This is a genomic window from Pseudomonas sp. GW821-FHT05D12, assembly GCF_059419825.1.
The window spans coordinates 509,112-613,359 of sequence record NZ_JBWKSN010000002.1 but is presented as its reverse complement, the minus strand read 5'-3'; the positions used below and the strand labels follow the sequence as shown (position 1 = coordinate 613,359).

90 protein-coding genes (1 of these 90 running past the window's edge) are annotated in these 104,248 nt (G+C 63.4%); 40 read left to right on the top strand and 50 right to left on the bottom strand.

Annotated elements, in window-relative coordinates; all coding sequences use genetic code 11:
- Positions 1-137: 137 nt before the first annotated feature.
- From AC07SI_RS05800 to AC07SI_RS05790, 3 genes are all read right to left on the bottom strand, one after another.
- The gene (locus AC07SI_RS05800; RefSeq protein ID WP_495005352.1) at positions 138-1,982 is read right to left on the bottom strand and encodes an ABC transporter ATP-binding protein; all 1,845 of its coding nucleotides are present in this window, start codon (positions 1,980-1,982) and stop codon (positions 138-140) included.
- Positions 1,975-3,741 carry an ABC transporter ATP-binding protein gene (locus tag AC07SI_RS05795; protein ID WP_495005351.1) on the bottom strand — a complete coding sequence of 589 codons (1,767 nt, stop codon included), beginning with the start codon at positions 3,739-3,741 and terminating at the stop codon, positions 1,975-1,977. The genes AC07SI_RS05800 and AC07SI_RS05795 overlap by 8 nt, the downstream gene beginning before the upstream one ends.
- A 95-nt stretch (positions 3,742-3,836) precedes the next feature.
- Positions 3,837-5,069: an acyl-CoA dehydrogenase family protein gene (locus tag AC07SI_RS05790; RefSeq protein ID WP_495005350.1), complete on the bottom strand. Its 1,233-nt coding sequence runs from the start codon at positions 5,067-5,069 to the stop codon at positions 3,837-3,839.
- A 293-nt stretch (positions 5,070-5,362) separates the two neighbouring features.
- On the opposite strand from AC07SI_RS05790, the gene AC07SI_RS05785 reads away from it, so the two are divergent.
- The 7 genes from AC07SI_RS05785 to AC07SI_RS05755 all read left to right on the top strand — a co-directional run bounded on the left by AC07SI_RS05785 (position 5,363) and on the right by AC07SI_RS05755 (position 13,629).
- Positions 5,363-6,406 (top strand): ABC transporter substrate-binding protein, encoded by a 1,044-nt coding sequence (locus AC07SI_RS05785; protein ID WP_106804067.1) that lies wholly within the window; start codon positions 5,363-5,365, stop codon positions 6,404-6,406.
- Between the two features lie 16 nt (positions 6,407-6,422).
- On the top strand, positions 6,423-7,154 hold the full coding sequence (locus AC07SI_RS05780; protein ID WP_495005349.1) for a class II aldolase/adducin family protein: 732 nt from the start codon (positions 6,423-6,425) through the stop codon (positions 7,152-7,154).
- A gap of 95 nt (positions 7,155-7,249) precedes the next feature.
- Positions 7,250-8,437 (top strand): LLM class flavin-dependent oxidoreductase, encoded by a 1,188-nt coding sequence (locus tag AC07SI_RS05775; protein WP_065901229.1) that lies wholly within the window; start codon positions 7,250-7,252, stop codon positions 8,435-8,437.
- 3 nt (positions 8,438-8,440) lie between these two features.
- The gene (locus AC07SI_RS05770) at positions 8,441-9,997 is read left to right on the top strand and encodes an ABC transporter substrate-binding protein (protein WP_495005348.1); all 1,557 of its coding nucleotides are present in this window, start codon (positions 8,441-8,443) and stop codon (positions 9,995-9,997) included.
- Positions 9,990-11,048, top strand: a complete 1,059-nt coding sequence (locus AC07SI_RS05765; protein ID WP_201144243.1) for an ABC transporter permease — start codon at positions 9,990-9,992, stop codon at positions 11,046-11,048. The genes AC07SI_RS05770 and AC07SI_RS05765 overlap by 8 nt, the downstream gene beginning before the upstream one ends.
- Positions 11,045-11,854 carry an ABC transporter permease gene (locus AC07SI_RS05760; protein ID WP_495005347.1) on the top strand — a complete coding sequence of 270 codons (810 nt, stop codon included), beginning with the start codon at positions 11,045-11,047 and terminating at the stop codon, positions 11,852-11,854. The genes AC07SI_RS05765 and AC07SI_RS05760 overlap by 4 nt, the downstream gene beginning before the upstream one ends.
- Positions 11,851-13,629, top strand: coding sequence for a dipeptide ABC transporter ATP-binding protein (locus tag AC07SI_RS05755; RefSeq protein WP_495005346.1), 1,779 nt, complete (start codon positions 11,851-11,853; stop codon positions 13,627-13,629). The genes AC07SI_RS05760 and AC07SI_RS05755 overlap by 4 nt, the downstream gene beginning before the upstream one ends.
- Positions 13,630-14,072: 443 nt before the next feature.
- Here AC07SI_RS05755 and AC07SI_RS05750 read toward each other — a convergent pair whose 3' ends face one another.
- The 6 genes from AC07SI_RS05750 to AC07SI_RS05725 all read right to left on the bottom strand — a co-directional run bounded on the left by AC07SI_RS05750 (position 14,073) and on the right by AC07SI_RS05725 (position 22,970).
- Positions 14,073-15,155: an LLM class flavin-dependent oxidoreductase gene (locus tag AC07SI_RS05750; RefSeq protein WP_065901239.1), complete on the bottom strand. Its 1,083-nt coding sequence runs from the start codon at positions 15,153-15,155 to the stop codon at positions 14,073-14,075.
- Between the two features lie 19 nt (positions 15,156-15,174).
- The gene (locus tag AC07SI_RS05745; RefSeq protein WP_495005345.1) at positions 15,175-17,736 is read right to left on the bottom strand and encodes a TonB-dependent receptor; all 2,562 of its coding nucleotides are present in this window, start codon (positions 17,734-17,736) and stop codon (positions 15,175-15,177) included.
- A gap of 145 nt (positions 17,737-17,881) precedes the next feature.
- Complete coding sequence (locus AC07SI_RS05740; protein WP_065901257.1) at positions 17,882-19,438, bottom strand: ABC transporter substrate-binding protein; 1,557 nt, start codon at positions 19,436-19,438, stop codon at positions 17,882-17,884.
- Positions 19,439-19,442: 4 nt separating this feature from the next.
- Positions 19,443-20,648: an LLM class flavin-dependent oxidoreductase gene (locus AC07SI_RS05735; protein WP_065901242.1), complete on the bottom strand. Its 1,206-nt coding sequence runs from the start codon at positions 20,646-20,648 to the stop codon at positions 19,443-19,445.
- A 13-nt stretch (positions 20,649-20,661) separates the two neighbouring features.
- Positions 20,662-21,888, bottom strand: a complete 1,227-nt coding sequence (locus AC07SI_RS05730; RefSeq protein WP_065901243.1) for an alpha/beta hydrolase — start codon at positions 21,886-21,888, stop codon at positions 20,662-20,664.
- Between the two features lie 14 nt (positions 21,889-21,902).
- Positions 21,903-22,970, bottom strand: coding sequence for an ABC transporter substrate-binding protein (locus AC07SI_RS05725; RefSeq protein ID WP_495005344.1), 1,068 nt, complete (start codon positions 22,968-22,970; stop codon positions 21,903-21,905).
- Between the two features lie 402 nt (positions 22,971-23,372).
- Between AC07SI_RS05725 and AC07SI_RS05720 the strand changes: the two genes are divergently transcribed.
- From AC07SI_RS05720 to AC07SI_RS05705, 4 genes are all read left to right on the top strand, one after another.
- Positions 23,373-24,449: a sigma-54 interaction domain-containing protein gene (locus AC07SI_RS05720; RefSeq protein WP_065901248.1), complete on the top strand. Its 1,077-nt coding sequence runs from the start codon at positions 23,373-23,375 to the stop codon at positions 24,447-24,449.
- A gap of 48 nt (positions 24,450-24,497) precedes the next feature.
- Positions 24,498-25,115, top strand: coding sequence for an LbetaH domain-containing protein (locus tag AC07SI_RS05715; protein ID WP_495005343.1), 618 nt, complete (start codon positions 24,498-24,500; stop codon positions 25,113-25,115).
- Positions 25,116-25,208: 93 nt separating this feature from the next.
- Entirely contained in the window at positions 25,209-25,727 is a 519-nt protein-coding gene (locus tag AC07SI_RS05710) for a sigma-70 family RNA polymerase sigma factor (protein WP_106804057.1), read from the top strand.
- Positions 25,724-26,650: a FecR domain-containing protein gene (locus AC07SI_RS05705; RefSeq protein WP_495005342.1), complete on the top strand. Its 927-nt coding sequence runs from the start codon at positions 25,724-25,726 to the stop codon at positions 26,648-26,650. Before AC07SI_RS05710 ends, AC07SI_RS05705 begins: the two co-directional genes overlap by 4 nt.
- A gap of 368 nt (positions 26,651-27,018) precedes the next feature.
- On the opposite strand, the gene AC07SI_RS05700 is transcribed toward AC07SI_RS05705, so the two are convergent.
- The 3 genes from AC07SI_RS05700 to AC07SI_RS05690 are packed head-to-tail and all read right to left on the bottom strand — an operon-like array spanning position 27,019 to position 29,538.
- Entirely contained in the window at positions 27,019-27,732 is a 714-nt protein-coding gene (locus AC07SI_RS05700; protein WP_120448475.1) for an ABC transporter ATP-binding protein, read from the bottom strand.
- Entirely contained in the window at positions 27,729-28,556 is an 828-nt protein-coding gene (locus AC07SI_RS05695) for an ABC transporter permease (RefSeq protein ID WP_495005341.1), read from the bottom strand. The genes AC07SI_RS05700 and AC07SI_RS05695 overlap by 4 nt, the downstream gene beginning before the upstream one ends.
- 10 nt (positions 28,557-28,566) lie before the next feature.
- Entirely contained in the window at positions 28,567-29,538 is a 972-nt protein-coding gene (locus AC07SI_RS05690) for an aliphatic sulfonate ABC transporter substrate-binding protein (protein WP_495005340.1), read from the bottom strand.
- A gap of 319 nt (positions 29,539-29,857) precedes the next feature.
- Here AC07SI_RS05690 and AC07SI_RS05685 point away from each other — a divergent pair, with 319 nt between their 5' ends.
- On the top strand, positions 29,858-30,073 hold the full coding sequence (locus AC07SI_RS05685; protein WP_003173733.1) for a TOBE domain-containing protein: 216 nt from the start codon (positions 29,858-29,860) through the stop codon (positions 30,071-30,073).
- Between the two features lie 130 nt (positions 30,074-30,203).
- Here the strand turns inward: AC07SI_RS05685 and AC07SI_RS05680 are convergent, their stop codons facing one another.
- The 14 genes from AC07SI_RS05680 to AC07SI_RS05615 form a co-directional block, all read right to left on the bottom strand.
- Positions 30,204-31,355 (bottom strand): MalY/PatB family protein, encoded by a 1,152-nt coding sequence (locus tag AC07SI_RS05680; RefSeq protein WP_495005339.1) that lies wholly within the window; start codon positions 31,353-31,355, stop codon positions 30,204-30,206.
- Between the two features lie 59 nt (positions 31,356-31,414).
- Positions 31,415-32,008: an FMN-dependent NADH-azoreductase gene (locus AC07SI_RS05675; RefSeq protein ID WP_495005338.1), complete on the bottom strand. Its 594-nt coding sequence runs from the start codon at positions 32,006-32,008 to the stop codon at positions 31,415-31,417.
- Positions 32,005-32,445 (bottom strand): GNAT family N-acetyltransferase, encoded by a 441-nt coding sequence (locus tag AC07SI_RS05670; RefSeq protein WP_065904920.1) that lies wholly within the window; start codon positions 32,443-32,445, stop codon positions 32,005-32,007. The genes AC07SI_RS05675 and AC07SI_RS05670 overlap by 4 nt, the downstream gene beginning before the upstream one ends.
- 249 nt (positions 32,446-32,694) lie before the next feature.
- Positions 32,695-33,351, bottom strand: a complete 657-nt coding sequence (locus AC07SI_RS05665) for a response regulator (protein ID WP_106804050.1) — start codon at positions 33,349-33,351, stop codon at positions 32,695-32,697.
- 116 nt (positions 33,352-33,467) lie between these two features.
- On the bottom strand, positions 33,468-34,520 hold the full coding sequence (locus tag AC07SI_RS05660; protein WP_106804049.1) for a protein-glutamate methylesterase/protein-glutamine glutaminase: 1,053 nt from the start codon (positions 34,518-34,520) through the stop codon (positions 33,468-33,470).
- Positions 34,517-35,008 (bottom strand): chemotaxis protein CheD, encoded by a 492-nt coding sequence (locus tag AC07SI_RS05655; RefSeq protein WP_495005337.1) that lies wholly within the window; start codon positions 35,006-35,008, stop codon positions 34,517-34,519. The genes AC07SI_RS05660 and AC07SI_RS05655 overlap by 4 nt, the downstream gene beginning before the upstream one ends.
- Positions 35,005-35,817 carry a CheR family methyltransferase gene (locus tag AC07SI_RS05650; RefSeq protein ID WP_065904927.1) on the bottom strand — a complete coding sequence of 271 codons (813 nt, stop codon included), beginning with the start codon at positions 35,815-35,817 and terminating at the stop codon, positions 35,005-35,007. Before AC07SI_RS05650 ends, AC07SI_RS05655 begins: the two co-directional genes overlap by 4 nt.
- On the bottom strand, positions 35,818-36,345 hold the full coding sequence (locus AC07SI_RS05645; RefSeq protein WP_065904929.1) for a chemotaxis protein CheW: 528 nt from the start codon (positions 36,343-36,345) through the stop codon (positions 35,818-35,820).
- Positions 36,346-36,356: 11 nt separating this feature from the next.
- Positions 36,357-37,991 (bottom strand): methyl-accepting chemotaxis protein, encoded by a 1,635-nt coding sequence (locus AC07SI_RS05640; RefSeq protein WP_120448483.1) that lies wholly within the window; start codon positions 37,989-37,991, stop codon positions 36,357-36,359.
- A 19-nt stretch (positions 37,992-38,010) separates the two neighbouring features.
- Positions 38,011-39,990, bottom strand: coding sequence for a chemotaxis protein CheA (locus AC07SI_RS05635; RefSeq protein ID WP_495005336.1), 1,980 nt, complete (start codon positions 39,988-39,990; stop codon positions 38,011-38,013).
- Between the two features lie 2 nt (positions 39,991-39,992).
- Positions 39,993-40,310 (bottom strand): STAS domain-containing protein, encoded by a 318-nt coding sequence (locus tag AC07SI_RS05630; RefSeq protein ID WP_106804043.1) that lies wholly within the window; start codon positions 40,308-40,310, stop codon positions 39,993-39,995.
- A 4-nt stretch (positions 40,311-40,314) separates the two neighbouring features.
- On the bottom strand, positions 40,315-40,680 hold the full coding sequence (locus AC07SI_RS05625) for a response regulator (RefSeq protein ID WP_201144262.1): 366 nt from the start codon (positions 40,678-40,680) through the stop codon (positions 40,315-40,317).
- Between the two features lie 43 nt (positions 40,681-40,723).
- Positions 40,724-41,818, bottom strand: a complete 1,095-nt coding sequence (locus AC07SI_RS05620; RefSeq protein WP_495005335.1) for a methyl-accepting chemotaxis protein — start codon at positions 41,816-41,818, stop codon at positions 40,724-40,726.
- A gap of 263 nt (positions 41,819-42,081) precedes the next feature.
- Positions 42,082-42,933, bottom strand: coding sequence for a LysR substrate-binding domain-containing protein (locus tag AC07SI_RS05615; protein ID WP_106804040.1), 852 nt, complete (start codon positions 42,931-42,933; stop codon positions 42,082-42,084).
- Between the two features lie 243 nt (positions 42,934-43,176).
- On the opposite strand from AC07SI_RS05615, the gene AC07SI_RS05610 reads away from it, so the two are divergent.
- From AC07SI_RS05610 to metC, 10 genes are all read left to right on the top strand, one after another.
- Positions 43,177-43,998 (top strand): transporter substrate-binding domain-containing protein, encoded by an 822-nt coding sequence (locus tag AC07SI_RS05610; RefSeq protein WP_262135699.1) that lies wholly within the window; start codon positions 43,177-43,179, stop codon positions 43,996-43,998.
- Between the two features lie 2 nt (positions 43,999-44,000).
- Positions 44,001-44,807 carry a transporter substrate-binding domain-containing protein gene (locus tag AC07SI_RS05605; protein ID WP_106804038.1) on the top strand — a complete coding sequence of 269 codons (807 nt, stop codon included), beginning with the start codon at positions 44,001-44,003 and terminating at the stop codon, positions 44,805-44,807.
- Positions 44,800-46,221, top strand: a complete 1,422-nt coding sequence (locus AC07SI_RS05600) for an FAD-binding oxidoreductase (protein WP_495005334.1) — start codon at positions 44,800-44,802, stop codon at positions 46,219-46,221. The genes AC07SI_RS05605 and AC07SI_RS05600 overlap by 8 nt, the downstream gene beginning before the upstream one ends.
- A complete protein-coding gene (locus AC07SI_RS05595) occupies positions 46,218-47,420 on the top strand; it encodes an aminotransferase class I/II-fold pyridoxal phosphate-dependent enzyme (protein WP_495005333.1) in 1,203 nt (400 codons plus the stop codon). The genes AC07SI_RS05600 and AC07SI_RS05595 overlap by 4 nt, the downstream gene beginning before the upstream one ends.
- Positions 47,417-48,142: an amino acid ABC transporter permease gene (locus AC07SI_RS05590; protein WP_106804036.1), complete on the top strand. Its 726-nt coding sequence runs from the start codon at positions 47,417-47,419 to the stop codon at positions 48,140-48,142. The genes AC07SI_RS05595 and AC07SI_RS05590 overlap by 4 nt, the downstream gene beginning before the upstream one ends.
- Positions 48,132-48,815: an amino acid ABC transporter permease gene (locus AC07SI_RS05585; protein WP_065904948.1), complete on the top strand. Its 684-nt coding sequence runs from the start codon at positions 48,132-48,134 to the stop codon at positions 48,813-48,815. The genes AC07SI_RS05590 and AC07SI_RS05585 overlap by 11 nt, the downstream gene beginning before the upstream one ends.
- Positions 48,802-49,626: an amino acid ABC transporter ATP-binding protein gene (locus tag AC07SI_RS05580; protein WP_495005332.1), complete on the top strand. Its 825-nt coding sequence runs from the start codon at positions 48,802-48,804 to the stop codon at positions 49,624-49,626. The genes AC07SI_RS05585 and AC07SI_RS05580 overlap by 14 nt, the downstream gene beginning before the upstream one ends.
- A 16-nt stretch (positions 49,627-49,642) precedes the next feature.
- Positions 49,643-50,239 carry a cysteine dioxygenase family protein gene (locus tag AC07SI_RS05575; protein ID WP_065904952.1) on the top strand — a complete coding sequence of 199 codons (597 nt, stop codon included), beginning with the start codon at positions 49,643-49,645 and terminating at the stop codon, positions 50,237-50,239.
- A gap of 139 nt (positions 50,240-50,378) precedes the next feature.
- On the top strand, positions 50,379-51,026 hold the full coding sequence (locus tag AC07SI_RS05570; protein ID WP_065904955.1) for a glutathione S-transferase family protein: 648 nt from the start codon (positions 50,379-50,381) through the stop codon (positions 51,024-51,026).
- A 27-nt stretch (positions 51,027-51,053) separates the two neighbouring features.
- Complete coding sequence (gene metC / locus AC07SI_RS05565) at positions 51,054-53,753, top strand: cystathionine beta-lyase (RefSeq protein ID WP_495005331.1); 2,700 nt, start codon at positions 51,054-51,056, stop codon at positions 53,751-53,753.
- 40 nt (positions 53,754-53,793) lie between these two features.
- Here the strand turns inward: metC and AC07SI_RS05560 are convergent, their stop codons facing one another.
- From AC07SI_RS05560 to AC07SI_RS05535, 6 genes are all read right to left on the bottom strand, one after another.
- Positions 53,794-54,870, bottom strand: a complete 1,077-nt coding sequence (locus AC07SI_RS05560) for a nucleoside hydrolase (protein ID WP_282398225.1) — start codon at positions 54,868-54,870, stop codon at positions 53,794-53,796.
- Between the two features lie 28 nt (positions 54,871-54,898).
- Positions 54,899-56,209, bottom strand: a complete 1,311-nt coding sequence (locus AC07SI_RS05555) for an MFS transporter (protein WP_106804030.1) — start codon at positions 56,207-56,209, stop codon at positions 54,899-54,901.
- A gap of 317 nt (positions 56,210-56,526) precedes the next feature.
- Entirely contained in the window at positions 56,527-57,159 is a 633-nt protein-coding gene (locus AC07SI_RS05550; RefSeq protein WP_106804029.1) for an N-carbamoylsarcosine amidohydrolase, read from the bottom strand.
- Between the two features lie 331 nt (positions 57,160-57,490).
- Positions 57,491-58,243 (bottom strand): maleate cis-trans isomerase family protein, encoded by a 753-nt coding sequence (locus tag AC07SI_RS05545; RefSeq protein ID WP_010210656.1) that lies wholly within the window; start codon positions 58,241-58,243, stop codon positions 57,491-57,493.
- A gap of 14 nt (positions 58,244-58,257) precedes the next feature.
- A complete protein-coding gene (locus AC07SI_RS05540) occupies positions 58,258-59,055 on the bottom strand; it encodes an alpha/beta fold hydrolase (protein ID WP_495005330.1) in 798 nt (265 codons plus the stop codon).
- A complete protein-coding gene (locus tag AC07SI_RS05535; protein WP_065904961.1) occupies positions 59,052-60,185 on the bottom strand; it encodes an FAD-dependent monooxygenase in 1,134 nt (377 codons plus the stop codon). Before AC07SI_RS05535 ends, AC07SI_RS05540 begins: the two co-directional genes overlap by 4 nt.
- Before the next feature lie 307 nt (positions 60,186-60,492).
- Here AC07SI_RS05535 and AC07SI_RS05530 point away from each other — a divergent pair, with 307 nt between their 5' ends.
- From AC07SI_RS05530 to AC07SI_RS05515, 4 genes are all read left to right on the top strand, one after another.
- Complete coding sequence (locus tag AC07SI_RS05530) at positions 60,493-61,545, top strand: 2,5-dihydroxypyridine 5,6-dioxygenase (protein ID WP_106804027.1); 1,053 nt, start codon at positions 60,493-60,495, stop codon at positions 61,543-61,545.
- A 189-nt stretch (positions 61,546-61,734) separates the two neighbouring features.
- A complete protein-coding gene (locus tag AC07SI_RS05525; protein WP_065904969.1) occupies positions 61,735-62,169 on the top strand; it encodes a MarR family winged helix-turn-helix transcriptional regulator in 435 nt (144 codons plus the stop codon).
- A gap of 401 nt (positions 62,170-62,570) precedes the next feature.
- On the top strand, positions 62,571-63,053 hold the full coding sequence (locus AC07SI_RS05520) for a (2Fe-2S)-binding protein (protein ID WP_106804026.1): 483 nt from the start codon (positions 62,571-62,573) through the stop codon (positions 63,051-63,053).
- Positions 63,054-63,058: 5 nt separating this feature from the next.
- Positions 63,059-66,586, top strand: a complete 3,528-nt coding sequence (locus tag AC07SI_RS05515; RefSeq protein ID WP_495005329.1) for a molybdopterin cofactor-binding domain-containing protein — start codon at positions 63,059-63,061, stop codon at positions 66,584-66,586.
- Between the two features lie 70 nt (positions 66,587-66,656).
- Here AC07SI_RS05515 and AC07SI_RS05510 read toward each other — a convergent pair whose 3' ends face one another.
- Positions 66,657-67,304: a TetR/AcrR family transcriptional regulator gene (locus AC07SI_RS05510; RefSeq protein WP_106804025.1), complete on the bottom strand. Its 648-nt coding sequence runs from the start codon at positions 67,302-67,304 to the stop codon at positions 66,657-66,659.
- Positions 67,305-67,463: 159 nt separating this feature from the next.
- Here AC07SI_RS05510 and ggt point away from each other — a divergent pair, with 159 nt between their 5' ends.
- Positions 67,464-69,188, top strand: coding sequence for a gamma-glutamyltransferase (gene ggt / locus AC07SI_RS05505; protein WP_495005328.1), 1,725 nt, complete (start codon positions 67,464-67,466; stop codon positions 69,186-69,188).
- A 140-nt stretch (positions 69,189-69,328) separates the two neighbouring features.
- Positions 69,329-70,123 carry an exodeoxyribonuclease III gene (locus AC07SI_RS05500; protein ID WP_495005327.1) on the top strand — a complete coding sequence of 265 codons (795 nt, stop codon included), beginning with the start codon at positions 69,329-69,331 and terminating at the stop codon, positions 70,121-70,123.
- Here the strand turns inward: AC07SI_RS05500 and AC07SI_RS05495 are convergent.
- From AC07SI_RS05495 to AC07SI_RS05480, 4 genes are all read right to left on the bottom strand, one after another.
- On the bottom strand, positions 70,120-71,625 hold the full coding sequence (locus tag AC07SI_RS05495; protein ID WP_495005326.1) for an FAD-dependent oxidoreductase: 1,506 nt from the start codon (positions 71,623-71,625) through the stop codon (positions 70,120-70,122). The genes AC07SI_RS05500 and AC07SI_RS05495 overlap by 4 nt on opposite strands.
- 69 nt (positions 71,626-71,694) lie before the next feature.
- Positions 71,695-72,216: an AAA family ATPase gene (locus tag AC07SI_RS05490; protein ID WP_495005325.1), complete on the bottom strand. Its 522-nt coding sequence runs from the start codon at positions 72,214-72,216 to the stop codon at positions 71,695-71,697.
- Positions 72,213-72,776, bottom strand: a complete 564-nt coding sequence (gene pnuC / locus AC07SI_RS05485; RefSeq protein WP_495005324.1) for a nicotinamide riboside transporter PnuC — start codon at positions 72,774-72,776, stop codon at positions 72,213-72,215. The genes AC07SI_RS05490 and pnuC overlap by 4 nt, the downstream gene beginning before the upstream one ends.
- 140 nt (positions 72,777-72,916) lie before the next feature.
- Positions 72,917-74,551 carry a methyl-accepting chemotaxis protein gene (locus AC07SI_RS05480; RefSeq protein WP_213551511.1) on the bottom strand — a complete coding sequence of 545 codons (1,635 nt, stop codon included), beginning with the start codon at positions 74,549-74,551 and terminating at the stop codon, positions 72,917-72,919.
- Positions 74,552-74,775: 224 nt separating this feature from the next.
- On the opposite strand from AC07SI_RS05480, the gene AC07SI_RS05475 reads away from it, so the two are divergent.
- Positions 74,776-75,606: an undecaprenyl-diphosphate phosphatase gene (locus AC07SI_RS05475; RefSeq protein WP_106804019.1), complete on the top strand. Its 831-nt coding sequence runs from the start codon at positions 74,776-74,778 to the stop codon at positions 75,604-75,606.
- Positions 75,603-75,986, top strand: a complete 384-nt coding sequence (locus tag AC07SI_RS05470; RefSeq protein WP_065904990.1) for a DUF1294 domain-containing protein — start codon at positions 75,603-75,605, stop codon at positions 75,984-75,986. The genes AC07SI_RS05475 and AC07SI_RS05470 overlap by 4 nt, the downstream gene beginning before the upstream one ends.
- Here the strand turns inward: AC07SI_RS05470 and AC07SI_RS05465 are convergent.
- Positions 75,975-76,331 (bottom strand): MmcQ/YjbR family DNA-binding protein, encoded by a 357-nt coding sequence (locus AC07SI_RS05465; RefSeq protein ID WP_065904991.1) that lies wholly within the window; start codon positions 76,329-76,331, stop codon positions 75,975-75,977. The two genes, AC07SI_RS05470 and AC07SI_RS05465, sit on opposite strands and share 12 nt — an antisense overlap.
- The gene (locus AC07SI_RS05460) at positions 76,328-77,236 is read right to left on the bottom strand and encodes a LysR substrate-binding domain-containing protein (protein ID WP_495005323.1); all 909 of its coding nucleotides are present in this window, start codon (positions 77,234-77,236) and stop codon (positions 76,328-76,330) included. The genes AC07SI_RS05465 and AC07SI_RS05460 overlap by 4 nt, the downstream gene beginning before the upstream one ends.
- A gap of 195 nt (positions 77,237-77,431) precedes the next feature.
- Here AC07SI_RS05460 and AC07SI_RS05455 point away from each other — a divergent pair, with 195 nt between their 5' ends.
- From AC07SI_RS05455 to AC07SI_RS05445, 3 genes are all read left to right on the top strand, one after another.
- Positions 77,432-78,358 carry an AraC family transcriptional regulator gene (locus AC07SI_RS05455; RefSeq protein ID WP_495005322.1) on the top strand — a complete coding sequence of 309 codons (927 nt, stop codon included), beginning with the start codon at positions 77,432-77,434 and terminating at the stop codon, positions 78,356-78,358.
- A gap of 142 nt (positions 78,359-78,500) precedes the next feature.
- On the top strand, positions 78,501-79,112 hold the full coding sequence (locus AC07SI_RS05450) for an FMN-dependent NADH-azoreductase (protein ID WP_065904993.1): 612 nt from the start codon (positions 78,501-78,503) through the stop codon (positions 79,110-79,112).
- A 229-nt stretch (positions 79,113-79,341) separates the two neighbouring features.
- Positions 79,342-80,379: an alpha/beta hydrolase family protein gene (locus AC07SI_RS05445; RefSeq protein ID WP_065904995.1), complete on the top strand. Its 1,038-nt coding sequence runs from the start codon at positions 79,342-79,344 to the stop codon at positions 80,377-80,379.
- Here AC07SI_RS05445 and AC07SI_RS05440 read toward each other — a convergent pair.
- The 3 genes from AC07SI_RS05440 to AC07SI_RS05430 form a co-directional block, all read right to left on the bottom strand.
- Entirely contained in the window at positions 80,373-81,548 is a 1,176-nt protein-coding gene (locus AC07SI_RS05440; RefSeq protein WP_120448501.1) for an MFS transporter, read from the bottom strand. The two genes, AC07SI_RS05445 and AC07SI_RS05440, sit on opposite strands and share 7 nt — an antisense overlap.
- 467 nt (positions 81,549-82,015) lie before the next feature.
- Positions 82,016-83,602 (bottom strand): ABC-F family ATPase, encoded by a 1,587-nt coding sequence (locus AC07SI_RS05435; RefSeq protein ID WP_010210624.1) that lies wholly within the window; start codon positions 83,600-83,602, stop codon positions 82,016-82,018.
- A 142-nt stretch (positions 83,603-83,744) separates the two neighbouring features.
- Entirely contained in the window at positions 83,745-84,983 is a 1,239-nt protein-coding gene (locus AC07SI_RS05430; protein ID WP_495005321.1) for an MFS transporter, read from the bottom strand.
- A 155-nt stretch (positions 84,984-85,138) separates the two neighbouring features.
- Here AC07SI_RS05430 and AC07SI_RS05425 point away from each other — a divergent pair, with 155 nt between their 5' ends.
- Entirely contained in the window at positions 85,139-85,951 is an 813-nt protein-coding gene (locus tag AC07SI_RS05425; RefSeq protein WP_495005320.1) for a class I SAM-dependent methyltransferase, read from the top strand.
- Between the two features lie 140 nt (positions 85,952-86,091).
- Here AC07SI_RS05425 and AC07SI_RS05420 read toward each other — a convergent pair whose 3' ends face one another.
- Positions 86,092-86,478: a TIGR03067 domain-containing protein gene (locus AC07SI_RS05420; RefSeq protein ID WP_495005319.1), complete on the bottom strand. Its 387-nt coding sequence runs from the start codon at positions 86,476-86,478 to the stop codon at positions 86,092-86,094.
- Between the two features lie 398 nt (positions 86,479-86,876).
- On the opposite strand from AC07SI_RS05420, the gene AC07SI_RS05415 reads away from it, so the two are divergent.
- Together AC07SI_RS05415 and lpxO are read left to right on the top strand one after the other, a co-directional pair.
- On the top strand, positions 86,877-88,193 hold the full coding sequence (locus tag AC07SI_RS05415) for a Wzz/FepE/Etk N-terminal domain-containing protein (RefSeq protein WP_495005318.1): 1,317 nt from the start codon (positions 86,877-86,879) through the stop codon (positions 88,191-88,193).
- A 264-nt stretch (positions 88,194-88,457) separates the two neighbouring features.
- Positions 88,458-89,357, top strand: coding sequence for a lipid A hydroxylase LpxO (gene lpxO, locus AC07SI_RS05410; protein WP_065905003.1), 900 nt, complete (start codon positions 88,458-88,460; stop codon positions 89,355-89,357).
- 19 nt (positions 89,358-89,376) lie between these two features.
- Here lpxO and ligD read toward each other — a convergent pair whose 3' ends face one another.
- Both ligD and ku read right to left on the bottom strand, forming a co-directional pair.
- Entirely contained in the window at positions 89,377-91,887 is a 2,511-nt protein-coding gene (gene ligD / locus AC07SI_RS05405; RefSeq protein ID WP_495005317.1) for a DNA ligase D, read from the bottom strand.
- A 24-nt stretch (positions 91,888-91,911) separates the two neighbouring features.
- Complete coding sequence (gene ku, locus AC07SI_RS05400; RefSeq protein WP_065905007.1) at positions 91,912-92,751, bottom strand: non-homologous end joining protein Ku; 840 nt, start codon at positions 92,749-92,751, stop codon at positions 91,912-91,914.
- Between the two features lie 184 nt (positions 92,752-92,935).
- On the opposite strand from ku, the gene AC07SI_RS05395 reads away from it, so the two are divergent.
- Positions 92,936-93,250, top strand: coding sequence for a hypothetical protein (locus AC07SI_RS05395; protein WP_495005316.1), 315 nt, complete (start codon positions 92,936-92,938; stop codon positions 93,248-93,250).
- Positions 93,251-93,261: 11 nt separating this feature from the next.
- On the top strand, positions 93,262-94,419 hold the full coding sequence (locus AC07SI_RS05390; protein WP_120448506.1) for a PQQ-dependent sugar dehydrogenase: 1,158 nt from the start codon (positions 93,262-93,264) through the stop codon (positions 94,417-94,419).
- A 126-nt stretch (positions 94,420-94,545) separates the two neighbouring features.
- On the opposite strand, the gene AC07SI_RS05385 is transcribed toward AC07SI_RS05390, so the two are convergent.
- Both AC07SI_RS05385 and AC07SI_RS05380 read right to left on the bottom strand, forming a co-directional pair.
- Positions 94,546-95,025, bottom strand: a complete 480-nt coding sequence (locus AC07SI_RS05385) for a nuclear transport factor 2 family protein (RefSeq protein ID WP_213551490.1) — start codon at positions 95,023-95,025, stop codon at positions 94,546-94,548.
- Positions 95,026-95,073: 48 nt separating this feature from the next.
- A complete protein-coding gene (locus AC07SI_RS05380) occupies positions 95,074-95,637 on the bottom strand; it encodes a TetR/AcrR family transcriptional regulator (RefSeq protein WP_065905015.1) in 564 nt (187 codons plus the stop codon).
- Between the two features lie 125 nt (positions 95,638-95,762).
- On the opposite strand from AC07SI_RS05380, the gene pssA reads away from it, so the two are divergent.
- Both pssA and AC07SI_RS05370 read left to right on the top strand, forming a co-directional pair.
- On the top strand, positions 95,763-97,106 hold the full coding sequence (pssA, locus tag AC07SI_RS05375; RefSeq protein WP_120448508.1) for a CDP-diacylglycerol--serine O-phosphatidyltransferase: 1,344 nt from the start codon (positions 95,763-95,765) through the stop codon (positions 97,104-97,106).
- A 209-nt stretch (positions 97,107-97,315) separates the two neighbouring features.
- Positions 97,316-100,840, top strand: coding sequence for a hypothetical protein (locus AC07SI_RS05370; protein ID WP_495005315.1), 3,525 nt, complete (start codon positions 97,316-97,318; stop codon positions 100,838-100,840).
- 45 nt (positions 100,841-100,885) lie between these two features.
- Here the strand turns inward: AC07SI_RS05370 and efeO (AC07SI_RS05365) are convergent, their stop codons facing one another.
- The 3 genes in view from efeO (AC07SI_RS05365) to efeO (AC07SI_RS05355) are tightly spaced (at most 26 nt apart) and all read right to left on the bottom strand, a layout consistent with a single transcriptional unit that may run on beyond the window.
- Positions 100,886-101,704: an iron uptake system protein EfeO gene (gene efeO / locus AC07SI_RS05365; RefSeq protein ID WP_106804004.1), complete on the bottom strand. Its 819-nt coding sequence runs from the start codon at positions 101,702-101,704 to the stop codon at positions 100,886-100,888.
- Between the two features lie 26 nt (positions 101,705-101,730).
- Complete coding sequence (efeB, locus tag AC07SI_RS05360) at positions 101,731-103,035, bottom strand: iron uptake transporter deferrochelatase/peroxidase subunit (protein WP_495005314.1); 1,305 nt, start codon at positions 103,033-103,035, stop codon at positions 101,731-101,733.
- 14 nt (positions 103,036-103,049) lie between these two features.
- Positions 103,050-104,248 carry the 3' portion of an iron uptake system protein EfeO gene (gene efeO / locus AC07SI_RS05355; protein ID WP_120448510.1) on the bottom strand. Its footprint extends 4 nt past the window's final position, so only the last 1,199 of its 1,203 coding nucleotides appear in the window; its start codon lies beyond the right edge, outside the window; its stop codon occupies positions 103,050-103,052.

Sequence of the window (104,248 nt, the reverse complement as noted above, 5' to 3'; positions counted from 1 at the left end):
AGGGCACACCGAGCCTAGGCGAGGTGCCGAGTGTTGGGGCAAGAGCGTTTTGGTTACTTTTGCGCTGTTCAAAAGTGGCCCGCTGTAAGAGCGGAACCATAGGCGGCCATCCCCCAAATAACGGATATGCCTCACCTCTACAAAAGCACCACCTCCGCCCCCCCCACCCGAGCACCAAGCAAATAACTCCGATACAACCCAGCATACGCCCCCTCCTGGGCAATAAGCCCCGCATGCGGCCCCAGCTCCACCACCTGCCCATGCCGGATCACCGCGATCCGGTCCGCATCGCGAATCGTCGCCAATCGATGCGCAATGATGATCGCCGTCCGCCCCTCGCACAGGCGCCGCAACGCCCGCTGAATCCGCCGCTCCGTATGAATATCCACCGCCGAAGTCGCCTCATCCAGCACCAGCACCGCCGGGTCTGCCAGGTACGCACGCACCAGGCACACCAACTGCCGCTGGCCATGACTGAGGTGCGCGCCCAGCGGCCCGACTTCGGTGTGGTACTGGTGGGGCAGGCGCTCCAGCACTTCATCGGCACCGAGCTCGCGGGCGGCGGCGATCAGCGTAGCGTCGTCAGCCTGGGGCGCGGCCAGGCGCAGGTTGTCGAGGATGCTGCCGCTGAACAGCACGTTGTCCTGCAGCACCACGCCGACGTGACGGCGCAGGGTGTGTTGCGCCAGGTCGCGCACGTCAATACCGTCGAGACGCACCGCGCCCGATTGCACGTCGTAGAAACGCGTCAGCAACTGCACCAGGGTGCTTTTGCCGTGCCCGGACGGACCGACGATCGCCAACACTTCACCGGCCGGAATGTGCAGGTCCAGGTCATTGATCACGGGCGCCTGGCCGTAACTGAAACCGACCTGGTCGAAGTGCACTTCGCCGCGAGCCCGTTCCAGCGTATGCGGCGTGGCACGGTCGATGATCTGCGGCGTGGTGTCGAGCAGCAGGAAAATCCGCTGCGCCGAGGCCGAGCCGGTGGCGTAGCGCTCAAACAGGTCGGACAGCTCCTGCAGCGGCCCGAGGAACAAAAACACGTAGAACAGGCTTTCGGCAACCTGGCCCACACTCACTTCGCCCGCCGCCAGCCCGTAGCCGCCCACCAGCAGCAACAGCGCGATGCCTGCCGAGCTGAGCAACGCGGTAAACGGCGCAAACCACGACGAGCGCAGGCTGCCGCGAATCAGCGCCTGGTTGAAGTCATCCAGCAGCCCGCGATAGCGCCGCAGGTTGGGGGCTTCTTGCGCGCACTGCTGCAACAGGCGCGCGCCGCTGACGCTTTCCACCAGGTGCGCGGTGAAGCGGCTGCGGTTCTCCGCGACCTTGGCCCAGTTGCGCTGCGAGATGCGCTTGAAACTCCACGTAGCCAGCACCAGCAGCGGCACCGTCGCCACCAGGCTGAGGAAAAACCGGGGGTCGATACGCCACAGCATCACCGACGCCAGGCCGCAGCGCAGCAGGGCGCCGAGCAGTTCCGGCGGGCCCTGGATCACCAGCGGCTCCAGCGCGTCGACATCGCGGTCGACCCGCGAAATGATGCGCCCGGCGCGCGTCTGGTCGAAGTAACTCACGCTCAGGCCCTGCACGTGTGCGAACACCTGCACGCGCAACGCGTTCAGCACCCGGATCGCCGCGCCGCCGGCGACGAACTGCGAGACCCCGGCCAACAGGAAGCGCGCCAGCCAACTGGCTGCCAGGCCAAGGCCGAGCCACAGCACCAGGCGCTCATCCAGCAGCCAATGGTCAGCCTGCTGGATCAGCCCGCGGTCGAGCAGTTCGCGCACAAACCAGGGGCGCAGGAACACCGTGATCACCAGCACAATTTCAATGCCGATCACCGCGGCGATCTGGCGTCGGATTGGCCGCAGCAGTGGCAGCAGCCGCTTGAACATGCTGCGATCGAGGGCCTTCTTCGCGAGCATTTCTTCGATTTCGATATCGCTCAAGGCTTTGCCTGGCAGCGGGTTAGCCATGGTCGATCCCCAGCAGGTCGCGGTAGTGCGCGTTGGTTGATTGCAGGTCGGTGTGGCGGCCCATGGCAGTGATTCTGCCGTCGGCCAGCATCAACACGCGGTCGGCCAACAAAATGGTCGAGAGCTTGCTGGAGATCACCAGCACCGTGGTGCCACGCAGTTGCCGCAGGTTCTGCAACACCTGGCGCTCGCTGATGGCGTCGAGCGCGCTGGTGGCGTCGTCCAGGCACAGAATGTCGGGGGTGCCCAACAGCGCGCGGGCCAGGCACAGGCGTTGGCGCTGGCCACCGGACAAGGTCACGCCCCGGTCGCCCAGGGGGGTATCCAGGCCTTGGGGCAGACGCTGCACGATGTCGTCGGCGGCGGCTCTGTGCAGCGCATCGCGCAGCTGGGCGTCGGTGGCGCTGGGCGCGGTCAGGCGCAGGTTGGCGGCGAGGGTGCCGGCGAACAGGAAACTTTCCTGCGGCACCACATGCACGCGCTGGCGCAGCGGGCCGAGTTGCAGCTCGCGAATGTCCTGCCAGCCGCTGGCGTCCGAGCCGAGCAATACGCGCCCGGCAGTCACGTCGCTCAGGCGCGGCAACAAGCTGGCGAGCAGGCTTTTGCCGGTACCGGTGGCGCCGACCAATGCGACGATTTCACCCGGCTGGATGCTCAGCGAACACGCCTGCAAAATGTCCCGACCGCCGCCCGGTGCCGTCACGCTGACGTGCTCCAACTTGAGCCCCAGCGGCGTGGCGGGCAGGGTGGCAGTACCACTGCGGATAGCGGCGGGTGCGTCGAGCAATTGCCAGATGCGCTCGGCACTGGCGCGGGCATCGGCGAAGGTCTGCATCACCCGGCCGATCCCTTCGATGCGAAACACCAGGGTGGTGGCGATCAACAGTGAGGTCACCAGTTCGCCAATGCTCAGTTGCCCGGCGGCGACCAGGTGCGCGCCGTACACCAGGATCCACACATGCCCCAACGCAACCACGGCCTGGGGCAGTGGAATGCGCGAGCTGGAATACGCCAACGCCTGGCGCGCGAGGCCGGCGAACACCGCCACCTGGTCGGCGAAGCCCTGGATTCGTCGCTGCTCCAGCGCAAATGACTTGATCACGCGCACACCGCCAATGCCTTCGCTCAGGTCCTGATTGACGCGGTCGTAGGCGCTGCCGACCGCCCGATCCAGGCCCACCAGGCGCTCGGTCTGGCGCACGAAAATCCACAGCCCGGTGACCGTCAGCAATAACGGCACCAGCCCCAGCAGCGGGTTGTACCAGCTGAGCAGGCCGACCGTGGCGAGTACCACCAGCGGCGTTTCCACCAGTTGGCGCCAGAAAGTGATCAGCGCGTCGCGGACCTTGTCGGCGTCGCGGGTCGTGCGCGTGATCATCTCGCCCATGCCGTGCTGCCAGTGGTAGCCCAGGTGCAGGCTTTGCACTTGGGCGAGGATGCGTTCGCGCAGGCGCGTCAGCAGTTCCTGGCTGATCACCAGCGAGAGCACACTGGCGATGTACTGCAGCACGCCACGGCCGAGGGCCACGGCGAGCATCAGCCCCAGCCAGTACCAGCCAAGGCCGGCCTCCAGGCTGCCATCCGCAAGGCGCACCGCCGCGCGGCCGGCACTGACATCATTGACGGCATGCCCGATCAGCCATTGCTGCCAGACCAGCCCCAGGTTGATCGCCACGTACAGCGCTGCGACCAGGCTGAATCGCCAGGGCATTTCCCGGTAGATCGCCAGGCTGCGTAAAAGAGGGTGTTGTTCAATCATGAAAAGCTCATAGACATAAACGGGGGATACCGGACCTTGCAGGAGCCCGGCTTGCCGGCGATGGCGCCCTTAAAGACGCCATCGCCGGCAGGGTTTTATTTACGGGTGGCGCCCTGGGTTTCCTTGGCATTCAGGATCGCGGTGTATTCGCCTGGGTCCACGTCGTTGAGGTAGTAGTTGCCCACGTGGTGCAGGCGCCAGCGGATCGGGTCGTGGGTGGTGTGCACGCGGGCGTTGCGCCAGAAGCGGTCCAGGTTCCACTTGCTCAGCGAGGCGCTGGCGCCCAGCAGCGAGAAGATATCGCTGGAGATCTTCAGCGAGGCACTGTCGGAATGCGCGCGGGCGGTGGCGACCGACAGGATCAATTCGTCCTGCAGTTCCTTGTTGTCCGGGTCTTGCTCATGGGCATCGAACACGCGTGCGGCGTCGCGCAGCAGCGATTCGGCAGCCCGCAGCGCGACGGCGTATTCACCGATCTGCTTGATGATGTGCGGCTCTTCATTGGCGTGGTCGACGCCACTTTCCACCCATGGCCGCGCGTGGTGCTTGAGGTAGTCGACGGCGGCAGACAAGGCGCCGGCGGCGATGCCGGTGTCGATGGCCGCGTGGAGGATCTGCGGGAAGGTCAGCCCGGTGCGTTTCATCGGGCCTTTGCGGCGCGAGACGTAATCTTCGTCCAGCACGATATTGTCGAAATTCACCGTGCCGCTGACCGAGTTTTTCTGGCCAAAGGCGGCCCAGTCATCCACCAGCGTGAGGCCCGCTGCGTTGCGGTTGAGCAGGACACCGGCGCCGCCATCGTCCGAGGCGGCGGTGAGCGAGATCCATTCGGCGAGGTAGGAGCCGGTCGAGTAGAACTTGCTGCCATTGAGTACCAGGGCGCCGTCCTCACGGCGTTCGACGCGGGTCTTCAGGGCGAATTTGTTCTTGCCGCCGACCTCGGCCAGGGCGTTGCCGAAGCGTTTGCCAGCCAACACATCGCTGACCAGCCGATCCCGCACCGCATCCGGGTAGCCGTTGAAAATCCCGCGCAGCATCACGTTGTGGATCTGCAGGAGTTGGCCGACGCCGCCATCGGCCACCGAGATAATCCGCACGGTCTCGACGATGGTCTGCACGCAAGCCCCCAGCCCGCCAAAGGCCTTCGGCACGCCGATGGCAGTGATGCCGCTTTCGGATAACAGCTGTGCCTGGCGCCACGGCAGTTGGCCGTTCTGCTCGGGGTCGGCGGCGATGGCGGCGATCTCCACCGCGATGTCCTTGGCCGCGGCGATGGCCTCGGCTTCGCTGTGCAGTTGGCGTACAGGCGCCTGTTCAAACGTAGTCATGCATTCATCCTTCTGTTTGGGTTCGCTTCCCCAGGGGTTGCGGTGTTGGCAGGGGCTTGAGCAAGTTCCAAGCCAATGTGAAAAGCCCCACCGTGTGGGGGCTGCGGGGATGGGGCTGCTGCTGGGGCAGCAGTGCTCGCAAGTGACTGCTGGCGCAGCAGCAGTGCTGTTGGCAGGTCAGCAGTCGCGTGGCCGGGTTCGCCGCGACAGCCCTGTAAACCCTGGCCCGCGTCGATTGGCACGGCCTCTGCAATACCTCCTCCACTGACTTGCCCAACTCAATGGAGCTGCCCATGACCCTTTCCGCTGTCCTGCCCACGCCTGAGCTTGAGCAGATCTGGTTTACCCGCTGCCCGGTGCCGACCGCCTCCGGCATCGCCTACAAGCTGGGGTGGTTGACCGAAGAGTTCGCGCCGGATGGTTTGCCGGTGTCGACGTTGCAGGAGGCTCGCCAACTGGGCCGTCACCATTACGATCACGACCTGCCTGGGCTGTTTCGCGAAGGCGGTAACGTGCCGGCCCTGGCGGCTCGCGCAGCCGGCGCACCGAGCCGCCTGATCGGCCTGACCTGGATCGAGGAATGGCAGACCATCCTGGTTCGCCCGGACTCCGGCATCAGCCGCCCCGAGCATCTCAAAGGCAAGCGCCTGGCCCTGCCGGCCTGGGGCGACAGCCGCCCTGGCAGCATTGCGCGCGCCATGAGCCTGCACGGCTACAAGGGCGCATTGAGCCTGGCTGGCCTCGGCTTTGACGATGTCGAACTGGTGGAAGTGGCCTTGCAGGACCAGGAGCAGGCGCCGGACCCGCAGCAAGGCTTGCAACGCCTGTGGTCGGGCCTGGATTACCTGGTGCGTGGCGAGGTGGATGCGGTGTACGTCAAGGGCGCTTCGGCGGCCGACGCCGCACGGCGCCTGGGGCTGGTGGTGGGGATCGACCTGGACCTGATCGCCGAGCCGCGCTATCGCATCAATAACGGCACGCCACGGCCAATCACCGTGCACCAGAGCCTGCTCGACAACCACTTTGACCTGGTGGTGCGCTTCCTGGCGCAGACCCTCAGTGCGGCGGATTGGGCGGCGAACAACCGCGATGGCCTGAACGCGATTCTCGAAGAAGAAACCCGCGCCGGCAGTGCCGGTGTGGCCGAGGCTTATCGCGGTGATTTCCATACCACCCTGGCCCCGGATTTGTCGGCCCAGCGCCTGGATTTCCTCGGTGTCCAGAAAGATTTCCTGTACCTGCACGGCTTCCTGGAGCGCGATTTCTCGATCGCCGACTGGGTCGATCCGCGCCCCCTGCAAGCTGCCCATGAACTGTTGGCCAAGCGCCGCGCCTGAACCTGGAGAATGCCCCATGACTGCCATTGCTCACGCTCAACCCCTCGATCAAGCACTGCAGGCCTTTGTCGACAAGGTGCTGCTGGAGGCCGAAGAGGCTTTCACCGTATTCCGTGAAACCAACACCATCACCGCCAACGGCACCGTCGGTTTCATCGAGCGCGTACCCGGCCAGGAACTGCTGGTGTCGGTGAACTACGGCGGCCCGTGGAATTACCGCAAGCCGCTGCAAGCCACGGTCACCGACTTTGCAGGCAACGTGATTCTCGGCAAAGGCAAAGGTGGCCTGGGCCGCTACACCAAGCTGTTCCAGCAGCACCCGGATGTGACCACCGTGTCCCACGTGCATTCGCCGTACCTCGGTGCCTGGGCACAGACCCACCGCACCTTGCCATTCCACTACGTGCCGGTGCAGCGCTACCAGCTGGCGCGGGAGCTACCGGTGTACATCGACCGTCGCCAGCAGGAAGTCGACTTCATCCTCGACAAGATCGCCGAAAACCCGTTCAACCTGGCCATCCTCGAGGCCAACGGCGGCTCCACCGTGTGGGGCAAGCAAGGGCTGCGGGCTACCGGCGAATTCATCCTGTTGCTGGAGGAGGGCGCCCAGCTGCAATTGCTCGCCGACGCCCTGGGTGGCTCGCGTCCCTACGGGCCGGGCGTGTTGACCCAGCAGTGGAAAATGAGCGGCCTGTTCGAACACGCCACCGCACTGGGCCTGGTCCCGGCCATCGACCGCAAAAACTGAACACACCCTCATCACGGTGATTGAAACCACCACGCCCCCTGCAGGCGCCGAAAGCCGGCTCCTGCAGGGGACGGTTCCATTCAAGGATGTCTGTCATGGCTGTAAAGATTCTCTGGTACCTCACCACGCCCGATGGGCCTTATCCGTGGGAGCCTGAAGGGCGCTGGAAAACCGACTTCCAACACCTCAAGCAATTGGCGGTCGCCAGTGATCGCCTCGGCTATTACGGCTCGCTGCTGGGCTCCAGCCCGAATGAAAGCCTGGCGGTGGCCGCGTCGTTGATCGACGCCACCGAGCGCCTGCGTTTCCTGGTGGCGCAACACCCGGGCGAGCTGTCGCCGGCGGTGTTGGCCAAATGGGCCTTGACCTTCGACCAGTTCTCCAATGGCCGCCTGCTGTTCAACGTGGTCAACGGCAATGACGCCGGCCTGGCCACGTTGGGCGTGCATTACGCGCATGACGAGCGTTACGCCTTCAGCCTTGAATACTGGCGTGCGTTCCAGGGCTTCTACGCCGGCGATACGCGTGGCTATGACGGTGACTACGTCAAGCTCGCCCCGCGTGCGCCGGGCGCCGCCAGCCATCCACTGGGCGGTTGGCACCCGCCGTACCAGAAGCCGGGTATCCCGTTGTGGGGCGCCGGCACGTCGGGGCCGGGGGTCGAACATTCGGTGCAACTGCTCGATGTGTACCTGAGCTTCGCCAACACCCCGCCGAAACTCGGCGACAAGTTCCGCAAGGTCGCCGCCGAGGCGGCGAAGATCGGCCGCGAACTGACCTTTGGCACGCGCCTGCAAATCATCGTGCGCGAGACCGAGGAAGAAGCCTGGGCCCACGCGGAAAAACTGCTGCAGCGCACTTCGCTGCAGACCGCGCGCAATGCGCTTGAGCGCCAGTTGCCGCCGGGGGTGAGCCTGGAGGATTTTCACAGCGACGACCCGCAAACCCAGCGCAATGTCGAGACGGTGCGTGCCGGGCGCCTGCCCACTGCGCGTGAGCTGGAAATCTACCCCAACGTGTGGCTCGGCCCCAGCCTGTTCGGCTTCAACATCCTCGGCCCGGCTGCCGGCACGTATCTGGTGGGCAGTGCCGAGCAGGTCGCCGAGCGCATCCGCGAGTACGAGGCGCAAGGCACCTCGGCATTCATCCTCTCGGGCTTCCCGTTGATCGACGAAGCCCATCGGGTCGCCGATTTGCTGTTCCCGTTGCTGGACCTGGACCACGGCTTTGAAGTGCCGCGCCTGGGCGTCACCCACAAGGCTGTACAGCGCGAAGAGGCTTGAGTGATGAGTGACGGATTTTCCCGCCGGGTGTTTCTCGGCAACACCCTGGTGGTCGGCGGCGGCCTGCTGCTGGGGGGCTGTGACAGCGGTGCGGCGAGCCAGGGCGCGGCGGTCCTGACGGGTAAGCCGGTGAGTGGCGGGCGCCTGCGCATCGGCATTATCGACGGCGACCAGTCGGGCAACCTGGATGCGCATAAACCGGTGGGCGGCGGGATCATCCGTGGCTGGGCGCTGTACAGCAAGTTCTGGGAATGGAACACCGATGTCAGCACGCGCCTGGCCCTGGCTGAGTTCGCGGAGCCGAATGCCGATGCCAGCGCCTGGACCATCCGCATCAAGCCCGGCCTGGAGTTTCACCATGGCAAGACCATCGGTGCCGACGACATGCTGTTTTCGCTGTTGCGCCTGACCGACCCCAAACTGGCTTCACCGTTTGCCGGGTTGGTCGGGGCGATCGATCGCAACGCGCTGCGCAAGCTGGATGAGCGCACCATCGAAATTCGTTTCAAGCAGGGCCAGAGCTTCTTCCCACTGGATGAAACCCTGATCAGCTTTGGCGGCATCGTGCCGACCGACTATGACCCGATCACCAACCCGGTGGGCGCCGGCCCTTACAAGCTCAAGCGCTTCGTGCCCGGCCAGCGCTCGCTGTACACGCGGTTCGAGAACTACTACAAACCCGGCCAGCCGTATGCCGACGAGCTGGAAATCATCGAGTTCAAGGACCAGGTCTCGCGCGTGGCCGCATTGCGCGCCGGGCAGATCGACGTGGCCAGCGGCGTGCAGGCCGAGCACAGCGCGTTGCTCAAGGCCGATTCGCGCCTGTCGCTGTGCGTCTCACCGACGACTTCATTCACCGGTTTCAACCTGAACCTGGCCAAGCCGCCGTTCGACGATGTGCGCGTGCGCCAGGCGTTTCGTCTGCTCGCCGACCGCCAGGAGTTGGTGGACCGTGGTCTCAATGGCTTCGGGCGCATCGCCAACGACCTGTATTCGCCCCATGACCCCACCTACAACCATGCAATTGCCCAGCGCCCGTATGACCTGGAGCAGGCGCGCTCGCTGTTGCGCCAGGCCGGGCAGACTGACCTGCGCGTCGAGCTGACCACCACGCCAGGCCCTGGAGTGAATGCTGCGCTGGTATTCGCCCAGCAAGCGAAAAAGGCCGGTGTGGAGGTGCGTGTCACCCAGGTTGACGGCGCGGTGTTCAATGGCCCGCAGCGCGAGCAATGGCAGGTATCGCCGGGCTCGACCCCGGCGCGCGGTTTTCTGGCCTCGGCCCTGCACAACGACGCGCCGCTGGCGATCTACAACCGCAGCAATTTCCATGACCCACAGTTCGACAGCTTGTATCGCCAGGCCCTGGCCCAGCCCGATCTGGCATTGCGTACCGGCCTGGTGCATGAAGCCCAGCAGATCCAGCACGAACGTGGCGGCCTGCTGATCTGGGGCTTCAGTGATGTGCTCGACGCGGCGTCCGTGAAGGTCGGCGGCCTGAACCCCGAGCAGACCACCTTCGCCTCCTGGCGTTTTGACGAGTTGTGGTTGAACCATGTCTGAGTCGCACTGCAAAACCCCGCGTACGCCGGCCTGGCTGTCGTGGTTCGTCGGGCGCCTGGGCTACGGTTTGCTGACCGCCTGGGTGATCAGCCTGGTGGTGTTTATCGCCACCCAGGCGCTGCCATCGGACCCGGCGCGGGTGATCCTCGGCCCGGATGCGCCGCTGGAAAGTATCCTCACCCTGCAGCACCAACTGGGCCTCGACCAGCCGATCCTGTGGCAATACCTGCGCTGGCTGGGCGCGGCCTTGAGTGGTGATCTTGGCGTGTCGCTGGATTCCAACGCGCCGGTCAGCCACCTCCTGTGGGGCCGTTTCGGCTACACCCTGGCGCTGCTGGCCGGGGTGATCGCACTGGTGGTGCCGGCGGCGCTCGCGTTGGGCGTGGCGCTGGCGTTGCGCCGCGACAGCCGCCTGGATCGCTGGAGCCTGTCGTTGCTGATCTTTCTCAAGGCCACGCCGGGGTTCCTCTTGGCGATTGGCCTGGTGCTGCTGTTTTCCATGCCGCACATGGACTTTCTGCCGGCGGTGTCGATTCTCGACCCGGACCAGTCGCTGCTGCGCCAGCTCAAGTTCCTGATCCTGCCCGTCGTGGCCCTGAGCCTGACCGCGTTGCCTTATCTCACGCGCATGGTGCGTGCAGCGATGATCGAGGCGCTGGAGTCCGACTACGTGATCGCGGCGCGGCTGCGCGGTATTCCCTACCGACGCATCGTGTGGTGCCACACGTTACCCAACGCGCTGGTGCCGGCGATCCAGGGTGTGGCGCTGACCTTGCGCACACTGATCGGTGGCGCAGTGCTGGCCGAGGTGATCTTCAGTTACCCCGGCATCGGCACCGCACTCAACGCGGCCATCCAGATGCGCGACCTGCCGATGATCCAGGCGATTGTGCTGGTGATCACCCTGGCAGTGGTGCTGATCAATCTGCTGGCCGATCTGCTGACCGTATTGCTCACGCCCAAGCTGCGCACGGCGCGGCGCGTGAGGATGATTCAACGCAACCGCCGGGGCATCACCCCGTGGTGGCGCCGCTCCCGAGGTGAGGCATGAACGAGCCGCAAATTCGCAAAGGTGCACTGATCACCGCGCTGGTGATCGCGATTGCCGTGCTGGGCCCGTGGCTGGCGCCCCATGGCACCACCGACATGGTCGGCCCGGTGTACGGCGCGCCGATGGGCAGCGCATGGCTGGGCTATGACTTCCTCGGGCACGACGTGCTGTCGCGCCTGCTCGGCGGCGGTCTGTCGGTGCTGTGGATGTCGGTGGCGGCGGCGAGTATCGCGCTGGCGGTGGGCAGTACGCTGGGGTTGTTGGCCGGGCTCTCGCGGCGACGTTTGGACCAACTGATCACGTGGTCGGCGGATGTGTCCCTGGCGTTTCCCGACCTGATCCTGGTGCTGCTGATCGTGTCGATGCTGGGTCGCGCGCCGTGGCTGATTGTCTTGACCGTGTCCATCGCGTTCATCCCCGGCGTCATCCGCCTGGCGCGGGCCAGTGCGGTGGCGGTGGCGGGGCAGGAGTTTGTCGAGGCGGCGCAGATGATGGGGTATTCGCGGCGGCGCATTCTGTTCAAGGAGATCCTGCCGAACATCCTCACGCCGCTGCTGGTGCACTTCGGCAACATGCTGACCTGGGGCGTGGGCATGCTCTCGGGCTTGAGTTTTCTCGGCTACGGGGTCGCGCCGCCCACGGCGGACTGGGGCCTGATGATCAATGAAAACCAGGCAGGCCTGCTGGTACAGCCCTGGGCGGTGTTGGCCCCGGCGGTACTGATCGGGGTGTTTGCCTACGGTACCAATATCCTCGCCGAAGGCATCGGCCGGCGCAGCGCACGGATGGGAGAGAAACAGGCATGAACGCGATCACTGAAATCGACACGGCGGTGTTGCAGGTGCACGACCTGCGGGTGGAATTGTCGGCGCAGGTGGATGTGGTGTCGGGCATTTCGTTCAGCCTGAACGCGGGCGAAATCCTCGGGCTGGTGGGGGAATCGGGGTCGGGCAAGACCACCCTGGCCACCGCTTTGCTCGCCCACGCCCGACGCGGTGCGCGCATCGTCGCGGGCCAGGTGCAGGTCGACGGCCAGGCGTTGTTGAGCCTGGAGGGCGAGGCCTTGCGCCGGGCGCGTGGCAGCCTGATCGGTTACGTCGCCCAGGACCCGGCCACGGCGCTGAACCCGGCCCTGCGCATTGGCAACCTGTTGCGCGAGACGTTGGCGGTGCATCCGCTGCAACTGGACCGCGCTGCCCAGCAGCAACGCATCAGCGAGACCCTGCGCGATGTCGGCCTGCCGGACGATCCCGAGTTTCTGCGACGCTTTCCTCATCAATTATCCGGTGGCCAGCAGCAGCGCGTGATGCTGGCGCTGGCCTTTGTGCTGCGCCCACGCCTGATCGTGCTGGATGAGCCGACCACCGCGCTGGATGTCAGCACCCAGGCGCATATCCTCGCGACCTTGCGCCGCTTGTGCAAAAGCCAGGGTGTGGCGGCGGTGTATGTGTCCCATGACTTGGCGGTGATCAAGGACCTGGTGGACCGGGTGATGGTGATGTACGCCGGGCGTATCGTCGAGACGGCCACGCGCGAGGTGCTGTTTCGCCGGCCATCGCACCCGTATACCCGTGGCTTGCTGGCGGCGATCCCGGATGTGGCCGGTCGGCGCGAACTGCAAGCCATTGCCGGGCAGGCCCCGGCGCCGGGGCAACGGCCGCAGGGTTGCAGCTTCGGGCCACGTTGTGACCGGTTTACTTCGGCCTGCGCGGTGGCCGAGCCGCGGCTCCAGGCGCTGCCCGCCGGGCACGCGGTGGCGTGCCTGAATGCGCATGACCAGCCGTTGCAGGTACGTGGGTTGACCCCGATTGCGGCGCTCACGGCGCAGACGCAGGCGCCGTTGTTGTCGATCAGCGGCTTGAACGTCGCCTATGACCGGCAGGTGTTGTTCGACATCACGTTGCAGGTGCAGCCGGGTGAATGCCTGGCGCTGGTGGGGGAGTCCGGTTCCGGCAAGACCAGCCTGGCACGGGCCGTCGCCGGGCTTGGCGAGAATGCCGAAGGGCAGCTGAGCTACGCCGGCCGGCCTTTGCCGCTGCAGGCGCGCCAGCGGGATGCGGGCTTGCGCCACCAGATCCAATACATTTTCCAGAACCCGTACCGCGCGCTGAACCCACGGCAAACCGTGTACCAGACCTTGAGCGCGCCGCTGGAGCACTTCTTCGCGATCAAAGGCGCGGCGGCGCGCCAGCGGGTCGAGGCGGTGCTCCAGCGCGTGTCGCTGTCGGCGTCGGTGGCCGACCTGTACCCTCACAGCTTGTCGGGCGGCGAACGCCAGCGCGTGGCCATCGCCCGAGCCCTGTTGTGCGAACCGCGGCTGCTGATCTGCGACGAAATCACCTCGGCGCTGGACGTGTCGGTGCAAGCCTCGATCCTCGACCTGCTGCGCCAGTTGCAGCGCGAAGGCTTGACGTTGCTGTTCGTGACCCACGACCTGGGCGTAGTCCGAGCAATTGCCGACCGGGTGCTGGTCTTGAAAGTCGGCAGAGTGGTGGAGCAGGGCGCAGTCGACAGCGTCCTGGACCAGCCGCAGGCGGCATATACCCGCACATTACTGGAGCATTCGCCGACGCTGGGGTGACCCAACCTCGATCCACGCCTGGGGCGTTGGATCAGTGCTGAATCCCCCCCCACACACAGCACACCTCCCTGTGGGAGCCGTCGAGCCCCAGCGAGGCCGCGAAGGCGGTGTGTCAGTTGATGCAGCATCAGGTGCCTGACACACCGCTTTCGCAGGCAAGCCAGCTCCCACAGTTGGGCGGTGTCGTGGCTGAAATTCCAACCCCATAGCGAAACCCGGTGCTTGCTCAAATCCCAGCCACACAGCGGATCCTGTGGTGGCTCCAATCCCAGCCACACAGCACACCCCCCTGTGGGAGCCGTCGAGCTTTAGCGAGGCCGCGAAGGCGGTATGTCAGTTGATGCATCAGGTGCCTGACACACCGCTTTCGCAGGCAAGCCAGCTCCCACAGTTGGGCGGTGTCGTGGCTGAAATTCCAACCACATACAGCTCCCCCAAGGGTCCTAGTTCAATCCTTTCCTGCGCTGCGCTTCCTCCCGCACCGCCGGAATGATCCACCGTCCGTAATCCACGGTGTCATACAGCGGGTCGTAGCCTCGGTTGAGGAAGGTCGTCACGCCCAAGTCGACGTAATCCAGCAACGCCTGGGCCACGGTTTCCGGGGTGCCGACCAGTGCGGTGGTGTCGCCGTAGGCGCCGACGGCCGTGGCGGTGGGCATCCACAGCGCACGGTCGTGGCGGTCGCCCAGGGCGGCGGCGGCCAGCAGGCGTTCCGAGCCGGTGCCCTTGATGCGTTTCTGCCACGGGCTGCCGGCCGCAAATTGCGGGTTGGCCTTGATCTGCTGCAGGATCTGCTCGGCGCGTTGCCAGGCCAGTTCCTCCGTGGCCCCGAGGATCAAGCGCACCGACAGACTCACCCGCGGCGCGGCAACCCCGGCCGCCGATGCCGCCGCCTTGAGCTTGGCAATCTGCTCTGCCACGCCACTCAACGGCTCGCCCCACAGCGCATACAAATCCGCATGCTTGACCGCGATCTGATAAGCGATGTCCGAAGACCCGCCGAACGAAATCGGGATGTGTGGCTGCTGCAGCGGCTTGACCGGTGAAAACGCGCCCTTGATGTTGAAGTATTGGCCCTCGAAATCGAACGGCTCCTCGGCGGTCCAGGTGCGCCGCACGATCTCCAGGTATTCATCGGTGCGTTTGTAGCGCTCGGTCTTGTCCAGCAGGAAGTCGCCTTCCTGCGGCTCGGCGGTGATGCCGGTAATCGCGTGCAGGCGGATGCGTCCGCCGCCGGTGGTGTGGTCCAGCGTGGCAAAGGCGCGTGCGGCGACCGTCGGCGCGGTGAGGCCTGGGCGGTGGGCGATCATGAAACCCAGGCGCTCGGTGTGGGCCGCCGCATAGGCGGCGATCTGCAGGCTGTCGGCGCTGCCGGGACCGCTGGCGATCAGCACGCGGTCAAAGCCCGCGTGCTCGTGGGCGCGGGCATGGTGGCGGATGAAGTCGAGGTCGAAATCCGGGCTGCGAACGCCACGGGTTTCGGACCATTGGCGCGGGAAAATCATGCCGACAAATTCAATGGACATGGAAGGCTCCGGTGGTGGATCAGAATTGATAGTCGACCTGGGCCAGCAAGGTGCGGCCAGGCATGGGTTGTAAAAAGGTGTTGGTGGAACCGGCCAGGCCGCTGACGAAGTTCAGCTCGTTGGTCAGGTTCAATACGCGCAACGTGGTGCTCCACTGCGGCTGGCGGTAGTACAGGGCGAGGTCGAGGTTGTATTCGTCGGGGATCTTTACCGTCTTGCTCAGGTTCAGGTACCAGCTGCTGGTCCACCAGCCGGAGAGTTCGGCACCGAAGCCCGAATCGAAGCGATAGTCCACGTAGCCACTGGCGGTGTACTCGGGAATCTGCACCGCGTCGTAGCGCCCGGATGGCCGCTGGTTGAGGCTGTTGTTATCGCCAAACACCGTGCCGTTGTCGGCAATGAACCCGGCGGAGGCGAAGCCGGCCTGGGAGGTGAACTCGTTGTAGGCACTCAGCTTGGACAGGTTCAGGCCGCTGCGCAGGTGGTCATCGGGTTGATAGCGCACGGTGGCTTCCACGCCCTTGATCTGCAGGCGCGCGATGTTGTTATTGCTGTCGGGGGACTGGTCACGGGCCTGCTTGAACGCGGCCAGGGTCATGAACAGCTGGTTGGGCAGCGCCTCGACCTTCACCCCGACTTCATGCAGCACGCTCAGGCTCTGGAACGCCAGTGGGTTGAGCTGGTTGGCACCGGTGCCGCTGCCCCAGCCCAGGCCGTTGGAAAAGAACCCGGTGTTGACCGCCAGCGAGCGATCGAAGGTGTAGTACAGCGTGGTGTTCTCGGTCGGTTTCACATAGGGGCTGACCTGGAAGGCGAAGAGCCGATAGTTGTCGCTGTCCTTGCGCTTGTTACCGCCTGCGAGCACGAACGGGTTGTCGATCTGGGCGTCGATCCAGCTGCGGCTGGCGCCGATGTTCAGGCCCAAATAATCGCCGAACTTGAGGTTGTGCTGGCTGAACAGGGTCTGGGTGGACCAGGTGCTTTCAGCGGTGTAGGGCGCCACGGATTCCGCATACAGACCGTGCCCGGCCGGGTACATCGCCGCCAGGTTGAGCCAGCCGTAATAGTTGGAGTACTGCGGCACGCCGGGCTGGCCGATCCACGCGCCATTGCCGCCGGCCGGGTTGCTGGCGTCGAGGCCGAGCAGGTCGCCGGGGTTCTTGCCCGAGGGATTTTGCGTCAAGTCATAAGCGTTGATGGTCGAGCCGAAGCTGTTGTTGGCGGCAATCGACTGGTTGAATTCGCGGCGGTAGATCAGGCCGGTATTGCTCTCGTCGCGCAGGGTCCAGCCACCGAGTTGGGCTTCGTTGCGCGAGCGGAATTCGAAACGGTTGTCGAAAATGTTGTCTTTGGATTGCACCTGGAACGCGCCGACGGCATCGGTGATGTCCCTGGAACGCTGGTAGAACGTGCTGTTGGCCACAGTGATGGTCGGCGACAGGTCAGCCTCGATACGCAATTGCGTGGTAAAGCGCCGCGAGCTGCTTTCGTCTTCCTTACGTTGCCCGACCTGGGACGACAGCGACTGCTCGCCATTGCCGGCCAGCGTCGGGTCATACACCCAGCCGCGCAGGCTGCCGGGGCTGGCCTGGGTGTTGGGCGAGGCGGTCTGGAAGCTGCCGTCGACCACGCTGTATTGGCCCTGGGCATTGCGCTGGCGCTGCACCCAGCCAACGGTCGGTGCGTCGGCGGCGCCGGAAGCCAGCACGGGTGACCACAGGGTGTTGCCGTTCTGGAAAATCGGCGTGGCCCGGCCGGCGTAGTACTTGCCGTGATCCACCAGGTCCTGGGTCGCACGGTTCCAGCCGTGGGTGATGTTGTAGTCGTAGTAGTTGTCGTAGCTGGCGTTCCAGTCCACGCGCACGTTGTCGTTGCGCCAGGCCAGCGCGCCGTAGAATGCGTCGAAGTTGTTGTCGACGTTGTCGTAGAAATCCTGCTGGCGCTGCTTGGTGATGCTCACGCGGTACGCCAGGTTGTCATTCAGCGGGCCGGTGTTGTCGATGCTGAACTTGTTGGAGCTGCGCGAGGTGCCGTCCGGAACCCACGAACCCAGTTCGCCGCTGAGCTTGGTCTTGAACTCGGTGAAGTTGGGCTTCTTGCTCAGGTAGTTGACATAGCCGCCGCTGCCGGACACCGACCCGTAGGTGACCGAGGACGGGCCGGCGACGATATCCGCGCTTTCATAGGCGTTGAAGTTTGCCGGGTGACGCACGCCATAGGCGCGCTGGCCATCCTGGAAGATTTCCGAGCCCTGGGCCCGGAACTGCGGGGCGATCCCGGCGTTCTGGCCGCCGCCGCGGGTAATCCCGGGCGCGTATTTGACCAGGTCGTCGGCACTGTGGATCGAGCCGTTGGCCAATTGCTCGGCATTTACCTGCACCACCGAGCGCGGGGTGTCGAGCACGCTGGCTTCGATGCCGCCGTACACCGAGGTCGGGGGGCGAGTGGGCAGGGCGTCGTCATCCGACTCGCTGCTACTGGCCTGCACCGTGACGGTCTGCAGTTGAGTATCAGCGGCAAAGACCTGCAGCGGCAGGCTTGCAGCCAGCAGCAGGGGTAAACGCAAGGCGATAGCGTGCATGGCAGAAATGCCTCCTGTCGAAAATTGGATCAATGCGGTGTGCCCTTGCAGGCGCCCGGCTTGCCGGTGATGAGGGCCTGGCCTCGGCCTGACGGACGTCATCGCCGGCAAGCCGGCGCCTGCAGGGATAGGCGGTGTCAGTCGGTCAGGCGGTGTCTTTGAGCCAGAGCTTCTCGAAGCGCCAGGTGCTGAACAGTGACTCTTCCGATTGCGCACCACCGACGCGGGTGGACACGCTGTCGAGCAGGTCGGCGTAGCCCCAGATCAACATGCCGCCGCGCTCGTACTGGATTTGCTGCACCTGATGCACCAGGGCCTTGCGTTTTTCCAGGTCGGGTTGGGCCATGGCGGCGAGGAACAGTTCGCTGAACTGCGGGTCGTTGAAGTGGGTCTTGTTCGACACCGCGAACGGCGCATCCGTGTGAATCGCACTGGCCAGGAACGGTGCGCCGATGCTGCCGCCGGTGCTCAGGGTCCAGTCGTTTTTCAGCGGGCCCTGGAACGTCGCCAGGTCCACCTGCTTGACCTTGAGCGTCACGCCGATGCGCTTGGCTTGTTCGGCCAGCACCAGCGCCGAACTCAAGCCGGGGCCCGGGGTGGTGATCAGCTCCACCTCGAGGTTTTCCTGGCCGGCGTCCTTGAGCAATTGCGCCGCGCGTTGCGGGTCGTGGGCGCGCGGGCCGAGGTCGTGGTTGAAGGTCGGGTCGCTGGGCGCATACAAATCGTTGGCCACGCGGCCCTGGCCGTTGAGCGCACGGCGCACCAGTTCCTCACGGTCGGCCATCAGGCGAAACGCCTCGCGCACGCGCGGGTCGTTGAACGGCGGTTTGTCCAGGTTCATGTCGAAGGACAGCCAGTTGCCGGTCACCGACTTGATCACCTGCAGGCGCGGGTCCTTTTGCAGGATCGGCAGTTGCTCGGTGGGCATCACGTTGGCCATGTCTATCTGCCCGGCGCGCAGGGCTGCGAGGCGTGAGACCTGGTCCTTGAAGTCGATGATTTCCAGCTCGTCGGCGTAGGGCTTGCCGTCCTTGTAGTAGTTGTCGAAACGGGTGAACAGCGAGCGCTGGCCGGGGGTAAAGCTTTTCAGTTTGTAGGGGCCGGCGCCCACCGGGTTGGTGACCGGGTGATAGTCCACGGGCACGATGCCGCCAAAGTTGACCCAGGTTTCCGCCAGCGGCATGTAGCTGCGTCCGTCACGAAAGCCCAGGCGCACGGTACGGTTGTCGAGCTTGACCAGGTTGTCACGGTCCACCCAGTGCAACAGCGCCGCGTACGGCGAGGCCAGTTGCGGATCGGTCAGGCGCCGGATCGAGAAGATCAGGTCATCGGCATCGATAGTCTTGCCGTTGTGGAACTCCAGGCCCGGACGCAGGCGCAGGGTCCAGGCGCTGGCGTCGGCATTCGGCTCGGCGAATTCGGCCAGCGCCAGGCGCGGCTGCATCTGCTCGTCCCATTCCCATAGCTTGCTGTACAGCGCGAAGCCGCGGACGATGCCGCTGCCAATCGGCTTGTGCGCGTCGAGGTTGCCACTCTGGTTGCCGTCGAGAATCCCCAGGCGCAGGCGTCCGCCGTAGCGTGGCTGGTCGTTACCGGCGACCGCGCCGGGTGTATCGCTGGGGCCGCAGCCCGCCAGCAGCAGGCCGCCGCCGACGGTTGCGCTGTAGCCGAGAAAGTCCCGGCGGCTGAGCAGTAAGGTCATGGCGTCAGGCCCCGCCATTGGCCGAGTGCAGTTCGCGCACCGGCTCCTGTGTGCGGCTCAGTTCGACCCGCTCGCTGCGAAAGTGCGGGAGGATATGCTCGCCGAGGCGATAGGCTTCTTCCAGGTGCGGGTAGCCGGCGAGGAAGAACAGGTCGATGCCGATGCTGTTGTACTCGCGAATCCGCGCCACCACGTTCTCGTAGCTGCCCACCAGCGCGCAGCCCGGCGGAATGCCGATATAGCCGAAGCCGGTCCACACATTGGGGTGAATGAAGAAGTCGTCGAAGCCCTGCGCTTCGTTCTTCTCGGCAAAGCCATGCTCATAGCTCAGTTTGCGCGCGGTGCGCAGCCCGGCATGCGCGGCCACGGCCTTGACCGCGCCACGGGCGATGCCTTCGTCGAAGAAACGCTTGGCCTCGGTGCGGGCCAGGTCTTCGGTCTCGCGCGTGATCACGTCGATCGACAGGCCGAAGCGAATGTCGGTGCGTCCCCACTTGAGGGCGCGCTGGCGCAGGTCGGCGATCAGCGCGGCGATTTCATCCGGGTGCTCGGCGCGCATCAGGTAGAAGTCGGCGTGCTTGGCGGCGAACTCGCGGGCCGCAATCGACGAGCCGGCGGTGCAGATCAGCGGCAACTGGGCCTTCTTCAGCGGCCCGCGCAGGCCACCGCCATCGGCTTTGTAGAATTTGCCGTCGTAGTGGAAGGTCTCGTTGTGCCAATAGCCCTTGACCACGTCCATGAACTCGGTGGCGCGCGCGTAGCGTTCATCGTGGTCGCTGTAGTCGCCGACCTGGCGCTGGATCGCGTCCGAGCCGCCGTTGATGATGTTCCAGACCAGCCGGTTGCCGGTGGCGCGCTGGTAGGTGGCCGCCTGCTGCACGGCCACCCACGGGGTGTAGTGGTAGGGCTGGAACGCCGTGACGAACTGCAAGGTGCGGGTCTCGCGGGCGAGCAGCGAGCAGACCGTCCAGGGTTCTTCACCGGTCGGCGCGTTGACCATCAACGCACCGCCGAACTGGTTGATCTCGGCCGCCTTGGCGATCTGCCCCAGGTAGTCGATATAGGTGAAGTGGTCGCCCACGCTGAACCCGGACACTGCGCCAGTGCTGTTGGCGCCGCCGCGATGCCAGTCGCCACGGTTGCGTGGATCTCCGGGCAGGAACTGGGTTTCGCCGTGCAGCGGCAGGCGGGTGAAGAATTCGATGCTCATGCAAGCCTCCTGCTTATTGCGCGCTCGGGGCGCACACCGGGGTAATCGGCTGGTCGTTGATGACCTTGTGGGCAAACGGGATCGAGTCCTTGAGCGACGCATTGACCGTGGCGCTGTGGCCCAGGCCCTTGTACAGGTGGCCTTCGACGATGGAGCCGGCGTTGCAGGCGTCCTGCATCAGCTTGACCTGGGTGGCGGCAGCGGGGGTGGTGTCTTCGGCGCCGGTGCCGATGAAGATCGGCTTGGAGGTCTTCAGGGTCGGGTAGGCGATTTGCGCGAGCCACGGCGCGAGTTGCTTGCCCTTGTAGTCTTTCTTGGTGTTGGCAATGCTCAGGCCGAGGCCTTCGACGTCGCCCTCCAGGGCAAACAGGCAACTGGTGCGCGCCTGTTCGAACAGCGGCAGGGCCTTGTCGGTGTAGAAGTCGGCCGGGTTGATGCTCGGGTCGTATTGCTGGGCCGCCAGCAGGGTGTAGAAACCGTAGGCCAGGGTCGGGTCGACTTTGTTGCGCACTTCTTCACTGGGGTTCTTCGCGTAGTCGAGGGTGTAGATCACGCCGGTGCCCACGCTGCCCTTGACGCCCAGGTTCGGCGCATAAGTGGCGGCATAGGCTGCGGCCGCAAAGGCCCCGGCACCGCCCTGGGACTGGCCGACGATCAAGACTTTATCCGCCAGCCCCGGCACATCGGCGACCACCGCCTTGGCGGCGTCGAGAATGCCGTAGGCGGCCATGCGGCTGTTGAGCAATGGATGGCCGCCGGGCACGCCGAGGCCTTGATAGTCGGTGGCGACCACGGCAAACCCTTCTTCCAGCCAGCGGTTGAGGTAGGTCACATCGCGGTAGGAGCGACCTTGCCAGGACGGCGCGCACACGTCCGCCACGCCTACGGTGCCGTGGCCCCAGCTGACCACGGGCCAGCCGCCGGCCGGTGCCTTGCCCTTGGGCAGGAACAGCGCGCCGGAGACCACGATCGGCGTCTTGTTATCGATGCCATCGGTGGAGGTGTACAGAATGCGTTGGGCACTGGCGGCGTTTGCCAGGCTCAGGGTCTTGTCCAGCGGTTCGCTGCGCAGCAGTTTGCCGGGGGTGGCCGGAATGACTTTTTCCCAGGTGTAGAACGCCGAGACGCGGCCATCGCCTTGCAGCGGGTCGGGCTTGGGGGCGTGCACGTCGGCGGCGAAGGCGCTCATGGACAAGGCCAGTACGCTGAGACCGAAGGCGAAGGAGTGCGGCAGTTTCATCAGTCATTTCCCTATCAAGGATTAGTGCTGACCTGGCCACGCAGGGCCGGCCAGTAGTCGGTGAGTTTCAGGTCGATCAGAGCCTGGTTGGTGAAGCCGGTGGCCAGTGACGGGCCGATGTCGTAGGTGTCGCGAATCAGGTGGTTGGCCAGCGCGTAGGCGGTCAGCGCCTGGTAGTGGGCCTTGAGTTGCGCGTCGCTTTTCGGTGCCCAGCGGTCTTTCCAGGCCACCGGGTCGTTCTGGTCGTCGCGGCGCAGCACGCTCTCGGCGGTGCCGGCGCGCGAAGACAGCTGGTAATAGGCGTCCTGGTTCTGCGGTTGGGAAATCCACCACGCCGCCTTGACCCACGCGGTGGCGAGCAATTGGGTGATGTCCGGGTTCTGTTGCACAAACGCGTCGGTGCCCCACAGGTCCGAGACCAGGCGCCAGTCGTTGCTGCCTTGCTTGGTCGACCAGATGATCTTGCCCACGCCTTTGTCTTCCAGGGCGTAGGCTTCGCTGAGCAGCACGGCCGCATCGACCTTGCCGGCCGAGACCGCTGCGGCGCCGACCTGCGGGTTGAGGTTGGCGATCTTGAAATCGTCGAGTTTCAAGCCCTTGCTGGCCAGGAAGTTGCTGAAGGCGAACTCCCAGGGACGGCCACGGTGCAGCGCCAGGCGCTTGCCCTTGAGGTCTTCGATGGTCTTGGCGGTGGAGCCTTCGGGCACCACCAGATAGATGTTGTTGCCGCTGCCCCCGGGCACGATCAGCTTGCCCGGCACACCGCCGGCACCGGCGATGACGGAAGGCAGGTCGCCGCGCACGGCGAAATCCAGGCTGTTGTTGCTGAAGCCCTCGTTGATCTGTGGGCCGGCGCCGGCGTGGGGCAGGGCGATCCATTCCAGCTTGACCCCGCGCTCGCGCAGTTGCGCTTCAAGCCAGCCCTCCTCGATCACGCGCCCGGCGATGCCACCAAATACCGGTTTACCGCCTTGGGTGTAGGCGACGATGGCGATTTTCACCGAGGTCGGAGCGGCGTGGACGGTGCTGATTGCAAGTACCCCGAACAGCGCCGCGATGGTCTTGCGCCAAAGGTTTTTCATGGGCGTTCTCCCTACCTGAATTGACAACCCCGGTAGGAGCCGGCTTGCCGGCGATGCGGCTCTTGAGCCTTGCAGCGCCTGAAAAAGACGCTATCGCCAGCACGTCGGCTCCTGCACGGAGATCGTGTTGGGAGGGACAGAGCAGATTGCATGCCAGCCAGCGAAAAAAGCGCTCTAGCCCGCGTGCTGCAAGGCGTGCAGGGTTTCGTCGAAGGGTGGCTCGAAAGGCTGGTTGCTGATGGGCGAACACGCAAGTGCTGGCCGGTTGCTGCTCCAGCAGCAGTGCCAGGTGTCGCTGCTGGTATATTCGATCAGGGAATATATAAATATTAATTAATAATTAAATGGTCTAGAAAACTTCATGCACTATTGAGCACGCGCTTTTACTGCCAGGAATGCACCATGTCGCTGATCACCCATCCCAACGCCCGTGAATTGACCAAGTCGGTGCGTGCCACCGTGCTGGTCTTCAAGGACCCGCGCTCGCAGGAATTGCTGGCGCGTATCGAGCGCCTCGCGCCCAGCGAGGCCAACACCTTGATCATTGGCGAGACGGGCACCGGCAAGGAATTGGTCGCGCGGCACATTCACAATTTGAGTCGACGCGGACGCGAGCCCTTTGTCGCGGTGAACTGCGGTGCCTTCGCCGAAACCCTGGTGGAGAGCGAACTGTTCGGCCATGAAAAGGGCGCGTTCACCGGCGCTACCACGCACAAGGCTGGCTGGTTTGAAGCGGCGAACGGCGGCACATTGTTCCTCGATGAAATCGGCGACCTGCCACTGAACATGCAGGTGAAATTGCTGCGCGTGCTGCAAGAGCGCGAGGTGGTGCGCCTGGGGTCGCGAACGCCCATCCCGATCAACGTGCGGCTGGTGGCGGCGACCAACGTCAACCTCGCGGACGCGGTGGTGGCGGGGCATTTTCGTGAGGATTTATTCTACCGTTTGCACGTCGCGACGATCCGCCTGCCACCGCTGCGCGAACGCCCCGGTGACATCCTGCCGCTGGCCGAATTCTTCCTTGAAGAGCACTGCCAGCGCCTGGGCTACAACCGCGCCAGCCTGAGCCTGGAGGCCGAGCGCAAAATGCTCGAACACAGCTGGCCGGGGAATATCCGCGAGCTGGAAAACGCCATTCACCATGCCTTGCTGGTGTGCCGCAACCAGCGTGTGCAACCGGCCGATCTGCACTTGGTGGACATGCGTTCGTCGGGCATTCGCCAGGACGAAGCCAACCATGCGCCGCCGGCCATCAGCGGCCCGGTCGACCTGGAGAGCGCACTCAACGCGCTGTTCGAGCAAAACATTCCAGACCTCTACGAACACATCGAAGAGACGATCTTTCGCGCGGCGTACCGCTACTGCCACGGCAACCAGTTGCAGACCGGGCGGCTGCTCAATATCAGCCGCAATATCGTGCGCGCGCGGCTGGAGAAGATCGGCGAACTGGGCAAGCCTGCGCTGCTCGACGGCCAGTAAACCGGGTGTTAGCGTTTCGAGCTTCTCTGATCTGTAGAGGGCTCGACATTGATCCGACTGACCGATTACATCGCCGATATTTCCCGCTCCGCACTGGCCCCCTGGGCCGACCTGTCGCCCTGGGCGCTGGTGACCCAGGCACCTGCGGTGGTTCGCCAGTTGCTGGCCGACCTGCCGGCTGACGACTACAGCGTGCAAGGCGAAATTGCTATCCACCGCAGTGCCATCGTCGAACCGGGCGCCTTGCTCAAGCCGCCGCTGATTATTGGCGCCGATTGCTTTATCGCCAGCGGCGCACTGCTGCGCGGAGGGTGTTGGCTGGATGCGGGCTGCATCATCGGCCCGGGCGCCGAGTTGAAAACTTCCTTCGTGTTCAGCGGCAGCAAGCTGGCGCACTTCAACTTTGTCGGCGATTCGGTGCTCGGCCACGGTATCAACCTGGAGGCGGGCAGCATCGTCGCCAACTACCGCAACGAGCGCGACGACAAGGAAGTGCAGGTGCGCGTCGCAGGCCTTTTGCAGCGCACCGGGTGCGAGAAGTTCGGCGCGTTGCTCGGTGACCAATGCCGCATCGGTGCCAATGCAGTGCTGGCCCCGGGGGCGGTGTTGGCGCCTGCCAGCGTGATTGGGCGCGGGCAGGTGTTCGACGCCGAGGCGCCGATATAAACGCGAGGTTGAAAAGATCGTGGTGTCGCGGTGGGATATTAATTAGAATGAATCTCATTTGAGACATAATCGCGCCCTTGCAGGTTGCTCGCCATGAATGATGCTGTTGTCCCTACGCACGCCCCCGAACTGACTTTGTCGTGCCTGTACCGCGAGCATCGCAGTTGGCTGGAAAGCTGGCTGCGGCGGCGCCTGGGCAATGCCTGGGATGCGGCCGACCTGAGCCAGGACACGTTCCTGCGGGTGCTTGCGAGTGCCCAGCCGATCGCGCAGATGCAGGAACCGCGGGCTTACCTGGTGACCGTCGGCAAGCGCCTGCTGGTGAATTTTCATCAGCGCCGCAGCCTCGAACAGGCCTACCTGAATGCCCTGGCCACCTTGCCCGAGGCCTGTGTTCCGTCGCCCGAACAACGCTGGTTGGTGCTGGAAACCCTGCAGGCCCTGGATGAATTGCTCGATGGCTTGCCGGCCGTGGTCCGCCGCGCGTTCTTGTGGAGCCAGCTCGAAGGCCTGGGGTATCGCGAGATCGCCGAGCGCCTGGCAGTGTCCGAGCGCACCGTGAAGCGCTACATGGCCCAGGCCTATGAACATTGCCTGCTGGTGGAGCTGTGAACCGTGACGTCGCGCGTGCGGCCGCCCAGTGGCTGGCACTGCTGGAATCCGGCGCCGCCACCGAGCGTGATCACGCCGCCCTGCAGCACTGGCGCGACAGCCATCCCCAGCACGAACAGACCTGGCAGCGCGCGCAAAGCCTGCGCCAGCGCTTCAGTGAGTTGCCCCAGGCACTGGCCATGGCCAGCCTCGACCGCCCGCAACCGGGGCGTCGCGCCGTGCTCAAGCGCGCATTGGGTGTGGCGGCACTGGTGCCGGCGGCCTGGCTGATCAGCCGGCAGTTGCCCCTCGACGCCTGGCGTGCCGACCTGCGCACCGCCACCGGCGAGCGCAAGCGCCTGCCACTGGCGGACGGCGCCAGCCTGCAGCTCAACACCGCGACGGCAGTGGACGTGGACTTGGCGCAACGCCGCGTGACCCTGGTCGACGGCGAACTGGCGCTGACGGTGCCGGGTACGGCAGCGCTGACCGTGGACACCCGCTATGGCCAATTGCGCGTCAGCCAGGCCGAGGTGTGTGTGCGGCAACTGGCTTCCGGCTGCCGGGTCTGGGTGGTCAAGGGTGCGGTGCAGGTACGCGACCTGAAAGGGCAATTGGCGACGCTGCAAGGCGGTCAACAAGCGTCTCTGCACGCCAGCGGGCTGGGTGCCTGGGTGCCGTTCGATGTGCTGCAACTGGGCTGGCGCGACGGCGTGCTGACGGCACAGAACCAGGCGCTGGGGGATTTCCTGCGTGAACTGGAGCGCTATCGCCCGGGCGTATTGCGTTGGGATCCGCGCCTGGAATCGCTGCGGGTCACCGGCAGTTTCCGCCTCGACGACACCGACCGCATCCTCAGCCTGCTGGCTTCGACGCTGGGGCTGGAGCTGCACTCACGCACCCGCTATTGGGTGACCCTGGCACCGCGGGACACGGCTGTTTGAGGGGTGTGGTGGTGGCTGCCTGGCCGACTTTATGTGCCTGGTGGGGTTGTTGAGGCCGCTGAACTTTATATGGCTGCTGGGTTTTCAATTGTGGTGAGCGGGCTTGCCCCGCGTTGGGCTGCGCAGCAGCCCCAATCCAGCAGAATGCAGTGTGTCAGGCAATCCTCGGTGTCAGGTTCTGGGGCCGCTTCGCAGCCCAACGCGGGGCAAGCCCGCTCGCCACAATGAGTTCATCAGCCCCAGAAATCCCAGGGGGCACAATGAGTTCATCAGCCCTAGAAATTCCCGAAGTCACAATGAGCCCAGCAGGCACATAAAGCTCTGTGGCCACGACAGACCAGCAACTCCTCCCTCCACCACCATCAACGTCAGATCACATGCGCCCGTTGCAGCTCAGTCAGCGACTCGACCTTGAGCCGGGCCAGCAGTGGGTCGCGTCGGTCCCGTGGGTGCGGCAGCTCCACCGTCAGTTCCTGGCGGATGCTGCTCGGGCGGTTGTCCATCACCAGCACCCGGTCACTCAGGTACAGCGCCTCGTCCACATCATGGGTCACCAGCAGCAGTGCGATGGCATGGTGCGCGGCCAGTTGCAGCAGCAAGTCCTGCAGTTTCATGCGCGTGAATGCATCCACCGCACTGAACGGCTCATCCAGCAGCAACACCTGCGGGCGTGAATACAGGCCGCGTGCGATGGCCACGCGTTGCGCCATGCCGCCGGACAGCGCCTTGGGCAGCGCCTGGGCAAACCCCTTGAGGCCGACTTCCTCGATCAACTGCGCGACCCAGGCCTTGTCGTAGTGGCTGTCGTCGCTGAAGCCGATGTTCTGTTCCACGGTGAGCCAGGGCATCAGCCGAGGTTCCTGGAACACGAACGCCACTTCGCCATCGGGGCTGCGCAGCTCGCCCTGGAAGTCCTTTTCCAACCCGGCGACGATGCGCAGCAAGGTGCTCTTGCCGCAACCGCTGGGGCCCAGCAGGCTCACGGCTTCCCTGGGCTGCAAGGCCAGGCGCACGTCTTTCAACACGGTGGTGCTGGCGAAGCTTTTACGCTCCACCCGAATCTCCAATAACGGCTGGCTCATGTTTGCGCTCCCTGGCCATTGAAAGTATCGCGCCAGGCCAGGCAGCGTTTTTCCAGCGCGGCGAGCAGGCCGTCGCTGACCTTGCCCAACAGCGCGAGCACGATGATTGCCGCCAGCACGATGTCCGGCCGCGAGGTTTCGCGCCCATCGCTGAGCAGGTAACCCAGGCCCTTGGTCGCCGCGATCAGCTCGGCCGCCACCAGAAACATCCACGCCAGGCTCAGGCCACTGCGCAAGCCGGTGAACAGGCCGGGCAGGGCGGCGGGCAGCAGGATGCGCCGCACCAGCCGGCGCCGACTGAAGCCGTACATTTGCCCGACCTCCACCAGCTTGCGGTCGATATCGCGGATCGCCGCCACCCCGTTGAGGTACACCGGGAAGAACGCACCAATCGCGATCAGCACGATTTTCGAGGTTTCATCGATGCCCAGCCACAGCAGCAACAGCGGCACCCAGGCCAGGCTCGGGATCGAGCGCAGGCCCGCGAAGGTCGGTTCCAGATAGGCCTCGGCCTCACGGCTGAGGCCGACCCAGGCGGCGAACACCAGGGCCAGGCTGGCGCCGATGGCAAAACCCAGCAATACCCGGCCGAGGCTGGCGCTGATGTGCTTCCACAACGCGCCTTCGGCCAGGTCGGTGAGGGTCACGGCGATCTCGCTTGGCGCCGGCATCTGGTAGGACGGCAGCCAGCCGACCCGCACGACCACTTCGAGGATCAACAGGATCGCCACCGGCAACACCAGCCCCTTGAGCCGGCGCGGCCAGGCGCTGCGCGGGTTGATCAGCGGCGCAGGCAGCGGCAGTGCTTGGGTTTTGCTGGTCATCACAGACCCCTTATGGCTTGGTCAGGGTTTGGCCGAACGAGGTATCGATCAACTGGTCGATCACCTGGTCGACATTCACGCCTTTGCGGACCAACTCTTCGGACACCAGGATCGGCGCAGCGGCCTTGGACGACTGCACATCCTTGCTGCTCAGCAGCGGGGTGCTGAGGTCGGTGCGCGACAGTTGCAGCTTGGCCACTTCCAGCGGCAGGCCGGATTCGTCGGCGAGCAGCTTGGCGAATTCATCCGGGTGCTTCACTGCCCAATCGCGGGCTCTTTCATAGGCGCCGAGTACTTTGGTGATGGTCTGTGGGTGCTCCTTGGCGAATTTTTCGGTGACGCTGACCACGCCGTAGCTGTTGAAGTCTTTGTTGCGGTAGAGCAGGCGCGAGCCGGCCTGGATTTCACTGGCGGCCATGTGCGGGTCGAGACCGGCCCAGGCATCGACGTCACCTTTTTCCAGCGCGGTGCGGCCATCCGGATGCTGCAGGTGGACCAACTCGGCATCGTCTTTTTTCAGCCCGGCCAATTGCAGGCTGCGCAGGGTGAACAGGTACGGGTCGGTGCCTTTGGTGGCCGCGATTTTCTTGCCTTTGAGGTCGGTCACGCTCTTGAACGGCGAGTCCTTGCGCACCACCAGGGCGGTCCACTCGGCGCGGCTGTAGACGTACACCGATTTGATCGGGCTGCCGTTCGCGCGGCTCAACACTGCCGAGAGGCTGGCGGAGGAGGCGAAGTCCACGCCGCCGCTGTTGAGGTACTCCAGGGAACGGTTGCTGCCCTGGCTCAGGACCCAGCCGACTTTGCTCTTGGGCAGGGCCTGTTCCAGCCAACCGAAGTGTTTGAGCACCAGGCTGACGGGGGAGTAGTAGGCGTAGTCGAGGTTGACTTCGGCCGGGTCGGTCTCGGCGGCGAAGGCCGGCGATTGCAGGCACAGGGCGAGGGCACAGGCGCCGAGTAGACGTTGGGTCAAAGGTTTCATGGAACAGCTCCGGACAAGGCGTTGAGAGAAGGCTTTTCTTATATTCAGAAAACTGAGATGGCATGTTCCATCATGCTTTATAGGAATATGCAGTCTCTGTGCCATCTTGCGCGAGGCCGGATTTGCTGAGGTTTGGACGGGTCAGGCTGTTGGTGGGTGTAGCAGATTGTTGAACCACTGTTGGCAGGCAAACAGTTGATATATTTCTAAATCGTATAAATAAAGAGTTATTTATTCCTTTTAATGTTCTCCGTGATAGCGCATTTTGAGGGCCTGCGCATTCGTGCGGATTGACCCAACAGCCAAAAGGAAACCCGACATGACCATTAAAGCGATCAACGTGCGCAACCAGTTCAAGGGCGTGATCAAGGAGATCCTGCTGGGCGAAGTGGTGTCCGAAATCGACGTGCAAACCGCGTCGGGTATCGTCACTTCGGTGATCACCACCCGCTCGGTGCGCGATCTGGAATTGAAGGTCGGCAGTGAAGTGATTGCGTTTGTGAAGTCCACCGAAGTATCCATCGCCAAATTGTGAACCCCATACAAATGTGGGAGCGGGCTTGCTCGCGAAGGCATTGTGTCAGTCAACCCATCGTTAACTGTCCCGGTGCATTCGCGAGCAAGCCCGCTCCCACATTTTTTTTGCGTACCGTCAACGTCGCGAATCAGCCCCGGCGGTGACGCAAGGCATGCTCCATGCGTTGCAGGCCTTCTTCGAGCATCGAGCGTGGGCAGCCGAAGTTCAGGCGCACGAACTGCTGGCTGTCGTCGCCGAATTCGATCCCTGCGCTCAGGCCGACCTTGGCGTGTTCGAGGAAGAACTGCTGCGGGTCGTCCAGGCCCAGGGCGCTGCAATCCAGCCAGGCCAGGTAGGTGCCCTGCGGGGCGTGCATGACGACGCCGGGCAGGCGCGTGTTGACCGCGTCGAGCAGGTAGTCGCGGTTGGCTTGCAGGTACCCGACCAGCGCCTCCAGCCAGTCGCCACACTGGCTGTAGGCGGCGCGGGTGGCCTCCAGGCCCAGGGGGCTGACGCTGTCGACCATGCCGCAGCGCGCCTGGTTGAAGCGCTCGCGAATCTCGGCGTTCTGCACCACGGCAAAGCAGGTCTTCAGGCCGGCGACGTTATAGGCCTTGCTCGCCGACATCAGGGTGATGGTGCGCTGGGCGATCTCTGGGCTGAGGCTCGCGGTGGGGATGTGCCGGCGGCCGTCGAAGCACAGCTCGGCGTGAATCTCGTCGCTGATGATCAGCGCGCCGTGTTCCAGGCAGGCAGTGGCCACGGCCAGCAGTTCTTTGCGCGGGAAGACTTTGCCCATCGGGTTGTGCGGGTTGCTCAACAGCAGCGCGCCGGCGCCGTCGAGTGCCTGGCGCAGGGCCGGCAGTGGGGTCAGGTATTCACCGTTGACCAATTCGAACGGCACTTCGATACGCGGCAGGTCCCAGTGCCCCGGCGCCAGGCGGATCGGGCGATAGTTGGGGGTCTGCAGCACCACCGGCTGGCCGGGTTGCACAAAGGCGTGCAGCGCCATATTGAAGCCCGGTTCGACGCCGGGCAAAAACAGCAGTTCTTCCGGTTGCACGCGCCAGGCGTACTTGGCCCACAGGTCGGCGACAATGGCTTTGCGCACATCCGGACCGGCCACGCTGTAGCCGAGGATCTGCTGGTCGAGGCGCGCGCGCAGCGCCTGCAGCACCGCAGGTGGCGCGGCGATATCCATGTCGGCGATCCACATCGGCAAAACGTCGGACGGATAACGGTTCCACTTGGTGCTGCCGGTGCCGAGGCGGGGGTGGATCGTGTCGAAATCAAAGCTCATGGGAGGCTCGTGTCAGGGAGGCGGGCGCAAGAATGGCGCTGATTCTAGCGCCATTATTTTTATAGGCCAGAGCTGATTGCCTCGGACAGTTGCCGGTGGGCGAGTTCCACCGCGCGGTTGACCGCTTCCGCGCCACGCACCATCGCGCCCAGGTAGATGAAATCCACCGTGTGGATGCCCACCGTGGCGAGGATGGCGTGCATGTACGGCGTCAGGAAGTCCGGCTCATGGCCCTTGCGGGCATTGCCGGAACTGACCAGCACAAAGGTGCGGCGGTCCTTGAGCAAGCCGACTTTTTCGAACTGCGCAGTCACCGTGAAGCTGCGCTGGATGCGCACCACATGGTCGATCCAGCTCTTGAGCGCCGCCGGCACGCTGAAATTATGCACGGGGGTGCAGATGACCAGCAGGTCGCAGGCCTCCAGCTCGACGATCAACTCCTCCGACCGCGCGGTGGCGCTGCCGCTCAAGCCGCCCGGGGTGGTGAGGGCGTTGGCGTATTCGCGGCTCAGCGGTGGCAGGGCCTGGCCGCCATAGTCGCGCTCCGTCACTGCGGCGTCCGGTACCAGGTCGCGCAGCAGCGCACGAGCCAGCTTGAAGGTCTGCGCCGCCTTGCCATGCGGGCTGAAACTCAGCAACAGGGCGCGGGTCATTGGCTCAGGTCCTGGGAGAAATGCATGCCCAACGGCAACAGGCCCTGGCGGAAATAGAAACGCTGGGCCAGGGCCATGTGCATGCCGGTGTCGAGCACCAGCCAGCGATAGCCACGGGCGCGGGTTTCTTCGCGGACCCGCTCGAGCAGTTGTTCGCCCAGGCGTCGACGCTGCAGGGCGGCGTCCACGACTAAATCGTCGACGTAGATAAACCGGCCATACAGGGTGTTTTCCGTCAGCCGGTAGCCGGCCAGGCCAATCACCTTGCCGTGCTCGCGCGCGGCCAACAGGTGGTAGCCGTTTTGCCGTTGCCGTTGGACCTGCGCGGCGAAGGCGCTGGCGTCGGTCAGGTGAGGGCGCAGTTGCTGCATCAGCGCAAAGCTGGCGATGCACTCGGCCTCGGTTTGCATCGCTACGAACTCGACAGACTCATGCATGCTTGAAGTGCTCCTGGCACGCCTGGCTGGCGCAGGTGGCGGGGGCATTGTTGAGGCGAGAAGGCATGGGCAGTTCCTGGTGGCACGCAAGAGAGGCGCCATTTTCGCGGGTAGCCAGGCGAACCAACAGGGGCATGAATGGACAAGTGGCCTGGGACATGATCAGGCGTAGCGCCTGTGGGGCGGCGTTGAAATGCAGTGCGCGGGGCGTGCGTGGCGGAGCCGGATCGCCGGTCGGGGAGGCCGGTCTTAGTCGTTTATCTGCACGATCCCTTCGCGTACCGCAAACATCACCAGGCTGGCGACATCATGGATGTGCAGGCGATGCATGATCTGCGAGCGATGTGCCTCGATCGTCTTGATGCTCAGCCGCAGGCCTTGGGCAATATTGCGCGTGGTTTCGCCGCGGGCGATCAACCGGAGTATCTCCAGTTGGCGCACGGTCAGTTTCGAGTGCGAGATGGGCTTGGTTTCTTCGCGAGTCTGCTTGACGGCCTGGCTGACCACCAACGACACAACCGGTACCGACAGGTACTGGCCGCCGCTCTTGAGCGCCTCCAGCGCGAGTTCGAGCTCAAGCACGCTGGCACTTTTCAACAGATAGCCCTTGGTGCCGAGTTGCAGGCACTGCATCACGAAGCTGGAATCCTTATGGGTCGAGATCATCAGGATGCGGCTGGCCGGCGCGCTGATCGACAGGCTCTTGAGCAGTTTCATGCACGCAACCCGTTCGATATCCATGTCGAACACGATAATGTCCGGTTGCAGGCTCGAGGCGAGTTCGAGGGTGGTGCTCTCACTGTCGGCTTCCGCGATGACTTCGTAGGGCTCTTTTTGCTCCAGGAGTGCACGCAGGCCGGCACGTAACAGGGGATATACATTCGCTACAAGGATTCGACAACGCATAGGCTTCAGCCCAAATCGCAGAGACAAGAGGCAGCGTTGATCTCGCTGCTGTAATTTACTGTGTAGCGTCCGTGTCTACAGGGGTTAACGCGCAGGTCGTAGAGTGTGAAGACTTTTCAGCCGTGGCGCGCGTTATCGCCAAACTCCTGGATCAAGCGGGAGAATTTATTCAACGGTTCAACGGCTTGGGCCGAGCCCAGTTTGATCGCTTCCCTGGGCATGCCAAAGACCACGCAACTGGCCTCATCCTGGGCGATGGTCTGCGCGCCATTTTCACGCATTGCCAGCAGCCCGCGCGCGCCGTCGTCGCCCATGCCGGTCATGATCATGCCCAAGGCGCTGGGCGCGGCATGCCTGGCGATCGAACGAAACAGCACGTCTACCGAAGGTTTATGCCGGTTAACCGGCGGGCCGTCCACAACCTCGACCTGGTAGTGCGCACCGCTGCGCTTGAGTTGCATATGCAAGCCGCCGGGGGCCAACAATGCCAGGCCACTGTGCACCCGATCCAGATGCCTGGCCTCGCGCACTTCGATCTGGCAGAGCTTGTCCAGGCGCCGGGCAAAGTCGGCGGTGAATTTTTCCGGCATGTGTTGAACGATGACAATCCCCGGGCAGTCACGTGGCAATTGGCGCAAGACAAATTCGAGGGCTTGCGTGCCACCGGTGGAACAGCCGAGCGCGACGACTTTTTCGGTGGTGCGCAGCCGGTTGACCGGTGCAATCCGGCTGTCCTCGCCAGGCGCCGTCACCGTCGCGGGCAGGGCGCGTGGACGGGTCTTGGCGCCATCCTCGATCTTGCGTATCAACTCGGCCGACAACGCTTCCAGGCTTTGCTTGAGCCCCAGCCGCGCCTTGGTGAATACGCCCACGGCGCCTGCCGACAGCGCCTCGACGGCGACGCTGTTGCCCTGCTCGGTCAGCGTCGAGCAGATGATGGTCGGCGTCGGACGTTCGCGCATGAGCTGGCGCAGGAAGGTCAGGCCGTCCATGCGCGGCATTTCGATGTCGAGCACCAGCACGTCCGGCCAGTCGCGGCGCATTTTTTCGATGGCGTAGAGCGGGTCGGCCGCCTGGCCGATGACCGTGATCCGTGGGTGGCTGGCCAGGCAACTGGTGAGCACCTGGCGCACCAGCGCCGAGTCGTCGACGATAAACACCTTGATCATCGCGGCAGGCTCCGTACCGGCGGCGACGGCAGGCCGTCGCGCAGGCACTCGATTGCACCGCTGCGGCCGTTGACCTGCAGGCGCCGGTAATGGTCGCCGTTGAGGTCCCAGGCGTCGACCGACCAATTGCGCAGGCTGAACTGTTCACGCGCAAAAGCGCTGTTGCCGGCGCCAACCCTGCGCCGTGGGTTGCCTTCGAAGCGCACCAGGCTGCCACCGCCGAAAATGCCCTTGCGGTACTCCGTAGGTTGCGTGCCGTGGCGGGCCATGTCGGCGTGGATGCGCTTGAACACGGACTCGCCGTAACGGGTGTCCAGGCGTGTGCCTGCGCCCGGATCGTTGGGCAGCAGGAAGTGCGAGACCGCCAGCAGCCGTCGGTGTGGGTGCCACAGCACCACGGCGACGCAACTGCCGAGCAAGGTGGTGACCACGCCGTCGTGGGTCCCGAAGAAGTAATCGCCGGGGTGCAGGAATATCGAAGGTTTCATAAAAGCTCGTAGACCGAAGGGCAGGTCAGGCGCATTGGCAGATCAAAGCCGTGGATGCTTTCCGCGTGCCCGATAAACAGCAGGCCGCCGACGCGCAGCTGGGTAATCAGGCGCCGGACAATCCGCTGTTTCTCTTCGTTGTTGAAATAGATCAGTACGTTGCGCAAAAAGATCACGTCGAAAGGCCCGAGTGCCTCTGGCAGCGGTTGCGTAAGGTTGATCTCACGCAGGGTGATGCGCTCGCGCAGCGCGGCCTGCACGCGAAATCGCCCGCTCATGTCGCCGACGCCGTTCAGGCAATAGCGCTTGAGCCAACCCTCGGGGAAATACTTGGCCTGGGCCATGTCATAGATGCCGTCGCGGGCCCGTGCGAGCATGCTTTGGCTCAGGTCGCTGGCGACGATGGACCAGTCCTGCGTGCGCGCGTTTTCGCTGGCAACCATTGCCAGGCTGTAAGGCTCTTCGCCGGAGGAACAGGCGGCACTCCAGATCTTCTGCGGTCCGCGCTGGCGGGCCAACCATTCGCCGAAGAAATCGAAGTGCGGATGCTCACGAAAAAAGTACGTTTCGTTGGTGGTGAGTAAATCCACCACCAGCCGCCGCTCCTTGATGAACAACGGGTTGTCGAGCAACTGCAAGTAATCGGCGTAGCTGCCCAGCCGATAGTGGCGCAGGCGCTTCATCAGGCGGCCGGCGACCAGCGGGCGTTTGTTGGGCGCCAACTGGATGCCCGACGCCTCGGCCATGAGTTTCTGCAAGCGGCGAAACTCGTGTTCGGCGAGTTTCGGCAGGGTTAAAAGTGCAGACATTCAAAGGCCGTTCGTGACGGCAAGGCTCAATTGCGCGATGTCATCCAGCGACAATACCTGGGCGATATCGAGAATGATCGTGAAACCTTGTTCATTGCGGGCCATGCCGGCGATGAAGTCGGTGCGGATCCCGGCGCCGAACGGCGGCGGTTGGACCACCTGCTGCGGGTCGATGTCGAGCACCGCGTCGACGGCATCCACGACCAGGCCGATGGCCTGGGTGCTGTCGCTCAAGGCCAGTTCGATGATGACAATGCAGGTGCGGTTGCCCGCGCGGGTCAGCTCGAAGCCAAAGCGCGCGGCCAGGTCCAGCACCGGCACGACATTGCCGCGCAGGTTGATCACGCCATGGATAAACGCCGGCATCATCGGCACGGCCGTCACTTGTGCGTATTCGATGATCTCGCGCACCAGTTCGATCGGCAGCGCATAGTCCGCGTCACGCACGCGAAACGACAAGTGCTGGATGCTCAGGGGTTCGGCCAGTGAGTCGACGGTTTGAAAACGTTGGTTGGCAAGAGAAGTCATGGGCGCGGTGCTCAATTGAAACTGACGAACTGGCCTTCATCGACCGTCGTCCTGCCCTTGGACCAGCTTGGCGACGCGCTGGGGTAGTTGTCCTGGCTGCGCGGCAGGCCACGCTTGAGTGCGGGGCCGTCCTGTTCGAAGCGGAAGAAGCCGATCAGCTCCTGCAATTGTCCGGCCTGGGCGTTCATTTCTTCGGCGGTGGCGGCAAGCTCTTCCGAGGCGGCGGCGTTTTGCTGGGTGATTTGGTTCATCTGGCCCATGGCAATATTGATCTGCCCGGCGGCGCTGCTTTGTTCCTGCGAGGCGGCAGTGATTTCCTGCACCAGGTCCGAGGTTTTCTGGATGTTCGGGACGATTTCGTTCAACAGGCGGCCAGCCTGTTCGGCCAGGTGCACGCTGCTGGAGGCGACTTGACCGATCTCCTGGGCCGCCACCTGGCTGCGTTCGGCGAGCTTGCGCACTTCGGCGGCGACCACCGCGAAGCCTTTGCCGTGATCACCGGCGCGGGCCGCTTCGATGGCGGCGTTGAGCGCCAGCAGGTTGGTCTGGTAGGCGATGTCGTCGATGATGCTGATCTTGTCGGCAATCTGCTTCATCGCCAGCACCGTGTCGCTGACCGCGCCACCGCCTTGCACCGCGTCGTTGGCGGCTTTGCCGGCAATGCCGTCGGTGATTTTTGCGCTTTCAGTGTTCTGGGCGATCGACGCCGACATTTCCTCGACCGAGGCGCTGGTCTGCTCGACGCTGGCCGCCTGTTCGTTGGCGGCCTGGCTCAGTGACTGCGAGGTGGAGCTGACTTGCTCGGAGGCCGAGGAGAGTGAATCGGCGGAGCTGCGCACATCCCCGAGGATGCTGCGCAAGCGCTCGGTCATGTTTTGCATGGCCGCGAGCAACTGGCCGGTTTCATCGCGGCTGTCTGCCTGCAGGTCCTGGCTCAGGTCGCCGGCGGCCATGCGGTTGGCGGCGGCCACCGCACCGTTGAGCGGCTTGGTGATACTGCGCGTGACCAGCACGCCAATGACCACGCCAAACAGCGTGGCGGCGAGGACCAGCGCGATCATTTGCAGGCGCGAGCGGTCGGCGATATCGGAGATTTGCTGATTGGCCTCTTTGGCGCGCTCCTGTTTGTAGCGGCTGACTTCGCCGATCAGGCGGTCGATCTGCTCGCCGCTGACCACGGCCTTGGGCAGCAGGTCGGTGACGTCGCTGGTCTCCTGCAACTGGCTGGACTGCTGATGCAGGGTCAACACCTGGTGCACCAGGTTTTCGTAGTCCTTGAGCGGCGTTTCCAGCTGGTCGATCTGCGCCATGCCTTCCTTGGTGATAAAGCTGGCGCGAGCGCTGTTGATCAGCGTGCGGGTTTTATCCAGTGCGGCCTTGGCCTGGTTCGCCGCCTGCTCACGCGCCGCGTGGTTGGTCGACAACAGGCTCTGGCGCATCGAGCGGCCGGCGACGATCAGCTGGATATTGGCTTCCTGCAGGGTGCTCAAGCCCGTGACGTCCAGCTCGTACATGCGGTCGGACAGGCCATTCACCTGTTCGAGGTTGCGGATGCCGATAAACCCGATGATCGCGGTCAACGCGACGACCACCAGAAAACCGGCGGTGAGTCGGATGCCTATCTTCATGTTGCGAACAAATTGCATGCGGTTTCTCCTGAAAAGGCTAGGCAAGGGGTTCTAAAAGGGATACGTCGAGGGCGGCAGGGGCCTGCAGCTGTCGGAACAGGCTGGGCACATCCAGGATCAGCGCCACTTGCCCGGAGCCGAGGATGGTCGAGCCACTGATGCCGCGCAGGTGCTGGAACATCTGGCCGAGTGGCTTGATCACGGTTTGCTGCTCGCCCAGCAGGTGGTCGACGATCAATCCGGCGTGCTGCCGGCCTTGGCTGACCACCACGATATTGCGGCGCCGGGCAGTGCTCGCGGGCAGCCCGAAGTGTTGATCCAGGGCTATGCACGGCAGCGGCGTGCCGCGCAGGTTGAGGTAGCCGTACTGGCTGGTGAGCGACGCGGCGCTGGCCTCCATGCATTCGGTGACCATGTCCAGCGGGATGACAAAACTGTCCTGGCCCACGCCCACGTGAAAGCCGTCAATGATCGCCAGGGTCAGCGGCAGGCGAATCCGGAAGGTGCAGCCCAGGCCTTGCTGCGACTCGATCTCGATGCTGCCGCGCAATTGCTCGATGGCGCTGCGCACCACGTCCATGCCAACGCCGCGCCCGGAGAGGTCGGACACCTGTTCGGCGGTGGAAAAGCCGGCTTCGAAAATCAGCCGGTGAATCGCGGCCTCGTTGAGCACCGCGTCGGCCTCGATCAGGCCTTTGCCGATGGCTTTTTCGCGAATCCGCGCGGTATTCAGGCCGCGCCCGTCGTCACTGATTTCCAGCACGATCATGCCGGAGTCATGGTAGGCGTTGAGCTGCAGGTTGCCCTCGGCGGGCTTGCCGGCTGCGAGGCGTTCGGCGGCCGACTCGATGCCATGGTCGATAGCATTGCGCACCAGGTGGGTGAGCGGGTCGGCGATCTTGTCGATCACGGTTTTGTCCAGCTCGGTGTCGCCGCCACGGATGCCCAGCTGGATGTGCTTGCCCAGTTGCTTGCTGACATCGCGGACCACGCGGTGGAAGCGGTTGAAGGTTTCACCGACCTCGACCATGCGCAGTTTCAGCGCGCTCTCGCGGATCTGCTCGACGTGCTGGTGCACGGCCAAGGCGCTTTCGATGCACGCATTGTCGCCAGTGCGTTTGGCCTGCATCTGCGCACCGGCGGTGCTGATGACCAGCTCGCCAACCAGGTTGATCAGCTCATCGAGCTTGTGCGCAGGGACCTTGACCATGCTGGTGTCTTGCGGACGGCGGTCGCGGGCCGGTAATTTTTTTTCGGCGGGCGCGGCCAGGGTGGGCGCAGGCTCGGCGCAGGGTTCGAGGGTGAGGGTGCAGAAGTCGACGATGAAGTCGAAGACGTCGGCGATCTCCTCGCGGCTCGCGGCGCTGCGCAGGGTCAAGGTAAAGCCCAGGTAACAGGCTTCGGGGTCGAAGCTGTCGAGGCCCGGCAGCCGGTCGGTGCGGGTGTGCAGGGTGACGATTTCGCCCAGGCGGCTGAGGTAACGCAGGAAGGCCGCCGGGTCGAACCCGTTGCGCAACAGCGCCTCGCTGAAGTCGATCGACAGTTGCCAGAGTTGCGCATTGGCGCTGATAGTCGGCGCGGCCGGCACGCTGTCGACGACGAGCGTGTCGTCACTCAGGCCACGCGCCTGGGCGAGGGCGTCGAGCAACAGTGCCTGTTGGGCCAGGTCGGTGTGCATCTCGCCGGTGGCGGGGTCGACGGCTTCAAGCATCCGGCGCAGTTCGTCCATGCAGCGCAGCATCAAGGAGGTGAGGTCTTCATTGAGCGTGCGCTGGCCGTCGCGCACTTGCATCAGCAGGCTTTCAAGGTGATGGGTGAGATTGACCAGCGGTGTCAGCGAGAAAATACCCGCCGAGCCCTTCAACGTGTGCACGGCGCGGAACAAACCGTTGACCGCGTCGCTGTCTTCGGGCGCGGTTTCCAGTTGAAGCAGGCTGTCTTCGGCATCTTTGAGCAAGTCCCGGCCTTCGCTCAGGAAGCCCTGGAGCAATTGGTTCCACTGTTCGCCAGTGAGCATGGTCAATCCTCGATCCGAGCGTTGGGAAACAGTGATTCCAGGCGCAACAGTGCGAGGGTTTCGCGCACGGCCGGGGCGGCATCGACCACGGTCACCGGGCTACCGCCCTGGCTGAGCGCGCGTTGCATCACCAGCAGCAATTGCAGGCCGGCGCTGTCGAAATCGCCGATACCGGCCAGGTCAAGCTGCCAGGCGTCGGCGTTGAGCGGCAACAGCGCGACAAAGGCATCCCGCGCCTCGCTGACCTGATAAATGCTCAGGTCACCGTCGATACGAATGCGCGTCGGGCCGCCGAAAGCGGAAGGGGTCAGCGTGAACATGGGCTCAGCCCATCAACTTTTCGACGGCCGCCAACAGGGTCTGCGGCTGGAACGGCTTGACGATCCAGGCCCTCGCGCCGGCTGCCTGGCCTTCGGCTTTTTTCGACTGTTCGCTTTCGGTGGTGAGCATGATGATGGGCGTGAAACGGTATTCGTTGCGCGCCTTGACCGCTTTCACCAGGCCGATGCCGTCGAGGTTCGGCATGTTCACGTCGCTGATGATCAGGTTGATCTTCTGCCCGGTCAGCTTGCTCAGTGCATCGCGCCCGTCGCAGGCCTCAAGGACCTGGTGGCCGGCGCCGGTGAGAGTCATCTTGACCAGTTGGCGCATGGACTGCGAGTCATCGACGATTAGTATGGTCTTGGCCATGTTCGGCTCCCTCGAAAGTGAAATTAACTGGAAAGTCGTCGCCTCAGAAAAATGTCACTTCGGCGCTGGAAGGGGTCTTGGGCTGGCCATGGCGTTCTTCATCAGTGGTAAAGCGCTGACGTAGCCGGTCCAGCCAGGCAGGGGCGTCGTGCAGGCTCGGGTCGTTGGCGACGATGGCGTCGAGCAGGTCCTGCAGGTCACTCTGTACGTGTTCGAGCATCTGGTCGGTGCGGTCCTGGAACTGCAGGCTGACCATGATTGCCTGGATGTCGTGCTGGGTTTCGCGGGCATCGTGCTGCAGCGCGTGGGAGGCGTCGGACAACTGGTTGAGGTTGTCGCCCAGGCGACTCATCACGCCGCTCACCGACTGGCTGAGGAAATCCAGGTTGCTCTGTTCGCTGGTGCCCAGTTCGGCGGCCGCCTCGATGGTGGTCTGGATCGCGTGAGTGATCTCGCCGACCTTCTGATCCATGGCCAGGCCGGTCTCGGCCGACAGCGTGGAAAGCTTGCGCACCTCATCGGCGACCACCGAAAAACCGCGGCCGTACTCACCGGCCCGAGCCGCCTCGATAGCCGCATTCAGCGCCAGCAGGTTGGTTTGCTTGGCAATCTCCTGGACCCGTCGGGCCATGTGCTGCAACTGGCTGGCGTAGCTGTCCAGGTGGCTGATGGTGTCGAGCAGTGCATGCTGGCGCTGGCTGCTGGCGCGAAACGATTCGGTGACTTCGTGCAGGCGCTGGTTGGCATCGCGCAGGCTTTCGCCGACGCCGCCGTTGCCGAGCACGTCGTTGGAGTTGTCGAGGCTCTGTTCGAGGCGTTGGGCGATGTTGTGGAAACGCTGGAACAGCTCGCCGATATTGCTTTGCAGCAATGCCCGCGTTTGCCCCAGGCTGTCGCGCCAGCTCGGGGCGACGCCCTCGATCAGTTGCCAGTCGCCAGCGCTGGCGTGGGCCACAGCCGATTCGACCGGCGTCTGGGAATGACTGGTGGCAGCGGCTTTGGCGGTTTTTCTCGGGCGCAGGGCGAGCAGGGCGAGGCTGCTCAGCAACAGTCCGGCGTGGGGTAACAGGTGGACGGGTACAACCAATCCGATGGTTGCCAATGCGAGGCCGAGCCAGGCCCCAAGGTAAATGCGCATCGCCAGCTTCCGTTGCAGGGTGTCAGATCGGCGGATGATAGCGATGGCGTAATGATGTCAGTATAAGGACAACCCTTAATCCGTAGGTTATGTCCTACAAAATCAAGCGGGCTTTGGGCGGGTAACAAGTCGACCGGTCGATCAGGTAAAAAGCGTTGCACCCAAGGGTTGCAAGAGCAGCGTCGATTGCGGGGTGCAGGCAGGGCAGGGAGTTTGGAGTAGGGTTTCGGCGTAAGGGTCGCTCACGCCGAGCCAGGCCTCCCTCACAGGCCTTGGCTGCCGCGGATCAGGTCATACGCTTTGCGCGCAATCGGGTTTGCCGTATTAGGCCGGATCCACAGGTAGTAGGTGACTTCCGGCAAACGCGGCAACCCATCCGTTTCCCCGAGCACGCGCATGTCCGGCCCGAGCATCTCCATGCTCCGTGGCGTCACGCCCAGGCCCGCGCGAGTGGCGGCCTTGATCCCGATCAAGTTCGACGCCAGGTACGCCTGGCGCCAGGGGATGTTCGCCCGCTCCAGGGCCTCCAGCGCGTAGCGCCGATAGATGCTCGGCTCATCCACCAGGATCAGCGGCAACGGCTCGCTCGGCGAATGAATGTACTGCGCCGAACAGATCCACCACACCGGCGAGGTGCGCAGGGCGAAGCCTTCCAGGTTGGGGTCGGAGCGGGTGGAAATCACCATGTCGACCTTGCCGCGGTGCAGGTCATCCATCAGGAACGGGCTGCGGCCCACATCGATTTCCAGGCGCAGGCGCGGCGCGGAACGGGCGATATGGCTGAGGATCGGCGGCAGGATGGTGTCGGCGATATCGTGTGGCGAGCCAATGCGCAGCACGCCGCTCAGGCTGCTTTCGCGCAGCGAATTCAGCGCGTCGTCATTCAGCGACAGCATCTGCCGCGCATGCCGCAGCAGCTGCAGGCCCGGCTCGGTCAGCTGTTTCTGCCGGCCGCGCTTCTCGAACAGGCTGACCCCCACTTGCTGCTCCAGGCGCTGCATGTGCTGGGTCACGGACGATTGGGTGCGAGACAGGTGCGTGCCGGCTTCGGCGAAGCTGTGGTGGTCGACCACGGCGATAAAGGTGCGCAGGAGTTCAAGGTCGAGGGTCGACATGGCCGGTTCCAGGGGCGGTTTTACATCAAGGGTGTGAAGTTAAACATTACAGATATTTATGTATGCGTGAAGCAGATTTTTACCGCGCCCAGTAAATCATGGGTTATGCCGAAACTGCAGGTCGTGCTGATACGTCAAGTTATAACGATATGAGATATTTGCATTTCCGTTGCCCCTGCACACTCCCTAGCATGCCCCTCCATCAGGTCGGGGTACGCCGATCATTAGCCAAGGGGAAGTCCAATGATGTTGAAGAAATGGTTGCCGGTGGCCCTTGGGTCGATGATCGCCCTGGGCGGCAGTGTGGCGGCGCAGGCCGATGCGACCCTGGACAAGATCGAGCAGCGCCATGTGCTGGTGGTCGGCGTGCTGTTGTCCGGCGGGCCGTTCGGCAGCATCGACCCGGCCACGCAACAGCCCAAGGGCTTGAACGTCGACCTGGCCAACGAGCTGGGGCGTCAACTCAAGGCCCAGGTGCAACTGGTACCGGTGTTGCCGGCCAACCGCGTGCAGTTCCTGCAACAGGGCAAGGTCGACCTGCTGATCGCCAACATGGAGTGGACCGCCGAGCGCGGTGAAATCCTCGGGTTTGTCCCGACCCCGTTCTACCGTATCGGCGGCACCGCCGCAGTGCTCAAGGACAGCAAGATCACCCGTTGGGAAGACCTCAAGGACCAGCCCGTCTGCACCTCCCAAGGCAGCAGCTATGTGAAGCCGCTGACCGAGTTCGGCGCGCAGATCAAGGCGTTCAAGAGCTCCTCCGAATCGCTGCTGGCGCTGCGTGGCAACAACTGCGTGGCGGCGGTGCATGACTCCACGCTGATCAACCCGCTTATCAACGACAGCGCCGAATGGAAGGATTACCGCGCGATCAGCCCGGAACTCAACCCGGCACCGTCGGTGATCTGGACCCGTCGCGGCGAAAACGATACCCAGGCCAAGCTCGACCCGATCGTCAAGGAACTGCACCGCAGTGGCTGGCTGATCGACGCCCAGACCCGCAACCGCATCAGCCCGGCGTCGCCGGCCCTGGTGGAATTGCAAAACCAGTTCAAGGGCGCCTGAGCATGCAGATCAAAACCCTGGCCGCACTCGGCCTGGCCCTGTGCGCCGGCTTCGCACACGCCGACGCTACCCTCGACAAGATCCAGCAGCGCCACGCCATCAGCGTCGGTGTGATCCTCAGTGGTCCGCCGTTCGGCACCCTCGACCCGAAGACCGGCGAGCACCTGGGCTACAACGTCGAACTGGCCAAGGGTATCGGCCAGGCGCTGGGCGTCGAGACCCGGACAGTCTCGGTGCTGGCGCCCAACCGCGTGCAGTTCCTGCAGCAGGGCAAGGTCGACATCCTGATCGCCAATATGCAGTTCACCGAAGAGCGCGCCGAGATCCTCGACTATGTGCCGACGCCGTATGAGGAAGTCGGCGGCGCGGCCTTGATTCGCAAGGGTGCGGGCATCACCCAGTGGGCCGACCTCAAGGACAAACCGGTGTGCGTGTCCCAGGGCAGCAACTTCATCAAGCCACTGCAGGAGACCTACGGCGCGCAGATCAAGGCGTTCCGCAGCCAGTCCGAATCGCTGTTGTCGCTGCGCGGCAATGGCTGCGTGGCGGCGGTGCACGTCAGCCCGACCATGCACGCATTGCTCAGCGATGCCGAGTGGGCCGGTTATGAGATCCCGTTGCCGGGCGACCTGATCCCGTCCAAATCGGTGATCTGGATTCGCAAGGGCGAACACGACACCCAGGCCAAGCTCGATGCCATTGTGCGCGACTGGCACAAGAGCGGCTTCCTGATCGCCCTCGGCGAGCGTACCGGCATGGCGCCGTCCCAGGCCCTGCGCGACCTGCACGAGCACTACAGCCATGAGTGATGCGTTGTTCGCCACCTTGCAACAACTGCTCGGCGCGGCCCATGTACACAGCAATGACGAGGCGGCGCAGTACCTCACCGACAAGCAGGGGCGCTACACCGGGCAGGTGATTGCGGCGGTACACCCGGCGAACACTGAGGAAGTGGCGGCGGTGGTGCGCGCCTGCGTGGCGTTGAAGGCACCGATCGTGGTGCAGGGTGGCAACACCGGCCTGATGGCCGGGGCCACGCCGGATGCCAGCGGGCGTTCGGTTTTGCTGCTGCTCGACCGCATGAACCGCGTGCGCCAGGTCGATACCGACAATGACACCCTCACGGTGGAAGCCGGCTGTATCCTGCAACACGTGCAGGACGTGGCCCGCGCTGCCGGTCGCCTGTTCCCCCTGAGCCTCGGTGCCGAGGGCAGTTGCACGATTGGCGGCAACCTCGGCACGAATGCCGGCGGCACCGCCGTGCTGCGTTACGGCAACACCCGTGAGTTGACCCTGGGCCTGGAAGTGGTGACCGCCGAAGGCGAGATCTGGCACGGCCTGCGCGGTCTGCGCAAGGACAACACCGGCTACGACCTGCGCGATTTGTACATTGGCAGCGAGGGCACGCTCGGCATTATCACCGCGGCCACCCTGAAGCTGTTCCCGCAGCCCTTGGCCCAGGCCACCGCGTTGCTGGCCTTTGATCAACTGGCCCAGGCCGTGGCGTTCCTGTCCCACGCCCGCGCCGGTTTTGGCGCCAATCTCACGGCCTTCGAATTGCTCAGCGCCGATTGCCTGGCGTTGCTGCGCGAGCAGTTTCCGGACGGCCCGCAGCCGTTCAAGGGCGCGAGCCAGCCGTGGTTTGCCTTGATCGAACTCTCCGACAACCACGGCGAACAGCATGCCCGCGAAGCCTTTGAACGTGTGCTCGGTGAAGCCTTCGAGCAGGCCTTGATCGCAGACGCGCTGATTGCCGAAAGCCTGGCGCAAAGCGAAGCACTGTGGCTGTTGCGCGAGAACATGAGCGAGGCGCAAAAGCGCGCCGGGCGCAATATGAAGCACGATATCTCGGTACCGATTTCCCAGGTGGTAGCCTTCGTCGCGCACACGGATGCCGTGCTCCAGCAGCATTTCCCCGGCGTGCGCAATTTCACCTTCGGCCACCTCGGCGACGGCAACCTGCATTACAACGTGGCGCATCCACTCGATTCGACGGTGGAGGCGCACATGGCGCAGTACGCCGAGTTGAGCGCGATGGTGCACGACAGCGCCCATGCCCATGGCGGCTCGATCAGTGCCGAGCACGGCATCGGCCAGCGCAAGGTGGGCATGCTGGGTCGCTATAAAAGCGCGGTGGAACTGGACCTGATGCGCCGCATCAAGCAGGCGCTGGATCCGCACAACCTGCTCAATCCCGGCAAAGTCCTCGAGGTGCAGCCATGACCGTACGCCTGTCCCGGCGCGTGCAGCGGGTGTCGCTGTCCGCCAATGCCGCCGCCAAGTCCCGCGCCACCGAACTGCGGGAGGCCGGTCGTGACATCCTCGACCTCACCACCGGCGAGCCGGACTTCGACACCCCGGAGCACATCAAGCAGGCCGCCTATGCGGCCATCGCTGCCGGTGCCACCAAGTACACGCCGACGCCTGGCGTAAAGGCCTTGCGGGTGGCGGTGCAGCGCAAGCTGGCCGCAGAAAACCACCTGGATTATCCGCTGGCGTCGATTGTGATCGCCAACGGCGCCAAGCAGATCATCTTCAATGCTTTCGCCGCCACCCTGGATGACGGCGATGAAGTGCTGGTGCCGACGCCGTACTGGCCGTCATTTCCCGACAGCGTGCGCTTCAACGGGGGCGAGCCGGTCTTGATCGAGTGCGGCCTGGCGCAGGGCTGCAAGCTGCTGCCGGCCCAGTTGGAACAGCACATCAATACGCGCACGCGCTGGCTGATTCTCAACGGCCCGGGCAACCCCAGCGGCGCGGTGTACAGCACCACCGAGCTGCAGGCGTTGGCCGCGGTGCTGCGTCGCCATCCCCAGGTGCTGGTGCTGCTGGATGAACTGTATGAACACATCCGCTTCGACGGTCGCCCGGCCCAGAGCCTGTTGAACGTCGCACCGGACCTGCAGGACCGGTGCCTGCTGGTGGGCGGCGTGTCCAAGACCTACGCCATGACCGGCTGGCGCATCGGCTTTGGCGCGGGGCCGAAAACCCTCACCGACGCCATGGCGGTGGTGCAATCGCAATCGACCTCCGGTGCTTCTTCGGTTGGCCAGGCGGCGGCGTTGGCGGCCTACACCGGCGGGCTGGATTTTCTCGCCGAGCAGGTTGCGGCGTATCAATTGCGCCGGGACATCCTGGTCGCCGCGCTGGAAAACGTCGACGGTCTGCAAGTGCTGGAACCCCAGGGCGGCTTCTTCGTCTTCGTGCGTTGCGCCGGGCTGCTGGGGCGTTCTCGTCCCGATGGCCAGCGCATCGACAACGACGGCGACGTGGTCGCCTGGTTGCTGGAGGAGGGCGTGGCTGGGGTGGCAGGCAGCGCCTATGGGTTGTCGCCGTGGTTTCGCCTGTCGATTGCCACCGCGACCGAGAGTGTCGCCGAAGCAGGGCGACGGATCGCGACCGCCTGCGGGAAGTTGCAATGATGGAGCTGTTCGTCCACTGGGCTGCCGGTATCGGCCTGAACTACAACTTTCTGCTCGATGCCTATCAGCGCGGCACGCTGGTGCAGGGCGCGCTGACCACGGGGCTGCTGTGCCTGTTCACCATTATCGGCAGCCTGCTCGCGGGTATCAGCCTGGCGGCGATGCTGACGTCCGGCAACCCGTGGCTGGCCAAGCCGGCGCGGGTGTTTATCGAGGTCACGCGCAACACGCCGACCCTGGTGCAGCTGTACTGCGCGTTCCTGGTGCTGAACATGCTGCTGACCCAGGCGGTCGGCGCGGCCAACCCGCTCACGCCGTTCGCCTGGGTCGTGATCGTCATCTCCCTGCACAAGGGCGCATTCCATGCCGAGGCCCTGCGCGCCGGCATCGAGGCGGTGCCCGCCGTGACCCTCGAAGCCGCCAGTTCGCTGGCCTTCAGCAGCCGTCAATTATTGTGGAATGTGCAGTTGCCGCTGGCCCTGCGTTTTGCCTTGCCGTCGCTGATCAACAACCTGATCGACCTGGTAAAGATGACCGCCGTGGCCTCGGCGATTGCGGTGGGTGACATCACCTACGCCGCGATCATGATCTGGACCCAGAGCGACAACGTGCTGGAACTGATGATCCTGATCCTGAGCTTCTTCGGCCTGCTGAGTTTTATCGTCAATTGTGTGGGGCGCTGGCTCGAAGCGCGCCTGAGGATGCCCGGCTATGGCCATTGATTCATTCCCGGTGCTGTCGGCCTTGCTGCAATGGTCGCCGGCGCTGGTTGCAGGCTTTGGCCAGAACATCCTCATCAGCCTGTTGGCGATTGGCATTGGTTCGGTGCTGGGCCTGTTGATCGGCGCGCTGGCGCTATCGCCATTGGCGGCTGTTGCGCGGCTGTGGGTGCAGGTATTTCGCAATGCGCCGTGGCTGGTACTGATCTATTTCACCACCTACGTGTTTCCGTTCGAGATTCATATCGGCAGCAGCTACGTGTCGTTTCCCGACTGGATCAAGGTCACCATCGGCCTGGCCCTGCCGGCCAGCGCCAACGTCGCGGAAATCTTTCGCGGCGCCATCGGCTCGATCCCCAGCACCCAGTGGGAAGCCGCGCGTTCGCTGGCGTTCACCCGTGGCCAGCTGTTCCGTTCGATCATCCTGCCGCAGTGCTTCAAGCGCATGTTGCCACCGTGGATGAACCTCTACGCGGTGGTCACCATGGGCACCGCGCTGGCGTCGCTGGTGGGCGTGCATGACGTGATCGACACCGCGCAGATTGCCAGCAACACCGTGAACATGACCGGTTTTACCGTGGTGATCTACCTCAGCCTGCTGGTGCTGTTCTTCGCCTATTGCTACCCGATTTCCCGTCTCACCCAACACCTGGAGCGCCGCTATGCCTTCTATTGAACCCCTGGTGAGCCTGCGGGATGTCCACCTGTCGTTCGGCGCCAACCCGGTGCTCAAGGGCATCGATCTTGAGGTGCTGCGCGGCCAGGCGGTGTCGATCATCGGCCCGTCGGGCTCGGGCAAGTCCACGATCCTGCGCTGCATCACCGGGCTGTTGCAGCCCCAGCGCGGCAGCATCCGCGTGGGCCAGACCCAGGTCGACACGCTGGCCCAGGAAGCCCAGCGCATCGAGTTGCGCAAGCGTGTCGGTTTTGTGTTCCAGCAATACAACCTGTTCCCGCACTTGTCGGTGCTGGAGAACCTGGTGATCGCCCCGCGCAAGGTGCTCGGGCGCAATCGTGCCGATGCAGAAAAAGACGCGCGGGCGCTGTTGGCCAAGGTGCGCATGGAGCACAAGGCCGACGCGTATCCCGGCCAGCTCTCCGGCGGCCAGCAGCAGCGCGTGGCGATTGCCCGTGCCCTGGCGATGCGCCCGGAACTGATCCTGTTCGACGAAGTGACCTCGGCACTCGACCCGGAAACCGTCGGCGAAGTGCTGACGGTGATCCGCGAGCTGACCGAAGAGGGCATGACCTCCGTGTTGGTCACCCATGAAATGCGCTTCGCCGAAGAGATCAGCGACGTCGTGTACTTCACCGAAAACGGCGTGATTGTCGAGCATGGCAGCGCCGCGCAGATTTTCCAGAACCCGGGCAGCGAACGCACCCAGACGTTCCTGCGCCATGCCCTGGGCGACTCCGGGCGCCGTGGCCCGATCGCCCATGATCCGTACCTGTTGACCAATTTGAGCCGTTACAGCCTGTCAGTCTGATAAGAGGAAAACCGTCATGAGTAGCGAAAACCGTGCTGCTGTTATCGAAGCGTTCCTGCAGCAAATCCGCGTCATTAACCAGCGCGGCGTAGACCGCGCGGCCCTGGTGGAAATCGTCGGCCTGCTGGAAAACCTCGCCGAGCGGCGCGACCTGTTCAACTTCGATGAATTTCCCGCGCCTGTGCCGGGGCAGGGCAGTACCGCGTTCCGCTATCGCCTGAATGACGATGGCGACACCCCGACGCTGTACCTCAACTCGCTGTTGCCGGGCAAAAGCACAATCGCGCATAACCACGAGACGTGGGCAATCATCAGTGCGGTGGAAGGCCAGGAAATCAACTACGTCTACGCCCGCAGTGATGAGGGCCGTGAGCCGGGCTTCACCACCCTGACGCTTGAGAAAGAAGTGATCGTGCAACCGGGCACCTCGATTTCGTTCCTCGGTGAAGACCTGCACGGCATCAAGGTTGAAGGCGAGCAGGCGACGTTGCACTTCCACCTCTACGGCTTGCCGCTGGAGTCGCTGAACGGCCGATATGGCGTGGAAGCGGACGGCCGCATCCTCAACTACAACGCCTCGCAGATGGCGCCTTCCATCAAGGCGTATTTGTAAGCACTCCTGAGGATCGTTCCCACGCTCTGCGTGGGAACGCAGGTTGTGACGCTCTGCGTCACGCCAGACACCGGGACGCAGAGCGTCCCAAACGACATTCCCACGCAGAGCGTGGGAATGATCAAAGGGCGGGGTTTTTATGATTGATCTGTACTACTGGCCCACCGGCAACGGCCTCAAGGTCGGGATCCTGCTCGAAGAGCTGGGCCTGGATTACCGCCTGGTGCCGGTGAATATCCGGGAAGGCCAGCAAAAGCACGCCGACTTCCAGCGCATCAGCGCCAACGGGCGTATCCCGGCGATTGTCGACCACCGTCCCGAGGTGCCGTTGAGCCTGTTCGAGTCCGGCGCGATCCTCAATTACCTGGCCGACAGCGCCGGGCAATTCCTGCCACCGGCCGGCACTGCCGAGCGGCAAAAGGTCCAGGAATGGCTGTTCTGGCAGGTCGGGCATATCACCCCGTATCTCAGCCAGTTGCAGCTGTTCAAGGAGAAGGCCCCCGAGCCGATTGCCTTCGCCCTCGACCTGTTGAACGCCGAAGCCACGCGCCTGTACCGGGTGCTGGAGCAGCGCCTGGCCGAAGTGCCGTATGTGGCCGGCGAGTACTCGGTGGCAGACATGGCGATTTTTCCGTGGATCCAGCCGTTGCGCCAGGGCCAGCAGTTGGCGGACTACCCGCATATCCAGGCCTGGCGCTTGCGCATCCAGGCGCGGCCGGCGGTGCAGCGTGCCTATGCCAAGGGGCGCGAAGTGGCACCGGGCGAACGTTCGTTGGCGTTGCAGTAACTCTTTTCTTACTTTGTTGGGACTTCCATGAGCCAGACCATCACCCCAAGTCAACTGCAGCAATGGCTGTTCGACGGGCAGGAAATCGCTGTATTCGACGTGCGCGAACACGGGCAATACGGCGAGGCCCACCTGTTCCATGGGGTGAACCTACCCTATAGCCGCCTGGAGCTGGAGGTACGCCGCCTGGCGCCCAACCCGCAGGTGCGCCTGGTGATCTACGACCAGGATGGCGGTGAAGTCGCGGCACTGGCGGCGGCGCGATTGCAGGCACTGGGCTACCGCCGCGTGCAGGTGCTTGAAGGTGGTGCGCAGGGTTGGCAGGCCGCCGGTTTGCAGCTGTTTGCCGGGGTGCATGTGCCGTCCAAGGCCTTTGGCGAGCTGGTCGAGGAGGCCAGCCACACGCCTCACGTCACCGCGCGGCAACTGGCCGAGTGGCAGGCGCGTGGCGAGCCGCTGGTGGTGCTCGACGGGCGGCCGTTCGAGGAGTACCGCAAGATGACCATCCCCGGTTCGATCTGCTGCCCCAACGGCGAACTCGGCTATCGCGTGCATGACCTGGTGCCGGATGACCGCACGCCGATCGTGGTCAACTGCGCCGGGCGTACGCGCAGCATTATCGGCGCGCAGACGCTGATCAACCTGGGCTTGAAAAACCCGATCTACGCCCTGGAAAACGGCACCCAGGGCTGGTACCTGGAAGACTTCCAGCTGGAGCATGGCAGCACCCGCCGCTATGCCGAGCAAGTCAACGGCGACCTGGCCTCCCAGCGCCAGGCTGCACGGCAACTGGCTGAGCGGGCTGGGGTGACGACGGTGTCGGCGGATCAGGTTCGCCAATGGGCCGATGACGCGCAGCGCAGCCTGTTCCTGTGTGATGTGCGCACTGGCGAAGAGTTTGCCCTGGGCACGTTGCCCGGCGCGCAACACACGCCCGGCGGGCAGTTGATCCAGTCCACCGACCTGTACATCGGCGTGCGCCAGGCGCGCATTGTGCTGGTGGACAGCGATGGCGTGCGCGCACCGATTGTCGCCAGCTGGCTGCGGCAGTTGGGGCATGAGGCCTACGTGCTGAGCGGCGGTATCGACAGTGGCCTGGCCCTGCCGGTGTTGCAGCCGGTGGCGTATGAGCCGTTGCCGTTGATCAGTCCCGAGGCGCTGGCGGCGCAATTGAGTGAGGTAAACCTGGTCGATCTGCGCCCGAGCATGGTGTATCGCAAGGGGCATATTGCCGGTTCCACCTGGTCGATTCGTGCGCAGCTTAAAACCGATCAGCGTCCGCTGGTGCTGGTGGCGGATGACCCTGCAGTGGCGGCCTTCGCGGCCCAAGGGCTGTCGGCTCGATTGCTCGACGGCGGCCTCACTGCCTGGGCAGCGGCTGGCCTGCCGGTCAACGAAGACCCGCAAAACCCGCCCGACGCGCAGTGCATCGACTTCCTGTTCTTCACCCACGACCGCCATAGCGGCAACAAGGACGCCGCCCGCCAGTACCTGGCCTGGGAAATCGGCCTGTTGGCGCAAATGAGTGAGGCGGAAATCGCCAGCCTCAAACCCTTGGCGCCGCCGTCACGCGTGCGCACGCGGTTGATCCACGCCGCGCGTACCGAAAAGGGCCACGGTGGCCGCGCAGTCAATGTGCCGATCACGCGCCTGAGCACGGTGCTGTTCGACAACCTGGCGCAAATGCGCGACGCCCGTGCCCGCCGCGACAGCGAGCGCGTGCTGACCTACGGCGCGCGGGGCAACCCGACCTCCCACGCGCTGGAAGATCTGGTGAGCGAACTCGAAGGTGGCTACCGCACGCGTCTCTACGGCACGGGCCTGGCGGCAGCGGCCCAGGTGTTCCTGGCCTATCTGCGCCCCGGCGATCATGTGCTGATCACCGATGCGGTGTACTCGCCGGTGCGCAAACTGGCCTGCGAGTTTCTCCAGCCCTTTGGCATCGAAGTGAGTTATTTCTCGCCGGATGGCAAGGATTTGAAGGCGCAACTGCAAGCCAATACCCGGCTGGTCTACGCCGAAGTGCCGGGCTCGCTGCTGTATGAGCTGTGCGATTTGCCTGCGATTGCGGCGTTGTGCAAGCCGCGCAACATCCTGCTGGCCGTCGACAACACCTGGGGCTCAGGCTACCTGTACCGGCCACTGGCATTGGGCGCGGACATTTCGATCATGGCCCTGACCAAATACCTCGGCGGGCACAGTGACGTGATGATGGGCAGCGTGTGCACCACCCAGGCCGCCTGGCCGGCGCTGGGCAAAATGAGTGACACCTTCGGCAACTCGGTGAGTGCCGACGATGCCTACCTGATCCTGCGCGGTGCACGCACCCTGGCGTCGCGCCTGGATGTGCACGAACGCCAGGCCGTGGACATTGCCCTGTGGTTGCAGGCGCAGCCGCAGGTCAAGCGCGTGTTCCACCCGGCGCTGCCCGAGCATCCGGGGCATGCGCTGTGGCGTCGCGACTTCACCGGCAGCAATGGGTTGTTGTCGTTTGAGTTGGCCAGTGCCGATGCCGGCTACGTCGAACGCTTTATCGACGGCTTGCAGCTGTTCGGCCTGGGGGCTTCGTGGGGCGGCTATGAAAGCCTGGTTACCGTGGCCGACACCCAGGACCGCGACAGCGCATCCGACCGGGCGTTGAACCCGGTGGTGCGTTTGCATATCGGTCTGGAAGATGTGGCGGCGCTGATCGAGGACCTGCAGCGCGGGTTTGCGCTGGCAGGTTGAGGCCTGCGCGCTCCCATGCAAGGTGGGAGCGCGCAGCCGGTCAGTGCTTGACCGGCGTCGGCAGGGTCACGAGGTTGACGTAGCCGTCCCAGAATGTCTTCTGATCCACGCCGAACACCACCTTGGCCTTCTGCGTGCCTACCGGGGCGCCTTTCTTGTAGCCCAGTGCGCGCCCGTAATCGGCGCCAAAGGTGGCGTCCACATCCACCCACAACTCGCGTGACTCGGTCACGATCTGCGGGTTGACCAGGTACAGCGCCGGCAAGCTGTCCCAGGTGAAGCTGTGGTAGCTGGGGTCCTTGTCGAACAACGGGCCGAACTCATGCTTGTACAGGTCGGCAATCGCGCCTTTCTGCGCAATCACGCGCTGGTACACCGACTTGTCGAAGGTGACCTTCTCGCACACGTCGTTGGGGAAAATCACGTGTTCGATGGGCGCGCGCAACACGATCTTCGCCGCCTCCGGGTCGAACCACCAGTTGAACTCCGCCGCCGGCGTGGTATTGCCCGGAATCTCCAGGGCGCCGCCCATGTACACGATGCGCTTGATCAGCGGCACGATGTCCGGCGCCGAGCGGATCGCCAGGGCGACGTTGGTCAGCGGGCCGACCGCCAGGATCGTCACCTGATGCGGGTTGGCCCTGACGCTGTCGACGATGAATTGCGCGGCGGTTTCCTTGCGCAGCTGGGTGTGGGTCGCCAGGCCATCCGGTGGCGCGACCAGTTGGGAGGGCGAGGTCGGTCGCGGGTTCTTGAACGCTCCCGGCCAGCCCGAGCCGAACAGGGCTTTTTCCGCCTCGTAGGTGGCGTAGTCATGCAGCAGCGGGTAGGCGGCGCCGGAATACACGCCGACCTCTTTCTCCACGCCCATGCGCTCCACGGCCTTGAGGGCGTCGACCTGTTCCTGGTCGACCCAGGCGTTGCCGCTGACCAAGGTCATGCCCAGCAGGTCGATGCGTTTTTGCGCATGCAGTTGGGCGAGCATGATGAAGGCCTGGCCGTCATCGTTGAGCACATTGAAGTCAGTGTCGAAGATGACTTTTTCCGCTGCCTGCGCGGTGCCGGCACACAGGCCGACCGCGACAAGCAAGGCACAGCGTTTCAGAAAGCCTTGCATGGTGGTTCATCCGAAAGAGTGGGTGTGATCAACGGTTCACCAGTTTCGCCGGCAAGGCGATGACCAGAAAGCTGCTGAGAATCAGGCAGCCGGCGAAAAACCACAAGGCACCCGCGCTGCTGCCTGTGACGTCGATCGCCACCCCCATCAACGAGTTGCTCACCAGGCCGGCGATATTCGCCAGCGAGCAGGCCAGGGCGAAGCCGGTAGCCGCGGCGGTGCCTTTGAGAAAGGTCGCCGGCAGGCTGAAGAACACCGGCACCGCGCCGATGATCGCCGCCGAGGCAATCGCGAACAAGGCGACGGTGGCCGCGACGTTATGGGTAAAGAACGTGCTGGTGGCCATCGCGGCGGCGCCGATGAAAAACGGCACGATGATGTGCCAGCGGCGTTCGCGGTGTTTGTCCGAACTGGCACCGATCAGCAGCATGCCCAGCAGTGCAGCGACGCTTGGCAGCGCGGTGAGGATGCCGATATGGAAAGTGTCGGTGACCCCGGCGTTGCGGATGAAGGTCGGCATCCAGAAGCCCATGGCGTAGGCGCTGAGCAGGATCGAGAAGTCGATACCGCCGAGCATCCACACTTTGAGGTTGAAGAAGCCGTCACGGAAGCTGTGCTTGCTGCCGTTGCTGTCGGCGTCGTCCTTGCGCAGCTCGGTTTCCAGCAGGGCTTTTTCTTCGTCCGACAGCCACTTGGCCTGTTGGTAGGTGTTGGGCAGTGCCCAGAACGTCAGTACGCCGAGCAGCACGCTGGGCACGGCTTCGATCAGGAACAGCCATTGCCAGCCGCGCAGGCCGGCCATGTGGTCGAAGTGGCCCATGATCCAGCCGGACAACGGCCCGCCGATCACGCTGGACAGCGGCAGGCCGATCATGAACAGCGCGATGATGCGCCCGCGCCGGTAGGTGGGGAACCAGGTAGTCAGGTAGTACAACACGCCCGGCAGGAAGCCGGCTTCGGCGGCGCCGAGCAGAAAGCGCAGGATGTAGAACTGGGTGGTGGAGGTGACCAGCATGGTGCAGGCCGACAGCAGGCCCCAGGTGATCATGATGCGCGCGATCCAGATCTTCGCACCGACCCGTTCCAGCACCAGGTTGCTCGGGACTTCAAACAGGATATAGCCGACAAAGAACAGGCCGGCGCCAAGGCCGAACGCGGTTTCGCTGAACTGCAACTGGTCGAGCATCTGCAGTTTGGCGAAACCGATGTTGATCCGGTCGAGGTACGCGGCCAGATAACAGAAACACAGGAACGGAATCAGCTTCCAGGTGATCTTGTGGTAAAGCGTGTTGACCGGGTCGGCGACCGTGGTCGCGGGCGCTGCATTCGCAATGGGCATCGGGGTGTCTCCTGGCGGTGACTTATGGTTTTATACAGCCGCTTTTCTTTCAGCACTTCGGAGTGCTGTAGAAGCGACTTCCAAAGGCAGTGTCAGAAGACTGAGGGGGCCTGGAGGCGATCACGGGTGGGAACCGGCTTGGGTGGGCGCAGACTTGCCTGCGATGACATCGACGTGGTGTAGCTGATACACCGCAGCGTCTGCATCGCGGGCAAGCCCGGCTCCCACAGGGATCGGTTCCCACAGGGGACTGCATTCCAAGGCCTGGGCCTCAGTTTTTCAAGACCGCGCTCTATGGCGCGGTTCTCGGTACCGTCTTATTGCTCCCTGAATTTGCTCATGGCCTCCTGTTTGCTCACCACGTCGCCGTACTTGCTGTCGATATCGAACAGGTTGGCTTCGTGGGGCGCGGGGTGTCGGTCGCCGACGCACTCGCGCACGACGATGGTGCGAAACCCGTGTTGCACCGCGTCCACCGCCGTTGCACGAATGCAGCCGCTGGTGGAGCAGCCGGCGAGAACCACCGTGTCGATACCCTGGGCGTGCAGCATCGGGGCCAGGCTGCTGCCAAAAAACGCACTGGCGTATTGTTTGGTGATCACCACTTCATCGGCCTGGGGCAGCACCTCGACGCAGAACGCCGCGAGCGGGTTGCCTTCGACCATGTCTTTCATCACCGGGGCCTTCTTGACCCAGATGCCGCCGTCGGCGAAATGGCCGGGATGGTAACGGATATTGGTGTGTACCACCGCAATCCCGTGCCGGCGTGCGGTGGCCAGCAGCTCGACGCTTTCGGCCACGGCGATCACCACTTCGGGGGCATAGAGCGGCGCGCCTTCGGTGGTGTAGCCCTGCATGAAGTCGATCATCAGCAGTGCGGCTTTTTTGCCGAAGCCGATACGGTTGCCCCAGACGCCTTGATAGTTGGCGTCGGCGGATTGTTCAGTCATGTTCGACCCTCATTGATGGGTGGTGCACAGGCTCTGTTTTTGTGGTGAGCGGGCTTTTTATGGTGAGCAGGCTTGTTGTCGTGAGCGGGCTTTTTTTGTGGTGAGCGGGCTTGCCCCGCGTTGGGTGGCGAAGCCGCCCCAATAGAGCCCATGAGGTCTTTCAGGCAGTCCGCGGTGCCTGGTTTCAGGGCGGCTTCGCCCCCCAACGCGGGGCAAGCCCGCTCACCACAACAAGCCTGCAGTCCACAAAAAAGCCTGCAATTCACAACAAGCCCGCTCACAACAAAACAAGCGCGCCTACCACAAAAGTCTCAGCCACTCCCTCGCTCCCTCAATAAGCACCAGACAGCAGGGCGCCCGCGCCGGGGACGATGGGTTCCAGGTCCAGGGCCTTGAGCATGGCGTAGGTGGTAGCGATGGCGGCGGTAAGCACTGGCTTGCCGGTTTGCGCCTCGACCTTGGCCACCACTGGCAGCGACTGCATCTGCACGCAGGCCGATAGCACGATCACGTCGACGCCTTCCAGGTTCATCCCGGCGACGATGGCCGGCAGGTTGGCCGGGTCGTGGCGGGCCACTTCGAGGTTGTCGGGAATCTCCAGCGCACGCCAGTCCACCACCTCGAAGCCTTCTTCACGGATGTAGTTCACCACCAGTTCGGTCAGCGGCTTCATGTACGGCGCGACAATCGCGATGCGCTTGGCACCCATCACCTTGAGGCCTTCGATCAGCGCGCCGGCACTGGTGATGACCGGGGCGTTGGCGTCGTTGTCAGCGGTGGCCTTGCGCAGGCGCTGTTCGGAATTGCGGTGGTAACCCAGGCCCATGGCCATGATCGCCACCAGGCACGCGTAGCCCAGCACGTCGACCTTGGCGTCGGACAGCTCGACGGCGCAACGGTCGGACTCGCCGTCCATGGCCGCCAGTTCTTCCTTGCGCACTTGCTTCATGCGCATGCGACTGGAGTGAAAGGTAAAACGCTCGGGCCGGATCGCCTGGCGGGCGGTGAGCATCGCCGGGATCTCGGTTTCCATGGTGGTGTTGGAACTCGGCACGATCTGGCCGATGCGGTAAGGCTTCTGCATGGTGGTCTCCATGGTTATTGTTCGAGGAAGTCGCCGAGGGCGTGGAAGAAACCGTCGAGGTCATCCCAGGGAATCATGTGTCCGGCATTCGGCACGCGGGCGACCTGGATGCCGGGTTGCAGGTCCTGGATTTCGGCAATGTCGTCATCGAGGATCACGCCCCCACGCCCGGCCACCATCAACAGGGCAGGGGCCTTCAGATGGGGCAGGTGCTGGTGGAAATCCACGCTGTGGAAGTCATTGAAGGCACGCACGATGGCGGGCTCGTAGCAGGTGTGCAGCCATTCCGCGCGCAACTGCAGCTGCTCGTCGGTCCAGGTGGCGCAGAAGGCGCGCATCGCCTCGCCATCCATGCCGACCTGCGATTGGCGGATCGCATCGACATACCACGGCAGCTTGCTCGGGTATTCGCGGCGACCCGGACCGGAGACGGGCGGGTCGATCAGCACCACGCGGTTGACGCCCTGGGGATGCAGCACGGCGCTGCGAACAGCAAAGCGCGCGCCCATCGAGTGGCCCATCAGGTGGTAGCTCTCAAGGCCGAGTGCGTCGGCAAAGGCACCGATGTCCTCGGCGCAGGTGTCGGCGCTGTAGTCCAGTTCGGGCCCGGTCGACGACAAGCCGCGACCGCGTACGTCCAGCACGTAGGTGTCGAACTGCGCGCCAAGACGCTCGGCGACGAAGCCCCAGGTGATCGCCGGGCTGGTGATGCCGGGGATCAGGATCAGCGCCGGGCCTTTGCCGCCGTAGCGCAGGTAGTGTTGGCGAATGCCGTTGGCCTGGACGTTGCCGCCGTAGAGGTAGGTGCTCACGCGGCCACCCCCGACTTCAGTTCCTGGGCATACAGGTCATAGCCATAGACCCAGGCCGGGTCTTCCTGGGTACGCAGCCAGGTGTTGGCGTTGGACACGGCCTGCACGCGGGAGGCGCGCTCCTTGCGGTTGGCTTCGTAGAGCTGGAACGCGGTGCGGTAGTCGCTGATCCCGGTTTCCTGCAGGCAGCGGGTAAGCATCGCCGCGTCTTCGATGGCCATGCCGGCGCCCTGGGCCATGTGGGGTTTCATCGGGTGGCAGGCATCGCCCAGCAGCACCAGGCGACCACGGCTCCACAGTGGCAACGGATTGCGGTTGCGCAGCGGCCATTTGGTCACGCTTTCGGTGGACTCGATCAGCGCCTGTACGGTGGGGTGGTAGCCCTTGAACGCGTCGAACATCTCTTCGCGGCTACTGTCGACGAACGCGCCCTGGAAGTCCCATTCGGCATGCGGCACGCCCGTCACGTAGTAGTACTCGTCGCGCTTGCCGGTGGTGTAATACACCATCATGTGGCGGTCTTCGGTCCACCACTTGATGCAGTCTTCGAACTTGAGGTCGTACTTGGCCAGCTGGTCGCCACGGATCAGCGCGCGGTGCGCAACCCAGCCGCTGTACAGCGGTTTTTCCACGCCGAGCAGTTCTTCGCGGATCTTTGAATTGATGCCATCGGCGCCGATCACGATGTCGGCGTAGGTCACTTCGCCGTCGGCGAAGGTCAGGCGCACCTGGGTGTCGGTTTCTTCGAGGGTTTCCAGGCGCTTGTTGAAGTGCAGGGTGCCGGGCTTGAGAGTGGACATCTGCAGCGCGTGCAGGTCGCCACGGTGCACGGTGATGTAGGACGCGCCGTAGCCGGTGAGTGGAATGCGCGAGAGGTAGTCGCCACTTTCGCCGCAGCGGCTGAACCAGTGCTCGGGGTGCGAGCCCATCAGGTCCAGCTGCTTTTCGATGCCCATGCGGCGGAAGATTTTCATGATGTTGGGGCCCATGTGGATCCCCGCGCCCAGTCGGGAAAATTCCGGCGCCTGCTCGTACACGTCCACATCGAAACCGGCTTGCTGCAACAGGGTGGCTGCAGCCGCGCCGCCCAGGCCGGCACCGACGATGGCGATTTTTTGTGTGCTTCCCATGGGGCGTGATCCTCTCTCTTGTTGATTGTCGGCGGCGTCTGTCCGCAAGGTTTTTAAAGTGTATACGCTCATATTTTGAAATGGGAAGCCCACCTTCACATTTTTATTTTTTTGCCGATATTTTCATCTGTAACGCTTTTTGCCCTTTATCTGTTGGGTTTGTGTGGAAAGGTAACGTTTTGGTGTGGTGCTTGCAGTTCGCCTTTAATTCAGGTCTTATCGTTATTAAATGGCGTATACGCTATAAAAATGCACCAGAGTGAAGCGCGATGCCTGAACGTGGTGCAGCCCCACAGGAGACAGGAAAATGCCGGTAAGCGATTGCGAACTGACCCAGATGTTTGAACACGTGCTGACGCTGTCGAAGGTCGACCCGACGCAGAGCGTCGCGGTGCTCAAGAGCCATTACTCCGACCCGCGCACCGTGCGCGCGGCGATGGATGCGGCGCAGCGCCTGGGGGCCAAGGTGTATGCGGTGGAGTTGCCATCGTTCAATCACCCACGGGCGATGGGCAATGACATGACCGCCTACTGCGGCGACACGGCGCTGACCGGCAATATCGCCGCGCAACGCGCGCTGGAAGCGGCCGACCTGATTGTCGACACCATGATGTTGCTGCATTCGCCGGAGCAGGAGCAGATCCTCAAGACCGGCACACGTATCCTGCTGGCCGTGGAGCCGCCGGAAGTGCTGGCGCGGATGCTGCCTACCGAGGAAGACAAGGTGCGTGTGCTGGCTGCCGAGCAGCTGTTGAAGCAGGCGCGCTCGATTCATGTGAAGTCGCGTGCCGGCAGCGATTTTCGCGCTGCACTGGGGCAATACCCGTCGGTGACCGAGTACGGATTTGCCGACGAGCCTGGGCGCTGGGACCACTGGCCCAGCGGCTTCCTGTTCTCCTGGCCCAACGAAGAAACCGCCGAGGGCGTGCTGGTGCTGGACATCGGCGACATCCTGCTGCCGTTCAAGACCTACACCCGCGAGAAGATCACCCTGGAGATCGAGAAGGGCTTTATTACCGGTATCCATGGGGGATTCGAGGCCGAGTACCTGCGCGACTACATGAAGTACTTCAACGACCCCGAGGTGTACGGCATCTCCCACATCGGCTGGGGCCTGCAGCCTCGGGCGCAATGGACCGCCATGGGCCTGCACGACAAGAACGACGGCATGTGCATGGACGCGCGGGCGTTCTACGGCAATTTCCTCTTCTCCACCGGGCCGAACACTGAAGTGGGCGGGACCCGCAAGACGCCGTGCCACATGGACATTCCGCTGCGCAATTGCGATGTGTACCTGGATGACCAGGCCGTCGTAATCGCCGGCGATGTGGTCGCACCGCCAGCCTCCCTGGCACGCTGAATAACCACTGTGGGAGCGGGCTTGCTCGCGAATGCGCTACGTCAGTCAACAATGCGCCACCTGGCACACCGCATTCGCGAGCAAGCCCGCTCCCACATTTCGACTGCGTTCCGGCAATGAGATCCTTGAGTCATTGCGACAACCTCGCCATCATGCTTCCCCATCGCTAGCCACCCACCGAGCTTCGCCGTGCCTGATTCCTACGTTTTTTCTGAGCAAGTTGGCCACCTGTTGCGCAAGGCTTACCAGCGTCACCTGGCGATTTTTCAGCAGAATGTCGGCGACTCCCAGCTCACCGCCGTGCAGTTCGTCACCCTGTGTGCGCTGCGCGATCACGGTGCAAGTTCGCTGACTGAACTGGTCAAGGCCACGGCAGTGGACCAGGCGACCATTCGCGGTATCGTCGAGCGGCTCAAAGCCAAGGAATTGATCACGCTTGAGCCCGACCCCCAGGACAAGCGCAAAGTTGTGGTCGACCTGTCCCCGGCTGGCGCCGAACTGGTCGCGCAAACCGCGCCGCGTGCTGCGCAGATCAGCGAGCTGACCATGAGCAACCTCAACCCCGCCGAACGCGTGGCAGTGCTGTTCCTGTTGCGCAAGATGATCGAGGATCCGCAGGAGTAGGGCGGCAGGGTTGTGAGCTGACCAGCGGTGCTCAGCAGACTTCCCTGTGGTGAGCGGGCTTGCTTGTGGTGAGCGAGCTTGCTTGTGGTGAGCGGGCTTGCCCCGCGTTGGGGCGCGAAGCGGCCCCTTTCAAGCATGCTGAGTTATTGCTGAAGAATTGCGGAGTGTGGTTTTGGGGCTGCTTCGCAGCCCAACGCGGGGCAAGCCCGCTCGCCACAAAAGAAGACTGCTCACTACAGGTAGTCTGTTAACCACTTCCCCACCATTGGCACCGTTTTTGCTCCAGGTTGATGTAGCAGCCACTTCATCAGTCAAGTGTGTCGTGAGACCCCAGGTCCGCGGCGCTTTTTTTTGACTGTTTAATGTAGTGACTACTTCACCAACTGTTACGGGCGAAGCGAATGATCAGCCAGCACATCACGGTAACGCTTGAGGTCAACGGGCAGCAAAGCGACGTCAGCGCCATGGCGGATACGCCGCTGTTGCTGGTGTTGCGCAATGACCTGCAGCTCAACGGCCCCAAGTACGGCTGCGGCCTGGGCGAGTGCGGTGCGTGCACGGTGATCATCGATGGCGTGGCGGCGCGTTCCTGTGTGTTCCCGCTGTCCGGCGCGGTGGGGCGCGAGATTGTCACCCTGGAAGGCCTCGGCACGCGCCAGGCGCCGCATCCGGTGCAGCAGGCCTTTATCGATGAGCAGGCCGCGCAATGCGGCTACTGCCTCAACGGCATGATCATGACCACCAAGGCCTTGCTCGACCGTAACCCCAACCCCAGCGAAGCCCAGGTGCGCAACGAGCTGTCGGGCAACCTCTGTCGCTGCGGCACCCATATCGAAATCCTCCGCGCGGTGCTGCGTGCCGCTCGCCTCATGACCGTGGATTGATGACCATGACCGACACTCCGCTTTCCCGTGACCAGTGGCTGGCCAAGGCCGGCGTCCTGTTGATCGTCGATGACGTGCTGCCGCCTTCGGGCCCGGTGGCCAAGGGCGGTACGCCGACCGTGAAGCCCAAGGAACTGGGGCTGTTTATCGCCGTCAACGACGACGGCCTGGTGTATGCATTCAACGGCCATGTGGATTTGGGCACCGGCATCCGCACTTCGCTGGCGCAGATCGTCGCCGAAGAACTCGACCTGGGCATGGACCAGGTGAAGATGGTGCTTGGCGACACCGAGCGCGTGCCGAACCAGGGCGCGACGATTGCCAGCGCGACCTTGCAGATTTCCGCCGTGCCCTTGCGCAATGCGGCCGCCGAAGCGCGGCGCTTCTTGCTGGCGCGGGCGGCGGGGCGCTGGGGAGTAAGCACCGCCAGCCTCAAGGTCGACGCCGGTGTGATTCAAGCGGCGGACGGGCGCACCACCACCTACGGCGAACTGGTCAGCGGCCAGCACGACCAGTTGCGCATCAGCGGCGACGCACCGCTCAAGGCCGTCGAGGATTACCGCCTGGTAGGCAAGGGCGCTGCGCGGGTGGATATCCCCGGCAAGGCCACCGGCGAACTGACCTATGTGCACGACATGCGCGTGCCCGACATGCTCCATGGGCGGGTGATCCGCCCGCCGTACGCCGGCCTGGATTGCGGCGAGTTTGTCGGCAACAGCCTGCTGCGCGTGGACGAGGCCTCCATCGCGCATATCCCCGGCATCGTCGCAGTCGTGGTGATCCGCGATTTTGTCGGCGTGGTGGCGCTGCGTGAGGAGCAGGCGATCAAGGCCGCCGAGGCGCTGCAGGTGGACTGGAAGCCTTGGAACAATGGGTTGCCGGACATGAGCGATGTGGAACAAGCCATCCGCGACAATCCACGGGTGCGCCGCACCGTCCTCGACCAGGGCAATGTCGATGAAGCGCTGGCGGGTGCCAGCCAGCGCCTGTCGCGCAGTTATTTGTGGCCTTACCAGATGCACGGTTCGATCGGCCCGTCCTGTGGCGTGGCGGACTATCAAGCCAGCGGCAGTCGCGTCTGGTCCGGCAGCCAGAACCCGCACCTGCTGCGCGCTGACCTCGCGTGGCTGCTCGAATGCGATGAGGCGCTGATCGACGTGATCCGCATGGAAGCCTCCGGCTGCTACGGGCGTAACTGCGCTGACGATGTCTGCGCCGACGCCTTGTTGCTGTCGCGCGCGGTGGGCAAGCCGGTGCGCGTGCAATTGACCCGCGAGCAGGAACACCTGTGGGAACCCAAGGGCACCGGGCAGTTGATGGACGTCGACGGCGGCCTCAACGCCGACGGCAGCATCGCCGCCTATGACTTCGAAACCAGCTACCCGTCCAACGGCGCGCCAACCCTGGCATTGCTGCTGACGGGGCGCGTGGAGCCGGTGGCGGCGATGTTCGAAATGGGCGACCGCACCTCGATCCCGCCGTACGACATCGACAACATGCGCGTGACCATCAACGACATGGCGCCCATCGTGCGTGCATCGTGGATGCGCGGCGTGTCGGCGTTGCCCAATACCTTCGCGCATGAATCCTATATCGATGAATTGGCGTTTGCCGCTGGCGTCGACCCGGTGGAATACCGCCTGCGCTACCTCAAGGACGAGCGCGCCATCGACCTGGTGAAATCCACCGCCGAACGCGCCAACTGGTCGCCGCGCACCGCGCCGATGCAGACCGCCAATCCAGACCACCTGCTGCGTGGCCGTGGCTTTGCCTACGCGCGCTACATCCACAGCAAGTTTCCCGGCTTCGGCGCGGCATGGGCGGCCTGGGTCGCGGACGTGGCGATCGACAAGCAGACCGGCGATGTGTCGGTGACGCGGGTGGTGATCGGTCATGATTCGGGGATGATGATCAACCCGGCGGGGGTGCAGCATCAGATCCACGGCAATGTGATCCAGTCCACCAGCCGCGTGCTCAAGGAGCGCGTGACCTTTGAAGAGTCGACGGTGGCGAGCAAAGAGTGGGGCGGTTATCCGATCCTGACGTTCCCGCAAGTGCCACAGATCGACGTGCTGATGATGCCGCGCCAGGACCAGCCACCGATGGGCGCCGGTGAGTCCGCCTCGGTGCCCAGCGCGGCGGCGATTGCCAACGCGATCTACGATGCCACCGGGATTCGCTTTCGCGAGTTGCCGATCACCCCGGAGCGCGTATTGGCGGCGCTGAACGCCGGGACCTTGGGTGAGCCGGCCAAGTCGCCGCAAAAACGCCGTAAATGGTGGTTCGGTGCGCTGTTCGCGAGCTTGGGCGCGTTGCTGGCCACGGCCTGGCCGTTTCACCCCGAGATCGCGCCGATAGCGCCGCCCAGCGCCGGCACCTGGTCCAAGGCCACCCTGGAACGCGGGCGCCTGCTGGCGGCCGTCGGCGATTGCGCGGTGTGCCACACGGCGCCCGGTGGCGCGACCAATGCCGGTGGGCTGGCAATGCAAACGCCGTTCGGCACGCTGTACAGCAGCAACATCACCCCGGATGTCAAAACCGGCATCGGCGCCTGGTCGTACCCGGCGTTCGAGCGAGCGATGCGCGACGGCATTGGCCGTGGTGGGCGCAACCTCTACCCGGCGTTTCCCTACACCGCGTTTCGCAATATCGACGATGCCGACATGCAGGCGCTGTATGCCTACCTGATGTCCCAGGCCCCGGTCAGCCAGGCGCCGACACCGAATGCCATGCGCTTTCCGTTCAACATCCGGCCGTTGATGGCGGGCTGGAATGCGCTGAACCTGCGGCGCGGTGAGATCACGCCACAGCCTGAACGCGGTGAGCAGTGGAACCGTGGCAACTATCTGGTCAATGGCCTGGGGCACTGCGCCGCCTGCCATTCGCCGCGTAACCTGATGGGCGCGGAGAAGGGCGGCCAGTCGTTCCTGGCAGGGGGCATAGTGGATGGCTGGGAAGCGCCGGCATTGACGGGGTTGTCCAAGGCGCCGACGCCGTGGACCGAAGAGCAGTTGTTCACCTATTTGAGCACCGGCTATTCCGATTCGCATGGGGTGGCCGCCGGCCCGATGGGCCCGGTGGTGAGTGAGTTGGCGAAGTTGCCCAAGGCGGATATCCGCGCGATGGCGGTGTACCTGGCGTCGCTGAATGGCGAGGCGGCGGCCGAGACCAAGGTCGCCGCCGCAGTGACGGTGCCGAATCCGAATGGCCGACGCGTGTTCGAGGGTTCGTGCAAGGCCTGCCATGCCGACGGCCTGGGACCGAAGCTGTTTGGGGTCAGCCCCTCATTGGCGACCAATACCAATGTGCACAGCGATCAGCCGGATAATTTGATCAAGGTGATTTTGCAAGGCATCAGCAACCCTGCGACCAAGGACCTGGGGTACATGCCGGGTTTCAAGGACAGCCTGTCGAACACGCAGGTGGCGGAACTGGTCGGCTATCTGCGCGGGCAGTTTGCGCCGAACGCGCCGGCATGGAGTGGCCTGGAGCAGAAGGTCGCTGACTTGCGTGCGAACCCCGGTACGCACTAAATAGCCCGGGCGATAAGCCGATCAACTGTGGGCGCCGGGCAAGCCCGGCTCCCACAATTGGAATGGGTTTCTACACGGAGACCGGGGTGACGCCCCGCACCACCAAGTCACTGATAAACCCCAGCCAATCCTGCTGCTGGCGCTTGTTCGACAAGTCCTCGCCGAGGAATGAGCTGAGGGTGTGGCGGTTGGAGTTATAGAAGTAGCAGAGCGAGGCGATCATCAGGTACACGTGCTTGAGGTCGACATCCTCGCGGAACACGCCCTGGGCCTGGCCGGCCTCGATGATCGGGCGCAGCACGCCGACTGCTTCCCCGGACAATCGGCGCAATTCGCCGGACTGCTGCGCGTGTTTGCCCTGGTGCAGGTTCTCGATGCTCAGGATCGCCACGAACTCCGGGTGCTTGACGTAGTAGTTCCAGATAAATGCCACCAGTTCGCGCAGGGCCTGCACTGGCGTGTCGAGGTCCAGCTTGAGCGTGCTTTCGGCTTTGTTGAACTGCTCGTAGGTGTGTTCCAGCACGCAGACGAACAGGTGCTCCTTGCTGCCGAAATAGTAATAAAGCATGCGGTCGTTGGAGTCCGCTTCCTTGGAAATACTGTCGACACGCCCGCCGGAATAGCCGTCGCGGGTAAACACCTTGATCGCCGCCTGCAGGATGCGCGCGCGTGTCTGGTCCGCCTGTTGGGCTCGGATCCCGGTCTTCTTGATTGCCATGCCAGCGCGCCTTCGACGACAGTTTGGCGCGAAATATAGCATGGGCATTTTGCCGGCCGTTCTGTGACCGACAAGTTCTGTAATAAAAACGCCATTGCACTGGGGATTAAACCCGCGACGGGCTATTTTGGTGCGTCTCAATAACTAGAGTAGCCATGGATGAAATACCAACCCTTCAGCCGTACCTTGATTGCCACTGCACTGGTGTTGACGGTCAGTGGCGTTCACGCCGCGTCCCAGGCCCCGGTGGCCGGTGAAAACGGCATGGTGGTGACGGCCCAGCATTTGGCCACTCATGTCGGTGTGGATGTACTCAAGGCCGGCGGCAACGCGGTCGATGCGGCCGTGGCAGTCGGCTATGCGCTGGCCGTGGTGTACCCGGCGGCCGGCAACCTCGGTGGCGGCGGTTTCATGACCGTGCAGCTGGCCGACGGACGCAAGACCTTCCTCGACTTCCGCGAAAAAGCCCCGTTGGCGGCCACCGCCGACATGTACCTGGACAAGGCCGGCAATGTCGTCGAAGGCCTCAGTGCCAAAGGCCACCTGGCCGTCGGCGTGCCCGGCACCGTGTCTGGCATGGAACTGGCCCTGAGCAAATACGGCACCCTCAAGCGCGCCCAGGTGATTGCCCCGGCGATCAAGCTGGCGGAAAAGGGTTTCGAGCTGGAGCAGGGTGATATCGACCTGCTGCACACCGCCACCGGCGAGTTCGAAAAAGACCAGGACATGCGCGGGATCTTCCTGCACAACGGCCAGCCGATGCAGGTCGGCCAGAAACTGGTGCAGAAAGACCTGGCCAAGACCCTCAAGGAAATCTCCGCCAAGGGCAGCGACGGCTTCTATAAAGGCTGGGTCGCCAAGGCGCTGGTGGATTCCAGCCAGGCCGGCAAGGGCATCATCACCCAGGCCGACCTCGACAAGTACAAGACCCGTGAACTGGCGCCCATCGAGTGCGACTACCGTGGCTACCACGTGGTCTCGGCACCGCCTCCGAGCTCCGGTGGCGTGGTGATCTGCCAGATCATGAACATCCTCGAAGGCTACCCGATGGCTGACCTCGGCTATCACTCGGCCCAGGGCCTGCACTACCAGATCGAAGCGATGCGCCACGCCTACGTGGACCGTAACAGCTACCTCGGTGACCCGGATTTCGTGAAGAATCCGATCGCCCATCTGCTGGACAAGGACTACGCCGCCAAGCTGCGCGCCGCCATCGAACCGCAGAAGGCCGGGGACTCCCAGGCAATCAAGCCGGGCGTGTCGCCGCATGAAGGCAACAACACCACTCACTATTCGATCGTCGACAAGTGGGGCAACGCGGTGTCGGTGACCTACACCCTCAACGACTGGTTCGGTGCGGGCGTGATGGCGAGCAAGACCGGGGTGATCCTCAACGATGAAATGGACGACTTCACCGTCAAGGTCGGCGTGCCGAACATGTACGGCCTGGTCCAGGGCGAAGCGAACGCCATCGCGCCGGGCAAGGCGCCGCTGTCGTCGATGAGCCCGACCATCGTGACCAAGGATGGCAAGGCCGTGATGGTGGTGGGCACGCCAGGTGGCAGCCGCATCATCACCGCGACGTTGCTGACCATCCTCAATGTCATCGACTACAAGATGAACATTCAGGAAGCCGTGGACGCGCCGCGTTTCCACCAGCAGTGGATGCCGGACACCACCAACCTCGAGACCTTCGCGGTCAGCCCGGACACCCAGAAGATCCTGGAGAGCTGGGGCCACAAGTTTGCCGGTCCCCAGGATGCCAACCACCTGGCCGCTATCCTGGTCGGTGCGCCATCCCTGGACGGCAAGCCGGTGGGCAACAACCGCTTCTACGGCGCCAACGATCCGCGTCGCAATACCGGTCTGTCCCTGGGCTACTGAGGCCTGAGGGGCTGATGCCGGTGGGCCAGGGACAGCGCAAGGCTGCCCTGGCTGTCGGTATCACGCGCTTGACCGACCTGGATTGAACATCTGCACGCCTTGCAGGCTCTACCCCAAGAGCCCTGCAAGGATCCGCTGCGATGAAAGCCCTGAAAATCGCCACGTTCAATATCAACGGTATTCGTGCCCGCCTGCCCAACCTGCTGCAATGGCTGGCGCGCGATCAGCCCGACATCGTCTGCCTGCAGGAACTCAAGGCGCCCGACAGCCTGTTCCCTTATGCCGACTTCGAAGCCGCCGGCTACGGGGCGATCTGCCTGGGCCAGGCGTCGTGGAATGGCGTGGCGATCCTGGCGCGCGATGCCCAGCCGCTGGAGAGCCGGCGCGGATTGCCCGGTGACGAGCACGACACGCAAAGCCGTTATCTCGAAGCCGCCGTGCACGGTGTGCTGGTCGGCTGCCTGTACCTGCCCAATGGCAACCCGCAGCCTGGGCCGAAATTCGAGTACAAGCTGGCCTGGTTCGAACGGCTGATTGCCTATGCCAAAGCGTTGCAGGCCAGTGAGCACCCGGTGCTGCTGGCTGGCGATTTCAACGTGGTGCCCACCGACCTGGACATCTACAACCCGCGCTCCTGGCTCAAGGATGCCTTGCTGCAACCGGAAAGCCGCGCCGCTTACCAGCGCCTGCTGGAGCAGGGCTGGACTGATTCCGTGCGCCATCTGTATCCCGAGGCACGGGTGTATACCTTCTGGGATTACTTTCGCCAGCACTGGCAGAAAAACGCCGGCCTGCGCATCGACCACCTGCTGCTCAACCCGGCGCTCACGCCGTACCTCAAGGATGCTGGCGTGGATGCCTGGGTGCGCAACGAGCCGCACGCCAGCGACCATGCGCCGACGTGGATTCAACTGGGCACGCGCAAAAAGCGTTAACGGCGGCGGATGATGTCCAGGGCTTCGGCTTTGCCCAGGGGCTGCTGCATGCGCTGTGAGAGGTCGGCCATGGCCTGCTGGTGTTCGCAGGCAATCACCGCTTCAACCTGGTCGTCATGGCAGAGCAGGGCGATGAAGTCATGGTGGTGCAGGTCGCCTTCCAGGTGCAGGCGGTTCCAGTGTCGCGGGTGGCCGAGCAGCTCGAAGGTCTTGTCGAAGTGGTAGGTCCAGAAGAACGGCACATCGGCATACGTTTGGGCTTCACCGAGCATGTTGCGCGCCGCCAGCACCCCCAGTTGCTGGGCCACGCGCCAGTGCTCGATGCGCGTGGGATGCTGTTGCCAGGCAAAGGTCACGTTGTCGCCGGCGGCCCACAGGCCCGGGGCTGCCTGCAGGTACGCATCGACCTGCAGTGAGTGGTCCTCGGCTTTTTGCACCCCGTCGATAAAGTCGGTGGCCGGTTGTACGCCGACGCCGATGAGCACCAGGTCGGCGGCCAGGCGGTTGCCATTTTTCAACAGCACCGTACTGACGGCGCCATGCCCATCCAGGCGTTCGGGCTCGGTATTGCTGTGGAAGATCACCCCGTGGTCTTCATGCAACTGGCGGATGGCGGCGCCAATGCGCGGCCCCAATTGCGCGGCCAGCGGGATGGCGTGGCGGCTGACCACCTGCACCACGAGGCCACGCTGACGCAGGGCCGACGCTGCCTCCAGGCCGATAAAACTGTCACCGATGATCACCGCACAGGTCGCCGAGGCCGCCGCCGCGCTGATCCGTGCAGCATCGTCGCGGCTGCGCAGCACGAACACGTTATTCAGCACGGCGCCGGGGATGTCCAGGCGCTGGGCATCGCCGCCGGTGGCCACGAGCGCGGCGTCGTAGTCGAAGTGTCGGCCGTCGACCAGTTCGATGCGTTTGGCCGCGGCGTCGAGGCGCTGCACCTCGCCGTGAATCACCACGGCCTCGTCCAGCAGGGCAGGCGTGTCATCGGCAGCCATCTGGCCGGCAATCACGAATTTGCTCAGGGCGGTGCGATCGTAGGCAGGGTTCGGTTCGCGGTCGATCCACAGCAGGCGCCCGGCAAACCCGTCGCGTTGCAGGCTGGCCACGGCCGCTGCACCTGCTGCGCCGGCACCGATCACCGCAAAGCAGCGTGAATCGTGTGGCAGTGGCGTGGGCTCGGCGCGCAGAGCGGTATCGCCGACGCTGACCACGCCATCATGCACTTGCACCGGGTATTGCTTGAGCCCGACCAGTGCCGGGGGTTCCCGCACGGCGCCACTTTCCACGGCAAAGGCCGCCTTGTGCCACGGGCACACGATATGCCCGTTGCAGATCACGCCTTGTTCGAGCGGCGCGCCAGCGTGCGGGCAGTCCGCCTCGAACGCCCGCACCTGGTCACCGACGCGCACCAGCAGCACGGGGTGGGCGGCGGTTTCGACACGAACACCACGGTTTTCGGGCAGGTTGATCAGGCGGGCAACGATGCGCATGTTCATGGGCCAATCTCCTTTAGAAGATTGACTGGCGAGCAGGACGATGGACTGCGTTGACCCGATGGTCGGTCGTTATTCCAACACTCGCGCCACGGCGGCGAAGGCTTTGGCGCGGCGTTCCTGCCAATTGCCGCCGATCACCAGGGTGGGCTGCTGGTGCTGCTCGATCCAGTCGAGGCTGGCCTGGAAGAACGCCTGTCGATCGGCCAGTTGCGGTTGGCAGCGTTGCCCGTCCGCCGTCCACTCGACGTCGTCGGGAGACAGCAGCAGGTGCAGGTCGTAATGCCGCGCCAGCAACTCATCGTCGAGCCATGCCGGGTAGTCACCGAACAGCGTCTGGCTCCAGAGTTTGTTGGTCAGCAGGTGCGTGTCGAGCATCAGCAGGCGCGGCTGCTGGGCGCGGGCGGCATCTTCCCAGGCCAGCTGGCCACGGGCGATGGCGGGGATGTCCGCGAGGGTGGTATCACGCTGGTGATGGTCGATGAAATAGCGCACGTATTCACCGACCATCAGCCCGCCGAAGTGCGCCTGCAACTCTGCTGCCAGCCAGCTTTTGCCGCTGGACTCGGGGCCGGCGAGTACGACCACTTTCATGCGTGCAACGCCGGATCGGCGCGCCATTCACGCCAGCCCTGCACGGCGATCACGGTGAACAGCGCATACAGCGCGGCGGTAAGGTACAGGCCTTTGTAGAGAAACAGCCCGACGAAGATCACATCCACGGCAATCCACAGCGGCCAGCACTGCACGCGTTTTTGCGCCATCCACATTTGCGCCACCAGGCTGAAGCCGGTGAGGGCGGCGTCCAGCCAGGGTTGGGCGGCGTCGGTCCAACGGGCCATGGCGGCGCCGAGCAACAGGCTGCCGACCGCGCCCACCGCGAGGCTGGCGATGATCGCCGGCACGCCCAGGCTGGTGACCTGGCGCCCCTGCTTGACCTCGCCGGCGCGGGTCCACTGCCACCAGCCGTAGACCTGCAGGGCCGCGTAGACGACTTGCAGGAGCATGTCGGAATACAGCTTCACGTCGAAGAATACCCAGGTGTAGAGCAACACCATGATCAGCCCGATCGGCCAGCACCAAGGGTTCTGCTTGACCGTCAGCCACACGGCAATCACCCCCAGGGCAGCGGCGAACAGTTCAAGCGCGGACATGGTGGTTCCTTGGGCGAATGGCAGAGGGCGGGGATTGTAACCAAAGATCAACCATTGTTGGAGCTGGCTTGCCGGCGATGGCGCCCTTGAGTCTCGCATGGATCCCAAGGGCCTCATCGCCGGCCAGTCGGCACCTACAGTCAGACTTTGAATTGGCGCAGCAGGCCGTCGAGTTGTTCGCTCAAGCCGCGCAACTGCACGCTGGCGGCGCTCGACTGTTCCGCCGCCAGCGCCGTGCTGTGGGACAAGCCGGCCGCCTGGGTCACGTTCTGGTTGATGTCTTCGACTACGTGCGCCTGTTGCAGGGTGGCGCTGGCAATCGAGGCATTCAGGCCGTTGAGGTTGCGCAGGGCCTGGCCGATGGCATTGAGGCTGGCCCCGGCCTGGCCGGCTTGTTCGATGGTCAGTTGCGATGCGCTGTGGCTGTCGCTGATGACCTTGACCGCCGCTTCCGAATGCCCCTGCAAACGCTCGATCATCAGTTGGATCTCGGCAGTCGACTTCTGTGTGCGCTGGGCCAGCAGGCGCACTTCGTCGGCTACCACCGCAAAGCCACGGCCTTGTTCACCAGCGCGCGCCGCTTCAATCGCGGCGTTCAGCGCGAGCAGGTTGGTCTGGTCGGCGATCGAGCGGATCACCTCCAGCACCCCGCCAATCTGCGTGCTTTCGCTGGACAGGGTGCGGATCACTTCGACGGCCTGGCGGATGGTGCCGGAGAGGTGGTCGATCTGCTGCAGGCTGCCGTCGATATTGACCTGGCCTTGCTGGGCCTGGACCTGGGCGTCGCGCATTTCGCTGGCGGCGTGTTCGGCGTTCTTGGCCACGTCCTGCACGCCATAGGTGACCTCATTGATTGCGGTGGCCACCAGTTCCATCTGCTGGGACTGCTGCTGGCTGCGAGCATGGGCCTGGGTGGCGTTGGTGCCCAGCTCCCTGGACGACTCGCCGAGCGCGTTGGCGCACACCTGCAACTGGCTGACCACCTGGCGCAGCTTGGCGGTGAAGCTGTTGAAGTGCCGGGACAGTTGGGTGACTTCGTCGTCGCCGTGGGTGTCGAGGCTGCGCGTGAGGTCGCTTTCGCCGCTGGCGATGTTGCCCATGGCGTTCACCGCTGCCTGCAATGGCTGCACGATGCTGCGGGCGATCAGCGTGACCAGCAGCGCCATGACCAGCGCGATGCCCAGGCCGATCACCGAGGCTTTCCACACCTGGCCGCTGAACTCGGCCTGCACATCATCCACGTACACGCCGGAGCCGATGATCCAGCCCCACGGCTCGAACAGCTGGATATACGAGGTTTTCGCCACCGGCGCTTCGGCGCCGGGTTTCGGCCAGCGGTAGTTGACGATGCCGGCGCCCTTGGCCTTGGCCAGGATCACGAATTCGTTGAACACCGCAAACCCGTCGGGGTCACGGATGGCCGAGAGGTTCTGGCCGTCCAGCTTGGGGTTGGCCGGGTGCATGATCATCACGGGGGTCAGGTCGTTAATCCAGAAGTAGTCGTCATGGTCGTAGCGCAAGCCACGCACCGCGCTCAAGGCCTGCTTCTGCGCAGCGTCACGGGTCATCACGCCAGTGGTTTCGAGGCTGTGATAAAACGTCAGGATGCCGCTGGCGGTCTGGACCACGTGCTGGGTCTGCTGGCGCTTGGCCTGGTACAGGTCGTCATGAATCTGCCTGAGCATCAATAAACCCAGGGCAAACAGCATCAGCACGGCGACTATCAGGATCAGCCAGAGGCGCCGACTGATCGACATATTGCGCAAACTGTTCATCGTCCTGTCACTCCGTGCTTTTTATAATTGTGGGTGCTGCATCGACTTTTACGCCTTGTCTGATAGGCTTTCGGCCTGCAATCGCAAAACCTGAGTACTGCCTGATTTTTCACGGAATTTTTGCAGGCCGGCGTTGAGAATCAACGCCGGGCCTTGGGTGTGCCCGTCAGTGAACATTAAAAGATAAACCAGGCATGCGACTGAGCATGACCTTTGGGGGAAGTATGGATTTGTGGACCGCCGCACAGGCATTGATTCTCGGCGTGGTGGAGGGGCTGACGGAGTTCTTGCCGATCTCCAGCACCGGCCACCAGATTATCGTCGCCGACCTGCTCGACTTCGGCGGCGAACGCGCCATGGCGTTCAACATCATCATCCAGCTCGGCGCGATCCTCGCGGTGGTCTGGGAGTTTCGCCGCAAGATCCTCGACGTGGTCACCGGCCTGCCGACCCAGCGCAACGCCCAGCGCTTCACGATCAACCTGTTGATCGCGTTTCTGCCGGCGGTGGTGCTCGGGGTGATCTTTGCCGACTTGATCCACCACTACCTGTTCAACCCGATTACCGTGGCCACGGCCCTGGTGGTGGGCGGCATCATCATGTTGTGGGCCGAACGGCGCCAGCATGAAGTGCACGCCGAAAGCGTGGACGAGATCACCTGGAAAGACGCGCTGAAGGTTGGGTTTGCGCAGTGCCTGGCGATGATTCCGGGCACCTCGCGCTCGGGCTCGACCATCATCGGTGGGTTGCTGTTCGGCCTGTCGCGCAAGACCGCCACCGAGTTCTCGTTCTTCCTGGCGATGCCGACCATGGTCGGTGCGGCGGTGTATTCGGGCTATAAGTACCGCGACCTGTTCCAGCCGGCTGACCTGCCGGTATTTGCGATCGGCTTTGTCACCTCGTTCATCTTCGCGATGATCGCGGTCAAGGGCCTGCTCAAGTTCATCGCCAGCCACAGTTATGCGGCGTTTGCCTGGTACCGCATTGCGTTCGGCCTGCTGATCCTGGCGACCTGGCAGTTCGGCTGGATCGACTGGGCGGCCGCCAAGGCATGATGATCCAGCACCCGCGCCTGAAGGCGCTGATCTTCGTGCTGCTGTGCGCGGCGCCCGGGTTGGGCTCGGTACTGGTGTGGCTACGCGGTGAAACGCTGATCCCGCTGGTGGCGTATGGCGTGGTCAGCGTGATCGCGTTTTTCCTCTACTGGAGCGACAAGCGCAAGGCGCGTACCGACGGCTGGCGCACCCCGGAAAACATCCTCCACGCGGTGGAACTGGCGGGCGGCTGGCCGGGGGCGCTGATCGCGCAGCAGGTGTTTCGCCACAAGACCCGCAAGGTGTCGTACCAGGTGCTGTTCTGGGTGATCGTGTTGCTGCACCAGGTGTTCTGGCTCGACCAGTTGTTCCTCGGCGGCACGCTGGTTTCAGTCCTCTAGCAACAAACCGATCTGCGTGCGCTTGGGCAGCTTGCTCACCACCAACTGGTGGGAACGCTGCAACAAGCCGCGCAGTTCCTCGGCGCCCAGCGGGTAGGGCGTGTTCATGATGATCCACTGCGCCCGCGCCAAATACGGCGCCGGGTGAATGCCCGGGCGGTCGACATGGCCAAGGAACAGCTCCTTGTCGACCTTGAACGCCAACGAGTCACCGCGCAGGTTCTGCAGGGCAAACATCTTGTTGCCGGCAATCGAGAACACCCGCACGCCACCCCATTTGTAGTCTTCCCGCGCGCCGGGCAGGCTCAGGCAGAAATCTGCGACGTGGGCTTCGGTCATCTTCATAGCAAACGATCTCCACAGCCTTTGAACCCTTCCTCGAGGTAATCGATCCAGGCGCGAATGGCCGGCAGCACGCCGCGTCGATGCGGGTACACGGCCTGCAGCCATCCCCCCGGCAGGGACCATTGCGGCAGCAGTTGCACCAGGCGGCCGCTGGCCAGTTCTTCTTCGCAGTACATCATCGGCAGCACGGTAAAGCCCAGGCCCATGATCGCGCTGGCTTTGCGCACAATGAAGTCGTCGATGCCCAGCCGGGCTTCCATCGCCAGCTCGTGCGGGTTGCCCTCGGGGTCGAGGATGCGCTGGTGTACCAGGCGATCCGCCTCCAGCGCGCCGAGTATCGGCAACTGCTTGAGGTCGTCGAGGGTAGTGACCTGGCGCCCGAGCATCAGGGCGGGGCTGGCGACCAGCACGGTCTGGGCCTGGCGCAGGCGCTTGGTCACCAGCAGCGGGTCCTCGTCACCGAGTTCGCGCACGCGCAGGGCCACGTCGATGCCTTCGGCGACCAGGTCGACGCGGCGGTTGACCAGGGTCATTTCCAGCTGGACCAGCGGGTGGGCGGCCAGAAACCCGGCCACCAGTTCCGGCAGAATGTGCTGGGCCATGCCCACCGGGCAACTCACCCGCAAGCGCCCGCGCGGTTCGCTGGACATGCTGGCGACGGCCTCATCGGCCATTTCCGCTTCCAGCAGCATGGCCTGGCAATGGCGCAGGTAGCGCTCGCCGACGGCGGTCAGGGTCAATTGGCGGGTGGTGCGCTGCAGCAGGCGCGCGCCGAGGCGTTCTTCCAGCTCGGCAATGCGCCGGGACAGGCGCGACTTGGGAATCCCCAACAGCCGCCCGGCGGCCGCAAAGCCACCGGCTTCGACGACTTTGGCGAAATAGTAGAGGTCGTTGAGGTCTTGCATGGTCGGCCTATTGTCCTGTCGATGGGACGAATCATCCGCGTCTGCGCGAGGCAAATCCACCCCGAAAAAAGCCAGCAGCAGTTGAACGCTGGTTTTTTTGCACGGATCCACTGTACTGATTGCCTATTCCTATCAGGGCGTAGCGTCAGCCGGTCTGGCGCGATACCGTGTGTTTTTGCTCTGGAGCCAGCCAGCATGGGCCGCACCGAAAGAATCATCGAGTTGATGGGCCGCCTGGCGCCTGTCGAAGGCTATAACCTGACCGCACTCGATGACGTGCGCTTCCTGCGTTCCAACCGCCCATTGCACCGCGTGCCGGTGCTCTACGATCCGGGCATCGTGATCGTGTGCCAAGGGCGCAAGCGCGGTTACCTCGGCGAGGACATCTACGTGTACGACGCCCAGCACTACCTGGTGGTGTCAGTGCCGGTGCCGTTCACCATGGAAACCGAGGCCACTGAACAAGCGCCAATGCTCGCGGTATACCTGCGCCTGGATTTCACCCTGGCGGCGGAGTTGATGCTGGCGCTGGATGACTTCCCGAGGCTGGATGAAGCCAAGCCCAGGGGCATGTACTCCTCGCCGATGGATGAGCTGCTCAGCGCGTCGCTGCTGCGCTTTCTCGAGGCCATGAGTGTGCCGATGGAGGCGCATATCCTTGGGCCCGCGCTGGTGCGCGAGATCTATTACCGGATCCTCACGGGGGAGCAGGGCGGTTCGATGCGCGCCGCGCTGAATCGCCAGGGGCAGTTCGGCAAGGTCGCGCGGGCGATTCGCAAGATCCATGGGTGTTATCACCAGCACCTGGACGTGGAGGCGCTGGCCAGGGAAGCGATGATGAGCGTGCCGAGTTTTCACGCGCATTTTCGCACCGTCACCGACACTTCGCCGATGCAGTACCTCAAGTCCACGCGCTTGCACCAGGCGCGCCTGCTGATGCTGCGCAGCGATATCACCGCGGCCACGGCCAGCACCCAGGTCGGCTATGAAAGCGCCTCGCAGTTCAGTCGCGAGTTCAAGCGCTTCTTCGGCCGCACGCCGCAGGAGGAGATCCAGTGGATGAAGCGGACGTATGCGCTGCCCGCGCCTGCGTCGGCGTCGATCTACGTGTCGTCCCATTGAGTGTGAAGCGGGCTTGAGACAGTGCACTGTCCCGCTGACGAGACGAACAGTCGCATTTCAACCCTCTAATCGATCATTGGCTTCACCTGTAGGATCAACCTCACTTGATCGCCCTGTCGCGATCCTCACTTGGAGATCCCGCATGAAACTGTTGCATATCGATTCCAGCATCCTCGGCGACAACTCGGCTTCCCGTCAGCTCAGCGCTGGTGTGGTCAAGGCCTGGCAAGCGGCCGAGCCCGGTGTGGAAGTGACCTACCGCGACCTGGCCAGCGAAGGCATCAACCACTTCTCCGGCGCGACCCTGGGCGCCCTGGGCACCGCCGCCGAACTGCGCGACGCCGCGCAAAAGCACGAGGCCGAACTGAGCGCCTCGTCGCTGGCCGAGTTCCTCGCCGCCGACGCCGTGGTGATCGGTGCGCCGATGTACAACTTCACCATTCCAACCCAGTTGAAAGCCTGGATCGACCGTATCGCGGTCGCCGGCCAGACCTTCCGCTACACCGAAGCCGGCCCGGAAGGCCTGTGCGGCAACAAGAAAGTCATCATCGTGTCCACCGCCGGCGGCCTGCATGCTGGCCAGGCGTCGGGCGCCGCCCATGAAGGCTACCTGAAATTGCTGTTTGGCTTCCTTGGCATCACTGACATCGAAGTCGTACGCGCCGAAGGCCTGGCCTACGGTGACGAAGTGCGCAGCAAGTCCTTGAGCGACGCCAACGCACAGATCAACCAACAGTTGTTCGCCGCCGCGTAAGGCTTGTGTAAATTTCGCCCCTGCCCCGTTTCAATCTGAAGCGGGGCGCCTAAACTCTGTATTCTGGCCGCCTGAAAACGACCGGAGTACGGAGTTTTTTCGTTTGCCCGCTGTCTTTACTTTGGCCCAGGTTATGCACACATGGGTTTACCACCCGGTGCGAGTACCTTGAACCATGGACTTTTCAATCAGACATGCCGGTTTTAATGCAGCAAAGGTGGACATCCTCATGATGCGTCTTTGTGCTGTTATGGTTCTTTTCCTGCTGGGCGGCCTGATTTCAGTGCACGCCGCGCCTGCGCCGCACCCGCACTGGAGTGTGGGCTTCCACCGCATGACGTTTCTCGACCCGCTCGACCTGCAGCCGATGAAAGCCGTCGCCTTCTACCCCTCCACCGGGCTTGAGCACACCACGCAGTTGGGCGCCTACCATGTCGCGGCCACTGAAGATGCGAAGATCGCCATCGGGCGTTTCCCGATGTTGATGCTGTCCCATGGCAACACCGGTACGCCACTGGCCCTGCATGACCTGGCCACCTCGCTGGCGCGCAAAGGCTTTGTAGTGGTGGCGGTGCTGCACCCGGGTGACAACTACAAGGACCACAGCCGCCTTGGCACCGTGAGCAACCTGTATGGCCGGCCGATCCAGATTTCCGAAGCCATCACCGCCACCCTGGGCGACCCGATGCTGTCGCCGTTCGTCAACGTCAATCAGGTCGGGGTCATCGGCTATTCGGCTGGGGGTGAAACTGCGTTGATCCTGGCGGGGGCCAAGCCGGATTTCGACCGCCTGCGCCGCTATTGCCAGGAGCGCCCGGAAGACCGCGACGCCTGCACCACCAAAGGTGAGCTGGTGGTTGACCGTGACGACCTGCAACCGCAATCCGACCCGCGTATCCATGCCTTGATGCTGATGGCGCCGCTGAGCTTGATGTTCGGCCGCCAGACGTTGGCTGATGTGCATGTGCCGGTGTTGCTCTACAGCGGCGACGGCGACAAGCTGGTAGCCGTGGACAAGAACGCCGCGGCCCTGGCGCGCAAGCTGCCGGAGCCGCCGGACTTCAAGCTGCTGGCCGGGGCCGGGCATTTTGTGTTCATGGCGCCGTGCGACAGCGATCAATTGGCGGCGATGCCGGCGATCTGCACCGATGCCGATGGCGTCGACCGCGAAGGCATCCACCGTGACCTGATCTCCGAGGCCGGGCGCTTTTTCGGCCACACCCTCGGCCAATCCACCCGCGCCGGGTTGCAGACTGCCGATCAGTAAGCGCGACGCTTGAGCGACACCGTCAAGCCCAGGGCGGTGACCGACAGCAGCGCTGCGCAGAAGAAAATCCAGCCGTAGCCGAGGTTCAGCGCCACGGCGCCCATCAGTGGCCCGGCAATCGCCAGGGCCAGGTCGAAAAACACCGCATAGGCACTCAAACCCGCGCCCCGGCTGCTGTTGGGCACTTGCTTGATGGCTTCCACGCCGAGCGCCGGGTACACCAGCGACAAGCCGAAACCGGTCAGCCCGGCACCGATTAAGGCCACGCCAGTGGAGGGTGCCAGCCACAGTAGCGTGAGGCCCACGGTCTCGATGGTCATGCAGGCAATGGCCGCGCGAAAGCCGCCGAAGCGGCTGATCGCCGAGATGAACACCAGCCGCGACAGGATAAAGCACACGCCAAAGACCGTGAGGCAGTACGCCGCGCCGGCCCAACCGCGGTTGAGGTAATACAGGGTAATAAACGTGGTCAGCGTGCCGTAGCCGATCGACGCCAGGCACAGGCTCGCACCAAACGGCGCGATGCGCCCGAACACAGCCCAGAACGGCAGGCGCTCGCCACGCACCACCGGCACCGAGGGCTTGTTGCGGATCAGCACCAGGCCCAATGCCGCCAGTACCGTCAGGGCGATGCCCAGGCTGCTGTAGCCATAGTCGGCGACCATCACCACCCCCAGCGGTGCGCCGATGGCGATGGCGCCGTAGGACGCAATACCGTTCCAGGAAATCGAACGCGCGGTGTGTTCGGCGCCCACCGCGCCCATGCACCAACTGATGGTGCCCACGCCGATCAGGCCCTGGGCCACACCCAGCAGCAGCCGGGCAGCAATCAGGATGGCCAGGCTCAAGTTGGGCAGGCTTTCTGCCAGCGTGGCGAAAAACGTCAGCACACCACTGAGCAGAATGCCCGCCAGGCCCAGTACGATCGCGCGCTTGGTGCCGACGTTGTCGGACATGCGCCCGGCCATGGGGCGGCTGAGCAGGGTGGCCAGGTACTGCGAGCCAATGGTCACGCCGGCCACTACTGCGCTGAATCCCAGTTGCTCGTGCACATAACCAGGAATGACCGCAATCGGCAGGCCGATGCAGATGAACGCGATGAAGGTGTAGAAGACAATCGAGACGATCTGCAGGGTGATCGACAGGGAACTGGGGGCGGCGTCAGACATGGTCACTCATTCGCGGGCGGGCGGTGAGGGCATGATGGCAAGGGGCAGGGGGAAAAGGAAGCAGGCTAACTACTTTGTTTGAAGTGGAGTGGGGCTTTGATTTTGGTGAGCAAGCTTATTGGTAGTGTGCAGGCTTATTGCAGTGTGCAGGCCTATTTGTGGTGAGCAAGCTTATTTGAGGTGGCAGGCTTATTTGAGGTGAGCAAGTTTATTTGAGGTCAGCAAGCTTATTTGAGGTGAGCAAGCTTATTGTGGCGAGCAGGCTTGCCCTGCGTTGGGCTGCGAAGCAGCCCCTATAAAAAGCACCGCGTTCTGCCAGACAGAGCGCGGTGTTTGAATTTAGGGCTGCTTCGCAGCCCAACGCAGGGCAAGCCTGCTCACCACAATAAGTCTGTCAGCGACAATAGGCCTGTCAGTCACAGCAGGCTTGCAAGTCACAGCAAGCCTGCTCACCACAACGACGCGATTTAGAACACCACGCCTTGGCTGCGCAGGTAGTCATCGTAGGTGCCGCTGAAGTCGATCACGCCGGTGGCGCTCAACTCGATGATGCGGGTGGCCAGGGACGATACGAACTCGCGGTCGTGGCTGACGAAGATCAGCGTGCCCGGGTAGTTCTCCAGCGCCAGGTTCAGCGCTTCGATGGATTCCATGTCCAAGTGGTTGGTCGGTTCGTCCATGATCAGCACGTTCGGCTTTTGCAGGATCAGCTTGCCGAACAGCATGCGGCCTTGCTCACCACCGGAAATCACCTTGACCGACTTCTGGATCTCGTCGTTGGAGAACAGCATGCGACCCAAGGTGCCACGGATCATCTGTTCGCCTTGCGTCCACTGGCCCATCCAGTCGAACAGGGTGACGTCGTCTTCGAAGTCATGCGCGTGGTCCTGGGCGTAGTAGCCCAGTTCCGCGGCGTCGGTCCACTTGATGCTACCGGCATCCGGGGTCAGTTCGTTGACCAGGGTGCGCAGCAGGGTGGTTTTGCCGATACCGTTCGGGCCGATGATCGCCACGCGCTCGCCGGCTTCAACCTGGAAGCTGAAGTCCTTGAACAGCGGCTTGCCGTCGAAACCCTTGGCCATGCGCTCGACGATGACCGCCTGGCGGTGCAGTTTTTTGTTCTGCTCGAAACGGATGAACGGGCTCACGCGGCTCGAAGGCTTGACCTCGGCCAGCTGGATCTTGTCGATCGCCTTGGCACGCGAGGTGGCCTGCTTGGCTTTCGAGGCGTTGGCCGAGAAGCGGCTGACGAACGATTGCAGTTCGGAGATCTGCGCTTTCTTCTTGGCGTTGTCCGACAGCAGTTGCTCGCGGGACTGGGTCGCCACGGTCATGTACTCGTCGTAGTTGCCCGGGAACAGGCGCAACTCGCCGTAGTCCAGGTCAGCCATGTGGGTGCACACGCTGTTCAGGAAGTGACGGTCGTGAGAGATGATGATCATCAGGCTGGAGCGCTGGGTCAGGATGTTTTCCAGCCAGCGGATGGTGTTGATGTCCAGGTGGTTGGTCGGTTCGTCGAGCAACAGCACTTCAGGATCGGAGAACAGCGCCTGGGCCAGCAGCACGCGCAGTTTCCAGCCGGGCGACACTTCGCTCATCGGGCCGAAATGCTGTTCCAGGGGAATGCCCAGGCCCAGCAGCAGTTCGCCGGCGCGGGATTCGGCGGTGTAGCCGTCCATCTCGGCGAACTCGGTTTCCAGCTCGGCCACGGCCATGCCGTCTTCTTCGCTCATTTCCGGCAGCGAGTAGATGCGATCACGCTCGGCCTTGACCTTCCACAGTTCCTCGTGGCCCATGATCACAGTGTCGAGTACGGTGAATTCTTCGTAGGCGAACTGGTCCTGGCGCAGTTTACCCAGGCGAACATTCGGCTCCAGCATGACCTGGCCGCCCGACGGATCGAGGTCGCCACCGAGGATTTTCATGAAGGTCGACTTGCCGCAACCGTTGGCACCGATCAGACCATACCGGTTGCCGGCGCCGAACTTGACCGAAACGTTCTCGAAGAGCGGCTTGGCGCCGAACTGCATGGTGATGTTAGCTGTGGAGATCAATTACTTTACCTATCAATGGGTTGCGAGCGTGGCGGCAGGAGCCTTCAGGCATGCATCAACAGCGACATCAAGGCGCGAAACCCGGTCGCTGAGCAAAAAATGGGGGATGTGTGTTGGAATTTGGCGCGCATTGTCGCATATGTCAGGCGACAGTTGTATGGCAGGCGAAAGATGCTTTCACCAAGGTCTCCGGCATCGCCAGCCAGACCAGCGCCAAGGCCACCGCAGCCACGCCCGCGAGGGTCAGGAACGCCGCGTTGTAGCCAGCCTGTTGCACCACCAGGCCGGCCAGGCTGCTGCTCAATGCCGCGCCCAGTCCAAAAACAGTCGACAGCGCGCCCAGGCTGACGTTGAAGCGTCCGGTACCCTGGGTCAGGTCCTTGACGATCACCGGGAACAGCGCGCCGAAGATCCCTGCGCCGATGCCATCGAGCATTTGCACTGCCACCAGCCAGTAGGGGTCGTTGGACAGCGTATAGAGCATTGCGCGCAAGGGCAGAATCAGGAAACCGGCGAGCAGCAGCGGCTTGCGTCCCCACACATCGGCCTTGAGGCCCACCAGCCAGGCCATCGGCACCATCACCAATTGCGCCGCGACGATGCAGGCCGACGTCAGTGGCGTGGCCATCTGCAGGTTGATTTGCGCCAGCTTCTGGCTGACCAACGGCAGCATGGCGGCATTCGCCAGGTGAAACAGCGCACAGCAAATGGCAAACACCAGCAGGGGGCGGTTGGCCAACAACACGCTAATGCCGGACGGCTGTTCGTGGTCATTGGAGTGGGCCGGGTCGAAACCACGGGCGACCTCATGGTCGATCGCCTTCGCCGAGACGCAACTGACCGCAACGATACTGGCCGCCGCCATAAACCCCATCAGGTAAAACACCACCACCGGACCAAACAGATACGCCAGGCCCCCGGCCAGTAACGCGGCCACGGCATTGCCGGCATGATTGAAGGTCTCGTTGCGCCCGGTGCGGCGAGTAAAGGCGCGCGGCCCGGTGATTCCCAGAGAGATGGCAGAGATGGCGGGGGCGAAGACCGAGGCAGCAATGGCGCTGGCCGCCTGTGTAACGGCCACCAGGCTGAAAGAACTGACAAATGGCAGCAGCAGGCAACTGACCGTCACCAAAATCGCCGCCACTGCAATCACCGCACGTTTACTGCGCGTGCGATCAATCAGTGCGCCCGCCGGGCCTTGAGTGATCAGCGCAGCAATCCCCGCCAGCGTCATGACCACGCCGATGCTGGCCGGGTCCCACTTGTGTACCGCCAGCAGATAAATCGCCAGGTACGGACCGAGGCCGTCGCGCACATCTGCCAGAAAGAAATTCAGGCCGTCCAGGGATAGGGTATTACGCAGATCGGAGGGCTTGGCCATGGCGCGGTCTTCGCAGAGGGTGTTCAACGGCTGAACACTGCATGGCGTAGTGACCTGCAAGGTTTGCGTTAAGTTTCGTACGTCTTCCGGGGTTTTAATCCGCAGGCTCTTGGCTTATTTTCAGTCCCTCGCTGTAACAATTATCTGGAGACGCAATGGACATGCCCTCAGCTCAGCAGGCGATCACCTCTAACAAGGATGCCTGGGACCAATCCGCCGGCCTGCACAGGACCACCGACACCTGGAACGCGCTGCTCAGCCGGGTCGGCGCTGCGGATTTTTCCTGCCTGGACCCCACCATCACCGGCTTGCTGCACGACATCGGCGTCGCGGGCAAGGACGTGGTGCAACTGTGCTGCAACAACGGTCGCGAAAGCCTGTCACTGTTCGGCCTCGGCGCGCGTTCGGTAGTGGGAGTCGACCAATCCCGGGCGTTTTTGCAGCAGGCCCATGAGTTGGCTGCGGTTTCTCCGCACAGCCCGGAATTTATCGAAAGCGATATTCACCAGTTGCCGCACCACCTGCACCGGCGATTTGATATCGCCCTGGTGACCATCGGTGTGCTGGGTTGGATGCCGGATGTGGCACTGTTCATGCGCCATGTCGCCGACACCTTGAAGCCCGGCGGCACGCTGGTGATGTATGAAACCCATCCGTTCCTGGAGGTGTTCGACCCCCGCGCGCAAAATCCGCTGCTGCCCGCCCATTCGTACTTCCAGCGTGAGCCGTTTGTGCTGCAGGAGTCGATTGTCTATGAAGGGCAGGGCGAAGTGACCGGGCCGACCTCCTATTGGTATGTGCATACGCTGGGGGATGTGGTCAGTGCCGCGATTGATGCGCAGCTGCAGATCAACCACCTGCAGGAATACGGCCACTCCAATCGCGAAGAACTCTACGACCAGTACGAGCACCAGCCTGCGCAATTACCCCTGTGTTTTACCCTCGCCGCGACCAAGCGTGCGCCCTGAGTCGGGGCTTTCCGACCGGCCAAAAAAAGCCCGCGAGGAGAGGCGGGCTAAGGGATTCACTGGAGTAGGTAGGCTTCACCCTATAGACCCGCAAGTGAAGGCTTTGTGAAAATGCTGTCGCAAGTTCGGATGAACCGGGGTCAAGTACGGCGCACGAAAGTGCGCATGGTTTGACCTGGGCCAGTACTGAACGAGAGGGGCCTGGGCATACTTTCATCTGCGGCAATAAACACAAACTCATCCCCTTCGAGGCGATAACTGGCGGGCAATTGTTTGCCGGCATCCTCTCCTATGGAGTCCACCCAGGTAATGCTCTTGGGAACCGTGGTGCTGTCCAGGGAAAACCGTCCAGCCAGCAATACCTCGCCACTGACGGTCTTCACTTCGAAGTGCTCGCCGGTAATCGTGGTGATTGCGCCTGGAGCGGTGTGGGCATCGGGGGGATTGAGCACGCCGCTGTCTTCGAGTGAGGTCTGCTCCCAGGCACCTTGCAGGGCTAGAAAATCCGGGTCTGAAATGGATGACATACAAATTCCTTTTTGCTGAAGGGCCAATCGCTGGTCGTTAGGGACAATGTGGCAGGTTTGCGTACCAGAAGCTTAACCGCGTGTAGGAATTGTCTTATTTTTCAGGTTTAAATGTAATTTTTCCTTTCCCGACAGGCAATTAGCGTTACTTTGCCTGGCCGCCGGGTAACGTCTCGTAACGGACCGTCTATGCTCCGGGTGTCTGCCAGTCATGACACCCGGGTAACTGAAATGAAACGTCACGCCGTCAGGTGTGAAGGTTCAATCAATTGGGTGGTCCCTCTGCCGGCAGAGGGCCATGTGTATCGTGTGCCCGGACGTTGCCCCCTGTTTATTCAGTCGTTATCCAGGTTTGATTTTTTGGGCACTGGATTTCAACTCATCAGGGTGTATGAATCTTGAATAACACTCCCCAGCTTCATCAACATTTACCGTCGGACGAGATTGATCTATTTGAACTGTTTCACGCGATCTGGAAGCACAAGAAACGGGTCGTCGGTTGCACGATTCTGGCGGGCCTTCTGGGAGTAGGCTACGCGGTTCTGGCACCGAGGGTTTACCAGGTGAGCAGTGTGCTTCGGCCTGCAGCGATCAATGAATTGGATGCCCTGAATCGCTCTGACGTCTACCGGCTGCCACCCGCCGAGGCATTGGCCAAGGTGGGCATGCAATTGGACTCTTACGAGGCCCGCCTGGGTTTTTTCCGGGCTAACCCGGCACTGTTCGAAGCGTTCCAGCGTCCAGGGCGAAGCCTGGAGCAGAGCTTTGAAGCGTTCAATCGCAATGCCATCAACCTGAGTTTGCCGGATCCAAAAAAATCCGCCCCCCTCGACAGTTCCATCCGGCTGGAAATGCAGTACCCCACGGGCATTGACGGCGTGGCGATTCTCAACGGATTCGTCGACTACGCGATTGCGCAGGAGCGCAGCCAGGTGGGCGCGGATTTCAAGGTGATCGTCAACAATCGTCTTAATGAGCTCAAGGGCAAAATTGACGCGGCGCGGGGCAATTACGAAACCGCCAAGGCGGCGAAAATCGCCAGGCTTTTGGAGGACGATAAGGTCAAGCGCGCACGACTGCAGGACGAACTCAGCGCCTTGCACTTGCAACTGAAGATGGAGCGTACCAGTCACCTGGCGGAACTCGACGAGGCGATCTCGATTGCCAGGGCTGTCGGCATCCGGACTCCCACTGCGCCCTCGGCCATGGGCGCTGATGCTTCCGGTAGATCCAGCCAGGTCATGCGCACCGTGGTGACCAACCAGAAGCTGCCACTGTATTTCATGGGTACGGAAGTCCTGGAAGCTGAGCGCAAGGCACTGCAACGGCGTACCAACGATGATTTCACCAACAGTCGTGTCGCCGAGATCAGCAAGGAACTGCGCATGCTTGATGTGAATCGTGAGGTCGAGGTGCTCAACGATCGCAAGAATGAGGATATATTCCTGCAGAACGTGGAGCCCTTGTGGGCAGAAGAGGCCCGGCTGCGCAGCCTCAACATCGACATGAGTACGTTGAAATTGGTGACGGTGGACCGCCAGGCCCAGGAACCGCTGAACCCGATAAAACCCAAGGGCGCGTTGATTATCGCCCTTAGCGTTGTGGCCGGGCTGCTGCTGGGTATATTGCTGGCATTGATTACCCACTTCGCGCAGGTGCGACGTGAAAACGGGCCTTTTTCGGTGACCGCCGATCGCCGTCTCCCGCTGCGCTAGCACGGGCCAGACACCTCGCGGGCGCGCTGTAAAGCCTGCCCGCCGAGGTCGTCGCCCATCACATTCACAAGACAGCTTTTCACAATTCTTAGTTAACTTTTGGTTACAACTTGTGGCTAAATAACTGCCAATGGCCACGAACCAGGTTGTCAACCAGGCTTGGTGCCGATTGTGTGAATTGTGATTTCAGGTGCTGCTATCCATCCTCGGCCGTTGTGGGCGCGCAGGAGCAGCCTGTTCTCTTCTGACTTGTGACGAAATCCCTTGAAACTCATCATTGTTGTTCTCTACGTTGCCTCCATCGCGTATGTACACCTGCGCGGTCGAGTGCGGCACAAGCTGGGCCGTCAGCTCAGCGATCACTCGACCTTCCTTGCACCGATCAACTGCTTTCTCTACCTCTTCTCCAAGCTGCCCAGCCGACCGTATCTGTCGCCGAGTGATTTTCCCGACCTGAGCCCGTTGCAGGAGCACTGGGAGGAAATCCGCCAGGAAGGCCAGAACCTGATGCGGGCCGGCGAAATCAAGCGTTCCGACCAATACAACGACGTCGGCTTCAACTCGTTTTTCAAATCTGGCTGGAAGCGTTTCTACCTGAAGTGGTATGGCGACAGCCACCCGTCGGCGATGAAGTTGTGCCCGCGCACCACCGAACTGGTGCAGAGCATCGGCTCGATCAAGGCGGCCATGTTCGCCGAGCTGCCACCGGGCTCGAAACTGGTGCGTCACCGTGATCCGTATGCCGGGTCGTACCGCTACCACCTGGGCCTGGAGACGCCGAACGATCCTGGCTGCTACATCAATGTGGATGGCGAGAATTACTACTGGCGCGATGGCGAGCCGGTGATGTTTGACGAGACCTACATTCACTACGCCGAAAACACCACGCAGCAGAACCGCATCATCCTGTTCTGCGACATCGAGCGGCCAATGAAATACCGCTGGGCCGCCGCCTTCAATCGCTGGTTCAGCCGCAACGTGATGGCCGCCGCCGGCTCGCCCAACGACGATGGGGACAAGACCGGCGGGCTGAACCGTGCGTTTACGCGCCTGTACAAGATCCGCCTGCGCGGCAAGGAACTGAAAAAGCGCAACCGTACGCGCTACTACCTGGAAAAGTGGGCGATCTTCGCTGCACTGGCGTTGATCTTCGTGCTGATCTGACACCGGGCAAGGGCACGACTCACTCCGGTGGTGTCGCGCCCAGCTTGTCCCACATCTTGCGGGTGATCTTCTGCCGATTGGCATAGCCCGCCCACGGGTCACTCTTCAGGCTATTCAAGCGTTCCTGCAGGTTGGCCACCGTCCATTGCTGCGCACCGCGCAACCCCTTCAACTCCTCGCGACTCACCGGTACCGATACCGGCAGGCCCGGGCGTGCCCGCACGGAATAGGCCGCCACCGTACTGGCGCCTCGCGCGTTGCGCAGGTAATCGATAAAGATTTTGCCGACACGATTCTTTGGCCCGGAGGTGGCGGTGAAACGCTCTGGCAGTTGTGCGGTCATGAACTGCGCGACAGCCTTGGCGAAGGCTTTCACCGTGTCCCAGCCATCGCGCCGCGCCAGCGGAACAATCAGGTGCAAGCCCTTGCCGCCGCTGGTCTTGACGAAGGCCTCCAGGCCCAGTTCGTCAAGCACCGACAGGGTCAGCTGCGCCGCTTCCAGCATGGTTTTCCACGGCAGTGCGGGGTCCGGGTCGAGGTCCAGCACAAACAGGTCCGGCGTCTCGATCTTGTCCGTGGTGGCGCCCCAGGTATGCAGCTCGATGGTGCCCATTTGCACGGCCCCGAGCAGCGCGCGAGGGCTGTCGATTTCCATCAGGCGGGCGTGGCCTGGGTCCAGTGACGGGTCCAGCTGCTTGATGTTGGGAATGGCCAGGCGCTCCGAGTGCTTCTGGAAGAACTGCTCGCCGTCGACGCCTTCGGGTGCCCTCAGCAATGAGACGGGCCGGTGGCGCAGGAAGGGCAGGACCCACTCGCTGATGCTCTGGTAAAACGCGGCCAGTTGCTGCTTTTGCGTGCCGCTTTGGGTGTCGATGATCCGCTCGGGGTGCGTAATGTTCACCCCGTCGCTGGTTTTTTTGGCACTGGAGGACTTGGGGGCTTTCAGCGATTTCGCCGCGCGCGGCTGCTCATGGATGATCTGTGCCGCAGGCTTGTCGCTACGCATCCCGACAAACGCAGCCTGGCGTACCACGCCTTCGCGGGTCCACTCGGCAAATTGCACCTCTCCGACCAATGTCGGCTCCACCCAGTGCACGCCACGCGCCTGGGCACTGGTCAGGGGTTTTTCCAATGCGGAGGTCTTGCGTTCCAGCGGCGTGAGCTGGGCGTAGATGGCTTTCAACGCAGCCTGGTCAAAGCCGGTGCCGACCCGCCCGGCATAGACCAGGCCGCTGCCGTCATTGACGGCCAGCAGCAGGGCGCCAAAGCCGCTGCGTGAACCCTGGGGTCGGGTGTAGCCGATAATCACGAACTCCTGGCGCAGCCGGCACTTGAGCTTGATCCAGTCGGCATTGCGGCTGGAGCTATAAGGGCTGCCCGCACGTTTACCGATCACGCCCTCCAGGGACAGGTCGCAGGCACTCTCGAAAATATCGCGCTGGTTGGCGGCGAACGCTTCGGAGAAACGCAGCAGTTTGCTGCGGCTGCCGGACAACGCAGCCTTGAGTGCGGCCCGGCGCTGCTCCACCGGCGCCTCGCGTTGGTCCGCGCCGTTGAGGAATGGCGCGTCGAACAGGTAGTAGACGATATCCAGGCTGCGGCCGACATCAAAGGCGTTCTGCAACGCCTGGAAGTCCGGCAGGCCGTCGCCGTTCAGGCTTACCATTTCGCCGTCGAGCCAGCTGTCCTTGAGCTTGAGTGCTTGCAAGGCCTTGGCCTGGCGCGGCAGGCGCTCGGTCCAGTCGTGGCCGTTGCGTGTGAACAAGCGCACCTCGCCATCGCGGATGCGCGCCAGCATGCGGTAGCCGTCGAACTTGATTTCATACCGCCAGTCGCCTTCGGGCGCGCGGTCGACCAATGTCGCCAGCTGCGGGGAAAATTGCTCGGGGAGGGCGGTTGCAGCCTTCTTCGGCTTGGCCTTGGCCTTGGCCTTGAGTTTGGGTTTTGCGGTTGGCTTGGGAGTGCCTAGGGATGCGTTGCTGAGTACGCTGTCAGGCTCGGCCGCAACGATGTCGTACTCGGCGGCGGGGCGCGCCTGCGGGTCTTTTTCCTTGATCAGCAGCCATTGTTCTTTGTCGCCGCTGCCCTTGAGGCGTGTACGCACCAGCGTCCAGTCGCCCGAGAGTTTTTCACCGACCAGGGTGAATTTGAGCTTGCCGGCGGCGTAGGCCTTGCGCGGCTCGTCATGCGGTTGCCACACGCCGCGATCCCATACGATGACATCGCCGGCCCCGTACTGGCCGGCGGGGATGCTGCCCTCGAAGCTGCCGTAGCCGAGCGGGTGATCTTCAACGTGCACCGCCAGGCGTTTCTGGCTCGGGTCCAGGCTCGGGCCCTTGGGAACCGCCCAACTCAGCAGCACACCGTCCAGCTCCAGGCGAAAGTCATAGTGCAGGTTGCGCGCGGCATGTTTCTGGATCACGAAGCTCAGCGCCGAGGCCTTGCGTTTGCCGGTCGGCGTGCTGCCTGACGGTTCGGCGGTGATTTCAAAATCGCGCTTGCGGTTGTATTCGCTCAAAGGCTTTGCCATGGCGTGCTCCAGCGTATGGCAGGCTCAAGAAGCCTTTTTGGTGGATTTTTTCGCGGCCGGTTTTTTCGCCGCCGGTTTGCCGGCCAGGCTGCGCTTGAGCAATTCCGTCAGGTCGATCACGTCGGCAGACTTGCGCTCCTCGCTGCCTTCCTGGGATTCCACATCTTCGATCTTGCCGGCCTTGGCCTTCTTCGCCACCAGTGCCATGATTTTCTCCTGGAAGCTGTCGCGGTATTCCTCGGGCTGCCAGTCGGCGCTCATGTCTTCCACCAGGCGCTTGGCCATGTCCAGCTCGCCCTTGGCCAGGTTGGGCTTGGTCACGTCGCTGCCGAGTTCGAGTTCATCCAGGCTGCGCACTTCGGCGGGCCAACGCAGCATCACCAGGACCAGCGCCGACTCCAGGGGCATCAGCGCGGCCAGGTGCTGCTTGGTGTGCAGCACCACATTGGCCAGGGCGACCTTGCGGGTTTTCTTCAGGGTTTCGCGCAGCAGGGCGTAGACTTTGCCGCCGCGTTTGTCCGGGGCCAGGAAGTAGGGCGTATCGATGTTCTGCAGGGGGATCTGGTCGCTGTCGACGAAGGCGATGATTTCGATGGTCTGGGTCGACTTGGGGTGGGCCGAGCGAATCTCGTCCTCACTGAGCACCACATAGCGGCCTTTCTCGAAGGCCACCCCTTTGACGATATTCTCCTTGGTGACTTCCTTGCCGGTGGTCTTGTTGATGCGCTTGTAGCCGACCGGGTCCATGCTGCGCTTGTCCAGCCAGTCGAAATCCACACCTTGGGAGGAGGTGGCGGAGACCAGTGACACCGGGATGTGTACCAAGCCGAAGCTGATGGCACCTTTCCAGATAGAGCGTGGCATACGTACGATTCCTTAAGCAGGGGCTGTGTTCTGGTGACTCGAAGGTCGCGGGAAAAGTTTCCCCCGCCAGATACGCGGACAGATCGTGTTACACCTGATGAGAAAGTATTTAGTGTCGAAAGCCGAACCCAAGGCGTAGCGTGTTATCGAAAGCACGTAACCCTCGCCCCAGAGAGGCTTTGCCATGAACAGCTGTGTGCGTCACCTCGCAGTGCTGGCGTTGGGCCTGGCACTGCTGCCGTTGGCCCAGGCGCAAAGCCTGCCGGGCTCAAGCGACTCCAATAACAGCCCGATTCACCGGGCCAACCCCAACAGCATGCAGGGCACCCAGCCCACTGCGCCGTTGACCCGGGGTATCCAGACCGGCCCGACCCAGCGCACCCCGACCCTGGAAAATGGTGGCATCGGCAATCGCTATCCCCAGCGCAACGCCGCGCCGAGCCGTCCGGCCACCGAAACCAAAGCCCCCACCTATGATGTCAACGGCAATCGCCGGTAAGGACTCTGCTTATGTTTGTACGTAAAACCCTGTTAGCCGCGCTGTGCGCAACCACTTTGCTGCCACTGACCGCCGTGTATGCGGCCGATGCCCAACAGTTCCCCAGTGAACAAGGCAGCATCACCGCCACCCCTATCGCCAAGGGCCTCGACCATCCGTGGGCCGTGGCGTTTCTGCCGGATAAGCAAGGCTTCCTGGTTACCGAGCGGCCAGGCCACCTGCGCTTTGTCAGCCCGGACGGCAAGCTGTCGGCACCCTTGACGGGCGTGCCGCAGGTGTGGGCCAAGGGGCAGGGCGGCTTGCTCGATGTGGTGCTGTCGCCGGACTTCAAGCAGGATCGACTGGTCTATCTTTCGTACGCTGAAGGCGGCGGCAAGGACGGTAAAGCCGGTACCGCCGTCGGCCGTGGCCGCCTGGCGCCAGACCTCAGCGGCTTGACCGATTTCAAGGTGATCCTGCGCCAGGAGCCGAAGCTCTCCACCGGCAACCACTTCGGTTCGCGCCTGGCGTTTGACCGCGATGGCTACCTGTTCGTGACCCTGGGTGAAAACAACGATCGACCGACCGCCCAGGACCTCGACAAACTGCAGGGCAAGGTCGTGCGCATCTACCCGGACGGCCGCGTGCCGGACGACAACCCCTTTGTCGGCCAAGCCGGGGTACGCCCTGAAATCTGGTCCTACGGCCAGCGCAACCCTCAGGGCCTGGCGCTCAACCCGTGGAGCGGCACGATCTGGGAAAACGAGCACGGGCCGCGCGGCGGGGATGAAATCAATATCATCGAGCGCGGCAAGAACTACGGCTGGCCGCTGGCAACCCACGGCATCAATTACTCGCTGACACCGATCCCCGAGGCCCAGGGCAAGACCGTGGAAGGCACCGTGCCGCCGCATCACGTCTGGGAAAAATCACCGGGCATCAGCGGCATGGCGTTCTATGATGCCGATCGCTTCAAGCCATGGCAGCACAACGTGTTTATTGGCGCACTGGTCAGCCAGGAGTTGATCCGGCTGCAGTTCGATGGCGACAAGGTGGTCCACGAAGAGCGTTTGCTCGGCGACTTGAAGGCGCGGATTCGTGACGTGCGGCAGGGGCCGGATGGCTACCTGTATGTGCTCACGGATGAAGATAACGGCGTGTTGTATCGGGTGGGGCTGAACCAGGACTGACGGACACTGCAAATACCAATGTGGGAGCGGGTCTGCTCGCGAAAGCGCTGCGTCAGTCGTTAAAGATGTTGGCTGAACCATCGTCTTCGCGAGCAAGCCCGCTCCCACAGGTGGGCAGCGTCGAGCCTACAACCCAAGCTCCGATAACCCCGGATGCTCATCCGGGCGCCGGCCCAGCGGCCAGTGGAACTTGCGCTCGCTTGCCTTGATCGGCAGGTCGTTGATGCAGGCAAAACGGTTGGCCATCAGGCCGTTTTCGTCGAATTCCCAGTTTTCATTGCCGTACGAGCGGTACCAGTTGCCCGAGTCGTCATGCCATTCATAGGCATAGCGCACGGCGATGCGGTTATCGGTAAAGGCCCACAGTTCCTTGATCAGCCGATACTCCAGCTCCTTGGCCCATTTGCGTGTGAGAAAAGCCTGGGCTTCCTCGCGGTTGTGCACGAACTCGGCGCGGTTACGCCACTGGGTGTCCGGCGTGTAGGCCAGCGACACGCGTTGCGGGTCCCGGGAGTTCCAGCCGTCTTCAGCCAGGCGCACCTTTTCGATGGCCGAGGCATGGGTGAACGGTGGCAACGGTGGGCGTGATTCTGCGGCAGAAGACATGGGGGCAGCTCCTTGGACGGATTGATCGAAAGTGGCGGACCTGGGGGATTAAAGCCCGAGTAACGTTCGCGCCATGCAGCGCGCGTTATCGGCAGCCGTTGAATCGCCCATGACCAATGCCACGGTAATGGCGCCATCGATCAGGATCAGCAAGTGCGCGGCCTGCCGTTCGGGGTCGGGGGTGCCATGTGCTTCACACAGTTCAAGTACGTACTCGAACAGTTTCTGTTTGTGCGCTTTGGCCAGCAGGCGGACCGGGTCTTGCGGGTCGCCGGTTTCGCCACTGGTATTGATAAAGGCGCAACCGCGAAAGTCCGCCGAGCCGAACCAGGTTTCAAGCGCGCTGAACACGGCCAGCAGGCGTTCGCCGCTGCCCTCGGTACGTTCCACTTCAGTGCGCAACCAGTGCATCCAACGCTCATCGCGGCGGTGCAGGGCGGCAATGACAAGTTCATCTTTATTGGCGAAGTAACGGTAAATACTTTTGCGCGAGACCCCGGCGGTTTTCACCAGCAAGTCCATGCCCGTGGCGGCGATGCCATGGCGATAGATCAACTTCTCGGTGACGTCGAGGATAATGTCGCGGGTATCATTGCGCAGTGAGTCGTTCATGTGACGAACAGTAGAACGATCGTTCTTCTTGGTCAATTAAATTTTTTCCATCGGCGACGACGAGACCTGAGCACCCCCATGGTGTAAGCTCGGGGCCTCTTCGGATTCGACCCATTGCGAGCCTTATGCCGTCGTTCTTCAAACGCTCCCTGTTGCCCAAACTGCGCGGTTTTCCTCTCTCTCCCGACGCTATCGACGTGCTGTCCGGCGCGGACGCCTTCCGCCGCTGCCTGCTGGAACAGATCCCCCGGGCCACCCGGCGTATCTACATCGTCGCGCTGTATTTGCAGCAGGACGAAGCGGGGCAGGAAATCTACGACGCCCTGCACGCCGCCAAGGCGGCGCGGCCGGAATTGGACATCGTGGTGGTGGTCGACTGGCTGCGCGCGCAGCGCGGGCTGATCGGCGCCGGCAAACAACCGGGCAACAGCGCCTGGTACCAGGCCATGACGCAAAGCCACAGCAGCGAAGTACCGGTGTACGGCGTGCCGGTGCAAACCCGCGAACTGTTCGGTGTGTTGCACCTCAAGGGCTTTGTGATCGACGACAGCGTGCTGTACAGCGGCGCCAGCCTCAACAACGTGTACCTGCACAAGTTCGACAAATACCGCTTCGACCGTTACCACCTGATCCACAGCCAACCGCTGGCCGACTCCATGCAACATCTGGTGGAGCATGGCTTGGTGGCGTCCAAGGCCGTGCATCGCCTGGACCTGCCGAACCCGCCGACGACGCGCAGCCTGCGCAACGACATCGGCGACCTGCGCAGCCGCCTCAAACACGCGGCCTACGACACCACGGCGGGACAATTGCCCAACGGCCACCTGTCTGTCAGCCCGCTGTTGGGGGTGGGCAAGAACAACCCATTGAACCGGGTGATTCTCGAGCTGATCGCCAGCGCCCAGCATCAACTGACCATCTGCACGCCGTACTTCAACCTGCCTTTGCCGGTCACCCGGGAAATCAACCGTGCGCTGGCGCGCGGGGTCAAGGTCGACATTATCGTGGGCGACAAGACCGCCAACGATTTCTACATTCCGCCGAGCGAGCCATTCAAGGTGATCTCGGCCCTGCCTTACCTGTATGAAATCAGCCTGCGCCGTTTCGCCAAGCGCCATCAGCCGATGATCGACAGCGGCCAATTGAACCTGCACCTGTGGCGAGACGGCGATAACACCTACCACCTCAAGGGCATGTGGATCGACCAGCGCTACACCTTGCTCACCGGCAACAACCTCAACCCACGGGCCTTCCGTCTCGACCTGGAAAACGCCTTGCTGCTCGACGACCCGCAAGGCCAGTGGCTCGGCCCACGGCGGACCGAACTGGCGCAGATTTTCCAGCACACCACGCGGATCGAGCGTTATCAGGATCTGCAGACACTGGTGGATTACCCGGAAGCCGTGGGCAAGTTTTTGCGTCGCGTCAGCCGCGTGCGGATCGAGCGGTTGTTGTACCGAATCCTGTAGGTCCGCGCTGAAATCATCAGCAATGCACGGGTAAAGGGCATCGGATAGCGCTTACAGTCAGCTAGCGCGTAGCGTCCCTACAGTGGCTCTCACCGTTCACGGATGGGCGGACCTGGTCCTTATGGCCGTATCCGAGAGAGCCCTGTCCTATGCTGATGTCGCTGAGCAATCCTTTTCCCATTCCTCCCGCTGCGCTGCCTCCGAGCGCAGTGACTGCTGCACCTGAGCCCGCCTGGGCTCAACCCTCCAGCCCCCGCCGGCGGCGCGCCGCTGTCGCGCAGCCGTCCATACCCGATGACAAGTGGACGCGATTACCCGCCCAGGATCGCGGCCGTGCCGCCGCTGCCGACGCCCAGTTGGCTGAGCGCATCGCTGCCGCTGAAATCAGCGGCCACACCTTGGTCGAGGTGCCGCCGGACAGCCGCCCGGGCCCTGCGCTGCGCCTGTACCAGCAGTTGCTCAATCGCCCACTGTTGCAGCAGTGGATGGTCGAGCAGCGCCTTGAACCGGCAACCCTGACGTTCCACCGTGACCATGTCGAGGGCTATGCTGACCATGAGGGCGTGCGCAGCGCAGTCCGCTTCAGCCTGACCGACAACTCCGGTTGGAACGAGGTTTCGCGCACCTTGCGGCCGCTTCGCGAACTGCTCGACCCTACCGACCAGGGGCTGCCTTTTATCGGGCAAGACGACGCGCTATGGCTGCCGCGCCCATTGGTCAGCCACGTCAACGCAGGTGCCCTTGAGCAGACATGGCAGGTGATCGGCGAACTGGAGGAGCGCGATGACCTGGCCGATCGCCTTGAGGCCGAGCTTGAGCATCTGCCGCCGGCAGCGCGCACGGACTGGTCGAGCCATGCCAGCGAAGTCGCACCGGCCTCGGCCTTGCCCCGGGACAGCGAGGCTGCCATGCAGCGCTTGCAGCAGTTCGTCGCGCGTGCAGACATGACCCGCCTGCTTGAGCGCGAAGGTGTCACCTGGCCGGACGCGCTGTTTCGAGTGTCTGAGGGCCGCCTGGAATGCCTGAGCCCGGTCGGCGGCTGGTTGGACCTGACCCACCACATCGACGCAGAGCGTGCATTGGGCGAGGAGCTCAAGGCGCTGACCGCACTCAGCGTGCCGTTGGGCAATAGCGTGTATTCGACGCCCCGTCAGGATATTCGCCAACTGCTGGATCTGAAGGGGCTGGGCTCGCCGCGCAACGTGGAAGAAACCCGCAATGTGATTGCCTGGCTACGCACTTCTTTGCCGACGCCGCCACCCCTGGGGGACTACGGCGCCTTGCTCACGCAGCCATGGACGCCCGGCGCCCTGACCGAGCAGGACCGGCAAAATGTGAGTGCGATGGCCCGTACCCGCCTGGGCGGCACGCAGTTTCGTGCACTGTCGAATGTCACGCTGCAAGCGCTGCAGGCGGATCCGCAGGGCCACCTGGACAGGCTGCTCGACAGCCCGGACGCCTTGGCATTCGCCGAACAGCTGGCCAGCGCGCTGCAGTGGCCGGTCGGCCCAGGCGGTGCCGTGGCGTTGCCCAAGGTGTTGCGCCAACAGTTGGTGATTGCCGCGATCAAGCTGCAGGTCGACCGCGTTATGCCCGGCAAGCCTGGCGAGGTCGGCGGTTATTCGATCTACCAGCCCTCGAACATGGGCCGCAGTTTCAGCGCCGTGCGCCGTGATATCGAGCGTCATCTGCAGCACAAAGGCCTGGACCCCAAGCTGGCGGTCGTGGCGACCCAGCTCTGCCTGGCCCAGGCAGCGCCGGAAATGCTGGTGCACGATGTGCCGGAATCGGTGCACCTCGGCACCCCGGCCTGGATGGAATTGCGCCTGGGCTGCGCACTGGCCGATCACCACGCGCCGGGGACGTCGAGAAGGATGAACGAGCAACAGGTCAGTGCCCTGACCACGCTGGCGCCCACCAGCGACGAGCAGGCCACGCTGATGCAACTCAATGCGCTGAAGATTCTCGCGGACTGGGGGGTGTTGAACGGCAGCGTCAGGCAGCGCAGTGACGGTGAATACTCGCAGGCGGATATCGAGGACGCCGCGCGGGCATTTTTCAAACAGCGGGAAGAGGCCGCCGGCGCCTTCACGCGTGCGAGCGCGCCGCTGCCGACGCGCAGGGCCCTGGCCGTCAAGGAGCTGTTGCGTGTGTTTCCTGGCACCACCCCGGCCGAGCTGGAAAACATCAGTGTGCAACTGGCCAGCGCCGAGGACCGGCGCAACCTGCCGATCTCGGAGCCGCGCACCCGCTCGTTGGTCGAAACCTACATGACGGGCGACCTCACGCCGGGCAAATGGGTGCTCGGCGAAGACATGCCCGCATCGCCGCCTGCGACCAGGACACCTTACCAGCCCGCCAGCACACCGCAGATTCCCGAAGCGGCGCGCACCCGGCTCGACACGCTTATTCGTCGCCTGCCTGAACTCGACGGGGCGCTGAAGACTTCAATCGGCCAGCATCAGGATCAGCTTCAGCAGGCCTATGCCATCAAGCTCAAGCTGATGCTGGCCGAATTGCCGCTGGATGATCGAAGGTTGCTGGAACTGGGCAAGGTCGAGCTGTTCACCTTGCGTGCCGAAACCGGTGTGACCGAACACAGCGAAACCGCAGCGCTGAGACTCGCGCGCAGGGCGCGACAAGGCACCTTGATGCGTGTGGAGCATGGACCCGAGGTGGTGTATTTCGAGCTGTTCGCCCAGGGCAAGATCATCAAGCGCACGGATTTGCCCAAGACCATCGAGCTGGATGGCGTCATTCGTCGTGAGCGCTATCCATCACCGCGTGGCTTTGTGTATTTGCCGGTGGTGCGCGGTACACGGATGCCTCTCGATCTCGAGGCCTATGCCGGCGGCGCTCCGACGGGACCCAATGTGAAGCCCTCGACGGTCATCGTGGAGCGGTTGGGACCTCAGTTTCCTGCGCGCGAATTGCCCGCCAACCATACGGCGCAATCCTACGTGCCGGACACTTATGCCTCACGAAAGACGCAAAGCATTGCCGACAGGATTGCCCAGGACAATTTTTACCAATCCACCGAGTCGATGTTGCAACGCGCAAGCGAACCGCTGCCACTGGAGCGACGCCGCGAAGAGCGGGCCCGCGAGCATGCATTTCTGTTGGGGTTCGTACCCTTCGTGGGCGCGTATCAGGAGTTCAAGCAAGGCAATATCGGTGCCGGCCTGGCTAACCTCGCGCTGGATGTTGTCGGCGTGGCCATTGGCGCGGGCGGGCAAGCGCGTGGGCTGATCCGATCGGCCAAGGCCCTGGTGCCGAGTCGGCTGGCCACGCGGTTCAAGCCTGCTGCTGTAACGTTGGCGCCGTTAAAGTCTGCAGCAAGCTTCAGCGACCGTGCGTTCGACTTCGTCCGGCAGTCCGCTTTGTTCAGCAGTGCGGCGCTGAATCCGTTGGATGGTTACCCGCAGTTGATCAATGCCGCGATCAAGGGGGTGGTGAAGTTGCCTGTATTGCTGGCCGGGGGCGCGTTGAAGTGGGGCAAGGTGATGCCGCATATGGTCACGGCCGAGGAGAAGCTGCGCGCCTATTTACTCATCGCTGCCGGGCAGGCGAGCAGTACTGAGGCATCTGGCGGCATGCCGACAGCGGGAAGGGCTGGGCGCTATGAAGCGGTGGACGTGCACGCGGCACCTTACAATGGCCGCTGGTATGCGATTGACCCGCGCAGTGGCAAACCTTTCGGCACGCCACTGAACGGGTTCCAGCCGGCCCGTTGAGCCGCCGACCTCCCGCGCCCGGCGCGGGAGGTCAGGTGCGCCTGATCAGTTCAGGCCCAGCTTGCCGCGCAGGGTCGACAGGTCTTCGGCCAGGGTGTTGACCGGGCCAACCAGCGCCTTGCGATCGTTTTCCTTGACCTTGTCGTAGGTTTCAAAGCCGCCGTCCTTGGTCTTGTACTTGGCCAGGATCTTGTCCACGGTGGCGAAGTTCTTGTCGACCTTGGCCAGGAACGCCTTGTCCTGCTTCTCGATCTGGCCACGGAACAGGTCGACGATTTTCTTCGCGCCGTCGATGTTGCCCTGAAAGTCGTAAAGGTCGGTGTGGCTGTAGCGGTCTTCTTCGCCGGAGATCTTGGTAGCGGCGACTTCTTCCAGCAGCGCTGCGGCGCCGCCGACGACTTTTTCCGGTGGGAAGGTCAGGCCATCGACGCGGGTCTTGAGATCATTGACGTCGGTGTTGAGCTTGGCGGTCAGCGTCTCCAGGCCCTTGGTGGTGTTCTGCGAGAACAGCACGTACTCGATGCGGTGGAAACCGGTGAAGTCTTCGGCCGTCACGCCTTTCTCGTGGTCGTCGACACGGGAGTCGATCGAGGCATCCAGGTCACTGAACAGCTCGGCGATCGGCTCGATGGACTCGTAGTGCACACGGGTCGGTGCGTAGAGCTTCTTGGCGGTGGCCAGGTCGCCCTTGTTGATGGCGTCGGTGAACGCCTGGGTCTGGGTCACCAGCTCGCCGATTTCTTCGGTGACGTAGATCTTGTAGTCCGAAACCGGGCCTACCAGGTCCAACGGCGCCGTGGCGGCGAAGGCTGCCAGCGGCGAGAGGGTCATAAACAACGACAACGCGAGGGTCGACTTCTTCATGGGACGGTTTCCGCTCTGGGTTTGTTTTAGGTGTTGGCAGTGGTTTGAGGATGCGTTGCAGCGAGCAGCGTGCGCCCAATGAAATCCTTGGGCCCGGTGACGCCTGGCAAGGTGAAGAAATACCCGCCGCCGACCGGCTTGAGGTACTCCTCCAGGGGCTCGCCGTTGAGCCGGGTTTGCACACTGATAAAACCTTTCTCCAGATCAGCCTGGTAGCAGATGAACAGCAGCCCCATGTCCAGCTGACCGTTTTTATTCACGCCGTTGGAGTAGTTGAACGGCCGACGCAGGATCAGGTTGGCCTGAGTCTGCGGGGTGCGCGGGTTGGCCAGGCGGATGTGGGCATCGAGCTTGGTCAACTTGCCTTCGGGGTCCTTGCTGTAGTCCGGCACCTGGGTTTCCTGATGGCCGTCCATGGGCGCGCCCGTGGTCTTGACGCGGCCGATGATGCTTTCCTGCTCCTGCAGCGGCGTGCGGTCCCAGCGTTCGACGAAATTGCGGATGATGCGCACGGCCTGGTAGCTGCCATTCACGGCCCAGGCGGGTTCGTCGCTGCCGGGCTGCACCCAGACGATCTGGTTCATCGCCGTGTCGTCGTTGGAGTTCGGGTTGGCCGAGCCGTCACGGAAACCGAGGAAATTGCGCGCGCTCTGCGCCGGCTCTCCGGGTTTGCTCGGTGCCTGGGGCGGCACGCTGCCTTCTTGCTTCCAGCGCACCAGCAGCAGGTCGGGCAGGTTCTTCACGATGTCGCGCAGGGCGTGGATATTGGTGTCCGGGGTGTTCGAGCTGAACTGCAGGCTCAGGTCGCCATGGCACTGCGCCGGTTCCAGCGCATCGTTGGGGAAACCGACCATGCGGCTCAGGCGCTTGGGTTTGGCGGCGGTGAGGCCAAAGCGCTCATCGAACAGCGATTCGCCAACGGACACGGTGATGGTCAGGTTGTCCGGGGTGACCACCGGGCCGAGAATCCCGGAATCGGTGGGCGGCAACTTCGGATCGACTTGCGGCACAGTGCCGCCGGTCATCAGGAAGCTGATGCGCTCGTTCAAGGTGCGGAACAGGCGCTCCAGGTCCTCGCGGTCGCTGGCCAATACATCGAATGCCACCAGCATCCCGCAGGCCGGGCGCGGGGTGACGATGCCGCTCTGGTGCTTGCCGAAATAATCGTGGTGGTCCTGGGTCTTGTCACTGCGCGGTGCGGTGGTGACTTGCTCGGCGGCGGCCGCCATGGCCGGGCAGGTCAGGGTACTGCCGGCAATCGCGGCACCGGTCGCGGCCATGCCCAGCAGGACACGGCGGCGCTGTACGGAAAATTGTTCTGAATCACTCATGGGTACGGTCGTCTTCACTGCAGGCCGGAGAGGCCAAGGGCTGGGTCAATTCCATCGAGTGCAGCGGCCAGAGCCTTGGCCTTGTCGGCGATCTGCTTGCGCTGATCGGCGGTGACGCTGTCATACGTCGCGTAGCTTTTGTCGACCTTCAAGCCTTGCAACTCGGCATCGAAGGCGGCGAGGGCGCTGTCGACTTTCGGCAGCAGGTCAGCGGCGGATTTGGTCAATAGCGGACGCATCAGCTCGACCACTTTGTGCGCGGCTTCGAGGTTGGCGGCAAAGCCATTCAGGTCGATATGGCTGTAGCGCTCTTCCTCACCGCTGAGGGCGCGCACGTCGGCGAGGCTGTTGAGGTTGCGCACCACGATGCCCACCAGTTGCTCCGGCGGCAGCGACTGGGCCAGCAACTGCTGCTTGAGCGTAGTAACGTCGGTCAGCAGGCGCTGCGCAACCGGGGCCAGGCCCTCGACGGTGCGTTGCTGGAACAGGCTGTATTCGAGGCGGTGGAAGCCGCTGAAGGCCGGGTCCTGTTCGCGCTTTTCGAAGTAATCGGCACGCGCGTTGATGGCGTTGTCCAACTCGGCCAGGCGCTGTGACGCCGGCGCCAACCGTTGATAAGCCTCGCGGGCCGGCACATACAGGGCCTGCGCCTGGGCCAGGTCACCGGCGTCGATTGCCTGCTGCAGGGCGGTCACCGCCTTGACCAGCGCGCTGCCCTGGCTGCTCAGGTACACGCGAAACTCCGACAGCGGGCCGATAAACGCCACCATCGACGGCTTGGCCTTGGCCTGGGCATCGGACTCCGCCGTTGGCGTCACATGCAAGGTGCCGCGCGGGTTGCTCAGCAAGCCGCAGGTAATCGCGTAATCGCCGGGCAACAGGTTGGCGTTGATCACCTGGCTCAGGCCCGGCGCAATGTTTTCGCGCTCTTCGACCACCAGCACGCCGTCGAGGATTTCCCATTCCACCGCCCGGTCCGAGCGGTTGATGATGCGAAAGCTCGCACGGCCAGCCGGTACGGTCAGCTCGTTCGGCTCGCAGGCGTGGCCATGAATGGTCACGGCGATTTCATTGTGGTTGGCCTGGCGCTTGCTGGCAGCCAGCTGCGAGGCGTAATAGAACAGGCCGCCGGCGGCGATCATCACGACCACCGAGCCCGCCACGGCCCAGCGCAAGGCGCGGGGTGGCGAAGCCGGTTGAGGAGTTGGGTTGG

Bases quoted from the DNA above. Each gene is read 5' to 3' on its own strand.
- AC07SI_RS05800 (WP_495005352.1), bottom strand. From the start codon at position 1,982: ATGGCTAACCCGCTGCCAGGCAAAGCCTTGAGCGATATCGAAATCGAA.
- AC07SI_RS05795 (WP_495005351.1), bottom strand. From the start codon at position 3,741: ATGATTGAACAACACCCTCTTTTACGCAGCCTGGCGATCTACCGGGAA.
- AC07SI_RS05790 (WP_495005350.1), bottom strand. From the start codon at position 5,069: ATGACTACGTTTGAACAGGCGCCTGTACGCCAACTGCACAGCGAAGCC.
- AC07SI_RS05785 (WP_106804067.1), top strand. From the start codon at position 5,363: ATGACCCTTTCCGCTGTCCTGCCCACGCCTGAGCTTGAGCAGATCTGG.
- AC07SI_RS05780 (WP_495005349.1), top strand. From the start codon at position 6,423: ATGACTGCCATTGCTCACGCTCAACCCCTCGATCAAGCACTGCAGGCC.
- AC07SI_RS05775 (WP_065901229.1), top strand. From the start codon at position 7,250: ATGGCTGTAAAGATTCTCTGGTACCTCACCACGCCCGATGGGCCTTAT.
- AC07SI_RS05770 (WP_495005348.1), top strand. From the start codon at position 8,441: ATGAGTGACGGATTTTCCCGCCGGGTGTTTCTCGGCAACACCCTGGTG.
- AC07SI_RS05765 (WP_201144243.1), top strand. From the start codon at position 9,990: ATGTCTGAGTCGCACTGCAAAACCCCGCGTACGCCGGCCTGGCTGTCG.
- AC07SI_RS05760 (WP_495005347.1), top strand. From the start codon at position 11,045: ATGAACGAGCCGCAAATTCGCAAAGGTGCACTGATCACCGCGCTGGTG.
- AC07SI_RS05755 (WP_495005346.1), top strand. From the start codon at position 11,851: ATGAACGCGATCACTGAAATCGACACGGCGGTGTTGCAGGTGCACGAC.
- AC07SI_RS05750 (WP_065901239.1), bottom strand. From the start codon at position 15,155: ATGTCCATTGAATTTGTCGGCATGATTTTCCCGCGCCAATGGTCCGAA.
- AC07SI_RS05745 (WP_495005345.1), bottom strand. From the start codon at position 17,736: ATGCACGCTATCGCCTTGCGTTTACCCCTGCTGCTGGCTGCAAGCCTG.
- AC07SI_RS05740 (WP_065901257.1), bottom strand. From the start codon at position 19,438: ATGACCTTACTGCTCAGCCGCCGGGACTTTCTCGGCTACAGCGCAACC.
- AC07SI_RS05735 (WP_065901242.1), bottom strand. From the start codon at position 20,648: ATGAGCATCGAATTCTTCACCCGCCTGCCGCTGCACGGCGAAACCCAG.
- AC07SI_RS05730 (WP_065901243.1), bottom strand. From the start codon at position 21,888: ATGAAACTGCCGCACTCCTTCGCCTTCGGTCTCAGCGTACTGGCCTTG.
- AC07SI_RS05725 (WP_495005344.1), bottom strand. From the start codon at position 22,970: ATGAAAAACCTTTGGCGCAAGACCATCGCGGCGCTGTTCGGGGTACTT.
- AC07SI_RS05720 (WP_065901248.1), top strand. From the start codon at position 23,373: ATGTCGCTGATCACCCATCCCAACGCCCGTGAATTGACCAAGTCGGTG.
- AC07SI_RS05710 (WP_106804057.1), top strand. From the start codon at position 25,209: ATGAATGATGCTGTTGTCCCTACGCACGCCCCCGAACTGACTTTGTCG.
- AC07SI_RS05700 (WP_120448475.1), bottom strand. From the start codon at position 27,732: ATGAGCCAGCCGTTATTGGAGATTCGGGTGGAGCGTAAAAGCTTCGCC.
- AC07SI_RS05695 (WP_495005341.1), bottom strand. From the start codon at position 28,556: ATGACCAGCAAAACCCAAGCACTGCCGCTGCCTGCGCCGCTGATCAAC.
- AC07SI_RS05690 (WP_495005340.1), bottom strand. From the start codon at position 29,538: ATGAAACCTTTGACCCAACGTCTACTCGGCGCCTGTGCCCTCGCCCTG.
- AC07SI_RS05685 (WP_003173733.1), top strand. From the start codon at position 29,858: ATGACCATTAAAGCGATCAACGTGCGCAACCAGTTCAAGGGCGTGATC.
- AC07SI_RS05680 (WP_495005339.1), bottom strand. From the start codon at position 31,355: ATGAGCTTTGATTTCGACACGATCCACCCCCGCCTCGGCACCGGCAGC.
- AC07SI_RS05675 (WP_495005338.1), bottom strand. From the start codon at position 32,008: ATGACCCGCGCCCTGTTGCTGAGTTTCAGCCCGCATGGCAAGGCGGCG.
- AC07SI_RS05670 (WP_065904920.1), bottom strand. From the start codon at position 32,445: ATGCATGAGTCTGTCGAGTTCGTAGCGATGCAAACCGAGGCCGAGTGC.
- AC07SI_RS05665 (WP_106804050.1), bottom strand. From the start codon at position 33,351: ATGCGTTGTCGAATCCTTGTAGCGAATGTATATCCCCTGTTACGTGCC.
- AC07SI_RS05660 (WP_106804049.1), bottom strand. From the start codon at position 34,520: ATGATCAAGGTGTTTATCGTCGACGACTCGGCGCTGGTGCGCCAGGTG.
- AC07SI_RS05655 (WP_495005337.1), bottom strand. From the start codon at position 35,008: ATGAAACCTTCGATATTCCTGCACCCCGGCGATTACTTCTTCGGGACC.
- AC07SI_RS05650 (WP_065904927.1), bottom strand. From the start codon at position 35,817: ATGTCTGCACTTTTAACCCTGCCGAAACTCGCCGAACACGAGTTTCGC.
- AC07SI_RS05645 (WP_065904929.1), bottom strand. From the start codon at position 36,345: ATGACTTCTCTTGCCAACCAACGTTTTCAAACCGTCGACTCACTGGCC.
- AC07SI_RS05640 (WP_120448483.1), bottom strand. From the start codon at position 37,991: ATGCAATTTGTTCGCAACATGAAGATAGGCATCCGACTCACCGCCGGT.
- AC07SI_RS05635 (WP_495005336.1), bottom strand. From the start codon at position 39,990: ATGCTCACTGGCGAACAGTGGAACCAATTGCTCCAGGGCTTCCTGAGC.
- AC07SI_RS05630 (WP_106804043.1), bottom strand. From the start codon at position 40,310: ATGTTCACGCTGACCCCTTCCGCTTTCGGCGGCCCGACGCGCATTCGT.
- AC07SI_RS05625 (WP_201144262.1), bottom strand. From the start codon at position 40,680: ATGGCCAAGACCATACTAATCGTCGATGACTCGCAGTCCATGCGCCAA.
- AC07SI_RS05620 (WP_495005335.1), bottom strand. From the start codon at position 41,818: ATGCGCATTTACCTTGGGGCCTGGCTCGGCCTCGCATTGGCAACCATC.
- AC07SI_RS05615 (WP_106804040.1), bottom strand. From the start codon at position 42,933: ATGTCGACCCTCGACCTTGAACTCCTGCGCACCTTTATCGCCGTGGTC.
- AC07SI_RS05610 (WP_262135699.1), top strand. From the start codon at position 43,177: ATGATGTTGAAGAAATGGTTGCCGGTGGCCCTTGGGTCGATGATCGCC.
- AC07SI_RS05605 (WP_106804038.1), top strand. From the start codon at position 44,001: ATGCAGATCAAAACCCTGGCCGCACTCGGCCTGGCCCTGTGCGCCGGC.
- AC07SI_RS05600 (WP_495005334.1), top strand. From the start codon at position 44,800: ATGAGTGATGCGTTGTTCGCCACCTTGCAACAACTGCTCGGCGCGGCC.
- AC07SI_RS05595 (WP_495005333.1), top strand. From the start codon at position 46,218: ATGACCGTACGCCTGTCCCGGCGCGTGCAGCGGGTGTCGCTGTCCGCC.
- AC07SI_RS05590 (WP_106804036.1), top strand. From the start codon at position 47,417: ATGATGGAGCTGTTCGTCCACTGGGCTGCCGGTATCGGCCTGAACTAC.
- AC07SI_RS05585 (WP_065904948.1), top strand. From the start codon at position 48,132: ATGGCCATTGATTCATTCCCGGTGCTGTCGGCCTTGCTGCAATGGTCG.
- AC07SI_RS05580 (WP_495005332.1), top strand. From the start codon at position 48,802: ATGCCTTCTATTGAACCCCTGGTGAGCCTGCGGGATGTCCACCTGTCG.
- AC07SI_RS05575 (WP_065904952.1), top strand. From the start codon at position 49,643: ATGAGTAGCGAAAACCGTGCTGCTGTTATCGAAGCGTTCCTGCAGCAA.
- AC07SI_RS05570 (WP_065904955.1), top strand. From the start codon at position 50,379: ATGATTGATCTGTACTACTGGCCCACCGGCAACGGCCTCAAGGTCGGG.
- metC (WP_495005331.1), top strand. From the start codon at position 51,054: ATGAGCCAGACCATCACCCCAAGTCAACTGCAGCAATGGCTGTTCGAC.
- AC07SI_RS05560 (WP_282398225.1), bottom strand. From the start codon at position 54,870: ATGCAAGGCTTTCTGAAACGCTGTGCCTTGCTTGTCGCGGTCGGCCTG.
- AC07SI_RS05555 (WP_106804030.1), bottom strand. From the start codon at position 56,209: ATGCCCATTGCGAATGCAGCGCCCGCGACCACGGTCGCCGACCCGGTC.
- AC07SI_RS05550 (WP_106804029.1), bottom strand. From the start codon at position 57,159: ATGACTGAACAATCCGCCGACGCCAACTATCAAGGCGTCTGGGGCAAC.
- AC07SI_RS05545 (WP_010210656.1), bottom strand. From the start codon at position 58,243: ATGCAGAAGCCTTACCGCATCGGCCAGATCGTGCCGAGTTCCAACACC.
- AC07SI_RS05535 (WP_065904961.1), bottom strand. From the start codon at position 60,185: ATGGGAAGCACACAAAAAATCGCCATCGTCGGTGCCGGCCTGGGCGGC.
- AC07SI_RS05530 (WP_106804027.1), top strand. From the start codon at position 60,493: ATGCCGGTAAGCGATTGCGAACTGACCCAGATGTTTGAACACGTGCTG.
- AC07SI_RS05520 (WP_106804026.1), top strand. From the start codon at position 62,571: ATGATCAGCCAGCACATCACGGTAACGCTTGAGGTCAACGGGCAGCAA.
- AC07SI_RS05515 (WP_495005329.1), top strand. From the start codon at position 63,059: ATGACCGACACTCCGCTTTCCCGTGACCAGTGGCTGGCCAAGGCCGGC.
- AC07SI_RS05510 (WP_106804025.1), bottom strand. From the start codon at position 67,304: ATGGCAATCAAGAAGACCGGGATCCGAGCCCAACAGGCGGACCAGACA.
- ggt (WP_495005328.1), top strand. From the start codon at position 67,464: ATGAAATACCAACCCTTCAGCCGTACCTTGATTGCCACTGCACTGGTG.
- AC07SI_RS05500 (WP_495005327.1), top strand. From the start codon at position 69,329: ATGAAAGCCCTGAAAATCGCCACGTTCAATATCAACGGTATTCGTGCC.
- AC07SI_RS05495 (WP_495005326.1), bottom strand. From the start codon at position 71,625: ATGAACATGCGCATCGTTGCCCGCCTGATCAACCTGCCCGAAAACCGT.
- AC07SI_RS05490 (WP_495005325.1), bottom strand. From the start codon at position 72,216: ATGAAAGTGGTCGTACTCGCCGGCCCCGAGTCCAGCGGCAAAAGCTGG.
- pnuC (WP_495005324.1), bottom strand. From the start codon at position 72,776: ATGTCCGCGCTTGAACTGTTCGCCGCTGCCCTGGGGGTGATTGCCGTG.
- AC07SI_RS05480 (WP_213551511.1), bottom strand. From the start codon at position 74,551: ATGAACAGTTTGCGCAATATGTCGATCAGTCGGCGCCTCTGGCTGATC.
- AC07SI_RS05475 (WP_106804019.1), top strand. From the start codon at position 74,776: ATGGATTTGTGGACCGCCGCACAGGCATTGATTCTCGGCGTGGTGGAG.
- AC07SI_RS05470 (WP_065904990.1), top strand. From the start codon at position 75,603: ATGATGATCCAGCACCCGCGCCTGAAGGCGCTGATCTTCGTGCTGCTG.
- AC07SI_RS05465 (WP_065904991.1), bottom strand. From the start codon at position 76,331: ATGAAGATGACCGAAGCCCACGTCGCAGATTTCTGCCTGAGCCTGCCC.
- AC07SI_RS05460 (WP_495005323.1), bottom strand. From the start codon at position 77,236: ATGCAAGACCTCAACGACCTCTACTATTTCGCCAAAGTCGTCGAAGCC.
- AC07SI_RS05455 (WP_495005322.1), top strand. From the start codon at position 77,432: ATGGGCCGCACCGAAAGAATCATCGAGTTGATGGGCCGCCTGGCGCCT.
- AC07SI_RS05450 (WP_065904993.1), top strand. From the start codon at position 78,501: ATGAAACTGTTGCATATCGATTCCAGCATCCTCGGCGACAACTCGGCT.
- AC07SI_RS05445 (WP_065904995.1), top strand. From the start codon at position 79,342: ATGATGCGTCTTTGTGCTGTTATGGTTCTTTTCCTGCTGGGCGGCCTG.
- AC07SI_RS05440 (WP_120448501.1), bottom strand. From the start codon at position 81,548: ATGTCTGACGCCGCCCCCAGTTCCCTGTCGATCACCCTGCAGATCGTC.
- AC07SI_RS05430 (WP_495005321.1), bottom strand. From the start codon at position 84,983: ATGGCCAAGCCCTCCGATCTGCGTAATACCCTATCCCTGGACGGCCTG.
- AC07SI_RS05425 (WP_495005320.1), top strand. From the start codon at position 85,139: ATGGACATGCCCTCAGCTCAGCAGGCGATCACCTCTAACAAGGATGCC.
- AC07SI_RS05420 (WP_495005319.1), bottom strand. From the start codon at position 86,478: ATGTCATCCATTTCAGACCCGGATTTTCTAGCCCTGCAAGGTGCCTGG.
- ligD (WP_495005317.1), bottom strand. From the start codon at position 91,887: ATGGCAAAGCCTTTGAGCGAATACAACCGCAAGCGCGATTTTGAAATC.
- ku (WP_065905007.1), bottom strand. From the start codon at position 92,751: ATGCCACGCTCTATCTGGAAAGGTGCCATCAGCTTCGGCTTGGTACAC.
- AC07SI_RS05395 (WP_495005316.1), top strand. From the start codon at position 92,936: ATGAACAGCTGTGTGCGTCACCTCGCAGTGCTGGCGTTGGGCCTGGCA.
- AC07SI_RS05390 (WP_120448506.1), top strand. From the start codon at position 93,262: ATGTTTGTACGTAAAACCCTGTTAGCCGCGCTGTGCGCAACCACTTTG.
- AC07SI_RS05385 (WP_213551490.1), bottom strand. From the start codon at position 95,025: ATGTCTTCTGCCGCAGAATCACGCCCACCGTTGCCACCGTTCACCCAT.
- AC07SI_RS05380 (WP_065905015.1), bottom strand. From the start codon at position 95,637: ATGAACGACTCACTGCGCAATGATACCCGCGACATTATCCTCGACGTC.
- pssA (WP_120448508.1), top strand. From the start codon at position 95,763: ATGCCGTCGTTCTTCAAACGCTCCCTGTTGCCCAAACTGCGCGGTTTT.
- efeO (WP_106804004.1), bottom strand. From the start codon at position 101,704: ATGAAGAAGTCGACCCTCGCGTTGTCGTTGTTTATGACCCTCTCGCCG.
- efeB (WP_495005314.1), bottom strand. From the start codon at position 103,035: ATGAGTGATTCAGAACAATTTTCCGTACAGCGCCGCCGTGTCCTGCTG.